The sequence below is a fragment of the Thauera sp. WH-2 genome, from assembly GCF_048321015.1.
Lineage (GTDB): Bacteria > Pseudomonadota > Gammaproteobacteria > Burkholderiales > Rhodocyclaceae > Thauera.
Genome location: NZ_JBLWFG010000005.1, coordinates 55,829 through 166,189, shown reverse-complemented (window position 1 = coordinate 166,189; position 110,361 = coordinate 55,829). Strand labels below are relative to the sequence as shown.

The 110,361-nt window shown below is 67.4% G+C and carries 109 protein-coding genes, 1 tRNA gene and 3 pseudogenes (2 of these 113 only partly in view); 72 read left to right on the top strand and 41 right to left on the bottom strand.

Annotated elements, in window-relative coordinates; genetic code table 11:
• The 5 genes from ACNKW1_RS10455 to ACNKW1_RS10435 form a co-directional block, all read right to left on the bottom strand.
• On the bottom strand, window positions 1-125 hold the 5' portion of the coding sequence (locus ACNKW1_RS10455) for a tyrosine recombinase XerC (protein ID WP_418364517.1). It extends 796 nt beyond the left edge of the window; the window shows 125 of its 921 coding nt (coding positions 1-125); the start codon lies at window positions 123-125; its stop codon lies beyond the left edge, outside the window.
• Window positions 126-184: 59 nt separating this feature from the next.
• The gene (locus ACNKW1_RS10450; RefSeq protein WP_418364516.1) at window positions 185-850 is read right to left on the bottom strand and encodes a DUF484 family protein; all 666 of its coding nucleotides are present in this window, start codon (window positions 848-850) and stop codon (window positions 185-187) included.
• A gap of 119 nt (window positions 851-969) precedes the next feature.
• Complete coding sequence (gene dapF, locus ACNKW1_RS10445; protein ID WP_418364515.1) at window positions 970-1,803, bottom strand: diaminopimelate epimerase; 834 nt, start codon at window positions 1,801-1,803, stop codon at window positions 970-972.
• A 21-nt stretch (window positions 1,804-1,824) separates the two neighbouring features.
• Window positions 1,825-2,697 (bottom strand): lysophospholipid acyltransferase family protein, encoded by an 873-nt coding sequence (locus tag ACNKW1_RS10440; RefSeq protein ID WP_418364514.1) that lies wholly within the window; start codon window positions 2,695-2,697, stop codon window positions 1,825-1,827.
• Window positions 2,694-3,575 (bottom strand): lysophospholipid acyltransferase family protein, encoded by an 882-nt coding sequence (locus ACNKW1_RS10435; protein WP_418364513.1) that lies wholly within the window; start codon window positions 3,573-3,575, stop codon window positions 2,694-2,696. Before ACNKW1_RS10435 ends, ACNKW1_RS10440 begins: the two co-directional genes overlap by 4 nt.
• Before the next feature lie 373 nt (window positions 3,576-3,948).
• Between ACNKW1_RS10435 and metK the strand changes: the two genes are divergently transcribed.
• Together metK and ACNKW1_RS10425 are read left to right on the top strand one after the other, a co-directional pair.
• A complete protein-coding gene (gene metK / locus ACNKW1_RS10430) occupies window positions 3,949-5,112 on the top strand; it encodes a methionine adenosyltransferase (RefSeq protein ID WP_418364512.1) in 1,164 nt (387 codons plus the stop codon).
• A 161-nt stretch (window positions 5,113-5,273) separates the two neighbouring features.
• On the top strand, window positions 5,274-6,353 hold the full coding sequence (locus ACNKW1_RS10425; protein ID WP_418364511.1) for a calcium/sodium antiporter: 1,080 nt from the start codon (window positions 5,274-5,276) through the stop codon (window positions 6,351-6,353).
• A 15-nt stretch (window positions 6,354-6,368) separates the two neighbouring features.
• Here the strand turns inward: ACNKW1_RS10425 and ACNKW1_RS10420 are convergent, their stop codons facing one another.
• The gene (locus ACNKW1_RS10420) at window positions 6,369-8,003 is read right to left on the bottom strand and encodes a methyl-accepting chemotaxis protein (protein ID WP_418364510.1); all 1,635 of its coding nucleotides are present in this window, start codon (window positions 8,001-8,003) and stop codon (window positions 6,369-6,371) included.
• 437 nt (window positions 8,004-8,440) lie between these two features.
• Between ACNKW1_RS10420 and ahcY the strand changes: the two genes are divergently transcribed.
• From ahcY to ACNKW1_RS10385, 7 genes are all read left to right on the top strand, one after another.
• Entirely contained in the window at window positions 8,441-9,856 is a 1,416-nt protein-coding gene (gene ahcY, locus ACNKW1_RS10415; protein WP_418364509.1) for an adenosylhomocysteinase, read from the top strand.
• Window positions 9,857-9,926: 70 nt separating this feature from the next.
• Window positions 9,927-10,583 (top strand): GNAT family N-acetyltransferase, encoded by a 657-nt coding sequence (locus tag ACNKW1_RS10410; RefSeq protein ID WP_418364508.1) that lies wholly within the window; start codon window positions 9,927-9,929, stop codon window positions 10,581-10,583.
• Window positions 10,580-11,455, top strand: a complete 876-nt coding sequence (locus ACNKW1_RS10405) for a carbon-nitrogen hydrolase family protein (protein ID WP_418364507.1) — start codon at window positions 10,580-10,582, stop codon at window positions 11,453-11,455. Before ACNKW1_RS10410 ends, ACNKW1_RS10405 begins: the two co-directional genes overlap by 4 nt.
• Window positions 11,456-11,462: 7 nt before the next feature.
• Window positions 11,463-12,314: a TlyA family RNA methyltransferase gene (locus ACNKW1_RS10400; protein WP_418364506.1), complete on the top strand. Its 852-nt coding sequence runs from the start codon at window positions 11,463-11,465 to the stop codon at window positions 12,312-12,314.
• 32 nt (window positions 12,315-12,346) lie between these two features.
• Window positions 12,347-13,186, top strand: coding sequence for a methylenetetrahydrofolate reductase [NAD(P)H] (metF, locus tag ACNKW1_RS10395; RefSeq protein WP_418364505.1), 840 nt, complete (start codon window positions 12,347-12,349; stop codon window positions 13,184-13,186).
• A 20-nt stretch (window positions 13,187-13,206) separates the two neighbouring features.
• A complete protein-coding gene (locus tag ACNKW1_RS10390; RefSeq protein ID WP_418364504.1) occupies window positions 13,207-15,573 on the top strand; it encodes an ATP-binding protein in 2,367 nt (788 codons plus the stop codon).
• Between the two features lie 105 nt (window positions 15,574-15,678).
• Complete coding sequence (locus tag ACNKW1_RS10385; RefSeq protein WP_418364503.1) at window positions 15,679-17,580, top strand: diguanylate cyclase; 1,902 nt, start codon at window positions 15,679-15,681, stop codon at window positions 17,578-17,580.
• A 21-nt stretch (window positions 17,581-17,601) separates the two neighbouring features.
• Here ACNKW1_RS10385 and ACNKW1_RS10380 read toward each other — a convergent pair whose 3' ends face one another.
• Window positions 17,602-19,113 carry a helicase HerA-like C-terminal domain-containing protein gene (locus tag ACNKW1_RS10380; RefSeq protein ID WP_418364502.1) on the bottom strand — a complete coding sequence of 504 codons (1,512 nt, stop codon included), beginning with the start codon at window positions 19,111-19,113 and terminating at the stop codon, window positions 17,602-17,604.
• 38 nt (window positions 19,114-19,151) lie between these two features.
• Window positions 19,152-19,796, bottom strand: coding sequence for a hypothetical protein (locus ACNKW1_RS10375; protein WP_418364501.1), 645 nt, complete (start codon window positions 19,794-19,796; stop codon window positions 19,152-19,154).
• A 132-nt stretch (window positions 19,797-19,928) separates the two neighbouring features.
• Between ACNKW1_RS10375 and ACNKW1_RS10370 the strand changes: the two genes are divergently transcribed.
• From ACNKW1_RS10370 to ACNKW1_RS10350, 5 genes are all read left to right on the top strand, one after another.
• Window positions 19,929-20,654: a YebC/PmpR family DNA-binding transcriptional regulator gene (locus ACNKW1_RS10370; protein ID WP_418364500.1), complete on the top strand. Its 726-nt coding sequence runs from the start codon at window positions 19,929-19,931 to the stop codon at window positions 20,652-20,654.
• A 241-nt stretch (window positions 20,655-20,895) separates the two neighbouring features.
• Window positions 20,896-21,768, top strand: coding sequence for a DMT family transporter (locus ACNKW1_RS10365; protein WP_418364499.1), 873 nt, complete (start codon window positions 20,896-20,898; stop codon window positions 21,766-21,768).
• 35 nt (window positions 21,769-21,803) lie between these two features.
• Window positions 21,804-22,121, top strand: a complete 318-nt coding sequence (locus ACNKW1_RS10360) for a heavy metal-binding domain-containing protein (protein ID WP_418364498.1) — start codon at window positions 21,804-21,806, stop codon at window positions 22,119-22,121.
• Between the two features lies 1 nt (window position 22,122).
• Window positions 22,123-22,671 carry a crossover junction endodeoxyribonuclease RuvC gene (gene ruvC, locus ACNKW1_RS10355; protein ID WP_418364497.1) on the top strand — a complete coding sequence of 183 codons (549 nt, stop codon included), beginning with the start codon at window positions 22,123-22,125 and terminating at the stop codon, window positions 22,669-22,671.
• A 142-nt stretch (window positions 22,672-22,813) separates the two neighbouring features.
• Window positions 22,814-22,889, top strand: a tRNA-Lys gene (locus tag ACNKW1_RS10350).
• A gap of 217 nt (window positions 22,890-23,106) precedes the next feature.
• Here the strand turns inward: ACNKW1_RS10350 and ACNKW1_RS10345 are convergent.
• Window positions 23,107-23,256 carry a hypothetical protein gene (locus ACNKW1_RS10345; protein WP_418364496.1) on the bottom strand — a complete coding sequence of 50 codons (150 nt, stop codon included), beginning with the start codon at window positions 23,254-23,256 and terminating at the stop codon, window positions 23,107-23,109.
• Between the two features lie 171 nt (window positions 23,257-23,427).
• Here ACNKW1_RS10345 and ACNKW1_RS10340 point away from each other — a divergent pair, with 171 nt between their 5' ends.
• The 11 genes from ACNKW1_RS10340 to ACNKW1_RS10290 all read left to right on the top strand — a co-directional run bounded on the left by ACNKW1_RS10340 (window position 23,428) and on the right by ACNKW1_RS10290 (window position 32,501).
• A complete protein-coding gene (locus ACNKW1_RS10340) occupies window positions 23,428-24,096 on the top strand; it encodes a methyltransferase family protein (protein ID WP_418364495.1) in 669 nt (222 codons plus the stop codon).
• Window positions 24,097-24,129: 33 nt separating this feature from the next.
• Window positions 24,130-25,230, top strand: coding sequence for a VanZ family protein (locus ACNKW1_RS10335; protein WP_418364494.1), 1,101 nt, complete (start codon window positions 24,130-24,132; stop codon window positions 25,228-25,230).
• Window positions 25,231-25,325: 95 nt separating this feature from the next.
• Window positions 25,326-25,649 (top strand): (2Fe-2S) ferredoxin domain-containing protein, encoded by a 324-nt coding sequence (locus tag ACNKW1_RS10330; protein WP_418364493.1) that lies wholly within the window; start codon window positions 25,326-25,328, stop codon window positions 25,647-25,649.
• Window positions 25,646-26,302: an alpha/beta hydrolase gene (locus ACNKW1_RS10325; RefSeq protein WP_418364492.1), complete on the top strand. Its 657-nt coding sequence runs from the start codon at window positions 25,646-25,648 to the stop codon at window positions 26,300-26,302. Before ACNKW1_RS10330 ends, ACNKW1_RS10325 begins: the two co-directional genes overlap by 4 nt.
• Before the next feature lie 242 nt (window positions 26,303-26,544).
• Window positions 26,545-27,156 (top strand): glutathione S-transferase, encoded by a 612-nt coding sequence (locus tag ACNKW1_RS10320; protein WP_418364491.1) that lies wholly within the window; start codon window positions 26,545-26,547, stop codon window positions 27,154-27,156.
• 106 nt (window positions 27,157-27,262) lie between these two features.
• Complete coding sequence (locus tag ACNKW1_RS10315) at window positions 27,263-27,514, top strand: type II toxin-antitoxin system Phd/YefM family antitoxin (RefSeq protein ID WP_418364490.1); 252 nt, start codon at window positions 27,263-27,265, stop codon at window positions 27,512-27,514.
• A complete protein-coding gene (locus ACNKW1_RS10310; protein WP_418364489.1) occupies window positions 27,514-27,942 on the top strand; it encodes a type II toxin-antitoxin system VapC family toxin in 429 nt (142 codons plus the stop codon). The genes ACNKW1_RS10315 and ACNKW1_RS10310 overlap by 1 nt, the downstream gene beginning before the upstream one ends.
• Window positions 27,943-28,163: 221 nt before the next feature.
• On the top strand, window positions 28,164-28,658 hold the full coding sequence (locus ACNKW1_RS10305) for a pilin (RefSeq protein ID WP_418364488.1): 495 nt from the start codon (window positions 28,164-28,166) through the stop codon (window positions 28,656-28,658).
• 147 nt (window positions 28,659-28,805) lie between these two features.
• Window positions 28,806-30,758: a tetratricopeptide repeat protein gene (locus ACNKW1_RS10300; RefSeq protein WP_418364487.1), complete on the top strand. Its 1,953-nt coding sequence runs from the start codon at window positions 28,806-28,808 to the stop codon at window positions 30,756-30,758.
• 4 nt (window positions 30,759-30,762) lie between these two features.
• Window positions 30,763-31,689, top strand: a complete 927-nt coding sequence (locus ACNKW1_RS10295; protein ID WP_418364486.1) for a glycosyltransferase family 2 protein — start codon at window positions 30,763-30,765, stop codon at window positions 31,687-31,689.
• A gap of 29 nt (window positions 31,690-31,718) precedes the next feature.
• The gene (locus ACNKW1_RS10290; protein ID WP_418364485.1) at window positions 31,719-32,501 is read left to right on the top strand and encodes a TylF/MycF/NovP-related O-methyltransferase; all 783 of its coding nucleotides are present in this window, start codon (window positions 31,719-31,721) and stop codon (window positions 32,499-32,501) included.
• Here the strand turns inward: ACNKW1_RS10290 and ACNKW1_RS10285 are convergent.
• The 11 genes and pseudogenes from ACNKW1_RS10285 to ACNKW1_RS10235 all read right to left on the bottom strand — a co-directional run bounded on the left by ACNKW1_RS10285 (window position 32,454) and on the right by ACNKW1_RS10235 (window position 42,833).
• The gene (locus ACNKW1_RS10285) at window positions 32,454-33,368 is read right to left on the bottom strand and encodes a lysylphosphatidylglycerol synthase domain-containing protein (RefSeq protein WP_418364484.1); all 915 of its coding nucleotides are present in this window, start codon (window positions 33,366-33,368) and stop codon (window positions 32,454-32,456) included. The genes ACNKW1_RS10290 and ACNKW1_RS10285 overlap by 48 nt on opposite strands.
• The gene (locus ACNKW1_RS10280) at window positions 33,365-34,165 is read right to left on the bottom strand and encodes a class I SAM-dependent methyltransferase (protein WP_418364483.1); all 801 of its coding nucleotides are present in this window, start codon (window positions 34,163-34,165) and stop codon (window positions 33,365-33,367) included. Before ACNKW1_RS10280 ends, ACNKW1_RS10285 begins: the two co-directional genes overlap by 4 nt.
• Window positions 34,158-35,297, bottom strand: a complete 1,140-nt coding sequence (locus ACNKW1_RS10275) for a glycosyltransferase (RefSeq protein ID WP_418364482.1) — start codon at window positions 35,295-35,297, stop codon at window positions 34,158-34,160. Before ACNKW1_RS10275 ends, ACNKW1_RS10280 begins: the two co-directional genes overlap by 8 nt.
• The gene (asnB, locus tag ACNKW1_RS10270; protein ID WP_418364481.1) at window positions 35,294-37,132 is read right to left on the bottom strand and encodes an asparagine synthase (glutamine-hydrolyzing); all 1,839 of its coding nucleotides are present in this window, start codon (window positions 37,130-37,132) and stop codon (window positions 35,294-35,296) included. The genes ACNKW1_RS10275 and asnB overlap by 4 nt, the downstream gene beginning before the upstream one ends.
• A 7-nt stretch (window positions 37,133-37,139) precedes the next feature.
• Window positions 37,140-38,321: a glycosyltransferase gene (locus tag ACNKW1_RS10265; protein WP_418364480.1), complete on the bottom strand. Its 1,182-nt coding sequence runs from the start codon at window positions 38,319-38,321 to the stop codon at window positions 37,140-37,142.
• Entirely contained in the window at window positions 38,311-40,269 is a 1,959-nt protein-coding gene (locus ACNKW1_RS10260; RefSeq protein ID WP_418364479.1) for an acyltransferase family protein, read from the bottom strand. The genes ACNKW1_RS10265 and ACNKW1_RS10260 overlap by 11 nt, the downstream gene beginning before the upstream one ends.
• Window positions 40,270-40,453: 184 nt before the next feature.
• Window positions 40,454-40,675, bottom strand: a pseudogene (locus tag ACNKW1_RS10255) (type II toxin-antitoxin system RelE/ParE family toxin); the annotation flags it as partial.
• A 61-nt stretch (window positions 40,676-40,736) separates the two neighbouring features.
• Window positions 40,737-40,982 (bottom strand): type II toxin-antitoxin system ParD family antitoxin, encoded by a 246-nt coding sequence (locus ACNKW1_RS10250; protein WP_002931846.1) that lies wholly within the window; start codon window positions 40,980-40,982, stop codon window positions 40,737-40,739.
• Between the two features lie 102 nt (window positions 40,983-41,084).
• Window positions 41,085-41,519, bottom strand: a complete 435-nt coding sequence (locus ACNKW1_RS10245) for a putative toxin-antitoxin system toxin component, PIN family (RefSeq protein ID WP_418364478.1) — start codon at window positions 41,517-41,519, stop codon at window positions 41,085-41,087.
• 2 nt (window positions 41,520-41,521) lie between these two features.
• The gene (locus ACNKW1_RS10240; RefSeq protein WP_418364477.1) at window positions 41,522-41,812 is read right to left on the bottom strand and encodes a type II toxin-antitoxin system Phd/YefM family antitoxin; all 291 of its coding nucleotides are present in this window, start codon (window positions 41,810-41,812) and stop codon (window positions 41,522-41,524) included.
• Between the two features lie 373 nt (window positions 41,813-42,185).
• Window positions 42,186-42,833, bottom strand: coding sequence for a hemerythrin domain-containing protein (locus ACNKW1_RS10235; RefSeq protein WP_418364476.1), 648 nt, complete (start codon window positions 42,831-42,833; stop codon window positions 42,186-42,188).
• Window positions 42,834-43,063: 230 nt separating this feature from the next.
• On the opposite strand from ACNKW1_RS10235, the gene cutA reads away from it, so the two are divergent.
• The 6 genes from cutA (at window position 43,064) to nusB (ending at window position 48,182) form a co-directional block, all read left to right on the top strand.
• Window positions 43,064-43,432: a divalent-cation tolerance protein CutA gene (gene cutA / locus ACNKW1_RS10230; RefSeq protein ID WP_418364475.1), complete on the top strand. Its 369-nt coding sequence runs from the start codon at window positions 43,064-43,066 to the stop codon at window positions 43,430-43,432.
• Between the two features lie 70 nt (window positions 43,433-43,502).
• Entirely contained in the window at window positions 43,503-45,365 is a 1,863-nt protein-coding gene (gene dsbD / locus ACNKW1_RS10225) for a protein-disulfide reductase DsbD (RefSeq protein ID WP_418364474.1), read from the top strand.
• A 58-nt stretch (window positions 45,366-45,423) separates the two neighbouring features.
• Window positions 45,424-46,035 carry a riboflavin synthase gene (locus ACNKW1_RS10220; RefSeq protein ID WP_418364473.1) on the top strand — a complete coding sequence of 204 codons (612 nt, stop codon included), beginning with the start codon at window positions 45,424-45,426 and terminating at the stop codon, window positions 46,033-46,035.
• Window positions 46,036-46,073: 38 nt separating this feature from the next.
• Window positions 46,074-47,165 (top strand): bifunctional 3,4-dihydroxy-2-butanone-4-phosphate synthase/GTP cyclohydrolase II, encoded by a 1,092-nt coding sequence (gene ribBA / locus ACNKW1_RS10215; RefSeq protein ID WP_418364472.1) that lies wholly within the window; start codon window positions 46,074-46,076, stop codon window positions 47,163-47,165.
• Window positions 47,166-47,184: 19 nt separating this feature from the next.
• The gene (gene ribH / locus ACNKW1_RS10210) at window positions 47,185-47,688 is read left to right on the top strand and encodes a 6,7-dimethyl-8-ribityllumazine synthase (RefSeq protein ID WP_418364471.1); all 504 of its coding nucleotides are present in this window, start codon (window positions 47,185-47,187) and stop codon (window positions 47,686-47,688) included.
• Complete coding sequence (gene nusB / locus ACNKW1_RS10205; protein WP_418364470.1) at window positions 47,685-48,182, top strand: transcription antitermination factor NusB; 498 nt, start codon at window positions 47,685-47,687, stop codon at window positions 48,180-48,182. Before ribH ends, nusB begins: the two co-directional genes overlap by 4 nt.
• 114 nt (window positions 48,183-48,296) lie before the next feature.
• Here nusB and ACNKW1_RS10200 read toward each other — a convergent pair whose 3' ends face one another.
• Window positions 48,297-49,286 carry an META domain-containing protein gene (locus tag ACNKW1_RS10200; protein WP_418364469.1) on the bottom strand — a complete coding sequence of 330 codons (990 nt, stop codon included), beginning with the start codon at window positions 49,284-49,286 and terminating at the stop codon, window positions 48,297-48,299.
• Between the two features lie 266 nt (window positions 49,287-49,552).
• Here ACNKW1_RS10200 and ACNKW1_RS10195 point away from each other — a divergent pair, with 266 nt between their 5' ends.
• The 23 genes from ACNKW1_RS10195 to ACNKW1_RS10085 all read left to right on the top strand — a co-directional run bounded on the left by ACNKW1_RS10195 (window position 49,553) and on the right by ACNKW1_RS10085 (window position 72,751).
• Window positions 49,553-50,713: a hydrogenase small subunit gene (locus ACNKW1_RS10195; protein ID WP_418364468.1), complete on the top strand. Its 1,161-nt coding sequence runs from the start codon at window positions 49,553-49,555 to the stop codon at window positions 50,711-50,713.
• A 1-nt stretch (window position 50,714) separates the two neighbouring features.
• On the top strand, window positions 50,715-51,734 hold the full coding sequence (hybA, locus tag ACNKW1_RS10190) for a hydrogenase 2 operon protein HybA (RefSeq protein WP_418364467.1): 1,020 nt from the start codon (window positions 50,715-50,717) through the stop codon (window positions 51,732-51,734).
• Window positions 51,727-52,917 (top strand): Ni/Fe-hydrogenase cytochrome b subunit, encoded by a 1,191-nt coding sequence (gene hybB, locus ACNKW1_RS10185; RefSeq protein WP_418364466.1) that lies wholly within the window; start codon window positions 51,727-51,729, stop codon window positions 52,915-52,917. Before hybA ends, hybB begins: the two co-directional genes overlap by 8 nt.
• 13 nt (window positions 52,918-52,930) lie before the next feature.
• Window positions 52,931-54,643, top strand: coding sequence for a nickel-dependent hydrogenase large subunit (locus tag ACNKW1_RS10180; protein ID WP_418364465.1), 1,713 nt, complete (start codon window positions 52,931-52,933; stop codon window positions 54,641-54,643).
• A gap of 10 nt (window positions 54,644-54,653) precedes the next feature.
• The gene (locus ACNKW1_RS10175; protein ID WP_418364464.1) at window positions 54,654-55,238 is read left to right on the top strand and encodes a HyaD/HybD family hydrogenase maturation endopeptidase; all 585 of its coding nucleotides are present in this window, start codon (window positions 54,654-54,656) and stop codon (window positions 55,236-55,238) included.
• A complete protein-coding gene (locus ACNKW1_RS10170) occupies window positions 55,238-55,531 on the top strand; it encodes a HypC/HybG/HupF family hydrogenase formation chaperone (protein WP_418364463.1) in 294 nt (97 codons plus the stop codon). The genes ACNKW1_RS10175 and ACNKW1_RS10170 overlap by 1 nt, the downstream gene beginning before the upstream one ends.
• Window positions 55,528-56,091, top strand: a complete 564-nt coding sequence (gene hybE, locus ACNKW1_RS10165) for a [NiFe]-hydrogenase assembly chaperone HybE (protein WP_418364462.1) — start codon at window positions 55,528-55,530, stop codon at window positions 56,089-56,091. Before ACNKW1_RS10170 ends, hybE begins: the two co-directional genes overlap by 4 nt.
• A gap of 5 nt (window positions 56,092-56,096) precedes the next feature.
• Window positions 56,097-57,179, top strand: coding sequence for a hypothetical protein (locus ACNKW1_RS10160; protein ID WP_418364461.1), 1,083 nt, complete (start codon window positions 56,097-56,099; stop codon window positions 57,177-57,179).
• Window positions 57,172-57,513, top strand: a complete 342-nt coding sequence (gene hypA, locus ACNKW1_RS10155; protein WP_418364460.1) for a hydrogenase maturation nickel metallochaperone HypA — start codon at window positions 57,172-57,174, stop codon at window positions 57,511-57,513. Before ACNKW1_RS10160 ends, hypA begins: the two co-directional genes overlap by 8 nt.
• Before the next feature lie 48 nt (window positions 57,514-57,561).
• Entirely contained in the window at window positions 57,562-58,464 is a 903-nt protein-coding gene (gene hypB, locus ACNKW1_RS10150; RefSeq protein WP_418364459.1) for a hydrogenase nickel incorporation protein HypB, read from the top strand.
• Complete coding sequence (locus ACNKW1_RS10145; RefSeq protein WP_418364458.1) at window positions 58,461-59,636, top strand: carbamoyltransferase HypF; 1,176 nt, start codon at window positions 58,461-58,463, stop codon at window positions 59,634-59,636. The genes hypB and ACNKW1_RS10145 overlap by 4 nt, the downstream gene beginning before the upstream one ends.
• A 2-nt stretch (window positions 59,637-59,638) precedes the next feature.
• On the top strand, window positions 59,639-59,905 hold the full coding sequence (locus ACNKW1_RS10140; protein WP_270069047.1) for a HypC/HybG/HupF family hydrogenase formation chaperone: 267 nt from the start codon (window positions 59,639-59,641) through the stop codon (window positions 59,903-59,905).
• Window positions 59,906-59,942: 37 nt separating this feature from the next.
• Window positions 59,943-61,124: a hydrogenase formation protein HypD gene (gene hypD, locus ACNKW1_RS10135; protein WP_418364457.1), complete on the top strand. Its 1,182-nt coding sequence runs from the start codon at window positions 59,943-59,945 to the stop codon at window positions 61,122-61,124.
• The gene (gene hypE / locus ACNKW1_RS10130; protein WP_418364456.1) at window positions 61,121-62,182 is read left to right on the top strand and encodes a hydrogenase expression/formation protein HypE; all 1,062 of its coding nucleotides are present in this window, start codon (window positions 61,121-61,123) and stop codon (window positions 62,180-62,182) included. Before hypD ends, hypE begins: the two co-directional genes overlap by 4 nt.
• Window positions 62,182-63,984: a hydrogenase maturation protein gene (locus ACNKW1_RS10125; RefSeq protein ID WP_418364455.1), complete on the top strand. Its 1,803-nt coding sequence runs from the start codon at window positions 62,182-62,184 to the stop codon at window positions 63,982-63,984. The genes hypE and ACNKW1_RS10125 overlap by 1 nt, the downstream gene beginning before the upstream one ends.
• Before the next feature lie 17 nt (window positions 63,985-64,001).
• Complete coding sequence (locus ACNKW1_RS10120) at window positions 64,002-65,510, top strand: sigma-54-dependent transcriptional regulator (protein WP_418364454.1); 1,509 nt, start codon at window positions 64,002-64,004, stop codon at window positions 65,508-65,510.
• Window positions 65,507-66,505 carry a HupU protein gene (locus ACNKW1_RS10115; RefSeq protein ID WP_418364453.1) on the top strand — a complete coding sequence of 333 codons (999 nt, stop codon included), beginning with the start codon at window positions 65,507-65,509 and terminating at the stop codon, window positions 66,503-66,505. The genes ACNKW1_RS10120 and ACNKW1_RS10115 overlap by 4 nt, the downstream gene beginning before the upstream one ends.
• Window positions 66,506-66,515: 10 nt before the next feature.
• A complete protein-coding gene (locus ACNKW1_RS10110; protein WP_418364452.1) occupies window positions 66,516-67,994 on the top strand; it encodes a nickel-dependent hydrogenase large subunit in 1,479 nt (492 codons plus the stop codon).
• 35 nt (window positions 67,995-68,029) lie between these two features.
• Window positions 68,030-69,430: a sensor histidine kinase gene (locus ACNKW1_RS10105; RefSeq protein ID WP_418364451.1), complete on the top strand. Its 1,401-nt coding sequence runs from the start codon at window positions 68,030-68,032 to the stop codon at window positions 69,428-69,430.
• Between the two features lie 154 nt (window positions 69,431-69,584).
• Window positions 69,585-70,175, top strand: coding sequence for a HupE/UreJ family protein (locus tag ACNKW1_RS10100; RefSeq protein ID WP_418364450.1), 591 nt, complete (start codon window positions 69,585-69,587; stop codon window positions 70,173-70,175).
• 263 nt (window positions 70,176-70,438) lie between these two features.
• Complete coding sequence (locus ACNKW1_RS10095; RefSeq protein ID WP_418364449.1) at window positions 70,439-71,242, top strand: amino acid ABC transporter substrate-binding protein; 804 nt, start codon at window positions 70,439-70,441, stop codon at window positions 71,240-71,242.
• An 83-nt stretch (window positions 71,243-71,325) separates the two neighbouring features.
• Entirely contained in the window at window positions 71,326-71,976 is a 651-nt protein-coding gene (locus ACNKW1_RS10090; RefSeq protein ID WP_418364448.1) for an amino acid ABC transporter permease, read from the top strand.
• Between the two features lie 22 nt (window positions 71,977-71,998).
• Complete coding sequence (locus tag ACNKW1_RS10085; protein WP_418364627.1) at window positions 71,999-72,751, top strand: amino acid ABC transporter ATP-binding protein; 753 nt, start codon at window positions 71,999-72,001, stop codon at window positions 72,749-72,751.
• Window positions 72,752-72,786: 35 nt separating this feature from the next.
• Here the strand turns inward: ACNKW1_RS10085 and ACNKW1_RS10080 are convergent, their stop codons facing one another.
• The 3 genes and pseudogenes from ACNKW1_RS10080 to ACNKW1_RS10070 all read right to left on the bottom strand — a co-directional run.
• Window positions 72,787-73,719 carry a hypothetical protein gene (locus tag ACNKW1_RS10080; RefSeq protein ID WP_418364447.1) on the bottom strand — a complete coding sequence of 311 codons (933 nt, stop codon included), beginning with the start codon at window positions 73,717-73,719 and terminating at the stop codon, window positions 72,787-72,789.
• A 40-nt stretch (window positions 73,720-73,759) separates the two neighbouring features.
• Window positions 73,760-75,091, bottom strand: a complete 1,332-nt coding sequence (locus ACNKW1_RS10075) for a DEAD/DEAH box helicase (protein ID WP_418364446.1) — start codon at window positions 75,089-75,091, stop codon at window positions 73,760-73,762.
• 555 nt (window positions 75,092-75,646) lie between these two features.
• Window positions 75,647-75,925, bottom strand: a pseudogene (locus ACNKW1_RS10070) (HU family DNA-binding protein); the annotation flags it as partial.
• A 218-nt stretch (window positions 75,926-76,143) separates the two neighbouring features.
• Here ACNKW1_RS10070 and ACNKW1_RS10065 point away from each other — a divergent pair.
• Entirely contained in the window at window positions 76,144-77,307 is a 1,164-nt protein-coding gene (locus tag ACNKW1_RS10065) for a hypothetical protein (RefSeq protein ID WP_418364445.1), read from the top strand.
• A gap of 18 nt (window positions 77,308-77,325) precedes the next feature.
• Here the strand turns inward: ACNKW1_RS10065 and ACNKW1_RS10060 are convergent, their stop codons facing one another.
• Window positions 77,326-77,823 carry a flavin reductase family protein gene (locus tag ACNKW1_RS10060; protein WP_418364444.1) on the bottom strand — a complete coding sequence of 166 codons (498 nt, stop codon included), beginning with the start codon at window positions 77,821-77,823 and terminating at the stop codon, window positions 77,326-77,328.
• A 129-nt stretch (window positions 77,824-77,952) separates the two neighbouring features.
• On the opposite strand from ACNKW1_RS10060, the gene mutY reads away from it, so the two are divergent.
• Window positions 77,953-79,017, top strand: coding sequence for an A/G-specific adenine glycosylase (gene mutY / locus ACNKW1_RS10055; RefSeq protein WP_418364626.1), 1,065 nt, complete (start codon window positions 77,953-77,955; stop codon window positions 79,015-79,017).
• 16 nt (window positions 79,018-79,033) lie between these two features.
• Here mutY and ACNKW1_RS10050 read toward each other — a convergent pair whose 3' ends face one another.
• The 9 genes from ACNKW1_RS10050 to gdhA form a co-directional block, all read right to left on the bottom strand.
• Complete coding sequence (locus ACNKW1_RS10050) at window positions 79,034-79,636, bottom strand: LON peptidase substrate-binding domain-containing protein (protein WP_418364443.1); 603 nt, start codon at window positions 79,634-79,636, stop codon at window positions 79,034-79,036.
• A gap of 31 nt (window positions 79,637-79,667) precedes the next feature.
• Complete coding sequence (locus ACNKW1_RS10045) at window positions 79,668-80,303, bottom strand: flavin prenyltransferase UbiX (protein ID WP_418364442.1); 636 nt, start codon at window positions 80,301-80,303, stop codon at window positions 79,668-79,670.
• A gap of 4 nt (window positions 80,304-80,307) precedes the next feature.
• Complete coding sequence (locus ACNKW1_RS10040; RefSeq protein ID WP_418364441.1) at window positions 80,308-81,465, bottom strand: ABC transporter substrate-binding protein; 1,158 nt, start codon at window positions 81,463-81,465, stop codon at window positions 80,308-80,310.
• Window positions 81,466-81,565: 100 nt separating this feature from the next.
• Window positions 81,566-81,796, bottom strand: coding sequence for a hypothetical protein (locus ACNKW1_RS10035; RefSeq protein WP_418364440.1), 231 nt, complete (start codon window positions 81,794-81,796; stop codon window positions 81,566-81,568).
• Window positions 81,797-81,874: 78 nt separating this feature from the next.
• On the bottom strand, window positions 81,875-82,816 hold the full coding sequence (locus ACNKW1_RS10030) for a branched-chain amino acid ABC transporter permease (protein WP_418364439.1): 942 nt from the start codon (window positions 82,814-82,816) through the stop codon (window positions 81,875-81,877).
• 44 nt (window positions 82,817-82,860) lie between these two features.
• Window positions 82,861-83,736: a branched-chain amino acid ABC transporter permease gene (locus tag ACNKW1_RS10025; RefSeq protein WP_418364438.1), complete on the bottom strand. Its 876-nt coding sequence runs from the start codon at window positions 83,734-83,736 to the stop codon at window positions 82,861-82,863.
• Between the two features lie 57 nt (window positions 83,737-83,793).
• Window positions 83,794-85,947 carry a hypothetical protein gene (locus tag ACNKW1_RS10020; protein WP_418364437.1) on the bottom strand — a complete coding sequence of 718 codons (2,154 nt, stop codon included), beginning with the start codon at window positions 85,945-85,947 and terminating at the stop codon, window positions 83,794-83,796.
• Window positions 85,948-86,088: 141 nt separating this feature from the next.
• A complete protein-coding gene (locus ACNKW1_RS10015) occupies window positions 86,089-86,730 on the bottom strand; it encodes an MBL fold metallo-hydrolase (protein WP_418364436.1) in 642 nt (213 codons plus the stop codon).
• 166 nt (window positions 86,731-86,896) lie between these two features.
• The gene (gene gdhA / locus ACNKW1_RS10010) at window positions 86,897-88,240 is read right to left on the bottom strand and encodes an NADP-specific glutamate dehydrogenase (RefSeq protein WP_418364435.1); all 1,344 of its coding nucleotides are present in this window, start codon (window positions 88,238-88,240) and stop codon (window positions 86,897-86,899) included.
• A 271-nt stretch (window positions 88,241-88,511) separates the two neighbouring features.
• Between gdhA and lysM the strand changes: the two genes are divergently transcribed.
• From lysM to ACNKW1_RS09975, 7 genes are all read left to right on the top strand, one after another.
• Window positions 88,512-88,994, top strand: coding sequence for a peptidoglycan-binding protein LysM (lysM, locus tag ACNKW1_RS10005; protein ID WP_418364434.1), 483 nt, complete (start codon window positions 88,512-88,514; stop codon window positions 88,992-88,994).
• Between the two features lie 95 nt (window positions 88,995-89,089).
• The gene (locus tag ACNKW1_RS10000; protein ID WP_418364433.1) at window positions 89,090-89,512 is read left to right on the top strand and encodes an acyl-CoA thioesterase; all 423 of its coding nucleotides are present in this window, start codon (window positions 89,090-89,092) and stop codon (window positions 89,510-89,512) included.
• Window positions 89,513-89,543: 31 nt separating this feature from the next.
• On the top strand, window positions 89,544-90,905 hold the full coding sequence (locus tag ACNKW1_RS09995) for a TIGR03862 family flavoprotein (RefSeq protein ID WP_418364432.1): 1,362 nt from the start codon (window positions 89,544-89,546) through the stop codon (window positions 90,903-90,905).
• 27 nt (window positions 90,906-90,932) lie between these two features.
• Window positions 90,933-91,565: a trimeric intracellular cation channel family protein gene (locus tag ACNKW1_RS09990; RefSeq protein WP_418364431.1), complete on the top strand. Its 633-nt coding sequence runs from the start codon at window positions 90,933-90,935 to the stop codon at window positions 91,563-91,565.
• A gap of 68 nt (window positions 91,566-91,633) precedes the next feature.
• A complete protein-coding gene (gene yegQ, locus ACNKW1_RS09985; RefSeq protein WP_418364430.1) occupies window positions 91,634-93,052 on the top strand; it encodes a tRNA 5-hydroxyuridine modification protein YegQ in 1,419 nt (472 codons plus the stop codon).
• 46 nt (window positions 93,053-93,098) lie between these two features.
• On the top strand, window positions 93,099-93,770 hold the full coding sequence (locus ACNKW1_RS09980) for a DsbA family oxidoreductase (RefSeq protein WP_418364429.1): 672 nt from the start codon (window positions 93,099-93,101) through the stop codon (window positions 93,768-93,770).
• Window positions 93,771-93,837: 67 nt separating this feature from the next.
• Window positions 93,838-94,686 (top strand): EcsC family protein, encoded by an 849-nt coding sequence (locus ACNKW1_RS09975; protein WP_418364428.1) that lies wholly within the window; start codon window positions 93,838-93,840, stop codon window positions 94,684-94,686.
• A 68-nt stretch (window positions 94,687-94,754) separates the two neighbouring features.
• Here the strand turns inward: ACNKW1_RS09975 and ACNKW1_RS09970 are convergent, their stop codons facing one another.
• Window positions 94,755-97,322 carry an EAL domain-containing protein gene (locus ACNKW1_RS09970; protein WP_418364427.1) on the bottom strand — a complete coding sequence of 856 codons (2,568 nt, stop codon included), beginning with the start codon at window positions 97,320-97,322 and terminating at the stop codon, window positions 94,755-94,757.
• A 171-nt stretch (window positions 97,323-97,493) separates the two neighbouring features.
• Here ACNKW1_RS09970 and ACNKW1_RS09965 point away from each other — a divergent pair, with 171 nt between their 5' ends.
• The 4 genes from ACNKW1_RS09965 to ACNKW1_RS09950 all read left to right on the top strand — a co-directional run bounded on the left by ACNKW1_RS09965 (window position 97,494) and on the right by ACNKW1_RS09950 (window position 101,526).
• The gene (locus ACNKW1_RS09965; RefSeq protein WP_418364426.1) at window positions 97,494-98,675 is read left to right on the top strand and encodes a glycosyltransferase; all 1,182 of its coding nucleotides are present in this window, start codon (window positions 97,494-97,496) and stop codon (window positions 98,673-98,675) included.
• A gap of 93 nt (window positions 98,676-98,768) precedes the next feature.
• On the top strand, window positions 98,769-98,972 hold the full coding sequence (locus tag ACNKW1_RS09960; protein ID WP_418364425.1) for a heavy-metal-associated domain-containing protein: 204 nt from the start codon (window positions 98,769-98,771) through the stop codon (window positions 98,970-98,972).
• A 105-nt stretch (window positions 98,973-99,077) separates the two neighbouring features.
• Window positions 99,078-100,481 carry an exonuclease domain-containing protein gene (locus ACNKW1_RS09955; protein WP_418364424.1) on the top strand — a complete coding sequence of 468 codons (1,404 nt, stop codon included), beginning with the start codon at window positions 99,078-99,080 and terminating at the stop codon, window positions 100,479-100,481.
• A 124-nt stretch (window positions 100,482-100,605) separates the two neighbouring features.
• Entirely contained in the window at window positions 100,606-101,526 is a 921-nt protein-coding gene (locus ACNKW1_RS09950) for a DMT family transporter (protein ID WP_418364423.1), read from the top strand.
• Between the two features lie 118 nt (window positions 101,527-101,644).
• On the opposite strand, the gene ACNKW1_RS09945 is transcribed toward ACNKW1_RS09950, so the two are convergent.
• The 4 genes and pseudogenes from ACNKW1_RS09945 to ACNKW1_RS09930 form a co-directional block, all read right to left on the bottom strand.
• Window positions 101,645-102,985, bottom strand: a complete 1,341-nt coding sequence (locus ACNKW1_RS09945; protein WP_418364625.1) for a DASH family cryptochrome — start codon at window positions 102,983-102,985, stop codon at window positions 101,645-101,647.
• A complete protein-coding gene (locus tag ACNKW1_RS09940) occupies window positions 102,985-103,098 on the bottom strand; it encodes a DUF2256 domain-containing protein (RefSeq protein ID WP_418364624.1) in 114 nt (37 codons plus the stop codon). The genes ACNKW1_RS09945 and ACNKW1_RS09940 overlap by 1 nt, the downstream gene beginning before the upstream one ends.
• A 181-nt stretch (window positions 103,099-103,279) precedes the next feature.
• Window positions 103,280-103,429 (bottom strand): annotated as a pseudogene (locus tag ACNKW1_RS09935) (deoxyribodipyrimidine photo-lyase); the annotation flags it as partial.
• On the bottom strand, window positions 103,398-104,414 hold the full coding sequence (locus ACNKW1_RS09930) for an NAD(P)/FAD-dependent oxidoreductase (protein WP_418364422.1): 1,017 nt from the start codon (window positions 104,412-104,414) through the stop codon (window positions 103,398-103,400). The gene ACNKW1_RS09930 and the pseudogene ACNKW1_RS09935, both read right to left, overlap by 32 nt.
• A 229-nt stretch (window positions 104,415-104,643) precedes the next feature.
• On the opposite strand from ACNKW1_RS09930, the gene ACNKW1_RS09925 reads away from it, so the two are divergent.
• Window positions 104,644-105,102 carry a DUF3429 domain-containing protein gene (locus ACNKW1_RS09925; RefSeq protein ID WP_418364421.1) on the top strand — a complete coding sequence of 153 codons (459 nt, stop codon included), beginning with the start codon at window positions 104,644-104,646 and terminating at the stop codon, window positions 105,100-105,102.
• A gap of 41 nt (window positions 105,103-105,143) precedes the next feature.
• A complete protein-coding gene (locus ACNKW1_RS09920) occupies window positions 105,144-106,529 on the top strand; it encodes an ABC1 kinase family protein (RefSeq protein WP_418364420.1) in 1,386 nt (461 codons plus the stop codon).
• Here ACNKW1_RS09920 and ACNKW1_RS09915 read toward each other — a convergent pair.
• Both ACNKW1_RS09915 and ACNKW1_RS09910 read right to left on the bottom strand, forming a co-directional pair.
• A complete protein-coding gene (locus ACNKW1_RS09915) occupies window positions 106,469-107,704 on the bottom strand; it encodes an FIST signal transduction protein (RefSeq protein WP_418364419.1) in 1,236 nt (411 codons plus the stop codon). The genes ACNKW1_RS09920 and ACNKW1_RS09915 overlap by 61 nt on opposite strands.
• 96 nt (window positions 107,705-107,800) lie before the next feature.
• Window positions 107,801-108,700: an alpha/beta fold hydrolase gene (locus ACNKW1_RS09910; protein WP_418364623.1), complete on the bottom strand. Its 900-nt coding sequence runs from the start codon at window positions 108,698-108,700 to the stop codon at window positions 107,801-107,803.
• 98 nt (window positions 108,701-108,798) lie between these two features.
• On the opposite strand from ACNKW1_RS09910, the gene ACNKW1_RS09905 reads away from it, so the two are divergent.
• The 3 genes in view from ACNKW1_RS09905 to ACNKW1_RS09895 are tightly spaced (at most 32 nt apart) and all read left to right on the top strand, a layout consistent with a single transcriptional unit that may run on beyond the window.
• The gene (locus ACNKW1_RS09905; RefSeq protein ID WP_418364418.1) at window positions 108,799-109,575 is read left to right on the top strand and encodes a 2'-5' RNA ligase family protein; all 777 of its coding nucleotides are present in this window, start codon (window positions 108,799-108,801) and stop codon (window positions 109,573-109,575) included.
• A gap of 32 nt (window positions 109,576-109,607) precedes the next feature.
• Window positions 109,608-110,216, top strand: a complete 609-nt coding sequence (locus ACNKW1_RS09900) for a chromate transporter (RefSeq protein ID WP_418364622.1) — start codon at window positions 109,608-109,610, stop codon at window positions 110,214-110,216.
• Window positions 110,213-110,361 carry the start of a chromate transporter gene (locus ACNKW1_RS09895; protein ID WP_418364621.1) on the top strand. The gene runs 400 nt beyond the window's last position, so only the first 149 of its 549 coding nucleotides appear in the window; its start codon is at window positions 110,213-110,215; the stop codon falls past the right edge of the window. The genes ACNKW1_RS09900 and ACNKW1_RS09895 overlap by 4 nt, the downstream gene beginning before the upstream one ends.

The following is a 110,361-nucleotide window of genomic DNA, read 5'->3' as shown; positions in this document are numbered from 1 at the left end:
ACCCGGTAGGCCTTGAGCGTAAGCGGTGACGCCCGCCGCTGCGTGGCCAGCCAGTCGAGCCAGGCCTCAAAATCCGCTGGAAGCGGCACGGCCGCATCTTGAGCGCTGCGGAGCGGCGCTTTCATCGGTGAGGTACGCAGGTCACGGCGTGCGGCCGGCATCGCCGGACGACCTGTGCGCACACTCAGCGGGCGCGCGCTGCCAGCGCGGCGGCAGCCATGTCGCCAATGCGGTTGAGGTACAGCGTGCCCATCTCCGCATAGAAACGCTCGGCCTCCTCGCTCCCCAGGGCGAGCAGACCGAAACACCCACCCGCGTCACGCAGCGGCATCAGCGCCAGCGAGCGAATGTGGGGAGCAGCCTCGCCGAACCAGCTCGCCATCTCCATGCTTTCGGGCGCACCGCAATAAGGGTGGCGCAAGGCATCGATCTGCCGGCGCACCGCCTCGCTGACCGCCATGTCGCCCAAGGGCGAGCCCTCGCCTATGGCCTCCGCAACCGCGCCCCACAGCTTGAGGCTGACATGCGGGACTGCGAAGTCGTCGCGCAGCCCATCGACCAACGCGGCACGGACCGAAGCTTGCGAGCCAGCCAGCAGCAGCGCGACCGCAAGCCGGTGCACCTTGGCGCTGATGTCGTCGTTCTCCTCGCCGAAGCGGATCAGTTCAGCCAGCTTGACCTCCAGCGCGCGGATCTTGTCACGCAGGGCATGGAGCTGACGCTCGGCGAGCGAGATCGCCTGCCCACCATGCTGTGGATGCGGCACGGTCAACTCGGTGAACAGCTCGTGATGCTCGTTGAGGAAATCGGGGTGCTCACGCAGGTAGCGCGCGACATCTTCGGCATTCATTCTTTTCACTCCAGTGCGGCAACAGGTACGGCGACAGTCGGCAATCCTCAGTGCTGCCATCCGGCGCGGGGCGGGCCGCAAAAAACGGGGCCCGCGCCTGGTGGGCAGTCCTGCACCCTTCAGTCGAGCGTCATTTCGCCTTCGAATACGGTCACTGCCGGTCCGGTCATCGACACCGGCGCACCTGGTCCAGCCCAGGCGATTTCCAGCTCGCCACCGCGGGTGTGCACCCGCACCGGCGATTCGATCAGGCCACGCAGGATGCCCGCGACCACCGCCGCGCAGGCGCCGGTGCCACAGGCAAGCGTCTCGCCTGCGCCACGCTCGAACACACGCAGGCGCACGGCATGGGCGTCCAGCACCTGCAGGAAGCCGGCGTTGACCCGCGCCGGGAAGCGTTCGTGGCGCTCGATCAGCGCCCCTTGTTCGACCACCGGCGCAGCATCGACATCGGCCACGACCTGCACCGCGTGCGGATTGCCCATCGAAACTGCCGTGATCGCAACCACGCGCTCACCCACCGCGAGCGGCTGCACCACCGCATCCGAATCGGACACGAAGGGGATCTTCGCCGGTGCAAGCTCGGGCACACCCATGTCCACCGTAACCAGTCCGTCGGCACGCAGGCGGGGGGCGATGATCCCGGATTTCGTCTCAACCCGGATCTCATCCTGGTCGGTGAGCCCCTTGTCGTGCACGAAGCGCACGAAGCAGCGCGCGCCATTGCCGCACTGCTCGACCTCACCGCCATCGGCGTTGAAGATGCGGTAGCGGAAGTCAACGCCGGGACGACTCGCCGGCTCGACCACCAGCAACTGGTCGCAACCCACACCGAAGTGTCGATCGGAAATCGCCCTGACCCGAGCAGGCGTGAGTTCGACGGGCGTGCGGGTGGCATCGATGACGACGAAGTCGTTGCCCAGGCCATGCATCTTGGTGAAGCGCAATTTCATCTCGCAGGTCTTTCCAGTGTCTCAGTAAATCCGCGGCTCACCCTCGGGCCGGGTCTTGAAGCGGCGATGCACCCAATAGTATTGCTCGGGCATGGTGCGTACCACACCTTCGAGCCAGGCATTCATGCGCAGGGTGTCAGCCTCGACGTCGTCCGTGGGATAGTCGGCCCACGGCGCGCCGAGTTCAAGCACATATCCGCCGCCGCCCGGCAGCATTCGCACCACACAGGGCACCACCGCCGCACCCGCCAGCCGCGCCAGCCGCGGCAGGCCGGTGATCGTGGCCGCCTGCACGCCGAAGAAGGGCACGAAGATCGACTCCTTGCGGCCGTAGTCGAGGTCGGGCAGGTAGTAGAAGGGACGGCCGGATTTCATCGCCTTGACCGTAGCGCGCACGCCGTCATGGCGCGACAGCAGCAACTGATTGTTGAAGCGGCTGCGGCCGTGATGCAGCCAGCGATCAAAGACCTTGTCCTTCTGCGGCGCATACACGCTGACAAAGTCGCCTTCCAGCGTGAGCCGGGTGCCCGCCATGTCGAGACCGAGGAAGTGTGGCGCGAGCAGCAGCACCGGTCGCCCCTCGGCGCGCAGCCTGTGCAGATGCTCGAGCCCGTCGATGCGCACCGTCGCCCGCAGGCGCGCGGGAGCAGCCCACCAGGCGAGGCCGCGCTCGAGCATGCTGCGTCCGGCGAGGGCGAAGTGACGCCGCGCCAGCCGTCGCCGCTCGGTCTCGGACAGTTCGGGGAAGCACAGGCGCAGGTTGGTCAGCGCCACCTTGCGGCGCGGCACCACCACCCAATACAGCAGCCAACCAAAGCCCGAGCCCACGCGCGCGAGCACCGCCAGCGGGAGCCAGTGCAGGAGCCAGATCAGGGCGATGACGAGGCGGCTCACGATGCGCGCTCCGCATCCGCTCCGGGCACATCCTCCTCGCGCTCACGGCGCGGCCCCTTGTAGCGGTTGTAGCCCCACAGGTATTGCTGCGGACACTGCAGGATCATGCGCTCGACCTCGCGATTGATGATCGCGACATCGGCTTCCAGTTCGCCGGTCAGCGCCTCGGTAGGCGCCTGCAAGCGGAACACATAGCCCTCGCCACGCGGCAGGCGCTCGGCCCAGGTGTAGATCACGCGCACGCCCTTCACCGCCGCCAGGCGCGCAGCCAGCGTCATCGTCCATGCCGGCTTGCCGAAGAAGGTGGACCACACCCCCTCGCCCGCGCCCGGTACCTGGTCGGGCAGCATGCCCACCGCCTCATGGCTGCGCAGGGTCTTCACCAGCTTGCGCACGCCCGACAGGTCCGCCGGCGCGGTGCGCATCTGCCCGCGTGCGCGACCGGCTTCCATCAGCGGCTGCAGCACTGCCTTGCGGGGCGGGCGGTAAAGCACGGTAATCGGAATCTGCGCCGCAATGCACTGCGCAGTGATCTCGAAGCAGCCCAGGTGCGGGGTGATGAAGAGGATGCCCGCGCCCTCGGCGCGCGCGGCCTCGACCAGCGCCCAGCCTTCGGTGCGCACGGCGCTCGCCACCACCTCGGATGCAGGCCGCCCCCAGATGAAAGGCAACTCGAGCGCCTGGCGCCCGGCCTCGACAATCGCCGCGCGCAGCACCGCCTCGTCCTCGCGACCGAGTGCATTGAAGAGGTTCTCGCGCAGGCGGCGAGCGTAGGACGGTGAGGCCTTGTAGGTCAGCCAGCCCGCCCAACCGCCGAGGCGGTGCAGCCAGGACAGGGGCAGGCGCGAGAGCAGTCGGAACAAGCTTTGAAGCAACACGAACGGGGTCCCGTAAAAGTGCCCGAAGCGTCACGGCACGACAACGACGAGAGAGACTGTGGGAGCAGCGATGACATCTGTGGGCGCGAGCGCACCTGCGAAAATTGCTTGCACGGTCGCAGCATTCACACGCAAGCCCGCTTCCACGGATAGGCCTAGATCACCGTACGCCCCGAATGCTTACACACCCGGCCGCTTCGGTCTATAATCCGCGACTTGCCGCCGAGTTAACTCGACAACTTGCAGGGCGGCATGGCAGCGAGACTGCCACACAAATACTGCTAAAGCGTCGGCTGCTCGACGAAATCCCCGGAGCTGGCCGCAGACGCAAGGCCAGAATGACGGGGATTTTTGCTTTTCAAGGAGCAGCAGCATGGCTGAGTTTCTCTTCACCTCCGAGTCGGTCTCCGAAGGCCATCCCGACAAGGTCGCCGACCAGGTGTCCGACGGCGTGCTCGACGCCATCCTCGCCGAAGACCCCAAGGCGCGCGTCGCCTGCGAAACGCTGGTGTCCACCGGCCTCGTCGTGATCTCGGGCGAGATCACCACCACCGCCCACCCCAACTACCGCGAGATCGCGCAGGACGTGATCCGCCGCATCGGCTACGACAACTCCGACATCGGCTTCGACTACAAGAGCTGCGCGGTACTGGCTGCGATCAACCGCCAGTCACCCGACATCGCTCAGGGGGTCAATGCTGCCAACGACGACCCGCTCGACCAGGGCGCCGGCGACCAGGGCCTGATGTTCGGCTACGCCACCAACGAGACCGACAGCCTGATGCCGCTGCCGATCTACTACGCCCACCGCGTCATGCAGCGCCAGGCCGAGGTGCGCAAGGACGGCCGCCTGCCCTGGCTGCGCCCCGACGCCAAGAGCCAGATCACGGTCAAGTACGTCGACGGCACGCCGGTGGCGATCGACACCGTCGTGGTGTCCACCCAGCACGACCCCGACGTCACCCAGGAGCAGATCCGCGAGGCGGTGATCGAGCTGATCATCAAGCCGGTACTGCCGCCCGAGCTGATGAAGGGCGACGTCCGCTACCTCGTCAACCCCACCGGCCGCTTCGTGGTCGGCGGCCCGCACGGCGACTGCGGCCTGACCGGGCGCAAGATCATCGTCGACACCTACGGCGGCGCGGCCCACCATGGCGGCGGCGCATTCTCGGGCAAGGATCCGTCCAAGGTCGACCGCTCGGCCGCCTACGCCGGCCGTTACGTGGCAAAGAACATCGTCGCCGCGGGCCTCGCCGACAAGTGCGAGGTGCAGGTGGCCTACGCAATCGGTGTCGCGCGTCCTGTGTCGCTGATGGTCAACACCTTCGGCACCGGGAAAGTGGCCGATGAGAAGATCGTCGAACTGATCGGCCGCCACTTCGATCTGCGTCCGAAGGCGATCATCCAGGCCCTGGACCTGCTGCGCCCCGTCTATTTCCGCACCGCGGCCTACGGCCACTTCGGCCGCGATGAGCCGGGTTTCACCTGGGAACAGACCGACAAGGCGGCCGCCCTGCGCGCCGACGCTGGGCTGTAAAATACCGTCCGGTACCGCACGCCCCTCTCCGGCAACGGTGAGGGGCGTCTTCTTTTGATCGTCCGCGCAGGACCGCGCAAGATCGTACTCGCGTGCGAACCTCTGGCCTGCGCAACAGTCTGCACTGTCCCGCCCCGAACCAGAACGCAAGACTCTTCCTCATGCTCCAGCAAACCCTGATGTTCGTCCTCGGCCTCGTCGTCCTCGTCATCGGCGCCGACGTCCTCGTGCGCGGCGCCTCACGCCTGGCGGTGTCCTTTGGCGTGTCGCCCCTGGTGGTGGGCCTGACTGTGGTCGCTTTCGGCACCAGTGCGCCAGAGATGGCGGTTTCAGTGGGCTCCGCGCTCTCGGGCAGCCCGGATCTGGCGATCGGCAACGCAGTCGGCAGCAACATCGCAAACATCCTGCTGATCCTCGGCATCTCGGCCCTGATCACGCCGCTGCTGGTCGATGAGCAGATCATCCGCCAGGAGATCCCGATCATGATCGGCGCCTCGGCGCTACTGGTGGTGGTTGCGCTCGACGGTCGAATCGGTCTGATCGAGTCGATCACGCTGTTCGCTCTCGTGATCGCGTACACGGTGTTCCTGGTCGTTCAATCGCGGCGTGCCTCGAAGAATGTTCAGGATGAGTTCGAAACCGAGATCCCCACCTCGAACTGGGACCGCCACTGGAGCGTGCAGATCGGGCTCATCGTGGTCGGTCTGGTGATGCTGGTGGTCGGTGCCAACTGGCTGGTGGATTCGGCGGTCGCCTTCGCGCGCGCCTTCGGCGTCAGCGACCTCGTGATCGGCCTCACCGTGGTCGCGGTCGGCACCTCGATGCCCGAAGTCGCCACCTCGATCGTCGCCGCGATGCGCGGCCAGCGCGACATCGCGGTAGGCAACGTGGTGGGCAGCAACGTGTTCAACATCCTCGCCGTGCTCGGCCTCACCGGCATCGTGTCGGGTGCCGGCCTGCCGGTGTCGGAGGCGGCGCGCAATTTCGACCTGTGGGTGATGCTGGCGGTGGCCTTCGCCTGCCTGCCGATCATGATCAGCGGGCGCGAGATCGCGCGCTGGGAAGGCGGCGTGTTCCTGGCCTACTACGCCATCTACACCGCCTGGCTCGTGCTGCAGGCGCAACAGCACGACAGCCTGCCGGCCTTCTCGGGCGTAATGCTCGGCTATGTGCTGCCGATCACGGTGATCACACTGATCGTCAGCATGCTCCGCCAATCCGACAACAACCCGCGCCGCTGAACGGGGCGGCAGCCCTCAGGCCGACACGCGGAAGCGGCGCACTGCCTGCTCGAGCGCGTCCGCGAGTTGGCTCAACTCTCCGGCGCGCTGCAACGAGTCGCGCGTGGCGCCGTGGCTTTCTTCGCTCATGCGGGCAATGCTCTCGACGCGCTGAGCAATATCGGAGCTGGCCTGACGCTGTTCGCCAAGAGCGGCGTTGATCGACCCGACCGCCTCCCGCACCTCGACCGCGCCGCCCTCCAAAGCAGCCACAGCGGCGCGCGCGCGCTCAGCGTTCTCGGCGCCGCGCTCTGCCAGTTGGCGCCCCTCCTCCATCGTCCCCACGGCTTGACGGGCATTAGCCTGAACGCGCTCGATCATGGCATTGATCTCGTGCGTCGACTGGCGGGTACGCTCGGCAAGCTTGCGCACCTCGTCCGCCACGACGGCAAAACCACGTCCCTGCTCACCCGCGCGCGCCGCCTCGATCGCGGCATTGAGCGCCAGCAGATTGGTCTGGTCAGCAATATCCTGAATGACCTGCGCGATGTTGGAGATGCTCTCCGCACTGAGGCCGAGCTCCGCCACCACCGCGGCTGACGCGGTCATGCGCTGCTCCACCAGGCCGATGGTTTCGACCGCCTGGTTGATCACCTTCACGCTGTCGTGCATCTGCGCCTCGGAGTTGCCGCTGAGGCGGTCAGCGTCGTTCGCATGTTCAGCGACGACCGAGATGCTGGTGCTCAGTTCCTCGATCGAAGCCGCGATCGCCTGCGCCGCGTCGGTCTGCGCCAGGGTAGCGGTTGCCACCTTCTCCTCGTTGTTGCGCAGCGCGTCCGCCGCGGCGACGAGCCGCCCGGCGTCCGCGCGAATCCCCCGAATGATGGTTTGCAGTCCGCCCTGCATGTCCTGCATCGCGGCCAGCAGGCTGCGCCCGTCGCCGCCGCGGATCTCGACACGCTGCTGAAGATCCCCGTCCGCGATACGCTGCGCCACCTCCGCCGCGTAGGCGGGCTCGCCGCCCAGGCGGGACAGCACATTGCGCGTCACCAGCACCGAAGCCACCACGCACACCAGCAGCGCAAAAGCGCCCAGCCCGAGAACGACGAGCCGACTGCGCTCCAGTGCCTGTGCCGAATCCGATCGCATTCCGGCGGTCAGCTTTTCGAGATGCGCGATCTGCTTCATCAGCTCGCCGCGGATCTCGCGCCAGGCCGGCGTCTCGCTGCGCACCAGCACCTCGCGTGCAGCCTGCAGGTCCTCGGCGCGCACCCTTTCGATCACCTGCGCCTGCAGCGGCGCCCAGCGCTGGACGATCTCCTGCATGCGTGCGGCCGAGGCCGCACCCCCCTCGAGGACGTGTCCGCGCGCGACGATCTGCGCCAGCATCCCGTCGAACTGGTGCTTGGCCTGATCGAAGTTCTCGTAGGCCTTGGGGTTACCGGGATCGAGCAGGATATTGCGCAAGGCTTGGCCCATCTGCAGGCCTTGCGCATAGGTGCGCGTGACATCACGCTCAACGGCGAGCTCGGTCTCGATGAAGCCGGACAGGCGCTCGCCCGCAAGCTGCATCTGCCACAGCGCGCCGCCCAGGGCGAGCAGGAAAAGGCCGCAGGTCGAAGCGGCCAGCAATACGAGCTGGGATCTTACGGACAGGGTCTTGGAAGCCATCTTCGTTCTCGTGCGTGCAGTCAGGGGGTCGGCCCGGCTTCATCGCCCCGGCCGTCATAAGCGTATCCTGATGAGGATATCGGCAAGGCAACGAAAGCCTTTAGGCACGATGTCACATCCCGGGGGCCGTCCGGCACGGAGCGCCACCACCTCATCGATCACCACCTCATCGTCTCTTCCTGCACCGTCTCTTCCATCACGGTCCACGCGGACATCCATCGGATATAATGACGCGCTACCGAGGAGCGCTGCGAGGCGCCCGCCGGCTTTGCCGGCTGTGGCCCCCAGGCTCGGACCCCGCCGCCCGGCGGGTTGCAGTACAACGGCGCTCACCTGCTAATCGTCTCAAACCCTGCCGGGTCCGGGATGTCGGGTGAGCCGCCTGCAGCGCCATGCTGCCCTCCCCCGTCCCGCCCGGCCATAGCATGGAGCTTTTCATGAACGCTGTGGCTGACACCAACTTCACCGATTTCGTCGTCGCCGACCTGTCGCTCGCCGACTGGGGCCGCAAGGAAATCCGCATTGCCGAAACCGAGATGCCCGGCCTGATGGCGATCCGCGAGGAATACGCCGCCAGCCAGCCGCTCAAGGGCGCGCGCATCACCGGTTCGCTGCACATGACCATCCAGACCGCGGTGCTGATCGAGACGCTGACCGCGCTCGGCGCCGAGGTGCGCTGGGCCTCGTGCAACATCTTCTCGACCCAGGACCACGCCGCCGCGGCCATCGCCAAGGACGGCATCCCGGTGTTCGCGGTCAAGGGCGAGTCGCTGACCGACTACTGGGACTACACCCACCGCATCTTCGAATGGAAGGACGGTGGCTACTCCAACATGATCCTCGACGACGGCGGCGACGCCACGCTGCTGCTGCACCTGGGCGCACGCGCCGAGCAGGACCTTTCCGTGCTTGCCAAGCCGGGCTCGGAAGAGGAAACCGTGCTCTTCGCCGCGATCAAGGCCAAGCTGGCGCAGGACCCGACCTGGTACTCGACCCGCCTGGCGCAGATCAAGGGCGTGACCGAGGAAACCACCACCGGCGTGCACCGCCTGTACCAGATGCACGCGCGCGGCGAACTCAAGTTCCCGGCGATCAACGTCAACGATTCGGTGACCAAGTCCAAGTTCGACAACCTGTACGGCTGCCGCGAATCCCTGGTCGACGGCATCAAGCGCGCCACCGACGTGATGGTGGCAGGCAAGATCGCCGTGGTGTGCGGCTACGGCGACGTAGGCAAGGGCTCGGCCCAGGCGTTGCGTGCGCTGTCGGCCCAGGTGTGGGTGACCGAGATCGACCCGATCTGCGCGCTACAGGCCGCGATGGAAGGCTACCGCGTGGTGACCATGGAGTACGCCGCCGACAAGGCCGACATCTTCGTCACCGCCACCGGCAACTACCATGTCATCACCCACGACCACATGGCGAAGATGCGTGACCAGGCCATCGTCTGCAACATCGGCCACTTCGACAACGAGATCGACGTCGCCAGCGTCGAGGGCTATCAGTGGGAGGAGATCAAGCCGCAGGTGGATCACATCATCTTCCCCGATGGCAAACGCATCATCCTGCTCGCCAAGGGCCGCCTGGTGAACCTGGGCTGCGCCACCGGGCACCCGAGCTACGTGATGTCGAGCTCCTTCGCCAACCAGACGATCGCGCAGATCGAACTCTTCACCCGCACGGCGGACTATCCTGTAGGCGTCTACACGCTGCCCAAGCACCTGGACGAGAAGGTCGCCCGCCTGCAGCTGAAGAAGCTCAACGTGCAGCTCACCGAGCTCACCGACGCGCAGGCGGCCTACATCGGCGTACCGAAGCAGGGCCCGTACAAGACCGACCAGTACCGCTACTGATGCCGCGCCGGCGCCGCGGGCAGAGCCTCTCCGGGCCGCCCGCCCGCGGCGCGCAACGAGGAGGATCAGCATGCCGTACCCGAGGGTTCGCAACACCCGGGTGGAGGACATCCCCGCCCTGATCGCGCTGCAGGCGCGTGTCTACCCGACCATCCCGCCATGGAGCCAGCGCAAGCTGCGCGAGCAACTCGACGTGTTTCCGCAGGGCCAGATCGTGGTCGAGACCGACGACGGCGTGGCCGGCTGCGCGAGCTCGCTGATCGTGCTGTGGGACGATTGGGCCGAGTCCCACACCTGGCGCGAGATCACCGGCGCCGGCACCTTCGACCAGCACAACCCGGACGGCCGCACGCTGTATGGCGCCGAGGTCTTCGTCGACCCCGAGGTGCGCGGCCTGGGGCTTGGTCATCTGCTCTACGAGGGCAGGCGCAACCTGTGCCGGGCCATGAACCTCAAACGCATCATCGCCTGTGGCCGGCTGCCGGGCTACGCCGCACACGCCGACGCGATGAGCCCCGAGTTCTACGCGCAGAAGGTGGTGTGGGGCGACTTCACCGACCCGGTGCTGAGCTTCCAGTTGCGCGAGGGCTTCTCGTACTGCGGCGTGATCCCCGACTACCTGCCCGAGGACGTCGAGTCGCATGGCAACGCCTCGCTGATCGTTTGGCTCAACCCCGACTACGACCCCACCCGGCCCACCGAAATCAAGGAGGATATCCACCCATGATCGTACGTATCGCCGCCGTTCAATACCTGCTGCGCTCCATCCACGACTGGGCGGGCTTCGAGAACCAGGTGCGCTTCATCATGAAGGCCGCGGGCGACTACAAGCCCCAGTTCGTGCTCCTGCCCGAGATATTCACCACCCAGCTGCTGTCCTTCATGGACACCACGGACGTCTGCGCCGCGGTGCGCAACATGAACGACTACACCCGGCGCTACAAAGAACTGATGCTCGAGCTGGCGCACGAGTGGAACGTGCACCTCATCGGCGGCAGCCACCCCACGCTGCACGAGGATGGCCGCCTGCTCAACACCGCCTACTACTTCACCCCCGGAGGCGAGGTCTTCGAGCAGGACAAGATCCACCGCACACGTTGGGAGCGCGAGAAGTGGAACACCGACGCCGGCGACCAGCTGCGCCTGTTCGACACGCCCTTCGGACGCATCGCCATCCTGATCTGCTACGACATCGAGTTCCCCGAGCTCGCACGCATGGTGTGCGAGGCGGGCGCCGACATCCTGTTCGTGCCCTCATGTACCGATGACCGCCAGGGCTTCCTGCGCGTGCGCTACTGCTGCCACGCACGCGCGATCGAGAACCAGGTCTTCGTGGCCATGACCAGCACCGTGGGCAACCTGCCGGTCGAGGGCCTCGGCCTGCACTACGGCCAGGCGAGCATCATCACGCCCTCGGACTTCCCCTTCGCGCGCGACGGCATCGCCGCCGAGGGCACGCCCAACATCGAGCAGATCGTGGTCGCCGACGTCGACCTCAAGGACCTGCAGAGCAACCGCCTGAACGGCACGACCATCCCGCTCTACGACAAGCGCAAGGACGTATACGAGCACCCCGTCGAAGTGATCAAGATCGGTTGAGGCAGCCTTGAAGTCCTTCCACCGCCGCAGCAGTCGCCCGCCCCCCACGCCGCACCCGCATACCTCGGCCCCGGCTGGGCATGGGCTGCCGCGCGCCGACCATCTGCTCGTCGCGCAGGGCCTTGCGCCCTCGCGCACCGCAGCGCGTGCCCTGATCGAGGCCGGCCGGGTGAGCTGCGAGGGCAAGCCGGTGAGCAAGCCCGCTCAGCTCCTGCCGCCGTCGGCGCGGCTGGCGGTCACGTCCGACCCCGACGACCGCTTCGTGTCGCGCGGCGGGCTCAAGCTCGCCGGCGCGCTCTCCCGCACCGGGCTGGACGTGCGCGGCTTTACCTGCCTGGACGTGGGCCAGTCTACTGGCGGCTTCACAGACTGCCTGCTGCAGGCGGGGGCGGCGAAGGTCGTCGGCATCGAGGTCGGCCACGACCAGCTCCATTCCCGGCTGCGGCAGGATCCGCGCTGCATCACGCTCGAAGGCTTGAATGCCCGCTATCTGCGCGCTGCCGACCTCGGCGAAAACATGCCGGCCCATGGCTTCGGGCTGATCGTCTGCGACGCCAGCTTCATCTCGCTCGCCCTGCTGCTGCCGCAGTGGCCGGCGCTGCTTGCGCCGGGTGGCCACGTTCTCGCACTGGTCAAACCCCAGTTCGAAGTCGGGCCTCAGGGCCTGACCAAGGGTGGCATCGTGCGCGACACCGCCCTGTACTCCGGGGTTGAAACCCGCATCCGCGCCGCCGCTGGGGCAGCCGGCATCGACGTGCTCGACTGGTTCGACTCGCCGATCACCGGCGGCGACGGTAACCACGAATTCCTTTTTCATGGCAGGCTGGCGGACGCCACCCTGTCCCCACGCATTTCCTGACACCCTTCGCGCCCCCTGCGGGCAAAGCCGACATGACCCCCGAGATCTCCATCGAATTCTTCCCGCCCACCACCCCGGAAGGCGCCGACAAGCTGCGCACCACCCGCGACCGCCTGGCAGCCCTGCAGCCCGCCTTCTTCTCAGTGACCTACGGCGCCGGCGGCTCCACCCGCGAGCGTACCTTCAACACGGTCAAAGAGATCGCCGCCGCAGGCTTCGAGGCTGCACCGCATCTGTCGTGCATCGGCTCCACGCGCGAGAACATCCGCGAGATCCTGCAGGACTACACCGCCGCCGGCATCCGCCGCATCGTCGCGCTACGCGGCGACCTGCCCTCGGGCGTGCAGGATCCGGGCGAGTTCCGCTACGCGAACGAGCTGGTCGAGTTCATCCGCGCCGAAACAGGCGACCGCTTCCACATCGAGGTCGCCGCCTATCCCGAGTGGCATCCGCAGGCGAAAAGCCCCAGGGACGATCTGGCCGCCTTTCAGCGCAAGGTCGAGGCCGGCGCCACTTCGGCGATCACGCAGTACTTCTACAACGTCGACGCCTACCTGAACTTCGTCGACGCGGTGCGCAAGCTGGGCCTGAACGTCCCCATCGTGCCGGGCATCATGCCGATCGGCAGCTTCAGCAAGCTGGCACGCTTCTCCGACACCTGTGGTGCCGAGATCCCGCGCTGGATGCGCAAGACCTTCGAGAGCTATGGGGACGACACGGATGCCATCCGCGCCCTGGGCCTCGACGTGGTCACGCGCCTGTGCGAGAAACTCCTCGCCGCGGGGGCGCCGGGCCTGCACTTCTACAGCATGAACGCGGCTGGGCCGACGCTGGAGATCTGCAGGCGACTTGGCCTGACGGCCCAGGCCTGAGCGTCGCACACTCCGCACCCATGGAAGAACGCGCCCGCCACGAAGCCCCCGCACGCCGGGTTTCACTCGGTCACGCCTTGCGGCGGGCGAACCTCATCGCGCTCGGCGTTGCAGTAGGCCTGGTCGCCGCCCTGCTGATCGTCGGTAATGTGGTGATCAGCGCCATGGCCCTGAAATCGAACAGCCATGCAATGGCCCGCGTGCTGGCCGGAAACGCCGCAGCCAGCCTCGCCTTCGACGACGCCGACTCGGCGCGCCGCGTGCTGGAAACCCTGCAGCACGCGGCGAGCGTGCTGCAGGCAGAGCTTCACGACAACCGGGGCCTGCGCATCGCCCGCTATCCTCACGAAGAAGGCGATGCGCCTGCGTGGCGGGCCGGGCAGACGGCGGAGGGCTCCGACAGCCGCATCGGTGCGCGCACCCTCCAGGTTTCGGAGCCGGTGACCCTGCATGGCGAGAAACTGGGCGTACTGACGCTCGAGGTAGATCTCGGCCCCATCCACCTGCAGAGCCTCGCCTATGCCACGATCACCCTGTTCGCCGCACTGATCGCGATGGCGGTGGCCGCAGCCCTGCTGCGCAACCTCAACGGCGCGATCCTTGCGCCGCTGGCCAACCTCACCCGGCAGATGGGCCGGGTCGCCGACCACGAGTACGACCAGGGCGCGCGCGCCGACACCAGCCACATCGCAGAACTCGATGCCATGGCGCAGCGCTTCAACTTCATGCTCGAACAGCTTGCAGAGCGCGACATCCGCCTCGCCCAGCACACCGAAGCACTACGCCACGCCAAGGAGGCGGCGGAGGCGGCCAGCCTTGCCAAGAGCAGCTTCCTGGCCACGATGAGCCACGAGATCCGCACACCGATGAACGGCGTGCTCGGCATGACCGAACTGTTGCTCGACAGCAGCCTGAACCCCGAGCAGCGCAGCCATGCCGAAGCCGTCCGGCGCTCCGGCCGCCACCTCCTCAATCTGCTCAACGACATCCTCGATTTCTCCAAGATCGAGTCAGGCCGGCTTGCACTCGAACGCATCGAGTTCGAGCTCGGCCAGGTGCTCGAAGAAGCCTTGGCGCTGTTTGCCCACTCCGCGCGGGAGAAAGGACTGCAACTGTTGCTCGAGCCCGGCTCCGGCGCACCCTGCATGTTCTACGGCGACCCCTTCCGCATCCGGCAGATCGTCGCCAACCTGCTCAGCAACGCGATCAAATTCACCCCGACCGGCAAGGTCGTGCTGAGCGCTCGCTTTGCCGAAGGCGCCGGCGAGGACTGCGCGATAACGATTCGCGTCGTCGACTCCGGCATCGGCATCGCCCCGGAAGCCCACGCGCGCATCTTCGAGCACTTCGCCCAAGCCGACGGCTCCACCACCCGCAGCTACGGCGGCACCGGGCTGGGGCTGGCCATCTGCCGCCATCTGGTGGAGCTGATGCACGGCCGCATCACGGTCGACAGCACGCCCGGCCAGGGCGCGCGCTTCAGCGTGGAACTGACCCTGCCCAGGGGGCGGGCGCTACCCCTGCCGCCAGCCCCGGTGGCCGAAGCACCAGTCCAAGGCTCCGCCCCGACCGTGCCCACAACCCTCAGCGGCCACGTGCTGCTGGCCGAGGACAACCCGGTCAATCAGTCGCTCGCGAGCGCGATGCTGAACCGGATGGGCCTGCAGTGCAGCGTGGTCGAGGACGGTCTCGCTGCGGTGCAGGCGACACAGCAGCGAGACTTCGACCTGATCCTGATGGACTGCCACATGCCGCGGATGGATGGCTACGAGGCGAGCCGCGCGATCCGCGACGCACAGCAGCCTGGCGCGCCACGTACGCCGATCATCGCGCTCACGGCCAACGTCATGGAAGGCAATCGCGACCGCTGCATCGCCGCGGGCATGGACGATTTCCTCGCCAAACCCTACACGCTCGCGCAGCTGCGCGAGACCATCGAGGCATGGCTCCCCACGCGAAGCGAAGCGGCCGGGCCGAAGCGCCCGCCCCCCACCGACCCCGGCGGGGGCGAGGACACTGGCGCCCCTTCCGCGTCGGCGATCGACCCCGCCTGCATCGCACAGTATCGCGAACTCGACCCCGAGGGCGGAACACGGCTTGCCGCACGCATACTCCGCATCTACCTCGAATCCACTCCGGCCCTGTTTGCCGAACTCGAAGCCGCCGTCCATGCAGGCGACGCCGCGGGTGTCCAGCGCACGGCGCATAGCCTCAAGTCTGCAGCGGGCAACGTCGGCGCCCATGCGCTGCAGTCCGCGATGCAGGCGCTCGAGCAAGCCGGGCGCACAGACGATCGCGCATCCCTGCCGACCTTGTTCGCCCAAGCCTCGCATCTCAACACCGAAGCGCTCACTGCGCTGGAAGCGCTGGCGCGGACGCTTCGATGAGTCTGAGCAAGCAAACCGTGAACTACGGCGCATGCGTTGCAGCGCAGAGCGTGGCATAGTGCTTCGGAACGCTGAAAAACACACGGCCACACAATACGGGCCAAAATGATAAAAACGCTCGAACACATTCCGCTCGAAGGCGAGTTGCCGAGCCCGAAAGGGGCTGCGCTCGCCATTCTGGAGGCCTGCCGCCGCGACGACACCACGACTGCGGAGATCGCACGCATCTCGCAGACCGACCCCGCACTGGCCGGCCGCCTCATCCGCAACGCCAACACCGCTGCCAATGGCCGGCGCCCTGTGGTGTCGGTCACCGACGCGATCATGAAGCTCGGCACGGGCACGGTCCGCAACCTCGCGCTCGGCTTCTCGCTCATTGACCAACATCATGCCGGCCCGTGCCGCGGCTTCGACTACGACGGCTTCTGGGCACAGTCTCTGCTGGGCGCGCTCGCCATGCAGCGTTTCAGCGCCATGGCAGGCATTGGCGCCGCCGAAGAACTCTTCGCCTGCGGCCTGCTGTCGCAGATCGGCAGGCTGGCGCTCGCCACCGCCTACCCCGGCCCCTACGCCGAACTGATCGGCCAGGCCGACGCCCCCGGCCGCCTCGCCACCCTCGAGCGCGAACGGCTGCACACCGACCACAACGAGCTCACCGCAGCCCTGCTCACCGAGTGGGGACTCCCCGGCGCGCTGGTCGAGCCCATTCTGCATCACGAGTGCCCGGACAGCGCGCCCTTCCTCGCCGGTTCGCGGCCATACCAGCTCACCCGTCTGTTCCACCTTGCCCAGCGCGTGGGCGGGCTCGCCACAGCGGTCGAGGCCGAGCGCAACCGGCTCGTTCCCGAACTGCTGCTGCTGGGCGGAAGAATCGGCCTCGACGCAGAACAGTTGGCCACGCAGATCGACGAGATCGTGCGCAACTGGCAGACCTGGGGCGAGTTGCTCAACGTGCCCGCCCGCGCCCTGCCGGGCTTCGCCGACATGGCTGCCGCGCCATCGCCCGGCAATGCACAAGGACCGGAACAGTCCGGACTGCGCGTGCTGCTGGTCGATGACGACCCCACTAGCCGCGCCTTGCTCGCGGCTGCGCTCGGGGATACCCTCGGCCATCAGGTGGTCACCGCCTCGAGCGGCGAAGACGCGCTTGTGGCTGCCCTGCAGTTCTCCCCCCAGATCGTGATCACCGACTGGGTGATGCCGGGGATGAGCGGCCTCGATCTCTGCCGTGCCCTGCGTGCGGCCGAGTGGGGCAAGAAGATGTACATCCTCATGCTCACCGGCCTCGATGCGCGCGAGGACGTAGCAGAAGCCTTCGAGGCGGGGGTGGACGACTACCTCGGCAAGCCGGTCGACCTGCGCATGCTGCGCGGACGGCTACGCGCGGCAGCGCACTACGTGCAGCTGCTCGAGGCCTGGGAGCGCGACCGCGCGCAACTGCGCGAATTCGCCGCCGAGCTCGCGATCTCCAACCGCAAGCTCATGCATGCCGCGATGACCGATCTGCTCACCGAGCTGCCCAACCGGCGCTCAGGACTGGAGAGCCTGTCCAAGGCATGGGCCGCAGCGACCCGATCGGGGCAGCCGCTGTCGGCACTGCTCATCGACGTCGACCACTTCAAGCGCATCAACGACGGTTTCGGCCATGCTGCGGGCGACCTGGTACTGCGCGAGGTTGCAGCGGCCCTGCAGGCGGCCGCGCGCAAGGACGACGTGGCCTGCCGTCTGGGCGGAGAGGAGTTCCTGGTGATCTGCCACAACGCCGACCTGCGCTCGGCGGTAAGCGCGGCCGAACGTCTGCGCAAGCTGGTGGCAGGCCTGAAGGTGCAGGTCGGCGAACGCAGGCTGGCGCTTTCGGTCAGTGTCGGCGTGGCCAGCCGTGAAGCCTCGATGACCGACCCCGACGCGCTCGTCAACGCGGCCGACAAGGCACTCTATGGCGCCAAGGAATCAGGCCGCAACCGCAGCTGCATCACCATCCAGGGCCGTCTGCGCTGCTTCTCCTGAGCACGGGCGGCCCTGGACACCTCAACGGCGGCTGCTGCCACCGAGCAAAGAGCCCAGGATACCCCGCACGATCTGCCGCCCAAGGTTGCTGCCGATGGTGCGCGTGACCGTTTTGGCGGCGATCTGTACCAGACCGTCGCGCTTGCCGCCGCGCGGGCCGGTGGAGCCGAACAGGATCTCGCTGACCATGCCGCCGGTGTCCTCGCCACCGACCTCCTTCGCCGCTTCACGACCGGCTTCGACCGCAGCCTTTGTGGCCGCGCTGGCCTTGAGCATCTCGTAGGCGGATTCGCGATCGACCGCCTTCTCGTAATGCCCGTAGAGCACTGAGCCGGCGATTGCCGTCTTGCGTTCGGCTGCGTCGATCGGGCCGAGGCGCGAATCGGGCGCGATCACGAAGCAGCGCTCGGTGACCTGCGGACGGCCCTTTTCATCGAGGAAGGAGACCAGCGCCTCGCCCACGCCCAGTTCGGTGATCGCCTCCGCCGCGTCGAAGGCGGGGTTCGGGCGCATGGTGTCGGCAGCGGTCTTCACCGCCTTCTGGTCGCGCGGGGTGAAGGCACGCAGCGCGTGCTGCACGCGGTTGCCGAGCTGGCCGAGCACCTCGTCGGGCACATCCAGCGGATTCTGGGTGACGAAATACACACCCACGCCTTTCGAGCGGATCAGGCGCACGACGTGCTCGATCTTCTCGACCAGCGCCTTGGGTGCGTCGTCGAACAACAGGTGGGCCTCGTCGAAGAAGAACACCATCTTCGGCTTGTCGGGGTCGCCCACCTCGGGCAACTGCTCGAAGAGCTCGGACAGCATCCACAGCAAGAAGGTGGAGTAGAGCTTGGGCGAGTGGTAGAGCTTGTCCGCCGCCAGCACATTGATCACGCCGCGGCCGTCAGCGCCGGTCTGCATCAGGTCGGCGATGTCTAGCATCGGCTCGCCGAAGAATACATCCCCGCCCTGCTCTTCCAGTGCCAAAAGGTTGCGCTGGATGGCGCCAATCGAGGCGGTGGAGATGTTGCCGTACTCGGTGGTGAAGCTCTTCGCGTTCTCGCCCACGTACTGCACCATCGCACGCAGATCCTTGAGGTCGAGCAGCAACATGCCGTTGTCGTCGGCGACCCTGAACACCAGCGTGAGCACGCCGGTCTGTGTGTCGTTGAGATTGAGCAGACGCGCGATCAGTAGCGGCCCCATGTCGGAGATGGTGGCGCGCACCGGGTGGCCCTGCTCACCGTAGACGTCCCAGAACACGACGTTGTTGGCGCGCGGCGTGTAATCGGTGATGCCGATCGCCTCGAGCCGCTGCAGCAGCTTGGGCGAGGCGGTGCCGGCGGCACCGATGCCGGAGAGATCACCCTTGATGTCCGCCACGAACACCGGCACGCCGATGCTGGCGAAGGACTCTGCCAGCTTCTGCAGCGTCACCGTCTTGCCGGTACCGGTGGCGCCGGTAATCAGGCCGTGGCGGTTGGCCAGACGCGGCAGCAAGCAGATTTCCTTGTCGGCGGTCTTGGCAATCAGCAGCGCATCGGTCATCGCATCACCTCGGAGTTGTCAGCGTGCGCCCGAGTGTATCAGGGCACCCCGCAGCCCGCGATGCAGGCGGCGTACGCCGACTCGCAGTCGGCACACTGACCAGCCGCGCAGCGCGCCTGACAGCGGTAAAGCGGCGCGGCACACGCCCGGACGCAGGCATTCCAGCCGGCCTGGCCCGCCGCGGGCGCACCATAGACCCCACGCCCCGATCCAGCAGCGCAGGCGGCGAGGGCAAAGTCACGGCGCGGCCCGGGTACCCGGGCCCACTCGTCGTCCGCAAGACGCAGGTCGGCCACCAGCGCGCCCAGCCCGTGCGCATCGAGGAGCCCCGCGCGGCGCAGGCTATCGACCGCGGCGCAATCTGCGCGCCGCGCACGGTCGGCATCGAGATCCCCATGTGCCGGGTAGCCGAGGTGGATGCGCGCACAGGCCTGTGCGAACAGGAAGGCTCGGGTGAGCGGCAACAGGCGCGGGAGCATGGCGGGGTTGTAGCGGATCACCGCAAGCCCCCCTTCCACCCCGGTCGTCACCACGGCCGGCAACTGCTCGTCGCGCAGCGCCGGCACCGGCGCGCCACGCGCATCCACACAGCCGCCATAGACAGGCTCGACGCCATCGGCCGCACACACACCGCCCGTCACGAGCGCAGCCATGCACCCCAGGATCCAGATCAACTTGCGCACAGCCTCCCCTCCTCACCTCGTTCGTTGCGCGCCGCGGTCGGCCACACGCAACGCATCGCGCGGATGCAGCCGACCTTCGTCGGGTTGTATACTGCGCCACTTTCAACCGATTACGGCAGTATCGAGGGTCATATGGCGGGTCATTCCAAGTGGGCCAACATCCAGCACCGCAAGGGTCGTCAAGACGAAAAGCGCGGCGCGGCGTTTTCTAAGCTGGCGAAGGAGATCACCGTCGCCGCCAAGATGGGCGGAGGTGACCCGGGCTTCAACCCGCGCCTGCGCCTGGCGGTGGACAAGGCCAAGGGCGTGAATATGCCCAAGGACAAGATCGACAACGCGATCAAGAAAGGCACCGGCGAACTCGAAGGCGTAAGCTACGAGGAGATCCGCTATGAGGGCTACGGCATCGGCGGCTCGGCGGTGATGGTCGACTGCCTCACCGACAACCGCACCCGCACGGTCGCCGACGTGCGCCACGCCTTCTCCAAGTACGGCGGCAATATGGGCACCGACGGCTGCGTGGCCTTCCAGTTCAAGCACTGTGGTCAGCTGCTGTTCGCCCCCGGCACCAGCGAGGACGCGCTGATGGAAGCCGCGCTCGAAGCCGGCGCCGAGGATGTCGTCCCCAACGACGATGGCTCCATCGAGGTCATCACCGGCCCGTGGGAATTCACCGCGGTGAAGGAAGCGCTGGAGGGGGCTGGCTTCACCGCAGAGTTCGGCGAAGTCACGATGAAACCCGAGAACGTGATCGAACTCGCCGGCGACGAGGCCGTTCGCATGCAGAAGCTGCTTGACGCGCTCGAGAGCCTGGACGACGTGCAGGAGGTCTACACTTCGGCGGAATTCTCCGAGTAAAACGACCGGCTCCGCAAGACTCGAAGCGGCGCGCGGCGCCGCTTTTTCTTTTGTGCGGGGCACAGGGTGCATCGGGTCCCGTTCAAGCGGCCTCTCTGGCTGGGGGGCCTGCCCGCGAAGGCGGCGCCGAGCCCGCGCCAACGAGCCACCCCGCGATCCGGGCCGCCCCCTCCCAGCGAAACCCTCCCAGCACAATCCTCCCAACACAATCCGTACAAGCAGCATCCATCCGACCCGCGCCATGTCCGCCCTCTCCCGCCTGCTCCCCCTGTTCTTCGTGCTGCTGTGGAGCACCGGCTTCATCGGCGCAAAATACGGCCTGCCCTACGCGGAACCGCTCACCTTCCTGGTGACGCGCTATGCGCTGGTGATCGCCTTGATGACGCTGGTCGCGCTCGCGATGCGCGCACCCTGGCCGGCAAACGCACGCGAAGCTGCGCACATCGCCGTCACCGGGCTGCTGCTGCACGGCATCTACCTGAGCGGCGTGTTCATCTCCATCGACCGCGGCCTGCCTGCGGGCATCTCGGCGCTGGTGGTGGGGATGCAGCCGCTGCTCACCGGCGCGCTGGCCGGTTTGCTGCTCGGCGAGCGCGTATCCCGGCGACAATGGATGGGTCTCGCGCTCGGCTTCGGCGGCGTCGCCCTGGTCGTGGGCAGCAAGGCAAGCGTCGACAGCCTCGCGCCCGAAACGCTCTGGCACATGGTGATGCCAGCGGTCGCGGCGCTGTTCGGCATCACCGCCGGCACGCTGTACCAGAAGCGCTTCTGCCCGCGCTTCGATCTGCGCACAGGCTCGGTCGTGCAGTTCCTGCCTACGCTTGCGGTATCCGCGATCATCGCCCTGAACACCGAGACCATGCACATCGAATGGACGGGCGACTTCATTTTCGCCCTCGGCTGGCTGGTGGTGGTGCTGTCGGTGGGCGCTGTGAGTCTGCTCGGGCTGCTGATCCGCAGCGGCAGTGCGGTGAATGTGGCCAGCCTGTTCTATCTCACCCCGCCCGCGACCGCACTGATCGCGTGGGCAATGTTCGACGAGCGCCTGTCCGCGCTGGCGATTGCCGGCATGGGGGTTGCCGTGGGCGGTGTATGGCTGGCGCGCAAAGGCTAGAATCGGGCCTCCACCCCACCGCGCAGGAGCATGCCATGCTGATGACCACCACCTCGAACCTCGACGGTCGCCCGATCCGCCAGTACCTCGGCGTCGTCAATGGCGAAGCCATCATCGGCGCCAACCTGTTCAAGGACCTGTTCGCCTCGATCCGCAACGTGGTGGGCGGCCGCGCCGGCGCTTACGAGCGCACCCTGGCCGACGCGCGCAACATCGCCATGGAAGAGATGCAGGAGGCCGCCGCCAAGCTCGGCGCCAACGCGGTGATCGGCGTCGATGTCGACTACGAGGTCCTCGGCCAGGACAACGGGATGCTCATGGTGTGCGTCAGCGGCACTGCGGTGCAGATCTGACTTGAGCGCGGCCAGCCAGACCGTCGCCACCCGCATCCTCGGCCTCGATCCCGGGCTGCGCATCACCGGCTTCGGACTGGTGGATCAGCTCGGCAGCCGCCTGCGCTACGTCGCCAGCGGCTGCATCAAGACGCAGGACGGCGAGCTCCCCGGGCGCCTGAAGACCCTGCTCGACGGCGTGCGCGAGGTCATTGAAACCTACCGCCCGGACGTGGTTGCGGTGGAAAAGGTCTTCGTGAACGTGAACCCGCAGTCCACCCTGTTGCTGGGCCAAGCCCGCGGCGCGGTGATCTGCGGCGCGGTGTCATGTGACCTGCCGGTGGCCGAGTACACCGCGCTGCAGGTCAAGCAATCGGTGGTGGGCTACGGCAAGGCGCACAAGGAACAGGTGCAAGACATGGTGCAGCGCCTGCTGGCGCTGGACGGCAGCCCCGGCGCCGATGCCGCCGACGCGCTCGCCTGCGCCATCTGCCACGCCCACGGCAGCCAAGGGCTGGGCGGGCTGGCCGGCGTCGGCAGCCGCCGCCGTGCCGGGCGCATTCTCGGCTGAACCCCGCCGGCGCCGACTTCACCGTCCCGAGCCTGTAGAGGTCAACGAGACCGGTTTGTGCAAGACCTATTGCGCCACCGCGCCCGTCGGAGTAAGATCCGCGCTCTTCGACCGGGCGCCAATCCGGTCCGCCGCAAGGCACGGGGGTATAGCTCAGTTGGTAGAGCAGTTGACTCTTAATCAATTGGTCCTAGGTTCGAGTCCTAGTGCCCCCACCAACAAATTCAAGCACTTAGGCCAGTTCTCGCGAACTGGCCTTTTTGCTTTCCGGGGCCATGTAGCCACCATGTAGCCAAATCCGGGCGGTGTAGCCACGCGGCCAGCGCACGGGGCGCGCTCTAGGTCAGCGCTTTCGTTGAGAAGGTGACAGCGAAGGCGATTGCTTCCAACTCGGCAAGTTTGCGACGTACTTCAACAAGCTCGTGCAGGCGCTCATCATCTCGGGCGCATCTCGGGCGCACGCTGCACCGCGGGCATGCCGGCTGCGCGGGCCTTACACAGGTCATAGGCGGCCTGCTGCGCAATCCAGGCGTCTGCACTGCCACCGTTGGCCACGCCAAGCCAGCCTTCAATGCGCAAGGCCATTTCGGGCGAGATTGCAGCGCGCTTCGGGGTCCCACAGGAAGGATTGCGCGGTGCCATCGGCGCAGGTGAAGCGGCGGATTCGTTCCGGGGTCAGGCGCTCGCGTATCTATGGTCGATGTATACCTCATTGCGCCGCGCGACCTTCGCCGCGATTCATGGTGTACTCCCCCCATGCCCCTCACCCCCCTACAGATCGCCGCACTCGTCCTGGCCTGGCTCGGCTACGCCGTCCTGCATTCGCTGCTCGCGAGCCTGTGGCTCAAGCGGCGCGTGGCGGCGCGCTGGCCGCGGGCGGCGCCCGCTTACCGGATGATGTTCAATGCACTCGGCGTGCTGCTGCTGGTGCCACCACTGTGGCTGACCTTCGCGTGGCACGGGCCGCTGCTGTGGGCATGGGAGGGCGGCTGGGCCTGGCTGGCGAACGGCGCGGCACTGGCTGCGATCGGGGGCTTCATCTGGTCGACACGCTACTACGACATGGCGACCTTCCTCGGCAGCGAGCAATGGGCGGCGCATCACGGCGCAGCCGAGGATCCCGGCGGCTTGCGCCTGTCGCCCCTGCACCGCTACGTGCGCCATCCATGGTATGGCCTCGGACTGGTGATCCTGTGGACGCGCGACATGGACGAAGCCCGCCTGGTGAGCAGCCTTTGCATCACGCTCTACCTGTGGCTGGGCTCGCTACTGGAGGAGCGCAAGCTGCTGGCGTTTCACGGCGAAGCCTATGCACGCTACCGTGCGCGGGTGCCGGGACTCCTCCCACTGCCCGGGCGCGTGCTGCGCGCAGACGAGGCGCGCGCACTCGAGCAGCTCGCCCGCACGCCCATCCGCAAGGTCTAGCCCGCTACACCCCAAGCCGGGCACAATGCGGCGATGTCCGACCGCGCCACCCGCTCGCTCGCACCGCCGCTCACCCTGGCCTACGCCCTGCTCGTGGCCTATGCGTGCCTGCACCCGCTGACCGGGTGGCGAGACAGCGGGCTGCCGCCCTTCGACTGGCTGTGGGCACCGTGGCCGAAGTATTTCATCCTCGAAGACTTCGTCTTCAACATTCTCGGCTACCTTCCGCTCGGCCTGCTGCTCGCGGCCGCACTGCCCGCACACTGGGGCTTTGCGAACAAGGTGATCATGACTGCGCTGCTCGCCGGCCTGTTCAGCCTGGGCCTGGAAACGACGCAGAACTACCTGCCGACACGCATCGCCAGCAACCTCGACCTGGGCGGCAATACCGCGGGGGCGCTGCTCGGCGCGCTCGCAGGCGCCGGCTGGGGGCCGGCCCTGTTCGGCCCCCAGGGCCGGCTGCAACGCTGGCGCGCACGTTACGTGATCGGCGGACGTAGCGGCGAGGCAGGCCTGCTGCTGCTGGCGCTGTGGCTGCTCGGACAGCTCAGCGCCACCGACCTGCTGTTCTCCAGCGGAGACCTCCGCAGTCTGCTCGGCATCGCCGCCCCCCTGCCCTTTCGTGCCGACCGCTTCATCGCCTTCGACACCGCCCTCACCGCCAGCGCCCTGCTTGCCGTGGGCTTATTCACCCGCTGCATGACACGCGGCGCCAACCCCTTTCCGGTGCTGTGGGTGCTGGGGCTGGGCGTCGGCGCCAAGACGCTCGCCACCTGGTCCTTCTTCGACCCCGGCACGCCGCTCGCCTGGCTCACGCCGGGGGCGGAGCGCGGCCTTGTGATCGGCGCCGTCCTGCTGCTGCCATGCCTGCTGCTGCCGCGGCTGGCGCAGCATGCCATCGCCGGCACCAGCCTGCTGCTCGCCACGGCGCTGGTGAACCTGATCCCCGAGAACCCCTATCTGCCGTACGGCCGTCAACTGGCCAGCTACAGCAACGTGCTCAACTTCCACGGCCTGACCGAGCTCGTGGACAGCCTGTGGCCGTATCTGGCACTGGCCTACCTGTCGGCGCTCGGGCTGTGGCGCGGCGAGCACCTGGGCGGCCCGCCGCTGCGCAGCGGGCGGCGCCTATAATCGGGCCAGGCCGCACGCCTCCCCCTCACCTTCAACCCCGCACCTTCAACCCCTCAGCCCCACCCCTCAGCCCCAGCCCGAAACCGGGAGACCCCATGAGCTACTTCACACACCACGTCTTCTTCTGCTGCAACCAGCGCCAGCCGGGCGATTCCTGCTGTAACAACCACGACGCCTCGACACTGCAGACCTACGCCAAGGACCGCAGCGCCGCGCTCGGACTCAAGGGCAAGGGCAGTGTGCGCATCAACAAGGCCGGCTGCCTAGGCCGCTGCGACGACGGCCCGGTGCTGGTCGTCTATCCCGACAACGTCTGGTACACCTATGTCGACAAGGACGACATCGACGAGATCATCGACAGCCATCTGGTGCAGGGCCGCATCGTCGAGCGCCTGCGCCTGCCGGATGACGCCGCATGAGCCGCCCGCTGCCCACCGAATCCGCCCTGCTGCGCGGTCCCGCCGGCAACATCGAGGTGCTGATCGACGCGCCCGCCACCGTCCGCGGCATAGCCCTGGTCTGCCACCCGCACCCGCTCTTCGGCGGCGCCAACACCAACAAGGTCGCGCACACGCTGGCGCGTGCCTACCGCGACCTCGGCTACGCCGTGATCCGCCCCAACTTCCGCGGCGTGGGCAGAAGTGAGGGCGAGCACGACCACGGCGAGGGCGAAACCGAGGACATGCTCTCGGTGATCAGCTGGGCCGAATCACGCTGGGGCGTGCAGCCACTGGCGCTGGGCGGCTTCTCGTTCGGCGGCTACGTGCAGGTGCGCGTCGCCACCCGCCTTGCCGACGGCATCGCACCGCCGCGCCAGCTCATCCTCGTGGGCATGGCTGCGGGCGACACCACCGGCAGCGGGCGCAACTACGATACCCCCCCCGTGCCCGCCAACATCCCCACGCTCGTCGTCCATGGCGAACAGGACGAAACCGTCGCACTCTCCAACGTCCTCGGCTGGGCACGCCCGCAGGAACTGCCGGTGGTCGTGGTGCCGGGCGCAGACCATTTCTTCCATGGCAAGCTGCACGTGATCCGCACGCTGATCGCACGCAACGTCGATCCGGCCTGAAAGCCCCGGAGGCCGGTCTTTTCGCGGGCAACGCTGCCTGAGGGGCCGGCGCGCGCGAATCGGGTACTCGGCGAGGCTGCTTTCACGACAAAGCCCGCGTCCACACCCCCATCCGCTTTCCCTGCCCCCCATCCGCTTTCCCTGCCCCCCATCCGCTTTCCCTGCCCCCCATCCGCTTTCCCTAATTCCCGCCCCCTGATGTGCGGCGTATCTTCTCTCCACCCCACGGGAGATACGTCACCATGAAACTGCTCGCCTCGCTCACCAGCCCCTACGCCCGCAAGATCCGCATCCTCCTCGACGAAAAGGCGCTGCCCTTCGAGCTCGTCGTCGACTCGCCCTGGGAAGCCAACACCCGCATCCCCGAGCTGAACCCGCTCGGCAAGGTGCCGGTGCTGATCGCCGACAACGGCGAGACCTTCTTCGACTCTCCGGTCATTGCCGGCTACCTCGAAACCCTGGGTGCACCGCCCGCGCTGCTGCCCGCCGACCCGCTCGACGCCGTGCGCGTACGCCAGACCGAGGCGCTCGCCGACGGCGTCACCGATGCCGCCGTCGGCGCCCTGCTCGAATCCCGCCGCCCCGACGGCGAACGCAGCGATCGCGAGATCGCCCGCCAGAAGGACAAGATCGACCGCGGCCTGGCCGAACTCGAACGCCGCCTCGACCACCGCCACGCCTTCAACGGCGCCGACATGCAGCTCGGCGACATCGCCGCCGCAGTCGCCCTCGCCTATCTGGACCTGCGCTTCCCCGACATCGACTGGCGCGCCCGCCATCCGGGGTTGATGCCGTTTGCCGAGCGCATGTTCGCGCGCGAGAGTTTCAAGCGCACGCAGCCGCCGGCGGGGTGAGGGCGAAACGTGCCCTACTCGTTGCGTATGCGCCGGGTACCCGGCGTGACACCTACACCCGCCCCGACTACACTACAGTTAGTCAGATAGTCACGAAGGCACCGTCATGCGTACCCTCACCCTCGCCGAAACCAAATCGCACCTGTCCGCCGTCGTCGATCAAGTGATCGCCGGCGAAGAGATCGTCATCACTCGCCGCGGCAAGCCCGTCGCCCGCATCATCGCCGAGCCCGTGCAACCGGCCGCCGACGCCGCAGCCATCGCTACCGAACTGCGCGCCTTCGTGCTCGCCCAGGCTCCTCAACCCCGCACGGCAGCGGAAGTCGTGCGCGAAGCGCGGGACGGGGCACGCTACTGATGGCCTTGTATGCCGACACCTGCATTCTCCTGCCACTGTTCTTTCGCGACGCCAGCACCGATGCCGCGCTCGCGTGGCTCGAAGCCAGCGCCAGCGAGACGATCCTGATCAGCCCGTGGACGCGCACCGAGTTCGCCAGCGCCGCCGGGATCATGGCGCGCAGGGGCGATGTCTCCACGGACCTCCATCGCGAGGGGCTCGAGCGCTTCGACACGCTCGTCAGTGCGCGACTCGCTGTGGAAGCAGTCGATACCGCGGACTTCGACCGCGCCAGAGGCTGGATTGCCGACTACCGCAGCGGACTACGTGCGGGCGATGCGCTGCATCTGGCCGTATGCATGCGCTTGAGCGCGACACTGTGCACAGCGGACGACACGCTGGCGCGGGCGGCAGAGAGGGTCAGCGTGGCCGTGCAGCGGGTGGGGTGAGCATATGAAAGACCTGACCCCAGGGTCTAGTCCGCCGGACCGCCGCGCCTTGCCTTTGTCACATATTGACAACCCGTTCCGGGCGGTTTGTCACATTCAGACCGAAATCGTGTCAAGTCAGCGGCACTACGTCACGGAAATCCAGGGCCAGAAGTTGGCACGGGGGTTGCTTATGAGTAGGCAAGCGGGCTTTCCGTGGTTTCTCATCGAGGAGAACTGACATGAAAAAGATTCAACAAGGCTTCACGCTGATCGAACTGATGATCGTTGTGGCGATCATCGGTATTCTGGCCGCGGTGGCACTGCCGGCGTATCAGGACTACACCATCCGTACCCAGGTTTCCGAAGGCATGAGCCTGGCCTCTGGCGCGAAGAATGGTTATGCCGATTTCATTGCGAATCGCGGCCGTCTGCCTAACGGCGGCAATGCTTCGGTAGGAGTGGCTGCGCCGGCAAGCATTCTGGGCAACTACGTTCAGAGCGTCACTGCCAACAACGACGGCTCGATCGATGTGCTGTTCGGCAATCGCGCAAACAACGCCATCGCAAACCAGGTTCTGACCTTCCGCGTTGCGGTTGATGCAATGCCGAACCCGAACACCAACGTGGCCTGGGTGTGCGGCAATGCGCCGAACCCGAACGCTACGCAGGCTGCGATCGGCGCGAACGGAACCACCGTGCAAGACAAGTACCTTCCGGCCGACTGCCGTCAGTAATGATCTGACCGGGCCTACCGCTTCAGAAGTCCCAAGCCGTGCTGCCGTAAGGCAGCACGGCTTTTTTGCGGGTAAGCTCCTGGGCAGTCCTTCCGAGGCTTGTCGCCCGAGCCTCGAACGTCAAAGCACGGCCTTACAGATCCGCACATGAAACCCTCGGCGCTTTACCGGCTAGCCACCCTCTGCCTGTTAACGACCGGCGCCATCGTTTACCTGCCCGGCCTTTCGGGGGGATTCGTATTCGACGACTTCCCGAATCTCGTGTACAACGAGCGCCTGACAGCCGTTTCCGGCTGGAACTGGCCGGAGATCTGGCGAGCGGCCTGGTCGTCGGAATCCGGCCCGCTCAAACGGCCGCTCAGCATGCTCAGTTTTGCGTTTGACCACGCATCAGCCGGGCTGGACCCGGCCGCATTCAAACGCACAAGCCTCGCGATTCATCTGCTCTGCGGTCTCATCATTTTCATGCTTGCGCGCATCCTCATGCGCAGGCTGATGGCCGCCAACCTCGCCCAGGACACTCGCCAGGCCGACCTTGCGGCTCTGCTCGCAGCCGGACTGTGGCTGCTGCATCCCCTGCAGTTAACGAGCGTGCTGTACGTCGTGCAGCGCATGGCCAGCCTGGCGGCATTGTTCAGCGCATTGGGCATGCTCGCCTACGCAGTCGGACGGGAGCGACAGATCAAGGGGCAGAAGGGCTTGCACCTGATCGCCGCCGCCTATCTGATCTGTCTCCCACTGGCAAGCCTGAGCAAGGAGAACGGCGTACTGCTGCCCGTATTCCTTCTGTTGCTGGAGATGTTCTTCTTCCGCCTGCGCGCCACCTACCAGCACCAGCGCACGATACTGATCACCCTTCATCTCTTCTGCGCAATCCTGCCCGGAGCGCTCGGCACCGCATTCCTGATCGTGTCGCCGGACTGGATCCTCCGCTCCTACGACAACCGCGACTTCGGCTTGTACGAACGCCTGCTCACCCAAGCCAGAGCACTTTGGTTCTACCTCTCCGTGATCGCAGTTCCGGACATCACGCGAATGGGGCTATATCACGACGATTTCGTGGTGTCCCGCGGGCTGCTGACCCCCCCGATAACCGGACTCGCGGTGGGCGCCCTCGCAATGGCAGTGGCCTTGGTGCCCTTCTGCTGGCGTCGGTGGCCGGTCCTCGGGTTTTCAGTGCTCTTCTTCCTTGCTGCGCACGCGCTCGAATCTTCCTTCTTCGGTCTCGAGATGGTGCATGAGCACCGCAACTACCTCGCCAGCTTCGGCCCCCTTCTTGCCTTTGGATATCTGGTCGGCAGTTGCATGCGACGGTGGCCCGACTCCAGGCGCGCCATGCTCCTCGGCGCCGCCGCGCTGTTGTGCGTGACCGCCTCGGCGACCGCGCTGCGTGCATGGCATTGGGGCGACGACCTGCAGCGCGCCCGGCTGGATGCAAGAAACCACCCTGATTCGCCCAGGAGCCGCATCGACGCGGGCATACAACTCATCGCCCTGGCAAACCAGGTCGCGGCCCCCGAAGCACTGCTTGACGAGGCGCGATCGAATCTGGTTCACGCCGCAGAGCGGGACAACTACGGCGCCACCGCGCATCTTGGGCTCATCGTCGTCGACAACCGGCTTGGCCGACCGGTGGACAACGCCTGGCTGCAGCGAACCCTGGACCGTTTGCGCACCCCACCCATCGCGTCAGCCACGCCGGGCGCCTTCATCAAGCTGCTGCAGTGTCATCGCGCTGGGCCATGCAGCTTCGAGCCCCGGACCATCAAGGCGCTGGAGGACGCGCTTGCCGCCAACCCGGCGCTGCGCCCATTCGACCAGGCAATGATAGACACGGAATTCGCCCAACTCTACATGGATGCCGGTGACGCCCTCAGCGCATTGGGGTATACACGACAAGCTGTTGCACGAGCGCCTGATGCGCCGCAACTCTGGCTCAATCTGGCAGCAACACTGCTTGCCAATGGGCAGCCGGGCGAGGCAGCAAATGCGGTGGACGAGGCCGCACACCACGACGTGGACCGGTTCCATGTGCAGCGGATCAGCACAATGCGAGCGCAGATTGCGAACTGGCGCGGGAACAACTCCAGGCAGGATTGAGGGCATGAGCGAAACCAGCACAAAGCAACCGGATCAGGACATGCAAAGGCACACCCCCCGCGTGAGCGTGGTTCTTCCTGCACGAAACGAGGCCGGCGCCATTGGCGGGGTCGTTCGGAAGGTGATCGAGTGCGTTCCCGATTCAGAGGTGATCGTGGTGAGCGACGGCTCGACCGATGGAACGGACGAGCTGGCACGGGAAGCCGGCGCGAGAGTGCTGCGACACCCCTATTCCAAGGGCAACGGTGCGGCGATCAAGGCGGGGGCCCGGGCTGCGCGGGGCGACATCCTCGTATTCCTGGATGCTGACGGTCAGCATGACCCAACGGACATCCTTCGCCTTCTGGTTCGCCTGGATGAGGGCTACGACATGGTCGTCGGCGCTCGTCAGTCCGGTTCTCAGGCAAGCATCGGCCGCGGCCTGGCAAACGCGATCTACAACCGGCTTGCAAGCTACATGACGGGCCACCCAGTCGCGGACCTTACCTCAGGGTTTCGGGCGGTGCGGGCGCACTTGTTTCGCGAGTTTCTGTATCTTCTCCCCAACGGGTTTTCATATCCGACCACGTCGACAATGGCTTTCTTCCGGGCAGGCTATTCCGTCGCCTACGAGCCGATCCATGCAGCACCCCGTATCGGGAAAAGCCATATCCGGCTCGCGCACGACGGCGCACGATTCTTGCTGATCATTTTCAAGGTCGGATCCCTGTATTCACCGCTGAAACTCTTCGCCCCTGTTGCCGCCACACTGTTTTTTCTGGGAGCCGGATGGTATGGGCATACGTTCATTGCCGAGGGACGTTTCACGAACATGAGCGCCCTGCTGTTGACAGGGGGAGTGATGGTGTTCCTGATGGGTCTGATCTCCGAGCAGATCACCGCACTCATGTATCGCGATACAGAGTCGGATACGCAAGAGCGTCCGCAGTAAGGATTGGCCCTCAATCAGCGCGTAATCTCATGTTTACATCGAAACGTATCTATAAGGGGCTCAGGGCTGTATTGGCTGGCCCCAAGCCCTTACGCCGGCGCGCGTTGCTGGAATTGACCCGCGTGATGGCGGAAGCGATGGGCGGCCACTATGTCGGGGACGACTACAAACTGTGGCTGGAGGACGAGGCGTTTGTCCGCCGATTCAAGCAGTTGTCACCTCACAACGCCTTCTCGATGGAACGCAAGTACGCTTTGCGCGAGTTGGCACGCAGCGTTGTCGCACTCGATGGCGTAGCCGCCGAATGTGGCTGCTACGTTGGCGTATCGGCGTGGTTCATTGCGAGTGTGCTGAATGGAACAGACTTCTATCTATTCGACTCCTTCGAGGGGCTCTCCGAGCCTTTGGCTTCGGATCGCCCCCCGGATGGCCTGCCCCAATGGCAACGGGGCGACCTAAGTGCCACCGAGAGCGAACTACGCCACAACCTGGCCGAATTCAAAAACATTCATGTTCTCAAGGGCTGGATACCGGAGCGCTTTGGCGATGTGGCCGAACAACGCTTCAAACTGGTGCATATCGATGTCGACCTGTTCCAGCCAACGCGCGACAGTCTGGAATTCTTCTATCCGCGTCTGGTCGACGGCGGATTGATTGTCATGGATGACTACGGGTTCGCGAATTGCCCAGGGGCATTCGATGCCGCAAACGCCTTCATGATGGACAAGCCAGAGAGCATCATTCACCTGCCGACAGGCCAGGGGCTAGTCATCAAGCGGGGACGCGTCAGCGAGGCGCCTCTTGAGCAATAAGGCAAGTGCTGCAGCGGCAAGCAGGTGACCGAGTCGGATCACGATTGCGATGGCCACCGCGCTTTCCAGTTCTACGCCCGCACTTCGAGCGAACAGCACCCACACCGCGTCGGTGATTCCGAGCCCATTCGGTACGAACGCAATCAAGCTCAAGACAACCGTTAGGCCCGACAGCGCAACAGCCTGAGGCGCGGTGACGTGCGCCCCCAGGCCATTGAAGCCGACGAGATACACCGCGCTCATTGTCAGGACCTGGAGCACGAACCAGGGGTGTGCCGATACAGGCACTGGAGCACGGAGTGCATCGATGGCCCGCCCTAAGCGCCCGGAGGCTTGACCAGCGCGCTTGTTGCGCGCCAGTAGACGGGTCGCAAGCATCGCGAGCCACGCACCGCCACACCCAAGCGTAATGGCCACACCCAGTGCCCATCCGGTGAACGGCAAGGCCAGGGAGGACAGCAGCAAGGCATACTCCAGGCCCAGCCAAACCTGTCGCAGACTTGCGACCGCACAGGCGCTCAACCCCATGCCATGACGAACCAACAGGGTCGTTCGGGCAGCCAGCCCGGCAACCAGCGGCGCGACCACGGAAACCGCCGCAGACACAGACCAGATTGCGAGCGTCACCGTGAACTGCGGGCGGGACGTATCCGGAACCACGAGCCGAAACGCCATTGCCTGAACAATCAGACCGAATCCGGACAGCACCGCCAGTAGCAACATGATGTGCCACTCGGCGGCCGCCTGGCGCCAAGGATCGCCGCCCATGCGCCACAGGAAGGCAGCAACGAGCACGATGGCGAGCAGGTAGGCGGCTCCGCGGACCCATCTAGTGCGTGATGGCGACAGCTTCAATGCGAAAGTCATTTCACGCTTGCGCCCTTCGCGCCACGATTGCATCGACGAAGAACAAAAACGTGACACGCACTGCCGAACAGTGCCGCCATGCGTTTGCGGACCGGGATGCTGAGATGGTGTCCGAATAAAGCATATCCGGAATACAAGAGCCCACTTGGAATGAGCCCAACAACCCTGAAGCCATTCAATGTAAAGACGCGGACCCAGCGTGCCCGCCTGAAGTAGAAGGCCTCGTTCAGCGCATTGCCATGCTCGCCATGCCGATTGGCGTATAGAACCCGTTGCCACAACGCGGCGCGCCCCCCTCCAAAGCGCCCGCTCCGTTCTTCGGTCCCTGGAGCGGCTCGACCAGACCCTCGCCGGCCGAGGATGGCTTGAGCGGTCACCTTTACGAGCCATGGGTAGTGAACGAGCATGGTCAGAACACGCCATGCTGCGCTCGGCAACACATGCACAACGATGCCATCCGGCACCAGAACCCTCGAGATTTCCCTTTGCATGTGCTCGGTTTGCGCTACGTGCTCAAGCACATTGGACGAGAACACAATATCGAAACTGTTGTCCTCGAACGGAAAGACCGAACCGTCATAGTCGATCACCGGCCAGACCCGATCTGATGCGTATCGACTGCCTTCCAGGTCGATGGCGGTCACGTCATATCCCCTGGCTGACAAGGCCCGCGCCTGCTCTCCGGTGCCTGCGCCGATTTCAAGGAGACGACCACCGCGCACCCCATGCTTCGCGAGCAGGGCAAGAACGGACTCCAGTTCGTTCCGGCGCAGCGTTGCCAGATATTCGTTATCCATGCACACGATCCGTAGCGGCCTGCTTTACAGCAGTCTCCAGCACTTTCAACAACAGATTTGCCGCATCGGACACCCGCTCGCAAGCGTCCGCTGGGCAACGCTTCGCATCAGCCCGGGGCATACTCAGTTCATCTATGGCCATGGCCAGTGAGTGAATTTCACCGCAGGCAACCAGGTGGAACTGGTTGAGGTCGTAGCTCATTCTTATTGCATCGACGGAAGCATCGTATCGCGTAGCCACAATCGGCAGGCCGAAGTGCATGGCCTCCAGAAGCGTGTTTGGATAGCCCTCCCAGTGCGAGGGAAGCACGAATCCCATTGCATTGCGATACCAGGGATAAGGGTTGTCTCGAACGCCCGGCATATGCACACGTTCTTCTAGACCCGAATGGCGCACGAGGCGTTCGAGCCTCTCACGCTCGGGCCCCTCGCCGAGTATCACGCAGCGCGGCGGATCTGGCAGAGTGGCCAAGGCTCGAATCAAGTCCGCATGTCCCTTTTGTGGGGCAAGCCGGCCGACTGCAAGCAGATAGGGGCGCCACGCGCGAATCTCCGCCTTATCATCCTCGAACATCGACAGGGAATCGACCCGCTCATGGTCGACCGGATTGGGGATGACCGCGATACGCGCCGGGTCGAGCCCCGCACGCCGTTCGAGTTGCGCAGCCATCGGCTCCGTGAGGGCAACGACACGATCGGCACGCGAATAGAGCAGGCGCATGGCGAGCCCGCGGCCACCGATGGAACCATGCGGAAGGGTTACCGCTTCGCGAACGACCAAAGGAAAACTCTGTTGGCAGAGAATTCGCGCTGCAATCGCAACGAGGTTCGCACCCGTAAGAGTCGACAACATGACCTCTGGGGGGCGTCGCCGCAGTTCACGGGCAAGGCACCACAGCGTCCGCAAACCAAAGCGCCAAGCGGGACTCGGCGGACCGGCGGCAAGGTCGATCACATCGACACGTGGGTCAAGTTCGGTCAGCAGCGGCCCGGTGCCCCTTGCCAGGATCAGGCGTACCCCATGTCCACGTTGAAGAAACTGGCGCGCCAGCGTGACAAACACTCGCTCTGCGCCCCCCATCTCGAGGTCGGGGATGAACAAGGTGATGGTGAACCGGGATGACATGCTCATGCAGCGAAATCGCTCAGGCTGGCATGAAGCATCCACAGGCGATAGCCATGGTCACGCACGCCAGCGCGATGCTCGGCGAGCAAACGACGACCTTCATTGACGTCTATGAATCCGCCATGAGACGTGAGGCTCGCCTCCAGCTGATCACCGAGTTCGCCACGAAACCACGTGTGAACGGGCACCGCAAAGCCTTGCTTGCGGCGCTTCCAGGTGTCGCGGGGAAGACAGTCGGCGAAGGCATTGCGTAACCAGCGCTTTCCGCAGCCAATGCGGAGGTGCTGCTTTGCTCGGCGCGTCATCGCCAGCTCAATGACTTTGTGATCCAGGAAGGGCGCGCGCGTTTCAAGACCATGAGCCATGCTGGCTCGGTCCACCTTTACAAGAATGTCTTGCGGAAGATAGACAAGCGCATCGGCGTGCAGCATGCGATCCAGATCATCAAGGGCACACTCTTCAGGCAAGCCCGCTGCGCGATGACCGCGATGGACCAGGTCGGGAAAGAGGCCAGCATACGCTTGCGGATGAAACATCAATGGAGCGGTATAGGGCGTTTCGGACGCGACCCGTCGCGCAACGTCGACGAACAGATGGGCCTTCTTGAGCAGGCTTCGGCTGTGATGGGCTCCGGGTTCCGGCAAGGCTAGGAGTGCGCTTTCGGCCAACTTGCGCAAACCGGAGGGCAGCCGGGTGTACCAGCGCAGGATCGCGCGCGCCTGATAACGCTGGTAGCCGCCGAAAAGCTCATCCGCCCCATCTCCGGAAAGCACCACTTTGACGTCACGTGCAGCCAACTCGCTGACCAGCGCAGTGGGGAGAATGGATGAGTCGGCGAAGGGCTGCCCCAAGTGACGGGTAAGCAAGGTGTCCAGGCGTTGCTGATCCCAGGCTGCAAGCGGTGCGCGGTGGTGGTCTGTGCCAAGGAAGCGGGCAATGGCCTCGGCGTAGCGGCTCTCGTCGAATGCAGGATCCGTGAAGCCGATCGTGTAGGTCTTGAGCGGACGATCCATCAAAGGCTGCGCCAAGGCGCACACCAAGGATGAGTCAATGCCTCCAGAGAGAAAGGCGCCGACCTCCACGTCGGCTACGAGCCGCTTGCGGACCGCGTTGGTGAGGGTCTCGCGCAGGGCGTCGTCGTCCTGCGCCGCGCCACTGCCCGGCGGAGGAAGGCGCCAGTATGGGCACTCGAATGGGGGGGCCTCGGGTCGCCAGCGAACCCAATGCCCAGGCAACACCTCCTTGACCCCCTCCCAGGTGGTGTGGCCGGGCAGACAATAGCCGTGGCGAAAGTAGTCCGCGAGACCGTCGACATCCTCCGCCCAGTCCTGCTCATCGAGTCGTCGCAAGGCAGGCAGTTCGGAAGCACACAGGAAGCGGTTACCTCCACGCGCCGCATAGTAGAGCGGCTTCTTGCCCACTCGGTCGCGGCACAGCAAGGCAGTTTGCTCGTGCATGTCCCAGAGCACGAACGCCCACATGCCTTCGAGTTGATCGACGAAATCGATGCCGTGAAGGCAAAGCCCGGCGAGCAGCACTTCGGTGTCACCCTGTGTCAGGAAATTCCAACGCGCCGCCAGAGTGCGTCGAAGCTCGCGATAGTTGTAGATTTCCCCATTGAAGGCGAGCAGATGGCGCCCATCTGGCGAGCGCATGGGTTGATGGCTTGCGGCGAGATCGACGATTGACAGGCGAGCATGGCCCATGACGAACTTTTCGCCCGCTTCCACGCGCTGCTCGTCCGGTCCACGATGACGGAGCGCGACCATGGCGGCTTCGATACGGGCTTGGCGCACTTCAGTGCCACATCCCGGCTGGTACAGAAAGGCAAACCCACACATGGTTGGCTCAGGCTCCGCTAAGGTCTGCGTAAAGCGCAAGGTAGCGCTGGGCGCAATGATGCCAGTCGATCCCGAGTTCGCGTATGGTTGCACGGGCTGCGGAGCCTAGTTCGATTCGAAGCCGGGGTTCTCGGGCAAGCGAGCGTAGCGCTACGCGCAGTCCAGCAACATCGCCCGGCGGGACCAGCAGGCCATTTCGCCCATGGTCGATGAGTTCGGCGATACCAGGCAGATTGCTGGCAACAACCCCACGCCCGGCAGCCATCGCTTCAACCACGACATTCGGTCGCCCCTCGGCATGGCTCGGCAGCACAAGTGCGTCGTGCACCGAATACAGTTGGCACATGTCTTCAGGCGGAACGCTGCCGATGAAGTGGACGTTCTGTGAAAAACCTGATTCCTGGGCCATCTTTTCCAGCGCGACACGCTCCGGCCCCTCACCGGCAATGGTCAGGCTGAAGGGAGCATCGAACCCGGCCAGCGCCTCTAGAAGCTCGTGCGCCCCTTTGCCGCGTATGAGGTTGCCTGCGAACAGAAGTCGAAGCGGTCCCTCGGCAGAAGGAGGCGGAAGCGCGAGCAGTTCGGCAGAAACACCATTCGGTATGAAAATCATCTTGTTTCGATGGCGCGGAAAGTGCTCGATGAGCTCAGTGCGCATCGGATCGCTGACCGTGACGACCACCTTCGAGAGGTTCAGCACACCCCGCATGATGAGGCGCTTGAGTCGCGAGCTCCCCAACCCGGATACATCGGAGCCGCGCAATGTGACTATGGTGGGCCGAGCCATGAGACGGCCAGCGAGTCCACATACCAACCCGGTAAGCGACCAGTTGGCATGAATGACATCGGCTTTCCAGCCGCGGAGCAGGGTGGCGAAAAAGAGGCCGGCAAACAAGCTCACGGCCAAGACGGCATTGAAGGGGCTGCGCGCCAGCGCAGCCGGGATGCCCCCTGGCAGGTGGGCAAGAGAGCGGTAGCGCCGCGGCGCGTAGCGCACGACCACGACCGGGTAGGCGGCATAGGATCCATCACCATCGGCATTGCTTGCCGGCGCGACCACCGTAAGCGCCACATGGGTTTGCAGCGCCTCGACCAGACGGCGAACGAATATACCGCTGACACTATTGGGCTGCATGGGATACGAGGTGGACACCATGAGCACTTCGAGCTTGGAGGAGCTATTCGTCATTTGAGACGGCCTCATCCAAACGTTTCCCCAGTGCCTCGCTCAGTGAGTCTGCAAAACTCGCGGTGAGGTGCATCGAGTCCCGAAAGACAATCGCGCCGCGTAACTCGGCCCGACAGCGCGCATCCGGGCAGACAAGGTCGTTTAGATCCAACAGGTGAACGTTGGGGTAGCCCGCTGCTGCGGCACTCAAGGCGCGCCATGCAAGCTCGTTTGCGGGGTTCTCAGCCGGCCCCTCGCACGGCTTTCGAAAGTCCGCGGCAAACAAGGGCATAGGCGGGCGCGACAGGCAGGCAGGCCCGTCGAGCGGCAGGGCAGGGGTGGGCCGCAAGACGATCACATGCTCAGAACTGGGACTGAGTATGTCGAACACACGGGCGCTGCCCTGCTCCCATTGGAGTGCAGAAAACTCATAAAACGCACTTGAACCGATGATCACTAAATCTGGGCCGAGTGAAGCGATGAGCTCGAGCGCGCTTTGGCGCCAGGTTGCACATTCGGTGTATTGCCGGCGTAGGCGCGGGTAGAAGTAGGGCCCGTCCACAATCGGACAGGCAGACTTGGTAATAACCAGCAAACGCCAGTCCGGCGCCAGAAACTGCTGCTCAAAAGCGGGAAACCATTGCAGGCCGATACTATCGCCGATGAGCACTGCGGTGCGAGTAGCATCGACGTTTCCAAAGCTGCAGACCTTTACCACATCGCTGTGATACCACTCATCGCAGCCCAAAGAGTAGATCTTCGGTATGTCGTTTCGGGCGTCGAGCACACGTTGCTCGGCACCCGCTGCAACCCATTCGTCTGCTTGCTTATGCCATTTGGTCAGCAGCGAACTACTCAGTGCAATAAGCACAACGAAAACGAGCACAGTGTGGGTCACCGACGTGCGGGCACACAGCCGACGGAACGGCCGCTCGATGACGAGATGGGTGAGTACGGCCAGTAACAGGGCGATGCCGACGAGCACGAGATTACCTTCGGGCTTCGGCTCCAGAATGAACTCTGCACCAAGTAGCAACACCGGCCAGTGCCACAGATACCACGCGTAGGATACGCGCCCAAGATAAAGCATGGGGCGAACGCTAAGTACGGCAGCCACGAGATTGCCGAACCTCGGGTGTGCTGCGGCAATTAACCAAGCCGTACCGACTGTAGGGAGCAAGGCCCACCCACCAGGATAGGCTTGCGTACCGTCGAGCAATGCGGCCGCGATAAGGATACAGAGTGCCCCAGCCAGTGACAGCAGTTTGGCAACGACTTGTGAGAGGGGGTGCGTGGTACATGCTAGCCAAGTCAGGGCACCCGCAGCGAACTGAAAGGCGCGTGTCGGTACAAGGTAAAAAGCATATGCCGGCTGTTCCCTGGACAGTTGCAGCGAGAGAAGCAGGCTGAGGACAAAGACGCCTGCAAGAAGACCCAACAATCGGCTCGACGAGCCATCTGGGCGTGCGCCGCGACGCGCTGCGAGAAGGAGGATGAGGGGCCAGATTAGGTAGAACTGCTGCTCGACGCCGAGCGACCACGTGTGGAGAAAGAGGTTGCTGGACGCGCTTGGCCCAAAATAGGCAAGCTCCGAGAAGGCGAAGAGGAAGTTGCTATACCAAGCCATCGCCGCAGCTGCAGCGGCGAGTTGCTCAGGAAGGATTTGCGGCGAAAGAACCGAATAAGCAAGCGAGCAAGTCGCGACGACCATCACGAACAAAGCTGGAAACAGCCTCCCCAATCGACGGGCGATGAAGCGGAAGTAATCGACGCGGCCTTCGGCATGCTCAGTCAGCAACAAACCGGTAATTAGATAGCCTGAGATGACGAAAAAAACGTCGACGCCGACGAAGCCACCGGAAAATCCCGGAATGTTTGCATGGTCAAATACGACCAAGAGAATAGCCACGGCACGCAGCCCCTCGATGTGAGTCTGATGCTGTAGGCGGGGCGTTATCGTTGTTTGCATTGAGGGGATATTGTCTGACAGAAGAAATAGGGGACAGACCCCAATTTTCCTCCCTCCAGATCCAGCCCGCCCGCCTGCCAGCAGGCTTTGAAAACGTCTGCCGCGGAACGCGCCGTATCCGGTACGAGGCGGACAGAGCCGCCGATTTCCCGCTCAGGCGGCAGCAACTTCGCGCAGCGTTTGATCACAGGTGGCGAGGCGCGTCCATCCGCTCATGCAGGACACGAACCACGGCGATGCCGTAGTCGGTCGCTCGAAAGTAGATCATGTGTCGTTCGACGCTCCATCTCCGATAGCCTGGCCGGATGTGGTCACAGGCTGGAACTGCCCTCGGCGAGGCAGCCAACCTGGCAAACGCCGCTGTCAGTAGGTCGATGTAGCGGACGGCCTGCTCGACACCCCATTCCCGAACCGTATGGACTCAGATTGCCTCGAGGTCGCGCTCAGCCGCCGGGGTCAGGCGATATTCAGCCATGCTCGGCAAGCATCCTTTGCTTGAAGGCTGCAGCATCGAAGCGTCTCGGCTCGCCGCTGGCTTCCCCCTCGATCAGCGCGGCGCGGATCGCCTCGATCTCGGCGCTGCGCTCCTGCTCGCGGCGGATCAAATCGCGGATGCACTCGCTGTCGTTCGTGTAGTGACCTGCGTTGATCTGTGCCTTGACCCAGTTGTCCTGCTGATCGGTCAGGGTAATCGTCTTGCGCACGGTGCCCATGGCGTGCCTCCTGGAACTACGTCAGAAGTGCGATTAGTTCATACGAATGGTGCATTTTAGACGAAACAGGGGACAGACCCCAATTTCCGCCCCGCGCTGGCGCTACACGCCCCCGTGCCGACGCCAAAACTCGGCGGGCGTGAGGATGGGGTAGGCGTTTGCCAGAGCGAGCAGGTCCTTGTCGCCGGTGATCAGGTAGTCGAGGCTTCCCGCGCGCATGCCCGCCAGCAGGGTGCCGAGCACGGGCTGGTCGTTGTCGTCGCGCAAGGCTTCGTCAGCAACCGGCCCCGGCTCGACGAGTTCGGCCTGGATCGACAGGATGTCCACAAGATCGTCGATTTCACGGCTCGACAGGCCGTGACGGGCGGATAGCCGTGGCAGCACGCGGCGCAGTTCTTCGAGGATGAAGGTCGATAAAACCACTTCGACCGAACCGTGCCGCCAGGCGGCGACGATACGGCCCGGCACGCTCCCCGGGTAGGCCAGGCCGGACAACAGCACATTGGTGTCGAGAACGACACGCAGGGCGGACGGCACGCTCAGCCCGCCGCCCGCTGCTTGAGCTCGCCTCGCTCGGCAGCGACCGCAGCCTCGATCTCGGCGATTCCCTCGTCTTCGGGAACGCCGTCATACCCGGCCTCGATCCGCTGGCAAAGCGCATCGAAACGCGCCTGCATGCGGCGAATGCGCTCGAAAAGGCGCGCATCGACGAGCGCTGCGACGGGCTTGCCGTCCTTGTTGATCACCACGCTGTCGTGGCGGTATTGCACTTGGTTGAGCATCTCGCCGAGGTTCTGGCGAAAGCTGACGGCGCTAGCTTGCGTGATCATCGTTCGACTCCTGCTGACTGTTATGGTCATTATGGTCATGGGAGTGTGTTCGGGCAAGATGAGAGAAATGGTTGGGTTCGATGTAGCGCATGCAACTCAACCCCGTGCGGGCCGGCGAGCCACTCCAGGTGGAAACGGTAATCGTCGTCAGCAAAGAAGCATGCCTGGCGATTGTTGCCGCGCTGGATCGCGTGCATGGGAACACCACTAAGGAACAGACGTGGGCGTCGCGGCATGGTGATCGGCGAGGGGAATAAATGGTGCGAGGCTGGGGCCAGAGCCGAAAATAACCGTGGTCTGTCCCCGATTTCCGTGCGATTTCCGCGCCCCGGGCCGTGCGCTGGTGCTGGTGACCCATCAGGTAAACATCACCTCACTCTCGGGGGAGTTCCCCGCCGCGGGCGAGATCATCGTGATGCGGATCGCTGCCGATGGGCTGGAAACCGTGGGCCGGATCCGAAGCGCGGACTGAAGCCTCGGTGATGCACCCGGTCGCGTAGAGGGGGTAGAGAATCTCCTCCTCGCGCTGGATGCGGTGTGCGAGGCCGATGATCACCCGCTCGAAATCATCGAAGAAGCTCTCCTCGAGCGCCGGCTCCTCGCTTACGTCGGCGTATCGAGCGAGGAAGGCCAGCGCTTGCGCGCCCACCTCGTCCATGTCCTCGCGGAACGCCTGCATCAGCGCGCGCATTTCCGGGTCTTCGGCAAACACATGCTCGAGATGGAAGTAGAACCGCACGTTCTCGACCAGCACATGGCCCTGAAGCGTGACGCGCAAGCGGTCGAGCAGAGGACCGATGCTGCGCAGCAAGCCATCCGCCGCAGCGCCCTGGATGGCCCCGATGGCGTCGAGCATGCTTCGGTGCTCGCGTACGAGACGCACCAGCAAGTCAGCGTGGTAACGCGCGGCCAGGTCGAGCGCACCTTCATCGTCACCCTCGTCAGCGGAACACGCCCACTCGGGGAGCGCCTCTTCGCGCCCACGGCGGACTCTGGCAAGTAGCCAATCGAGCAGAAACATGTGTCCCCCATGTCTTGCCGCGTTGCGGCCGATGACCGAAAGCGGGGGTTTAGCCCATTGGCATTCGTGAAACGCTGAGCCATATCAAAAATTGATCAATAATTTTCTAATGAACGAATAAGCGCAGACTCAGCGGATTGCACGCACTTGATCGCGCGCAGATCGGCCCACGCCCATTTCTGAGAAAATGCCTCCCCCATCCGAGGCGATCCGACGCCGACCGACTGACCATGTCCGTTCCTGCCCCCACCGCACACGAAACCCTGGACGACCGGCGTGTCCTGCTCGTCCTTTCCACGCTGCCGGACCACGATAGCGCCGAGCGCCTCGCCGCCGCGCTGGTCGAGGCCGGCCTGGCCGCGTGCGTGAACGTGATGGCGCCGTGCACCTCGGTCTATCGCTGGCAGGGCGCGGTGGAGACGGCCAGCGAGGTGCCGGTGCTGATCAAGACCACAGCCGCACGTTATGCGGAACTGGAAGCGGCGATCCGCGCCCGCCACCCGTACGAACTTCCCGAGATCGTGGCGGTCCCTTTCGAGCGGGGGCTGGCGGCCTACCTCGACTGGGTGGGCGCCGAAACCCGGCCGCCGGCCGGCTGAGGACGCCGCCAGGCCAAGCCGCCCGCACGACTCGCATGCGCCCCTCCCGACAACCCTCCGAAGAGCCCCGATGTTCTCCTCTGCGCGCCCCCTCGCCCCCCTTCAAGCCCTGATCCGCCTGTTCGCGCTGCTGGCCAGCTTCATCGCGCTGGTGCCCGCCGTCCAGGCCGACCCGATCGAGCCGGAAAAAGCCTTCGCGATGCGTGCGCAGGCGCTCGATGCGCACACGGTGGAGGTGGTGTTCCAGGTGGCGAAGGGCTACTACCTGTATGGCGACAACTTCCGCTTCGAGGCCGAGCCGGAGGGCGTGCGCTTCGGGACCGCAGAGAAGCCTGCGGGCAAGCTGAAGAAGGACGACTTCTTCGGCGAGGTGGAAACGCATCGCGGCGAACTGCGCATCCTGCTTCCGGTAGAGGCGCCCGAGGGACTCACGCGTTTCGAGTTGTTCGCGACCAGCCAGGGTTGCTGGGACGGGGGCATCTGCTATCCGCCGACCACGCAACAGGTGTCGATTGACCTCAGCGCGCCGCCGAAGAAGTCCGGCGGCGGCTTCCTCGACAGCGTCCTGGGCGGAGGCTCGGGCGCAACAGGCTCCGCCTCGAGCACGCCGGCACCGGCCGCAGCGGCCGCGCCCACCGTCTCCAGCGACGAGACCGGCGACATCGCCCGCCTGCTCTCCGGCGCAAGCGTCCCCATCATCCTCACCAGCTTCTTCGGTTTCGGCCTGCTGCTCGCGTTCACCCCCTGCACCTTCCCGATGATCCCGATTCTGTCGGGCATCATCGTCGGCCAGGGCAACAAGGTGTCGCACATGCGCGCCTTCGTGCTGTCACTGGCCTATGTGCTGGGCATGGCGGCAACCTACGCGCTCGCCGGCGTCGCGGCCGGGCTGTCCGGCACCATGCTGACCGCCGCGCTGCAGAACGTGTGGGTGCTGTCGGCCTTCGCCCTTGTCTTCGTGCTGCTGTCGCTGTCCATGTTCGGCTTCTACGAGCTGCAACTGCCCACCGCGCTGCAAAGCAGGCTGGCAGACACCGCGAGCCACGGCAAAGGCGGCAGCCTGGGCGGGGTGATCGTGATGGGCGTGCTGTCGGCGCTCATCGTCGGCCCCTGCGTGGCAGCACCGCTGGCCGGCGCCCTGCTCTACATCGCGCAGACCGGCGATGCGGTGCTGGGCGGCTGGGCGCTGTTCGCGATGGGCCTGGGCACGGGTGCGCCGCTGCTGGCGGTGGGCGTGGCCTCGCGCAGCCTGCTGCCCAAGGTCGGGCCCTGGATGGAGGGCGTCAAGAAGGCCTTCGGCGTGATGCTGCTCGCGGTGGCGCTGTGGATGATTACCCCGGTGATTCCGCCGCTGGCGATGATGCTGGGTTGGGCGGCGCTGCTGCTGTTCTCCGCCATCTTCCTGCACGCGATCGACCCGCTGCCGCCGCAGGCCAGGGGCTGGCAGCGCTTCTGGAAAGGCGTGGGCGTAGTGCTGCTGCTGGCCGGCGCGGCGATCCTGGTGGGCGCGCTCGCCGGCTCGCGCGACCCGCTGCAGCCGCTCTCGGTGCTGCGCGCGCAGGCCGCGGCGCCGTTCAACGTGCCGCAATTCGACAAGGTTAACTCCGTCGCCGAGCTCGACGCGCGGCTGGCCGCCACCGACCGCCCGGTGCTGCTCGACTTCTATGCCGACTGGTGCGTGTCGTGCAAGGAGATGGAGCGCTTCACCTTCACCGACGCCGGCGTGGCCGAGCGCATGGGCCGCATGCTGCTGCTCAAGGCCGACGTCACCGCCAACACCGAGGAGCACAAGGCGCTGCTCAAGCGCTTCGGCCTTTTCGGCCCGCCGGGCATCATCTTCTTCGACGCCGCGGGCAAGGAGCGCGAGGGCATGCGGGTGGTGGGCTTCATGAAGGCAACGCCCTTCGCGACCGTCCTGGACCGGGCGCTCTGAGCGAGGCGGGGTTTTTTCCCCTACAATCCCGCCTTTCCCCTTTCGGTTCAAACCCTTCATGTTCTCCGGCATCGTCGCGGCCGTTGGTCGCATCGAACACATCGCGCCGCTCGCAGACGGCATCCGCATCACCGTCGACACCAACGGGCTGGATCTGTCCGACATCATCGTCGGCGACAGCGTCGCGCACAGCGGCGTATGCCTGACCGTGGTGGAGATGGACGGCGCCAGGCTCCGGTACGACGTCTCACGCGAGACGCTGAACTGCACCGTAGGCCTGGATGCCGTCGGCAACGAGGTGAATCTCGAGAAGGCGCTGCGTCTGGCCGACCGCCTCGGCGGCCACCTCGTCACCGGCCATGTGGACGGCGTGGGCGAGGTGGTGAAGTTCGCCCCCGTGGGCGAGAGTCACGAACTGGTGATCCGGGCGCCCGCCACGATCGCCGGCTACATCGCAAAGAAGGGCTCGATCACCATCAATGGCGTCAGCCTCACCGTGAACCGCGTCGAAGGGCGCGACTTCTGGATCAACCTGATCCCGCACACGGTGGCGATGACCAACCTCAAGCACCTGCAAGCCGACAGCAAGGTCAATCTCGAGATCGACCTCATCGCACGCTACGTCGAGCGCATGCTCGAGTGGAAGAAGGACGAGGCCGCACAGGCCTGAGCCACCGCGCGCCCGCAACACAAGACAGAGGACACAGCATGAGCGCACTCGCGCCGATTACCGAGATCATCGCCGACATCGAGGCCGGCCGCATGGTCATCCTGGTCGACGAGGAAGACCGCGAGAACGAGGGCGACCTCGTGATGGCGGCCGAATTCGTCACCCCCGAGGCGATCAACTTCATGGCCAAGCACGGCCGCGGCCTGATCTGCCTGACGCTCACCGACGAGCGTTGCCGCCAGCTCGGCCTGCAGCAGATGGTGCGCGACAACCGCACGCCGCACGGCACCGCGTTCACGGTGTCGATCGAGGCCGCCACCGGCGTCACCACCGGCATCTCGGCCCACGATCGCGCGCGCACCGTGCAGGTCGCGGTCGCCCGCCAAGCCCGGCCGGAAGACATCGTCACCCCCGGCCACATCTTCCCGCTCACCGCCCAGAAGGGCGGCGTGCTGATCCGCGCCGGTCACACCGAGGCCGGCTGCGACCTCGCCCAGCTCGCCGGGCTGGAGCCCGCCGCGGTGATCTGCGAGATCCTCAAGGACGACGGCACCATGGCGCGCCTGCCCGATCTCATCGAGTTCGGCAAGGCGCACGGCCTCAAGATCGGCGCAATCCGCGACCTGATCGAGTACCGCGCCGCCAACGACCACCTGGTCGAGAAGGTCACGGAGAAGGACGTGGATACCGCGCACGGCCCCTTCCGCCTCACCGCCTTCGAGGACAAGACCTCGGGCGACGTGCACTTCGCGCTGTCGCGCGGCGACATCACCCCCGAGCGCGAGACCCTAGTGCGGGTGCATGAGCCGATCTCGGTGCTCGATTTCCTCGATACCGGCAGTGGCCGGCACAGCTTCCCGATCAACAAGGCGCTCGCCACCCTGGCCGAGGCCGAGGCGGGGGTGATCGTGCTGCTCTATCGCCCGCAGTCGGGTCGGGAATTGCTCGCCAGCCTCAGTGGCAGCCAGGCCCGCCCCACGGTGAAGTGGGACGCCCGGCTCTTTGGCGTCGGTGCCCAGATCCTGCGTGCGCTGAACGTAGGCAAGATGCGTGTGCTCGCCAGCCCTCGCAAGATCCCCAGCATGACCGGCTTCGGGCTGGAGATCACCGGCTTCGTCGACAAGAACTGAACGAACCACAGAGAACCGCATGCAACGTAACGAATCCGAAAACGCCCGCCGCCAGTCGCGCTACGACGGCGTCACCGAAACCGACCCCAGCTTCGCCGGCGCCGGCGTGCGCGTGGGCATCGTCATGGCGCGCTTCAACCTCGACATCTGCGAAGGCCTGCTATCGGCCTGCGTGGACACGCTGCTCACCCTCGGCGTCGCGCGCGAGGACATGCACATCGTCACCGTGCCCGGCGCGCTGGAGATCCCGCTCGTGCTGCAGACCATGGGCAGAAGCGGCCGCTTCGACGCGCTAGTGGCGCTCGGCGCGGTGATCCGCGGCGAGACCTACCACTTCGAGCTGGTTTCCAACGAGATGGGCGCGGGCGTCACCCGCGTCGGCCTCGACACCGGCATCCCGATCGCCAACGGCGTGCTGACCACCGAAGACGACGACCAGGCCATCGCCCGCATGCATGAGAAAGGCGCCGATTGCGCCCGCACGGCGGTCGAGATGGCGAATCTGCTGAAGGTGATCCGATGAACGAAATGAACGATCCGCAGGCAGAGGGCGCCGGCGCCCCCAACCCGACGAGCAAGATGGCTCGCCGCCGCGCGCGCGAACTCGCGCTGCAGGGCGTGTATCAATGGCTGCTGTCGGGCAACTCAGCGAGCACGGTCCAACGTCACCTGGAATCGGAAACCGAGAACCTCGACAAGATCGACCGTGAGCTGTTCGTCAGCCTGCTGCGCGGCGCAACCGGTAGCGCCGACGAGCTGCGCGACTGCTTCACGCCGCTGCTGTCGCGCCCGGTCGCGGAGCTCTCGCCGATCGAGCACGCCATCCTGCTGCTCGGCACCCACGAACTGCGCCACAACATCGACACGCCGTACCGCGTGGTGATCAACGAGGCCATCGAACTCGCCAAGGGCTACGGCGGCACCGACGGGCACAAGTTCGTCAATGGCGTGCTCGACAAGCTCGCCGCACGCCTGCGCCCGGAAGAGGTGGAGGCGGCACGCCAGGCACGCCGCTGATTGCAGCAGGCTTTGCCGTGGGCGCAGGCGCGCCCGCGAGAATGGCGCCTGGTCTTGCCACCTTCGCGGGCAAGCCTGCCCCCACACGCAGTTGCTCCCGCGAGCGCAGTGTCCTCAGCGCCGCCTCGCCTGCATCCGCACCCGCCCGCCGGCCAGCAGGCGCAGCGTGCCATCCGCCGCAATGGCAAAACCGTCGACCTGCCCGGCGGCCTGCATGAAGCGATGCTCCTCATCCATCGCACGCGGTTCGCACGCCATCTTCGTCGCACCCAGCGGCGACAGTCGCAGCCCTTCGCCCGACAAGGCGTATTCGGCGAAATAGCGGTTGCACGCGGCGAGGCCGGACAGGCGCCCCTCGGCACCAAAGCCAATCGTCATGCGCGCGGGTTCGGCCACGGGCTGACCGTCGAGCTCGACCACTTCCCAGGGCTCGCCCTGCAGCAGCGCCGCAGGGTCGCCACCGCAACCCTGGAGCACCCGGTCCTGCCAGCGCACTTCCACCCTGTTCGGGTGCGGCATGCCGCTCATACCGTCCTCGCAGTAGCGGTCGAACACCAGCGCGCTGAGCGCCCCACCGGCGGACATCGCCTCGTAGCTGCGCAGGCCCTCGCCGTCGACGACGAGGGGGCTGGGCGCGAACACGTGCGTATCGCCCTGATCGAGCAGCAGCGACAGCCCGTCGGCGCGCACATCCAGCCGCCAGGCCGGTTCATTGCCCACCGCGCGGAACAAAGGCTTCTCCACCGCCAGGCCGCAGCGGGGCTGAGGCGCGCCGTCCAGTTCGAGCATCGCCGCATCACCCTTGACCCAGATCCAGGTGCGATCGTCATCGACCGACACCATCCTCGCACCCGACGCAGTGCGCTCGGGCCGCAACGTCCAGCTCCGCCCCTCCACCGTAAGCGTGGCCAGTTCTCCGAAGTGGCGCAGCGTCACCGTCCGCTCGCCGCAGCGGAAGCGCATCGGCGCCTGCGGATCGAGCAGTGCGACGGCAGCACGCTCCGCAGCCCCCTCCACGGCCGGGCGTGACGCGCTGAAAAGGCCGCAGCCAGAGAGAGCGGAGGCGGCGAGCAGGACAAGCGCCTGGCGAAGCAGTGCGGGCATGGATCAGTTCCAGAAACGGTTGATGGTTCGGGATTCTAGAATTCGCGCGCCACGGAGGCCAGGCGAACGCGCCCTGCCCGCAGGTGAAAAGAAACTGATCGGTTCTGCACGCAGATGAGCGCAGCGCGTCCACCCCCTTTGCAGCCTCGCAGGCTGCAGGCGTTGCCGCCCGGGGTTTCAGGGCCATGCGGCACGCTGGCACGCTTCTTGATCTCCCTTACCCGATCTTGCGGCAAACGCCGCTTCTCGAACGCGAGGGGAGACACATGCTTACAGCACCTACGACAAGCGCCACCGAGCCCGGGCGTCCGATCGAATCACGCCTCGAAATGAGCCGGCGCAGCTTCCTGCAGTTCTGTGCCACGCTCGCCACCACGCTCGGCCTGCCCAAGGGCGCCGAGGCTGCGGTCGCGAAGGCCATGGAAGCCGCCGAGCGCCCGTCGGTGATCTGGCTGCACTTCCAGGAGTGCACCGGCTGTACCGAATCCATGCTGCGCGCCGAGCACCCCACGCTCGAAAAGCTGATCCTCGACGTGATCTCGCTCGACTACCACGAGACCCTGTTCGCCGCGGCCGGCCATCAGGTCGAGGCGGCGCGCAAGGCGGCAATGGAACGCCACAAGGGCAAGTACCTGCTGGTGGTCGAGGGCGCCATCCCCACCCGCGATGGTGGTGTGTATTGCAAGGTAGGCAACCAGACCGCGATCGAACTCACGCGCGAATGCGCGCAGGACGCCGCGGCAGTGATCGCGATCGGCTCCTGTGCCTCCTGGGGCGGCATGCCGGCGACCGACCCCAACCCCACCGGCGCGGTGGGGGTGAACAAAATCATCGACAAGCCGGTGGTGAGCATTCCCGGCTGCCCGCCCAACCCCTACAACTTCCTCGCCACCGTCGTTCACTTCCTCACCTTCGGCGCCCTGCCGCCGGTAGACGCGCAGAGCCGCCCACTGTTCGCCTACTCGCGCCTGGTGCACGAGAACTGCGAGCGCCGCGCGCACTACGACGCCGGCCGCTTCGCGATGGAATTCGGCGACGACGGGCACCGCAAGGGCTACTGCCTGTACAAGCTCGGCTGCAAGGGGCCGGAAACCTATGCCAACTGCCCCACCGTGATGTTCGGCGACGCCGGCGCCGGCACCTGGCCGGTCGGCTGCGGACACCCCTGCATCGGCTGTACCGAGGAAGGCGTCGGCTTCACCAAGCCGATCCACATGCTCGCCAAGGTCAAGAACGTAGAGCCGCCCGCGCTCTACCCCGGCATCCACGAATCCCAGGGCCAGGGCGCCACCCTCGGCTCGGCCGCAGTGCTGGCCGCCGTCGCAGGGGCTGCGGCCGGCGCAGGCGCGGTGCTGGCCCGCAACCTCGGCAAGCAGCACGCCGCCAGCGAGGCCGCCGCCAAGCCGACCGAACGCGAGGGCGCCTGACATGAACGGCCGGCGCGATTTCTTCCGCCTCGCCCTTGCCGGCGGCGCGGTGGCGGCGGGGGCTGCCGCCAGTCCTTCGGTACAGGCCCGGGGCAATGCAGAGATCTCCCCCGATGCAATCGGACTGCTGTTCGACTCCACCCTGTGCATCGGATGCAAGGCCTGCGTGGCCGCCTGCAAGGAAGCCAACGACCTCCCGCTGGACTACAACACGCCCACCCACGGGCTGTGGGACATGCCGCTCGACACCACGGCGCGCACCTTCAACGTGATCAAGGCCTGGCAGTCGGGCACGGGCATGAACCGCGGCCAGGAAGAGGACGGCTACGCCTTCATGAAGGTGTCCTGCCTGCACTGCGTGGACCCGAGCTGCGTGTCAGCCTGTCCTGTGTCGGCGATGACCAAGGACCCGGTCACCGGCATCGTGCAGTACGACGCCGACGCCTGCATCGGCTGCCGCTACTGCGTCGCCGCCTGTCCCTTCGGAATCCCCAAGTACGACTACGACTCGCCCACCGGCCAGATCGGCAAGTGCGAGCTGTGCCGCCACCTCCTGCCCGAGGGCAAGTACGCCGCCTGCGCAGAGGTCTGCCCCACCGGCGCGACGCTGTTTGGCAAGGTCTCCTCGCTCAAGGCCGAGGCCCACCGCCGGCTCGCGCTCGAGGAAGGCGCCGCCACCGTATGGCCGCGCGGCAACCTCGACACCGCCGACCAGCCCGCCTGGGAAGGCCCGGCGCCGCGCTATGTGCAGCACGTCTATGGCGAGAAGGAAGTCGGCGGCACGCAGATGTTCAAGCTCTCCGCGGTCGCCTTTGACAAGCTCGGCCACAAGCCGCTGCCCGAACGCTCCTTCTCGTCCCAGTCCGAAACCCTCCAGCACACGCTCTACGGCGGCCTCGTGCTGCCGCTCGCCGTGCTCGGCGTGATGAGCTGGGTGGCCAAGCGCAACGTGAAGCACGACGACGAAATTCACGACGACCCGATGCACGACACCCAAGACGGGGGCAAGCGCCATGAGTAATCACACCCACGCCGCGCCCGCACCGGTCGGCGGCCGGCTGCTGACGCCGGTGACCTTCACCTGCGGCGTGCTGATCCTCGCCGCGCTCGCCATCCTCGCCGTGCGATTCATCTACGGCCTGGGCGAGGTCACCCACCTCAACGACGGCTACCCCTGGGGCATCTGGGTGGTGGCCGACGTGGTGATCGGCTCCGCCTTCGCCTGCGGCGGCTTCTCGATCGCGATGCTGGTGTACATCTTCAACAAGGGCGAATATCACCCCCTGGTTCGTCCGGCCCTGCTCGCCAGCCTGTTCGGCTACACCCTGGCCGGCGTCGGCGTGATCTTCGACCTCGGCCGCTGGTGGAATTTCTGGCACATCCTCAGCCCGAGCTACGCGTCGCCCAACTCGGTGATGTTCGAAGTGGCGCTGTGCATCTCGCTCTACATCATCGTGATGTGGATCGAGTTCTCGCCGGCCTTCCTCGAGAAGTGGGGCATGAAGGACGCGCGCCGCAAGCTGAACAAGGTGATGTTCTTCTTCATCGCCCTGGGCACCGTGCTGCCGATGATGCACCAGAGCTCGCTGGGTTCGCTGCTGATCGTGTTCGGCACCCAGATCCATCCGCTGTGGCAGACCATGCTGCTGCCACTGATCTTCCTGCTCTCGGCGATCACGATCGGCTATGCGGTGGTGCTGTTCGAGTCCTGCCTGGCCGCGGCCGGCTACCGGCGCTCGATCGAGATGCACCTGCTGACCCCGCTGGCGAAGATCATGCTTGGCGTGCTGGCGGTGTTCATGATCGTGCGCTTCGGCGATCTCATCGTGCGCGGCGCGCTCGGCCACGCCTTCACCGCCGACTTCCGCGCGTTCATGTTCTGGCTCGAGACCGCCTGCTTCCTGTCGCCCTTCGTGCTGCTGCGCACCGAGGCCCAGCGCCGCAACCCGGCCCGGCTCTTCGTCGGTGGTGCGCTGCTGATGATGGGTGGGGTGCTGCTGCGCATCAACGCCTTCCTCATCGGCTACGACACCGGCGAGGGCTGGTCCTACTTCCCGTCCGTTTCCGAGCTGCTCGTCACCTTCGGCATGTTCGCCATCGAAGTGCTCGGCTACATCGTCATCACCCGCCGCTTCCCGGTTCTGCCGCGCGAAGACGCGCCTCACACCCCTGCCGCCGCAGCCCTGCGCGCCGCCACCCGCTAAGGAGACCCAGCACATGAGCCAACGTATCGTCATCGACCCCGTCACCCGCATCGAAGGCCACCTGCGGGTGGACGTGGAGGTCGCCGACGGCCGTGTCGCCAAGGCCTGGGCCTCGGGACAGATGTGGCGCGGCGTCGAGAACATCCTGACCGGTCGCGACCCGCGCGACGCGTGGGCGATCACCCAGCGCATCTGCGGCGTGTGCACCACGGTGCACGCGATCTGCTCGGTGCGTGCGGTGGAAAACGCGCTGAAGCTGGAGATCCCGCTCAACGCCAACTACATCCGCAACCTGATCATCCTCGCGCACGCCATCCACGACCACATCGTGCACTTCTACCACCTGTCGGCCCTCGACTGGGTGGATGTCACCAGCGCGCTCAAGGCCGATCCGGCCAAGGCTGCTGCGCTGGCAGAGAGCCTGTCGACCTGGTCGGGCAATTCGAAGCACGAGTTCGCCAAGGTCAAGGAGCGCCTGTCGGGCTTCGTCGGCACCGGCCAACTCGGCATCTTCACCAACGGCTACTGGGGCCACCCCGCCATGAAGCTGCCGCCCGAGGTGAACCTGATCGCGGTGTCGCACTACCTGCAGGCGCTGGAAGTGCAGCGCTACGCCAACAAGATCGTCTCCATCCTCGGCTCCAAGACCCCCCACATCCAGAACGTTGCGGTCGGCGGCGTGGCCAACCCGCTCGCTGTCGATGCACAGTCGGTACTGACCGTCGAGCGCCTCATGGCGATCAAGGGCTGGATCGACAAGCTGGACGACTTCGTCAAGAACGTCTACCTGGTCGACGTCGCGGCGATCGGCGCCTTCTACCCCGAGTGGACCCAGATCGGCCGCGGGATCGTCGACTACCTCTCCGCCCCGGACATCCCGCTCGACGGCAAGGGCGAGACCTTTGCGCTGCCCGGTGGCCACATCGCCAACGGCGATCTGGGCCAGTTCACCGAGATCCGCAGCTTCGCCGACGAATACCTGCTCAAGGGGGTCAGCGAGGCGGTCAAGCACTCCTGGTACGAGTACAAGGCGGGTGACGCTGCCACGCTGCACCCCTACGACGGCGAAACCTCGCCGAAGTACACCGACTTCCAGGACGAGGGCAAGTATTCCTGGCTGAAGGCGCCGACCCTGTACGGCAAGCCGATGCAGGTCGGACCGCTGGCACGCGTGCTGACCATGCTCGCCGCCGGTCACGAGCCCACGACGAAGTACGCCACCGCCACGCTCGAGCGCGTGTCATCCATCGCCGGCATCCAGGTCGGCCTGGACGCCCTGCACTCCACCATCGGCCGCCACGCCGCGCGCGCGGTGTCGTGCGCGGTGCAGGTCGACGAGCTCGCGAAACAGTGGGACCTGCTCCTCGCCAACATGGCCAAGGGCGACCTCGACACCTTCAACGCTCCGAGCTTCCCGCGCGGCGAACAGCGCGGCATGGGCTTCCATGAAGCACCGCGCGGCATCCTGTCGCACTGGGTGGTGATCGAGGACGGCAAGATCAAGAACTACCAGTGCGTCGTGCCCACGACCTGGAACGCGGCGCCACGCAACGAGAAGGATGAGCCGGGCGCGTACGAAGCCTGCCTTGTCGACACGCCGGTCGCCGTGCCGGATCAGCCGCTGGAGGTGTTGCGCACGGTGCACTCCTTCGACCCCTGCCTCGCCTGCGCGGTACATGTGCTCGACACCGAGCAGGCCGAGGTCGTACGGGTCAAGGCTGCCTGAGGGGAACGCCATGCAAGCCGAGACGGACGCGAGACAGGCTCACAACCCGCCGGCCGAGGCCAGCCACGTCACCCCGGCCACGGCGGGCAGCAGTGCCGGCGCCCACAGGCGCGCCGTGCTGCTCGGGGTCGGCAACATCCTGCTCTCCGACGAGGGCGTGGGGGTGCGTCTGGTCGAGCGCCTGATGGTCGGCCACCGCATGCCCACCGGCCTGCAGGTGCTGGACGGCGGCACCTGCGCGATGGAGATGCTCGAGGATCTCGAGCACCTGGATCTGCTCGTGATCGCCGACTGCGTGCGCAGCGGCCGCAGCCCGGGCAGCGTCGTGGTGCTGCGCGACGACGAGGTGCCGACCTTCTTCCGCACCAAGCTCTCGCCGCACCAGGTCGGACTGGCGGATGTGCTCGCGACCCTGCAGTTCGTCGGTCGCGCACCGCGGCGCACCGTGGTGGTCGGCGTCGAACCGCAGTCGCTCGCCACCGGCATGACCCTGTCCGCGCCCGTGCGGGCCGCCCTGGCCGAGGCGGAGGCTGAACTGCTCGACGCGCTGGCAGGCGGCGGCTACGGCCTGGAAGCCCTGCGGGAGGCTGCCTGATGTGCCTCTCCGTGCCGATGCAGATCCTCGCCCTCGAGGCCGACGGCGACATCGCCGTGGTCGGCCGTGGTGATCGGCGCGAGCGGGCGAACATGATGCTGCTCGGCCCGCAACCGGTCGGCACCTGGGTGCTGGTGTCGCTCGGCTTCGCCAAGGAGGTGGTCGCCGAGGAAGAGCGCGCGCTGATCGAAGAGGCGCTGGCTGCACTGGCTGCCTCGCTCGACGGCGACTACCACCCGGAAGACTTTTTCAGCGACCTCGATCGCGAACGCAGCCGGAGCGCCGCCACATGATGGAGCAACTGCGCCGCCCGGCGCGTACGCCCCCACCCGCTTTGCACGCGCCGGCCTGGGACACGTCGCCCATGGCCGCGGTGCAGCAGTGGTTCGAAGGCGTGCTCGCCGAGCGCATGTCCGGCCTGCCCTTCCTGAATCCGGCGCTCTCGGTCCATGCCTTCGATTTCCGGCATGTGGAGGGCGACTGGCTGGGCGGCGTAGTCACTCCGTGGAGTGTTCAACTGATGCTGCTGCCTGGCGGCGGCGAGCTGTGGACGGACACGCCCGCGGGCAGCCGGAGCCTGGTGACGCTGCCGGTCGGCACCCTGCCCTTCATCGCGGACGAAGGCGACGCCCGCCTTCCCGCGTTCCAGTACTTCCCCCTGCTCAACACCGTCACCGGGATCGCGGACGAGCAAGCCGCACGCGCGCTGGTGCAGGATGCCCTGGCCACCGCCTGCCAACCGCCTGCCGCAACCACCGGCCCGGCTCCGGCGGACACGCCCGCATCCCCGCCACCGGTCGATACGAGCCGCCGCCGCTTCCTGCGCTTTGGCGGCGCACCCGCGGGGCGCTGACGACGATGGCCACGGCTGCCTCGATCGATGCGGGCGCGCTGGAGGTGCACGCGCGGCTCGGCCCCAAAGGCCTGGAAGCCCTGCACCTGCGCAACACGCGCCCGGTCGCCGTGCGCGCACTCGAGGGCAGGTCACCGGCCGATGTGCTCGCGCGTGTCCCGCGCCTGTTCTCGCTGTGCGCCATGGCCCAGACGGCCGCTGCACGCGCCGCCCTCGACGCGGCCAGCGGCGGGCAAGGCGACACCGTCCCGACGCCGGGCCGGATACACGACGAGATCGTGGTCGCGGCCGAGACCGCGCAGGAACACCTGTGGCGCCTGATGCTCGACTGGCCGGCCCTGCTCGCCCTGCCCGCCGCGCAGCGCACCGAATGGCGCACCCGCTTCACCGCGATATACCGCCGACTCACGACCATGCGCCAGGAGGGACAGGGCGCGCCCGGCGCCGAACTCTCCGCACTTGCACACGAGATCGCAGCCCCCCTGCTGGATGCGGTCGGCAGCGAACTCGACCCGGCCCTCACGACCGCCCAAGCCACCCCGCTGCTGCCCATGCTGGGCGCAGGCGCATGCGTCGAGCAGCTCGACTTCGGCCGCGCCTTCTCGCGGGCGCCGGAGCTCGACGGCGCCGCCCACGAAACCGGGGTGCTCGCACGCCACGCGGCCGATACCGAAACCGCCGCCCGCCTGCGGCAGGGCCAGCGCATCCGGGCTCGGATCGCGGCGCGAATCGCGGATCTGCGCGAATGCGGGCAGGTGCTGTCCACCTCGCCACGCCCGGATCGCACGCGCATCGACGCCTTCTCCCCGACGCCCGGCACCGGCCTGGCCTGCGTGGCCAGCGCGCGCGGGCTGCTGATTCACCGTGTACGCGTGGACGAAACCACCTCGGGGCCGCGGGTCATCGAGTACTCCGTGATTGCGCCGACGGAATGGAACTTCCACCCCCGGGGCGCCTTCGTCCGCGAAGCCCTGGCCGCGCCGCGGGGAACCCCGGCCGCACTCGAACGCAGGCTCCGCGCCCTGGCTCTCGCGCTCGATCCCTGCGTGGCGGTAAGCTGGGCCATCGAGGAGAAACTGCATGCATGAGATGTCGCTGGCCGAGGGCGTACGCACGATCATCGAGGAATCGGCTGCCGCGAACGGGTTCGAAAAGGTGCGCAGCGTCGTGCTCGAGATCGGCGCGCTCGCCTCCGTCGAGGTCGACGCGCTGCGCTTCTGTCTCGACGTGGTGCTGCAGGGCACGGCGGCCGAGGGCGCGCGCATCGAGGTCGAGCCGGTCGCCGGGGCCGGCTGGTGCCTGGCCTGCGCGAAGACCGTGCCCATGCACGAGATCTACGACGCCTGCCCCGCCTGCGGCGGCTACCAGGTTCAGCTGACCGCGGGGAAGGAGATGCGCGTCAAGGCGCTGGAAGTGGATTAACCTCAGACTAGAGCAGCTTTTTCTGGATGGACACTGGAGTTTCTCAAGATGTGCACCGTTTGTGGATGTGGTACCGGTGAAACCCGGATCGGCGCGCTGGGCCAAGGCCGGCGCGGAGGGCATGGTCGACCCGCGCAGGGCGTGACACGTGCATGGCGCGCGCTCGATACGGCCGCAGAGGCAACGGTCGCGGACGACACACCCATCCGCCAAGGCGATCACCACCTGCACTTCGGCGCCGGGCCCGCACATGCACACGCACCGGGCCTGAGCCAGGCACAGATGGTGAAGATCGAGCGCGACATCCTCGGCAAGAACGACGCCCGCGCCGACCAGAACCGCGCCTGGCTGCGCGCGCACGGCATCTTCGCGCTGAACCTGGTGTCCAGCCCGGGCTCGGGCAAGACCTCGCTGCTGGTAAGTACGCTCGAGGCGCTGGCCGGACGGATTCCGGCAGCGGTGATCGAAGGCGACCAGCAGACCGAATTCGACGCCGAACGCATCCGCGCCACCGGTGTGCCCGCGCTGCAGATCAACACCGGCAAGGGCTGTCATCTCGACGCCGACATGGTCGCCCGCGCGCTGCCGCGCATGGGGCTCACCGACGGCAGCCTGCTGCTGATCGAGAACGTCGGCAACCTGGTCTGCCCAGCCGCCTTCGACCTCGGCGAAGCGCACAAGGTCGCCATCCTGTCTGTGACCGAGGGCGAGGACAAACCGCTGAAGTACCCCGACATGTTCGCCGCCGCAAGCGTGATGCTGCTCAACAAGGTCGACCTCTTGCCCTATCTGCGCTTCGACGCGCAGCGTGCCATCGAGTACGCGCTGCGGGTGAACCCTGCCCTGCGCGTGATCCGCAGCTCGGCCACCACCGGCGAAGGCCTGGACGAATGGCTGGCATGGATCGAGGCCGGCCTGGGCGCCGCACGCGCCACCGCGCCGCAGGCATGAAGCTCGCGCTGAACGAGCAGGCGCAGCAGCTGCCCATCCTCGCGCTGGGGGCGTGGTTCAAGCACGCCTCCTGCCTGCTCGAAACGGACGGCGCGGCCTTCGGTCCCAACCTCGGCGACCTCGACAACGCCGACGCCTGTCGCCGCGTCGCCCCCGCGGCCGAGGCGCTGATCGCGCAAGCGGGCGGGCCGCTGCGCGCCATCGCTCACGACCTGCACCCCGACTTCCACTCCACCCGCGTCGCCACCGAACTTGCCGCCCGGCTCGGCGTGCCGGCGATCGGCGTCCAGCATCACCATGCCCACGTCGGCGCCGTGCTCGCCGAGCATGGCCGCTTCAACGCACGGCCGGTGCTCGGCCTCGCCCTGGATGGCGTCGGTCTGGGCACCGATGGCGAGGCCTGGGGCGGCGAACTGCTGTGGGTGGCGGGCAGCGAGTTCGTGCGCCTCGGCCACCTGCGCCCGCTGCATCTACCCGGCGGCGACCGCGCCGCGCGCGAACCCTGGCGCATGGCGGCGGCGCTGCTGCACGCCTGCGGGCGTGGCGACGAAATCCCGCACCGCTTTGCGCACCAGCCCGCGGCGGCCATGCTGGGCCATGTGCTGGCACGCCCCGCGCTGTCCCCGGCGACCTCCAGCCTGGGCCGCCACTTCGACGCCGCGGCGGGCCTGCTCGGCATCTGCGAGGTCATGCAGATGGAGGCCGAGGCCGCCATTGCCCTGGAGCAGCTCGCCAGCCGCGCAAGCGCCCCAGCGGTGGCGCGCACCGACTGGCAGCTCAAGACCCGCAGCACAGCAGACGGTGGCGCCACGCAGGGCGTGCAGCCCGAAACGCCTCCCAAGGGCATCACCCTCGAACTCGACCTGCACCCCCTGCTGCTGCGCCTCGCCGACGAGCACGACGCAGTGCGCGGCGCCGCCCGCTTCCAGGCCACACTGGCCGCCGCGCTGGCCGACTGGGTCGCCGCCGGGCGCCAATTGACCGGCTGCGACACCGTGGTATTGTCCGGCGGCTGCCTGCACAACCGCCTGCTCTCGGAGGCGCTGCACGCCAGCCTGCCGGCGAGCAGCCTGCAGGTGCTCGGCGCCCGCCAGCTGTCGCCCGGCGATGCCGGGCTCGCGCTCGGCCAGGCCTGGGTCGCCATGCATCATCTCGCCGCAAAGGAAACCTGAGCATGTGTCTCGCCATCCCCGCCCGCATCGTCGAACTGCTGCCCGACGACCAGTGCCGCGTCGAACTCGGCGGCGTGCGCAAGGACATCTCGCTCGCGCTCGTCGATGGCGCGGCCGTCGGTGACTACGTGATCGTGCATGTCGGCTACGCCCTGACCCGCCTCGATCCCGAGGAGGCCGCACAGACCCTGGCACTGTTCGCCGAGGCGGGGATCGACCCCGAGGCCGCATTCGCAGACGACGCCACAGCAGCGGCCGCTGCGCAATGAGCGCGCAGGGCAAGCCCATGAGGCACAGGGCGACACGATGAAGTACGTGGACGAATTCCGCGACGGCACGCTCGCCGCGGGGCTTGCGCGGGCGATCGCGCGCGAGGCCGACACCGGCCGCGACTACGCCTTCATGGAGTTCTGCGGCGGCCACACCCACGCCATCTCGCGCTACGGCGTCACCGACCTGCTGCCGCCCAACGTGCGCATGATCCACGGCCCCGGCTGCCCGGTGTGCGTGCTGCCGATCGGGCGCGTGGACATGGCGATCCAGCTCGCGCTCTCGCGCCCCGAGGTGATCCTGTGCACCTACGGCGACTGCCTGCGCGTGCCCGCCTCCGACGGCCTGTCATTGCTCAAGGCCAAGGCCCGGGGCGCCGACGTGCGCATGGTGTATTCCGCCGCCGACGCGCTCGCGCTTGCCGCACGCGAGCCGGCGCGCGAGGTGGTTTTCTTCGCGATCGGCTTCGAGACCACCACGCCGCCCACCGCGCTCGTGCTGCGCCAGGCCGCGGCACAGGGCGTTACCAACTTCAGCGTGATCTGCAACCACGTGCTCACGCCGTCGGCAATCTCCACCATCCTCGAGTCGCCCGAGGTGCGCCGGCTCGGCACCGTGCCGCTGGACGGCTTCATCGGCCCTGCCCACGTATCGACCATCATCGGCAGCCAGCCCTATGCGTTCTTCGCCGAGGAGTACCGCAAGCCGGTAGTGATCGCCGGCTTCGAGCCGCTCGACGTGATGCAGGCGATCCGCATGCTGGTGCGCCAGGTCAACGAAGGCCGCGCCGAGGTGGAGAACGAGTTCGCGCGCGCGGTGGTGCCGGACGGCAACCTCAAGGCCAAGACCCTGGTCGCCGAGACCTTCGAGCTGCGGCGCAGCTTCGAATGGCGCGGCTTGGGCCTGGTGCCCTACTCCGCACTGCGCATCCGCGCCGCCCTCGCGCCCTGGGACGCGGAGGCGAAGTTCGGCCTCGACTACCGCCCGGTGCCCGACAACCGCGCGTGCGAATGCGGCGCGATCCTGCGCGGAGTGAAGAAGCCGACCGACTGCAAGCTGTTCGGCACCGTGTGCACCCCGGAAACGCCGATGGGCTCTTGCATGGTGTCCTCCGAGGGCGCCTGCGCCGCACACTACAACTACGGGCGCTTCCGCGACGTGCCGGTGCGCGTCGTCGAGGGCGCCGCACGCCTGAACGCAAACCAGGAAACCGCATGAACACCGTCAAACCCGGCTACGTCCGCCCACTGGACTTGCGCAACGGCCGCGTCGATCTAGGCTTCGGCGCCGGCGGGCGGGCGATGGCGCAGCTGATCTCCGAACTCTTCGCGCGCGCCTTCGCCAACGACTTCCTCGCCCGCGGCGACGACGGCGCGGTGCTGCCCGCGCCGGCGGCGGGCGAGCGCCTGGTGATGGCGACCGACGCCCACGTGGTGAGCCCGCTGTTCTTCCCCGGCGGCGACATCGGCAGCCTGTCGGTGCACGGCACGGTGAACGACCTCGCGGTGATGGGCGCGCGCCCGCTCTACCTGGCCGCCAGCTTCATCCTCGAGGAAGGCTATGCGCTCGCCGAACTCGCCCGCATCGTCGATTCGATGGCCGCCGCCGCACGCGCGGCCGGGGTCATGGTGGTGACCGGCGACACCAAGGTAGTCGAGCAGGGCAAGGGCGACGGCGTCTTCATCACCACCACCGGCGTCGGCGCGCTGCCGGCCGGGCGCGATCCGGGCGGCGCACGTGCGCGGCCTGGCGACGTGGTGCTGCTGTCCGGGCGCATCGGCGACCACGGCATGGCGATCATGGCGCAGCGCGAATCGCTGGCCTTCGACTCCGAGATCGTCTCCGACAGCGCGGCACTCAACGGCCTCATCGAGGCGCTGTATGCCGCGGTGCCGGCCGAGGCGATCCGCGTGCTACGCGACCCCACCCGCGGCGGCCTGGCGACCACGCTGAACGAGATCGCCATGCAGTCGGGCGTGGGCATGGAGCTCGACGAGGCGGCGATCCCGGTATCGTCCCAGGTGCACGCGGCCTGCGAACTGCTCGGCCTGGACCCGCTCTACGTCGCCAACGAGGGCAAGCTGGTCGTGCTGTGTGCACCCGAGCATGCCGAGGCCGCGCTCGCCGCGCTGCGCGCCCACCCGCTCGGCGCCGAGGCGGCGCGCATCGGCACCGCCACCGCCGACCCGCAGCACTTCGTGCAGATCCGCACCGGCTTCGGCGGGCGACGCATGGTGGACTGGCTCGCTGGCGAGCAACTGCCGAGGATCTGCTGATGGCCGCGGCGCTGCGCATCCTGCTGCTCACCCACAGCTTCAACGGCCTGGCCCAGCGCCTGTTCGCCGAGCTCGGCGCCGACGGTCACGAAGTCTCGGTGGAGTTCGACATCGCCGACAACGTGACCAAGGAGGCAGTGGCGCTGTTCGCGCCCGACGTGATCGTGGCGCCCTTCCTCAAGCGTGCGGTGCCGGAATCGGTCTGGCGCCGCCACCTCACCCTGATCGTGCATCCCGGCATCGTCGGCGACCGCGGCCCCTCCGCGCTCGACTGGGCGATCCAGGAAGCCGAGGCTGAGGGTGGCGACAAGCGGTGGGGCGTCACCGTGCTGCAGGCCGAGGCCGAGATGGACGCCGGTCCGGTGTGGGCGAGCCGTGAGTTCCCGCTGCGCGCAGCGGCCAAGGCCGACATCTATCGCAACGAGACCACCGCCGGCGCGCTTGCCGCGGTGCGCGAGGCGCTCGCCCGCGTGCCCGACTGGCGCGCGGGTCGCTGGCAGCCGCGCCCGCTGGCGGAAATCAGCGATGCGCGCGGCCGCCTGCGCCCGCTGATGTGCCAGGCCGATCGCGCGCTCGACTGGGCGCGCATGGGCAGCGCCGAGATCCTCGCCCGCATCCGCGCCGCCGACGGCTTCCCCGGCGTGGCCGACGCGCTCTTCGATCAAGCCTGTCATCTCTTTGACGCCCACCCCGGGCGCCGGCCGGCCGGCTGCGAGCACGCCGCGCCCGGCACGCTGCTCGCCCGCCGCGACGGCGCATTGCTGCGCGCCACGGCGGACGGCGCGGTGTGGATCGGCCACGTGCGCCGCGCCGACAGCCCGCATCCGTTCAAGCTCCCAGCCACGCTCGCCTTCGCCACCGAGGCAGCAACGCTGCCGGAACTGCCCGCCACGCTGATAACGCCGCCCGGCGCCGATCCGGCGACGCTCGGCTACCGCGAGCTCGCCTACCGCGAGACGGACGATGGCGCGCTCGGCGTGCTGTCCTTCACGTTCTACAACGGTGCGATGTCCACTGCGCAGTGCCGCCGCCTGCTCGCCGCAATCGCGTTTGCCCGCAGCCGCCCGACGCGGGTGCTGGTGCTCGACGGCGGCGCCGGCTTCTGGTCCAACGGCATCCACCTCAACACCATCGAGGCGGCGCCCTCGCCGGCCGACGAGTCCTGGGCCAACATCGAGGCCATCGACGACGTCTGCCTGGCGCTGCTCGGGCTCACCGACCGCCTCACCGTCGCCGCGCTGCGCGGCAACGCCGGCGCCGGCGGCTGCTTTCTCGCCCTCGCCTGCGACCTTGTATGGGCGCGCGAAGGGGTGGTGATGAACCCGCACTACAAGAACATGGGCAACCTGTTCGGCTCCGAGTACTGGACCTACCTGCTGCCGCGCCGGGTGGGCGGGAACGCCGCGCGCGCAATCATGCGCAACCGCCTGCCGCTGCTCGCCCGCCAGGCGGCGGTGCAAGGGCTGATCGATGACTGCTTCGGCACCGGCCGCGCGGACTTTGCGGCCGAGGTGGAGGCGCGTGCACGCGCGCTCGCCACCGACCCGGCGCTCGCCGCACGTATCGCCGACAAGGCCGGCCGCCGCGCCGCCGACGAGGCCGAGAAGCCGCTCGCCGCCTATCGCGCCGCCGAGCTCGACATGATGCGGCGCAACTTCTACGGCTTCGACCCGAGCTACCATGTGGCGCGTTTCCACTTCGTGCTCAAGAGCGCGCAGTCGTGGACGCCGCGCCACCTCGCCCGCCACCGCGACCTGGGCTGGCAGGTCTCGCCGCCCCGGGAAACGATCCTCACCCCCTGAAGGAAGCTGCGCCCTCCATGCCCACCCCGACCCTGCCCACCGTTCTCGTCGTCGATGATGAGCTGCGCTCGCAGGAGGCCTTGCGCCGCACGCTGGACGAGGACTTCGAGGTGTTCACCGCCTCGTCGGCCGACGAGGCGCTGGAGATTCTGTCGCGGGAGTGGATCCAGATCGTGCTCAGCGACCAGCGCATGCCCGGCACCTCGGGCGTGGTGCTGCTGCGCGAGGTACGCGAGCGCTGGCCGGACGCAGTGCGCATCATCATCTCCGGCTACACCGACTCCGAGGACATCATCGCCGGCATCAACGAGGCCGGTATCTTCCAGTACTTACTCAAGCCCTGGCAGCCCGAGCAGCTGCTGCTGACCCTGCGCAACGCCGCGCAGATGCAGCGCCTGCAGGCCGAGAACGAGCGCCTGAGCCTGGACCTCAAGGTGGCGGCGCCGGTGCTGCGCCAGCGCGTCGCCGGCAAGCGCGAGGCGGTGCGCGACCGCCAGCGCGGCGGCGCCCTGCTGCGCGCGCCCGACTCGCCGATGAACGCCATCTGCGCCCTGGTCGACAAGGTCGCCGGCTACGACATCCCGGTGCTGCTGACCGGCGAGTCCGGCACCGGCAAGGAGCTGCTCGCACGCGCGCTGCACTACGGCAGCCCGCGCGAGGCCAACGCGTTCATTGTCGAGAACTGCGGCGCGCTCCCCGACACCCTGCTCGAGTCCGAGCTCTTCGGCGCCCGCCGCGGCGCCTACACCGGCGCCACCGAGGATCGCGAGGGCTTGTTCCGCCAGGCCAGCGGCGGCTCCATCCTGCTCGACGAGATCGGCGAAACCTCGGCCGCCTTCCAGGTCAAGCTGCTGCGCGTGCTGCAGGAGGGCGAGGTGCGGCCGGTGGGTGCGCCACGACCGGTGCCGGTGGATGTGCGCGTGATTGCCGCCACCAACCGCAACCTTGAGGAAGAGGTGCGCGCCGGCCGTTTCCGCGAGGATCTCTACTACCGCCTCGCCGCGATCACCGTGCGCGTGCCGCCGCTGCGCGAACGGCCGATGGACATCCCGCTGATCGCGCAGCATTACCTGCAGGACAACGCGGCCGCGCTGGGGCTCGCACTCGAACCACTCGACGACGAGATCCTCGGCCGCCTACGCGCCTACCGCTGGCCCGGCAACGTGCGCGAGTTGCGCAACGAGGTGCTGCGCATGATCGCGCTCGCCGAAGGCCCTCGCCTGTCGGCCGCGCACCTGTCGCCGCGCGTGCTGCATGCCGCAGCCGAGGAGGACGAGGCCACGCTGTCCTGGCTGGGCGGCCTGGAAGGTGACCTGCGCAGCCGGCTCGATGCGCTCGAGGCGCGCATCGTACACGCCTGCCTGATCCGCCACCGCTGGAACAAGACCCGCACGGCCGCCGAGCTCGGCCTGTCGCGCGTCGGCCTGCGCAGCAAGCTCGCGCGCTGGGGCCTGGACGACCGGGCAGACTCCGCCGAGGGCAGCGAGGAAACCGATGCAACGGATGCCGCGGGAGCCGCGCAATGAACCTGCTCTGGCTGCAATCCGGCGGCTGCGGCGGGTGCACGATGTCGCTGCTGTGCCACGACGCCGGCGATCTAGTGGGCACGCTGGGGGCGGGCGGCATCGAGCTGCTGTGGCATCCCTCCCTGTCCGAACAGACCTGCGTGGAGGCGACCGACCTTCTGGAAGCCTGCGCCGAAGGCCGCCAGCGGGTCGACATCCTGTGCGTGGAGGGCGCGCTGCTGCGCGGCCCCAATGGCAGCGGCCGCTTCCACCTGCTCGCCGGCACAGGCAAGCCGATGATCGAATGGGTAAGCACCCTCGCCGCACGCGCACGCCATGTGGTGGCGGTGGGCAGCTGCGCGGCCTTCGGCGGCATGACGAGTTCGGGCCTGAACCCCACCGACGCCTGCGGCCTGCAGTATGACGGCGACCTGCCCGGCGGCCTGCTCGGCGCGGACTGGCGCTCGCAGGCGGGGCTGCCGGTGATCAACGTTGCCGGCTGCCCCACCCACCCCGGCTGGGTGGTGGAAACCCTGCTCGGGCTGGCTGCGGACGCCTTCGAGGCGGCAGACTTCGACCCCCTCGGCCGCCCCCGCTTCTATGCCGACAAGCTCGTCCATCATGGCTGCAGCCGCAACGAGTACTACGAGTTCAAGGCAAGCGCAGCGGAGCTTTCCCAGCTCGGCTGCCTGATGGAAAACCTGGGCTGCATGGGCACCCAGGCACACGCCGACTGCAACACCCGGCTGTGGAACGGCGCGGGCTCCTGCCCCGAGGGCGGCTTTGCCTGCATCGGCTGCACCGAACCCGGCTTCGAAGACCCGGGCCACCCCTTCCACCAGACGCCCAAGGTGGCGGGCATCCCGATCGGCCTGCCCGCGGACATGCCCAAGGCCTGGTTCGTCGCGCTCGCCGCGCTGTCCAAGTCGGCGACCCCGCGCCGGGTAAGGGAGAATGCTCGTTCCGACCACCCGGTCGTGCCGCCCGCGATTCGCGGCAACGGGCGGAAATACTGACGGAGATTGCATGCGCCGCATCGTGCTCGGCCCCTTCAATCGCGTCGAAGGCGACCTGGAGGTGAGCCTCGAAGTCGCAGACGGGCACGTGCGCAGCGCGCAGGTGACCGCACCGCTATACCGCGGCTTCGAGAACGTGCTGCTTGGCAAGACGCCGCTCGACGCGTTGGTGTTCGTGCCGCGCATCTGTGGCATCTGCTCGGTGTCGCAATCCGCCGCGGCCGCTGCCGCGCTGCGTGCGGCGATGGGCATCGTGCCTGCCCCCAACGGCGAGCTCGTTTCGGCGCTGGTGCTGGCCGCCGAGAACCTCGCCGACCATGTCACCCACTTCTATCTGTTCTTCATGCCCGATTTTGCGCGCGAAGCCTACCGCACGCAGAACTGGCATGCCGCCGCCCGCGCCCGCTTCGAAGCCGTGAAGGGAAGCGCGACCGCCGAGGTGCTGCCGGCACGCGCCGCCTTTCTCGAGCTCACCGGCACGCTGGCGGGCAAATGGCCACATACGCTGGCCCTGCAGCCCGGGGGCAGCACGCGTACGGTGGCCAAGAACGACAAGCTGCGCCTGCTCGCGCTGCTGCGCCGCTTCCGCCTGTTTCTCGAGCAGCGACTGCTGGGCGACAGCCTCGAAGCCTTCGCCGCGCTCGACTCCGAAGCGGCGTTGTGGCGTTGGGCCGATGCGCGCACCGCACACGAGGGCGATTTCCGCCATTTCCTGCACATCGCACGCGCCCTCTCGCTCGCATCGCTCGGCCGCGCTGGCGATCGCTTCCTGTCCTTCGGCGCCTACCCCCTGAACGGGCAAGCGCTGTTCGCGTCCGGCACCTGGCAAGAGGGCATGGCAGCGCCGCTCGACCCGCAGGCGATCACCGAGGACGGGCGCCACGCCTGGCTGCGGGACGACCCGGGCAGGCACTCCCCAGGCGCGCACCCCACAGGCGCACACCCCTTCTCTGCGCGCACCGAACCGGTCGCCGACAAGGAGGGTGCCTACTCCTGGTGCAAGGCGCCGCGGCTCGACGGCCAGACACTCGAATGCGGCGCGCTCGCACGCCAGTTGATCGACGGCCACCCGCTGGTCCGCGACCTGGTCGCTCGGGGCGGCGGCAACGTGCTCAGCCGCGTTACCGCGCGTACGCTGGAGCTCGCCCGCGTACTGCCCGCGATGGAGCACTGGGTCCAGGCCATCGTGCCCGGCGAACCTTTCTGCATACAAGGCGAGATGCCCGAGCAGACGCGCGGCGCGGGGCTGGTCGAGGCCGCGCGCGGCTCGCTCGGCCACTGGCTGGTGGTGAACAAGGGCGTGATAGCGAACTACCAGATCATCGCCCCCACCACCTGGAATTTCTCGCCGCGCGACGGCGCCGGCCAGCCCGGCGCGCTGGAACAGGCGCTCGCCGGCACGCCGGTCGGCGAGGACGAGCGCGTGCCGCTCGCCGTCCAGCACATCGTGCGCTCCTTCGATCCGTGCATGTCGTGCACGGTGCATTGACCGAACCGCCCGTCTGCCCGACCGGAGACCCGATCATGTCCCAGGACGACAGCCCGACCCCGCCGCTGCAGCACACCGCCCACCCCGGCGAACTCGTCGGCGTGAGCGAGGACGTGTGGCTGGAGGTCATCGACAAGATGGACGAGGTGTACTCCGACCTGCTGCAGTACGAGGTCGCGCTCGAGCAGAAGAACGCCAAGCTCGAAGAGTCACAGCAGTTCATCTTCTCGGTGCTCACCTCAATGTCCGACATCATGCTGGTGTGCGACCGCAACGGCGTGATCCAGGACGCGAACCGCTCGCTCGAGGCCTTCTGCGGGCGCAGCATCGACGACCTGCGCGGCACGCCGATGATGGAACTGTTCGCGGATCCGCAAGCCGCCGCCGAGGCGCGCCGACGCCTGCTCGAACAAGGTCCCAGGGAAGTGCATGACTGCGAGCTGCCGCTGCGCGCGCGTGACGGCAGCGCCGTGCCGGTGTCGCTGAACTGTACGCCGCGCTTCAGCGCCGTCGGCAAGTCGCTCGGCATGGTCATCACCGGGCGGCCGGTTGGGGAGCTGCGTCGTGCCTACGAGGCGCTGCATCAGGCGCATGAAGATCTCAAGCGCACCCAGCAGCAGTTGCTCCATGCCGAGAAGATGGCCTCGCTCGGACGCCTGGTTGCAGGCGTCGCGCACGAACTCAACAACCCGATCAGCTTCGTCCTCGGCAACGTGCATGCGCTACGCCGCTACGCCGAGCGCCTCTCCGAATATATCGGCCACATTCACGGCGGCGCCGGTGCCAAGGAGATCGACGAGGCGCGACGTACGCTGCGCATCGACCGCATCCTCGCCGACCTGCCCTCGCTGATCGAGGGCACCCTCGAAGGCGCCGAGCGCACGCGGGCGATCGTCGACGGTCTGAAACGCTTCTCCGTGATGGACCGCGGCGAGGCCGAAGACTTCGATCTGGTCGCGGTCATCGAGCGCGCAGTGCGCTGGGTGTGCAAGGCCGCACGCGAGAGCTTCCGCGTCGAACTCGCGTTACCGCGGTCCATACCGCTGCACGGATCGTCCGGGCGCATCCAGCAGGTCGTCACCAACCTGATCGAGAACGCCTGGGCCGCCGCCACCCAGGGCGACGGCCCGCCCACCCTTCGCATCGGCGCCACGCTCCGCGAGGGCGAGGTGGAACTGCGCTTTCACGACAACGGGCCGGGTATCCCCGAGGCGGTGATCGGCCGCATCTTCGACCCCTTCTTCACCACCAAGCCGGTAGGCAAGGGCACCGGGCTCGGGCTGTCGATCAGCTATGGCATCGTCGAGCGCCATGGCGGGCAACTGCTGGCCGAAAACGCCCCGCAGGGCGGCGCAGTCCTGGTGCTGACACTGCCCCTGGCTGGAACGCAGGACAAGGGCACACCTGGTCAATCGGCTGCCGGTGACGCCCAGTAACCGGAAAGCATTCGACCATCTCTTGAACACTGCAGGCACTGCAGCCTGCGGATTCCAGGTCCGACGCAGACCTGGCACGCATCTTGATAGCAGTCATGCGTCCTCGCTGACTCAGCCTTGTTCTTCGACCGCACGCCGCAAAGGAATCACACTCATGCACGCCACCTGTCGCAACTTCGTCCGGCCGCTGACCCTCCTGGCCCTCCTCTCGGCTACCGCACCGGTATTCGCCCACCCTGGCCACGACGCTGCCAGCCTCGCAAGCGGCCTCTCCCACCCGATCGGCGGTCTGGACCACCTGCTCGCAATGCTGGCCGTCGGCCTGTTCGCCGCCCGCCAGCAGAAGCGCGCACGCTGGATGCTCCCTGCCAGCTTCGTGCTGGCGATGCTCGCCGGCGCAACCCTCTCGGCCCTCGCCATCGAATTGCCTGCAGTGGAAGCCGGCATCGCCGCCTCGGTGCTGGTCCTCGGCCTGCTGATCGCCTTCCTGGCCCGCCTGCCGCTCCCCGCCGCGCTTCCGCTGGTCACCGGCTTCGCGCTTTTCCACGGCCATGCACACCACGCCGAAATGGGCGATGGCTCGGTGCTCGCGTACACCCTTGGCTTCGCCCTCGCCACCGCCGCCCTTCACCTGATCGGCTTTGCGCTCGCCCGACTCGTTCCGGACAGCGCGCTCGGCCGCACGGTGCTGCGCATCAGCGGCGGCGCCATCGCCGGCACCGGCGCCCTGCTGTTGGGCGCCTGAGACCGCCTTCGGGCGCCCAAAACCGGGAGCAGGGCCTCTCTCTCACCCCCTCGGCCAACCGGTCTTGCGCTCACCCGCCACCCGCTTCCACGGGTGGCGGGTTTCTTTTATGTCTGCACGCAGCCGTGGCGCAGTGGTTGCCCGATCACGGCTTCACGGGGAGAATCGCGCCTTTGCGTGCCGCGCCGCAGCGTAAAGTCGGTTCACGGGCGCACGCCCATGCGGGTGCAGGCGCTCTTTCCCAGTCCTTTCCGAGTCGGATCATGAACAAATTCTCTTCCCTGCTGATGCTCTCCCTCACCGCCGGCGCCCTGCTGACCGGTTGCGGCAACAACGACAGCGCCCCCGCCGCGCAGTCCGCCGCCCCCGCGCCGACCGCCCCCACGAAGATCGTCATCGGCCTCGACGACAACTTCCCGCCGATGGGTTTCCGCAACGAGAAGAACGAACTCGTCGGCTTCGACATCGACCTCGCCAAGGAAGCCGCCAAGCGCCTCGGTATCGAAGTCGAGTTCAAGCCGATCGACTGGAGCGCCAAGGAGGCGGAGCTGAATGGCAAGCGCGTCGACGCGCTGTGGAACGGCCTCACCATCACCGAAGAACGCCGGAAGAACATCGGCTTCACCACCGCCTACATGGAAAACCACCAGATCATCGTGGTGCCCGCCAACTCGGCGGTGAAGACCAAGGCCGACCTCGCCGACAAGACCATCGGCATCCAGGACGGCAGCAGCGCGATCGACGCGGTGCAGAAGGACCCGATCGCGGCTTCCTTCAAGGAGCTGAAGAAGTTCGGCGACAACGTCACCGCGCTGATGGACCTGACCACCGGCCGCCTGGACGCCGTGGTGCTGGACGAGGTCGTGGGCCGCTACTACACCGCCAAGAAGCCCGGCGACTACGTGGTGCTCGACGACCACTTCGGCACCGAGGAGTACGGCGTCGGCACGCGCAAGGACGACACCGAGTTGCTGGCCAGGCTGCAGAAGGCGATGGACGAGATGAAGGCCGACGGCAGCGCGGCGCGCATCTCCACCGAGTGGTTCGGCAAGGACATCATCAAGTAAGTCCATTCGGGCCGTGCGGGCAGCCGTGATTCGGCGCGTCCGCCGGCCTCGCGCGACGCGCGCGCCCTGCCCGGAATTCCCTCATGGACTACATCCTCAGCATCCTCGGCCCGCTCGCCGAGGGCTCGCTGGTCACGCTCAAGCTGTTCTTCATCACGCTCGCACTGGCCGTGCCGCTCGGCCTGGCGCTGGCGCTGATCCGTATCTCGCGTTTCACCGTCGCCAGCCAGGCCGTCAATGGCTACATCTGGCTGATGCGCGGCACGCCGCTGATGCTGCAGATGCTGTTCATCTACTACGCGCTGCCCTTCGTGCCGGTGGTGGGCATCCGCCTGCCCGACTTCCCGGCGGCGATCGTGGCCTTCGCGCTCAACTACGCGGCCTACTTCGCCGAGATCTTCCGCGCCGGCATCCAGTCCATCGATCGCGGCCAGTACGAGGGCGCCAAGGTGCTCGGTTTTTCCTACGGCCAGACCATGCGCCGCATCGTGCTGCCGCAGATGGTCAAGCGCATCCTGCCGCCGATGAGCAACGAGACCATCACCCTGGTCAAGGACACCTCGCTGATCTACGTGCTTGCGCTCAACGACCTGCTGCGCGCCGCACGCGGCATCGTGCAGCGCGACTTCACCATCACGCCTTTCATCGTCGCCGCGGGCTTCTACCTGCTGATGACGCTGGTGCTGACCTGGTTCTTCCAGCGCCTGGAGAAACGCCATGCCGTCTATGACTGAGGCCGCGTCGATGAGCGAACCGATGATCCTCGCCAACGGCATCCACAAGCGCTTCGGCGCCAACGAGGTGTTGAAGGGCGTTTCGCTGACGCTCGCGAAGGGCGAAGTGGTCGCGGTGATCGGCCCCTCGGGCTCGGGCAAGAGCACCTTCCTGCGCTGCCTCAACCACCTCGAGACCATCGACGCCGGGCGCATCGTCATCGAGGGCGACGTGCTCGCCCACGATGACGCGAGCGGCCGCGCACACTACGTCGCCGACGCCGAGGTGCGCCGGATCTGTGCGCGCATGGGCATGGTGTTCCAGCACTTCAACCTGTTTCCGCACCTGACCGTGCTGCAGAACGTGATCGAGGCGCCAATCACGGTGAAGGGCATGAAGCGCGAGGCCATCCTGCCCAAGGCCGAGGAGTTGTTGAAGAAGGTCGGCCTCTTCGACAAGCGCGAGGCCTATCCGTCACGGCTCTCGGGCGGACAGAAGCAGCGCGTGGCGATCGCGCGTGCGCTGGCGATGGAGCCGGACATCATGCTGTTCGACGAGCCGACTTCCGCACTCGACCCGGAGCTGACCGGCGAGGTGCTGCGCACCATGCGCCAGCTCGCCGACGAGCACATGACCATGCTGGTGGTGACGCACGAGATGGGCTTTGCGCGCGAGGTGGCAAGCCGCGTGGTGTTCATGGACGGCGGCGAACTCATCGAGTCGCGCCCGGCGGCGGAGTTCTTCGCCAATCCCGAGCATCCGCGCACGCGGGCCTTCCTGGAAAGCATGCTCTGAAACGAGCACGCGGAGCGACCGCGCGGACGCGCTCTTCAGCGGGAATGGTCAGGTAACGCGGATGGACGCAGACAGGCAGCGCTGGCGCGTTCACCGCGGGTCAGCTCCGCCGCGCGGCCACCATGTCGCTCGATACGATAGAGACGAAAGGGATCGGTTTCCTGCGCCTGCCCGGCCCGGTAACCGGAAAACACCAGACTGCGCCCATCGGGCACCCAAGTGGCATCCACCACCACAGTGTCTTCATCGCTCAGGCGCAGGTTTTTCCCCTTGCCCACGAAACGGTCATGCAAGAAGAGCGCACTGCCCGGTTCGTGCAGCACGCGTTGAAGACGCTCAGAGCCTTGAGCCATACGAGTAAAGGCGAAAAGCTGGGGATCGTCCGGAGCCGGTCTGACGCGGTCGCTGCTGCTCATAGCGTCCGGCGGGATGCCGAGCTTGAGCAGCGGTTCACGGTGCCGTTCGCCGGTCCGATGCTCAATCGTGTGGAGCCGCTGCATGTCATGGACGGTGAGCTGCTCGCCGTCGGCGAGCCAGCCCAGGCTCCACCACTGCGGGTCTTCATCCACTGACGCGCTGGCGATGCGATCGACACGGCCATCGCGCCAAACCAGCAGGTGGCTGCGGAAACGGGCATCGGTCAGCAGAAAGGCCAGACGCTGCCCATCCGGCGACCAGGCGGCCTCGCTGATGAAAGCTCCCTCCGGCGCCTCGTAGGCACGCTCGCGCTCGACGCGGCTGCCAGCCCCCAGGGGCAGGATCCAGAGCACGCGTGCGCGCCAGTCCTCCTCATCGGATGGTGCGCACCAAGCCAGCCGCCGGGCCATCGGATCAAGCGCTGCGCATCCGCCTCGCCCCACCTCCCTCACCCCGGCTGCGGCCGACCACAGCTGAATCGCTCCGTTGCGCTCCACGGCAAGCATCAGCTCGCAGTCCCCGGTCGCCGCCGCGCCCGCAAGGGCGGGCATCGCGGCGAGCGAAAGCGCAAGGAGGGCGCGCGCAAGAAGATCAGTCACGGCCGGCGCGCTGACGACGCTCCCCGCCGTACGCTTGGCGATCGCCGTGGTTGCGCTCGTTGCGCGAGGGGTGGCCGTCGCGCCCTGGGCCGCGGCCACCGTTGCCACCCGGACGAGCGTAGCCTCCGCCACTGCCGAAGCGACGGCCGCCATTGCCGCCCGGACGCGGGCCGGACGGCTTGCGCGGCGAGGGCTCCATGCCGGCGATGGTGTGCACTTCGAGGCGGCCGCCCGTGAAGCGCTCGATGGCGCGGATCAGACCCGTTTCGCGCGGACCGGACAGCGTGATTGCGATACCGTCGCGACCGGCACGGCCAGTGCGACCGATGCGGTGCACGTAGTCCTCGGCCTGGCGCGGCGGGTCGAAGTTGATGACGTGGCTGATACCGGCGACGTCGATGCCGCGCGCGGCGACGTCGGTCGCCACCAGCACGCCGATGCGGCCCTGGCGCAGGCGGTCGAGGGTGCGGTTGCGCTGGGTCTGGTGCATGTCACCGTGCAAGGCGGCGGCAGCGATGCCCTTTTCCTGCAGGGAAAGCGACAGTTCATCAGCACTGCGCTTGGTGGCGGTGAATACCACCGCCTGGTTCATCCCGTCCTCACCGAGCAGGGCGTGGAGCAAGCGGTTCTTGTGGCCGAGATCGTCGGCGAACATCAGTCGCTGCTCGATCTGGCCGCGGTCTTCCTTGGCGACTTCGATCTCGATACGCTGCGGATCACGCGTCATGCGGGAGGCCATGCTGCCAACCACACCATCGAGCGTGGCCGAGAACAGCAGGGTCTGACGCTTGCCCGGGGTCGCGGCAACGATGGCGTCGATGTCCTCAGCGAAGCCCATGTCGAGCATGCGGTCGGCTTCATCCAGGATCAGCACCTCGACGTCCGAGAGCTTGATCTTGCGCCGGTTGAGGTGGTCGAGGAGGCGGCCCGGCGTAGCGACGACGACATCGCACTGCCGCTGGAGCTGCTTGACCTGCGCAAACATCGGCGCACCGCCGACAAGGCAGGCGGTGTTGAGCCAACGCAGCGCCTTGCCGTAGGTCTGCACCGCCTTCTCGACCTGCTGGGCGAGCTCGCGAGTGGGCGTCAGCACCAGCACGCGCGGGCCGCTGCCCGGTGTCGGACGACGGCCGACGATCCGCTGCAGGGCAGGCAGGGTGAAGGCGGCGGTCTTGCCGCTGCCGGTATGGCTGGAAACGAGCAGGTCACGGCCCGCGATCGCTGCCGGAATGGCCTGGAGCTGCACCGGAGTCGGGGTGGTGTAACCGGTCTGCTCGACGGCCTTGAGGAGTTCGTCGGCAAGGCCGAGGCTTTGGAAAGTCATGGTTCTTCCTGTCTTGCTGTCCGCACCGGCAAGCGGTGGGACGGATCGGGATCCGTGGGAGACGGATCGCAAAGGCATCGCGCCGTACCGGTGGGAACCGGCTACGGTATCGCAGCGGCAATCGCTGCATGACGGACGCGACGGGCGTGGCCGGTCGATCTGCGACGGCGTCGGAGAAGGACCGCGCATCGGCACCAACCGGTTGTCACGCAGCCAGACGATCTGAAGAACGCATGGAACGCTCGGTTTCAGGAGAAACCGGCGACGGGAGGTCGGGGGCGATGGGGCTGTGGTTACAGTCCCTTGGGCCGGTTTTCGGCGGATGTCCTCATCCGCAGCGGAATGGATACGGCCCTTTGCTGCATTGCACAACTCGGCAAGTATAGCGGCTTTTCCAGCCAAGGTGCAGAAATCTTTACCGCGAAGCGCCAACAAGGCCTTGCCCGGCAAGGGAAATCGGGGAGCGCTTCGGGAAGGCCGTGAACGAAAAAGCGGGCCGATACCCCAAGTATGGCCCGCCCAGCCGGAGTCGCCCCCGGGGAGTCCGGAATGCGCTTACTTGTTGACCGCGGCCTTGAGCGTTGCACCAGCGGTGAACTTCGGCACGCTGGATGCGGCGATCTCGATCGTGGCGCCGGTCTGCGGGTTGCGACCCGTGCGGGCGGCGCGCTTGGAGACCTCGAAAGAGCCAAAGCCGGTGAAGGCAACCTTCTCGCCCTTGCCCAGTTGCTCGGCGATGATGTCCAGCACGCCCGACAGCGCACGGTCGGCCTGAGCGCGGGAAACATCCAGACGGTCAGCCAGGGCTTCGACGAATTCACCTTTGTTCATGCTTTTCCTCGATTGGTGTGAGTGGGATTTTGGGTAGTCCGATCTACTCGCCGGATTCTAGCACCGTCGCGAATTCTGGGGCATTTCACGATGTTCTGCCGTGACATTCGACATGAGTGTGGCGTATTTTTTATTGCTGCTATGCAGCAATCGGGGGCACCGATCGGGTCGTCATGGGGGTATCCTTGCGGCTATCCGCGCCCTCCGAGCGAAAACAGACAATGAACACCCCAGCCGCCATGGCAAGCGACCGCATTCACATCCTTGCGACCCATCGCCAGGGCGTCGTGGCGTCCGTACGGGTCACACTCCCTGAGGTTGCCTGGATGGGGCGCTCATTGATCGGCATGACCCCGGAAGCTGCTGTCGAGCATGCGCAGGCGCACGCGCCCATCAGCCCGCGCGCGCACGCTACCGCGGTTCGCCTGGCCTGTGCCGCTGCGCTCGGGCAGCCTGCGCCGGGGCGCGAGGAAGCCCTTGCCACCGAGCGCTGGCTCGCCGCTGAGGTGATCGATGCGCATCTGCACCGCCTGCTGCTGGCGTGGCCGGCACGGCTCGGTTTCGAGCCGCGCCACAACCGTTACACCGAATTTCACCGCCGCCTGATGCATTGCGCCGACGCCGAAAACGCGATGGCGCTGGGCGGGGACGTGCTCGATCTGGTGGCGCGCGAACTGCTCGCCGGTTTCTTCACCCGCATCCGCATGCCGCACGGCATCGGCGAGTTTCTCGACCGCCTGGAGGCCGGCGGCAGCCTGAGCTCGGTGATGGCCGCGCTGATCAGCCTGGGCGCGGCGACGCCCGCGAAAGAAGGCACCGTTCCGCTGCTCGGCACACTGAGCGCCGCAGCCTGGACAGCCAGTGCCGGGCATTGGCCGACGGAGGAGTTCGTCCGTCGCCCCACCCAAGGGGGCTCACCCGCCGAAACCGGCGCGCTTGCCCGACATGCAGCCTCGCAGCTGGTCAAGCTGCTGCTCGACCGCGGCCACCGAGTTTCGGCGCGCCTGTTCGCGCGCGCAATCGACCTGGCCGACTGCGCCAGCCGGATGCGCCACCCCGAAAGCGACGAGGTCGCCCCACTGAGCGACGTCAGCGCACCGGAGCCAGGCATCGGCCTGGCACGGGTAAGTGGCGCGCGCGGTGTGCTGCTGTGCTGGGCGAAGGTGGAAGATGGCGCGATCGCGGACTGCGCGATGGTGCCGCCCGAAGCGTGGAACTTCCACCCCGACGGCCCCTTCTGCCGCGAAGCCCTGACGCCCCGCGAGAAACCGGAGGACGAAGAGGGCGTGCGCCTGCGCCTGTCGGTGCTGGCGCTGGCGCTGGACCCGGCGCGCGATTTCGAGATCGAGCTCGTCGAAAAGAGCGCGGCGCGCAAGCGCAAATAAAGCCGACCCGCGCCGCCCTCAGGCGGCCAAGCGCCGATAGGCGCCGCCAAAATAGATCAGCGGCGCGCGCTCGTGACGCTCGAAACCGAGCACCTCGCTGATGAAGACCAGATGGTCCCCCCCCGGATGGCGGACGGTGTTGCGACATTCGAAACGGGCGCAGCACCCCCGCAACAGCGGCACACCGCCGACGCCTTCGTCAAACGCCAGACCGTCGAACTTGTCGTCGAGCCGGCTGGCGAAGCGTTGCGAAAGCTCTGCCTGGTCCTCCGCAAGCACATTGATCGCGTAGTATTCGCAGGCTTCGAACACAGGCTTGCTGGGCAGGCTGTTCGACAGGCTCCAGACGACCAGCGCCGGGTCGAGCGATACCGAATTGAAGGAGTTGACCGTGAGACCGATCGGCTCTCCACCCGGGCCACGTGTGGTCACCACGGTGATCCCGGTGGCAAACATGCCGAGCGCGTTACGGAAGCGGCGCGAGAAGTCCTCGTCCGCAGGATGCTGTTGGGTCATGGGGAATGTCCGACACGTCGGAAGCGCGTCGTTGGAATGTTGGAGAACGCGTGATTATCCCTGCCCGGGGGTGCAGCGTCGAGAACCCCATCACCGATCCACCGCAGGTCACGCATGAATATCCCTCGCCTGAACGACTTCGCCCACCGCCTGTGCGCCTGGCAGCGCACGCACGGTCGCCATGGCCTGCCCTGGCAGCACGGTCGCGACCCATACCGCATCTGGCTGTCCGAGATCATGCTGCAGCAGACGCGAGTGGAGACGGTGATCCCGTATTACGAGCGCTTCCTCGCGCGCTTTCCCGACGTAGGCAGCCTGGCGGTGGCCCCGGTCGAGGACGTCATGGCGCTCTGGAGCGGGCTGGGCTACTACGCCCGCGCGCGCAACCTGCACCGTGCCGCATGCATGATCATGGCCGACCACGCCGGCCAGTTCCCGCACAGAGCCGCCACGATCGCCACCCTTCCCGGGGTTGGGCGCTCGACCGCCGCCGCCATCGCCGCCTTCGCCTTCGGCGAGCGTGTCGCCATCCTCGACGGCAACGTCAAGCGCGTACTGTGCCGCCTCTTCGGCGTGGACGGTTTTCCGGGCGAACGTGCGGTCGAAGAGCGCCTGTGGGCCCTGGCCGAGTCCTTGCTGCCCGAGCGCGACATCGGCCGCTACATCCAGGCGCAGATGGATCTTGGTGCCACGGTATGCACACGCAGCCGCCCAGCCTGCGCGCACTGCCCGTTCCAGCACGACTGCGTGGCCTATCGGGAAGACCGCCTAGCCACACTGCCCGCCCCACGCCCGAAGAGAGCGGTACCACGGCGCAGCGCGCGCTACGCGGTGATCCTGCACGAGAACGCCGTGCTGCTGGAACGCCGCCCTCCTGCCGGCATCTGGGGCGGCTTGCTCGCGCTGCCGGAAATACCGGACACCACAGACGATATCAGCGCCTGGGCGATGGTACGCTTCGGGCTCGAGCGGGCGCAGCCCTCGCCCCTCACCCCGTTCACCCATGCCTTCACGCATTTCGTGCTCGAATTGCAGCCCGTCCTGATCCGCTCCGCAACTCGGCCCCCCCTGTGCGCCGACGCAGCAGCGCTGCAATGGCTGGCGCTGGACGCTCGAGAGGGCGCCGCGCTGCCCGCGCCAGTAAGGCGCATCGTAGACGCCCTCGCCGCGCCCGGTTTGTTCACGCTGGGATGACGCCGGCTACACGCCCTCAGGCGGTGTTCGAAAGCAGGCCATGCTCGCGCAGGAACTTCTGCACGATCTCCAGACGACTCAGGGGATCATCCAGTTCCAGGAGCTTCTGCTTGGCGAGCAGCGGAATCGGCAGCAACTCCACATAGCGCGCGCCCACCCAGGCCAGATCGTCGAAGCGGTGCGGAGGCGGCAGGCGTTCGCCGAGTTCGGCCACGATCGCGCGCAGCAGCGGCAGCACCTCGGCCTGCGCCTCGGGAACGCCCCCGGAAGGCGGCTCATCCTGCCAGCGCACGCGCGCCACCAGCAAGCCATCGCGCTCGACTTCGTGATCTTCGACACGGAAACGCCGCCCGCCACGCGTGACCAGGCTCAGCACACCGGCCTGCTCCATGTCCCAGGCCTCGATACACGCCTCGGTGCCCACCGGGTGCGGGACCGCCGTCTCGCCCACCTCCTCGCCAGCGGCGATCAGACACACGCCGAAGCTGCCGCCCTCACGCATGCAGCCCGTCACCATGTCCATGTAACGCGGCTCGAAGACGCGCAGCGGCAACACGCCACCAGGAAAAAGCACGGTCTTGAGGGGAAAGAGGGGCAGTCGCTCACAGACCTCGCTCATGGTGTTCTCCAGTGGCGCCGCAGCGCCAGGCTCAGCACGCCTGTACCGGCCCGATACGCGCCTCGCCCCAGCGAGCCACCAGCGCATGCGGCACGCCGAGCTGGTCGAGGATGCGCGCAACGACGAAATCGATCAGGTCCTGCACCGTCTGCGGGTGGTGGTAAAAACCCGGGTTGGGCGGCAGGATGCACACGCCCAGGCGGGCAAGTTCGAGCATGTTCTGCAGATGGATGGCCGAATACGGCGTCTCGCGCGGCACCAGCACCAGCTTGCGGCCTTCCTTGATGACCACGTCGGCGGCACGCTCGATGAGGTTCTGGCTCAGACCATTGGCGATCGAGGCCAGCGTGCCCATCGTACACGGACAGACCACCATGGCGTCCGGCGGGTTGGAACCGGAGGCCGGCGGGGCAAACCACTCCTCGCGGCCGAACACCCTCAACTGGCCCGGCGCGGCATGGAAGCGCGCGGACAGCTCGGCCTCGACCTCGGCCGGGCGCGCAGGCAGTTGCCAGTCCATCTCCTGGCGCGCGACGATCTGTGCCACTTGCGAATACAGCAGCCACACCTTGCAGCCGGCCTGCAGCAGGCACTCGACGAGGCGCACCCCGTAGGGCAGGCCGGAAGCCCCCGTGAAGGCAACGGTGACGGTGGCGGGCGCGTTCACCGGATCATTCCAGATAGTCGGTGATGGGAACCCAGCGCCCACCTCGAATCTGCGCAAGACGACCATGGCGGTTACCGAGGTGGTCTTCCGCACTGAAGCGGTATGCCGGGCTGCCGAAGAAGTCAGGCGGGAAGGTGATGCGCTCCAGCGTGCGCGCGAAGGCTTCCTGCGTGAGCGCGGGTCCGGTGGCCGAGGCGGTACGCACGAAGAGGTCGGCCAGGGTATAGCCCATCACGCTCCAGACATTGGGCTCGGCGTTGAAGCGTGCGCGATAGCGCGTGATCCAGTCGGCAAGCTCGGGGCGGGCGCCTTCGGCGTAAGGGTGAGGCAGAACCGAAACACCGTACAGCCCCTCCACCGCGTCGCCGCCCAGTTCGTGGGTCTGCGCCGAATAGCCCGAGGCGGTGACCAGCATGTCCACCTCCCAGCCGATCTTGCGCGCCTCGGCCATCGCAGCCACCGTCTCGCGTACCACGGTGGCGAGCACCACGAACTCACATCGCGCTGCACGCAGTCGCGCGATCTGGCTGGAGAGGTCGGTCGCGCCGCGCTTGTAACTGGTGCGCTCGACCAGTTCGCGCCCCTGCTGCTTCAGCCCGGCTTCCACGCCCTTCATGACCTCGAGACCGTAGTCGTCGTCCTGGTACAGCAGGCAGGCGCGCGCATAGCCTTTCTCGCGCACCATGTGCGCGGTCGCGGCCTTCATGTAATCGTAGTAGGGCGCGAAGTTCTGGAACTTGAGCGGATGCAGCGGCTCGTAGGTCGCCCGGTGCGGCGAGAACGGGAACAGGTGCAGACGGCCCGCATCGACGATGATCGGCATCGTGGCCATCACCACGGGCGTGCCCATGTTGGCGATGAAGGCGAAGGTCTGGTCGTGCTGCACCAGCTTGCGCGCGGCGAGCACTGCGCGCTTGGGGTCGTAGCCGGCATCCTCGACTGCCAGCCGGATGCGCCGGCCGTGCACACCGCCCGCGGCATTAACCTCGTCGAAGCGCATCAGCATGCCGTCACGCACCGGCACGCCGAGCATGGCAATCGGGCCCGAGAGGTCGGAAATGGTGCCGACGACGATGTCTTCGTCGCTTGCGACAGCCGGGGCCGAGCTCAGCATGGAAAGGCTGGCGAAGAGCGGAAGCGCAAGGCGGCGCAGGAGGCTCATGAAGGACCTGCTCCGAAAGCTGCTGCGAGTGGAGGCAATTGGAAGCAAGTGGAGACGAGCTGAGGCGAAGTGGGGCGAAGTACCGGTACGCATGCCACGCTCAGAAGGGCAGACGGCGGCGCGGCGCGGGCGCGGCCTTGCTGGCCTGCGTGCGCTCGGGCCGGACGTCGGCAACGGGCGCCTTCACCGGCTTTCTCGGCTGGTTCAGCTCCTCGCGGGCAAAACGCACCTTGCCTTCGAGTTCGCAGCCACGCATGCCGGGTTCGCAGATCGCGCCGCGTACCCGCTGGCAGATTCCGTTCAGATCGTGGGGACAACTCCAGGCACTCATCGCGTTCGGGCTCCGGAAAGGGCGTTGCAGGGAAGTTCTAACTATCGTCTGCTGCAACGCAAAATTCAAGCGCCGCGCTCAATCCTTCCCGGCGAGACCGGCCGGGCGCAGCAGCACCACGGCGACGATCACCGCGCCGAAGGCCACCATCTCGAGCCCTGCCGCACGCGCCCACTCTCCCGGCAGCAGATCGCGCAGCAGCGCAATGGTCGGCGGAATGGCGACGATCACCAGCGCCCCCCACACTGCGCCTGCCAGCCGGCGCGCACCACCAATGAAGGCGAGCATCAGCAGCTCGAAGGAGAACACCAGGCCGAACTGCTCCGGACTGATGAAGCCGATCCAGTGCGCGTACAGCGCGCCTGCCAACCCCGACAGCGCACCGCCGACCAGAAAGGCCTGCATCTTGGTCGCTGCGGGCGAAATGCCACAGGCCGCTGCTGCCGCCTCATCGTCGCGCACCGCCCGCCACGCCCGACCATGATGCAGATCCAGCAGGCGCCGGCAGGCCAGCAGCGCCAGCAACAGCGCAGCCAGGCTCACCAGCGCCTGCGCCGCTGTCGTAGTAGCTTGCCAGCCGAAGATACCGAAGGTCCCGACCGCCATGCCCGCCGCACCATGGGTAACCGACTCCCAGCGAGCGAGGCCCTCCTCGACGATGAGCGCGAAGGCGAGCGTGCTCATGCCGAAATAGAGCCCGCCGAGGCGGCGCGCAGGCAGGCTCGCGAGGACACCGCCCAGCGCCCCGGCCAGCACCGCCGCCGGCACCGCCAGCAGAGCCGGCACGCCATGACGCACCAGCACCGCCTGGGTGTAGGCACCCAGCGCTACCAGGGCTGCCTGACCGAGCGCGATCTGCCCCGCCTGGCCAACCACGATCACCACACCCAGGCCTGCGATCGCATAGGTCAGCACCAAGGTGGCCTTGCCTAGCGCGTAGTCGACACCGAGCGCCAACCCCGCCACCAGGGCCACCAGCGCCCACGGCAGCGCCGCGCGCGCCACGTCACGCACATCCATGCGCCGGCATGAAGCAGGAAGCAGTGCGCCCCGCACCCTCGGTCTCACACGCTGGCGCGGGCCGCACGCCCAGCACCCAACCCTTGCGGAAACAGCAGCAGCGCAAGCAACAGCAGCGCATACGGCACCATGTCCTTGACGCCTTCCGGCAGCACCAGACCGGCGACCGCCTCGACCACGCCCAGGAACACGCCGCCCAGCAGCGCCCCAGGCAGGCTGGTGAGTCCGCCCAGCACTGCGGCGGGGAACGCCTTGAGCGCGATGAACCCCATGTTCAGGTGCACGAAGGTCACCGGCGCAAGCAGCAGTCCGGCGACCGCCGCCACCGCGGCACCCAGCCCCCAGGCCAGCGTGTGCATGCGCGCCACCGGCCAGCCGAGCAGCGCCGCGGTACGAGCATCCTCGGAGCAGGCACGCAGCACGCGCCCGGTGCGCGTGTGATGGAAGAAAGCCGCAAGCGCGCCTGCGAGGAGAAATGTGGCGCCCACGACCCAGAGGTGGCTGGAAGCCAGCACGAGCGGGCCAAACGCGACCGTATCCGCGGCAAAGGGCAGGCGATAGGTATCCTGCGCTGCGGCCGGCACCGAGGCCACACCGCCGCGCATCATCATCCCCAGGCCGAAAGTGAGCAACACTGCGACCAGATGCGGCTGCCCGATCGCGCGGCGCAGGGCAAGGCGCTCCAGCGCTGCCCCCAGCGCTCCGGCGGCAGCCACCGCGACGGGCGCAGCGAGCCACAAGGGCCACCCCAGGCCCAGGTGGAGCGCCAGCGCAGCAAAGGCCCCGAGCATCAGCAGGTCGCCCTGCATGAAGCTGACAGTCTCGGTCGCCTTGTAGATCAGCACGAAGGAAAGCGCGACCAGGCCGTAGACACAGCCGATCGCGATTCCACTGGTGAGGACCTGGATGAAGGCGAGCATGGGGCCGAAGCATAGCCGATCCTGGCCGACAGAAGCCCCATGCCACCGGGGAGCCGTTCAGCCCAGGAAGCGCGCCAGCAGACCCTGCTGCCACGCGGCCACGACAGCAGCCACGACGATGAGCAGGAAGATCCAGGTGCCCCAGGGAGAGCCCTTCTCCGCATAGGGGTCGGACAAAGAACGCGAGGCCCCTGCGGGCAGCGCGGCCACCCCGGTCAAGGCAGCACCGAAGGGGATGTTGATGCGCGCACGGGTGTTCACTGCCCAACCGTTGGCATCGAGCAGCGGACCGAGGTTGCGCTGGCGAAGCTTGAGCCAGGCGAGCAGCATCGACGGGCCGGAGATCAGCAGCACGATGCCGACGACGACCAGCGGCATCTGCCACGCAGGCAGCGACAGGAAGCCGGACACCACGGCCGCAAGCGCCGTGCCCAGCGCGCCAAGCGCGAGGCCAATGGCGGCGAAGATCCCCGCAAATTTGGCGATGTCGAAGGCCGGGGCGGGGGCCGGAGCCGGAGGTGCCTCCACCTTGGCGCCGGCTCCGGCAACGCCCGCCGCAGCGCGCTCGTCCACGGCCTTCTCGCGCGCCGCGGCGAACTTCTGGATCTGCTCGCCGATCATGCGGCCGATGCGCTTGTAAGGCGACCAGAAGGCCTGGCGCACGCTGATCGGAGCCTCGACCACCTTGACCACACTGGCATTCCAGTCGCGCCCCTGGCGGTCATAGAACACGCCGTTGCGCCCCGGCACCATCATCTCGTCGGCATCGCCCCCGGTGAGCGCTGCGACGATGGTCATCGGGGCCTCGCCCTGGCGGACGCAGTCGCAATAGACCAGGTAGGTGCCGGACAGGGGTGCGAGCGCCGCATGCCGACCCATGTCGGTCACGCGCAGGCAGAGCTCGCAACTGCGCTGGTCGAGATACAGCGTACCGGCCTGGAAGATCGCCTTCTCGCGCGTTCCATAGAAATCGCTGAGCGTCACGAAGTTGCGCAGCAACTGCACCAGGTCGCGGTTGTAGCGCACCAGACGCTCGAGCGCGTCGACCTGGGCGGCAGCGGTTTCGGCGCCGAGGTCCTGCTGGATCAGCGCATCGAGTGCAGCGCGCACGCCGCTGTCGAGCAGCACGCGCAACTCTGCGATCTCCATCGCCGCAAGCGGGTTGGTGGGCTTTGCGGCCATCCAGGCGCGGTAGGCGTCGAAGCGCCGGGAGAGCGCCTGCCATTCGCTCCAAGACAGCGACTCGCGCACGCCGAAAACCGGCTGCACCACGGTATCGCGCAGGCGGGCGATACCCGCCTCCCAGGCGGGGTTCAGGCCCACCTCGAGGGGCAGTGCGCGTCCCGGCCCGACCATGGCCAGCGGTAGGGCCGCGACGCCCTCAGCAGCGGCGTCGAGCGCCTGCACAGCAAGGCTCGCGTAGGTCTCATCGGCCGGGTTGAGCGCCGTCACCGCGCGCTCATCGAAAGCGGCGAGGCGGCAGCGGGTGAAATAATCCTCGACCTTGTCACGCACCGCCTCGAAAACCGCGGCAGCGGCCCCGGTGTCCGCGCCGAGCGGCAACAGGGTCGCCGCGTCTGCCTCGGCCTGCGCCTGCCAGTCGGACAAGGCCTGCGCCGCAGCGAAGAAGGCATTGACACGCTCTGCATCGACGCCGGGCTTGCCGCTACGGTCGTCGGCCGAGCCGAAGCCGTCGATGATCAGGCCGATGGCCCTGACGAGGGTGGCGTCGGTGGTGAGTTCGGCGGGCACGATGCCATCGCCGTTGAGATGATCGGGAGCGAACAGCCGGCTCGTGTCGGTCAGATCGGAGACCGCGATCTGCTCCGCATCCGCCTTGTCGAGGTAGGCCAGCACCTTCCTCGCGGTCGCAAGCAGGCGAGCGCCCTCCGGGTGGTCGGGGTCAATCGCAGCCAGTGGCAGGCCGTCTACGCCACGGAACAGTACCTCGGGCTCCCGCAGCACTGCGCATACCCAGTTCGCCGCTGTGACAATCTCGGGCACACGGATGCGGCCATCACCGTCGGCGTCGAGCAACTGCAGCGTGCGGGAGTCGAACTCCAGCCCAGAAGTGGGACAGGCCAGCGCCGACCACAGCTTCTGGTCGAGCTCGCCAAGGTGGCGAAGGTCGTCCGCCGTCTCGATACGCACCTGATCGAAACCGCCCGAACGGAAAAACCGCCACGGATGGCCCTTCTTGTCCTTGCTCATCGTACTCTCCCTGTCTAGGCGCACCGGGGCGCTTCCACGGCGCACACAACACGGGAATATTGCGCCGGAATTGGACTGGGAACAATCGGACTGGGCACACGCGCGCCCCCATCGCCCGCGGCCGGCCGTGAGCGACAGCGCTCAGCCGTAGGCGCCGACGAAGGGATTGCTGTCGCGCTCTTCGCCGAAGGTCGAGGTGGGCCCGTGCCCGGGGATGAAGGTGATGTCGTCGCCGAGCGGGAAAAGCTTCTCGCGGATCGAGCGGATCAGCGTCTGGTGGTCGCCACGCGGGAAGTCCGTGCGACCGATCGAACCAGCGAACAGCACATCGCCGACGATGGCCAGACGGGCGCCCTCGTGTACGAAGACGACGTGCCCCGGCGTGTGCCCGGGCGTATGGATGACCTTCAGCGTCTCCTCGCCGACGGTGACCGTGTCGCCGTCATGCAGCCAGCGGTCGGGCTCGAAGGATTCAACGTCGGGAAAGCCGAACATCTGGCTCTGCTGCGGCATGCCTTCAATCCAGAAGCGATCCTCCTCCTGCGGCCCCTCGACCGGCACGCGGAGTTCGCGCGCAAGCTTGACCGTCCCCCCTGCGTGATCGATATGACCATGGGTAATCAGGATCTTCTCCACGCTGACCCCGAGCTTGTCGATCGCCGCAAGGATGCGGTCGATGTCGCCGCCCGGGTCGACCACCGCCGCCTTCTTCGTTCGATCGCACCACAGGATGCTGCAGTTCTGCTGGAAGGGGGTGACCGGGACGATGGTGGCCTGGATCATCGGGAGAGCTCCTGTAGAGGTGGATTCGGCCCGGAGTTTATCCGATGAGCGGACACGTCCGGCGCGTGAACGCAGGAGCGGACTTGCCCGCAAAGCAGCGTCCGATCAGGAGCCGCTTCGCGGGCAAGCCCGCTCTCACCGTTGCCGACCTGAAGCCGACGTTCGATCAGACCACGCCTTGGGCGAGCATCGCGTCGGCGACCTTCACGAAGCCGGCCACGTTGGCGCCATCGGAGTAGCTCACGCTGCCGTCCTCACGCTCGCCATACTTCAGGCAGGCGGCATGGATGCCGAGCATGATCTCCTTCAGGCGGGCGTCGACCTCGTCGCGGGTCCACGACATGCGCATCGCGTTCTGGCTCATCTCCAGACCCGAGGTGGCCACGCCTCCGGCGTTGGAGGCCTTGCCCGGCGCGTACAGCACGCCGTTGTGCTCGAAGATCTTCACGGCTTCCATGGTGCTCGGCATGTTGGCGCCCTCGGCCACGGCGACGACGCCGTTCTTGACCAGGGTGGCGGCATCGTTGCCGTCGAGCTCGTTCTGGGTCGCGCACGGCAGGGCGACCTGCACCGGCACGTGCCAGGGGCGAACGCCCGGCTCGAAGCGAGCACCGACGCGCTCGGCATACTCGGCCACGCGGCCGTAGTAGTGGTTCTTGATCTCCATGAGGATCGCCAGCTTCTCGGGGGTGAAGCCCGCCTCGTCGATCACGGTGCCGCTCGAATCGGAGCAGGTGATCGGCTTGGCGCCGAGTTCCATCAGCTTCTCGATCGCGTACTGGGCGACGTTACCCGAGCCAGACACCGAAACACGCATATCCTTGATGTCGCGGCCAGCGTGACGGAGCATGGCGTCGGCGAAATAGACGGTGCCATAGCCGGTGGATTCGGGGCGGATCAGCGAGCCGCCGAAGGACAGGCCCTTGCCGGTAAACACGCAGGCGGCGTTGTTCGACAACTTCTTCATCATGCCGGCCATGAAGCCGACCTCGCGGCCGCCCACGCCGATGTCGCCCGCCGGCACGTCGGTGTCCGGCCCCACGTGGCGGTACAGCTCGCTGATGAAAGCCTGGCAGAAGCGCATGACTTCACCCGGGCTGCGGCCCTTGGGGTCGAAGTCCGAGCCGCCCTTGCCGCCGCCCATGGGCAGTGTGGTGAGCGCGTTCTTGAAGGTCTGCTCGAAGGCAAGGAACTTCAGGATCGACAGGTTCACCGAGGGATGGAAGCGCAGGCCGCCCTTGTACGGGCCGATGGCCGAACTGTGCTGGATGCGGTAGCCGCGGTTGACCTGCACGTCACCCTTGTCGTCCACCCACGAGACGCGGAACATGATCACGCGCTCGGGCTCGATCAGTCGGTCGAGGAGAGAGTGCTCGGCGTAGCGTTTGTTGGCCGAAATGAAGGGCCACAGGCTCTCCATGACCTCGCTGACCGCCTGCAAGAACTCGGGCTGGCCAGGGTTGCGCTGTTCAACGTAGGCCAGAAACTCCTCGAGGGACTGATATTTCATGATGTTGGACCCATGGATTGGTTGGACACGAAAAAACTAACGGACACGCGCACGCGATGGCCTCGGTGTGACCCGAAGCCATCGCAATGGTTAGCCGTAATTATGCATCAAGCCCACCAAAACAGTGCATGATCTGCATCAAACAGGCACGATTTAGCCAATATGGATGAGCGCGCACCATTTCGGGGCGAGCGGATGCTGCGCTGGATGGATCTTCAGCCTGCTGGGGGTTTATCCTCCATCCTGCATATCCCCAGCACAGGAGAATCACATGGGTCTGTTCGCGTTCATCAAAGAAGCCGGTGAAAAGCTCTTCGGCACCGGCACGGCCAGTGCTGCAACCCCCGCAGCCGACCCCGCTGCTGCCAATGCAAAGGCAGCCGAGGCCATCCACAACTACATCCTTGCGCTCAAGCTCGCACCTGCCGACCTGGGCGTGAGCTTCGATGCGACGCAGTCGCTGGTCACGATCACCGGCACCGCTCCGGACCAGGCGACACGCGAGAAGATCATGCTGGCCGCGGGCAACGTGGCAGGCGTCGCCGAAGTGGAAAACCGCATGTCGGTTGCCCGCCCCGAGCCCGAGGCGCAGTTCCACACCGTGGCGCGCGGCGACACGCTTTCGGCGATCGCGAAGAAGTTCTATGGCAACGCCAACCAGTACATGGTGATCTTCGAGGCCAACAAGCCGATGCTCAGCCACCCGGACAAGATCTACCCCGGGCAGGTGCTGCGCATTCCGCCGCAGGCCTGACCCCCGCGCAAAGGTCGCGCCCGCGCGCGGTGCTTGCCCCCGAGAGGCCCGGACCAGTACGCTCGGGCCTCTTTCCGTTCACGCTTCCGCCCGACATGGCCCGTATCCGTATCGAACTGCCGGCGCAGTTTCCCTTCGCCACCGAGGTCCCGCTGCTGATCTCGCACATCAACTACCAGGCTCACCTCGACCATGTGCAACTGCTCGGCGTGGTGTCGGAAGCGCGGGCGCGCTTCCTGAAGTCCATGGGCTACTCGGAGATGGACGTGGAAGGCTACGGCATCATCGTCGCCGATGCTTCCGTGCAGTACCGCTCCGAAGCCTTCCATGGCGAAGTGATGCGCATCGAGCTTGCCGCAACGGACTTCCACGCCCACGGCTGCGACCTCGTCTGGCGCATGTCGGAAGCCGACAGTGGGCGTGAAGTCGCGCGCGGCAAAACCGGGATCGTATTCTTCGACTACGCAGCCCGCCAGAAGGCGCCGGTGCCTGCCGGCTTCCATCGCCATTTTGCCTGATCCCCCCGTTCCGTCCGCGCCCCACGTTCCCATGTCGAGCCCTGACCGACCGGACGGCGACCGGCCGCAGGTCCGCCCGCATTGCGGCGGGCTCGCCCCGTGCCCGCACGTCGCCGTCATCGGCGGCGGCCCGGCCGGGCTGATCGCGGCAGAGACGCTCGCCCAGGCCGGCCTCGCCGTCACGGTCTTCGACGCCATGCCTTCGGTCGGCCGCAAGTTCCTCCTTGCCGGGCGCGGCGGGCTTAACCTCACCCATGGCGAGGCGCTGGAAAAATTCGTGTCGCGCTATGGCGCGCGGCAGGCGCTGATAGCGCCCATGCTCGAACGCTTCGGCCCGGACGCGCTGCGCATCTGGGCCCGCGAATTGGGCATCGACACCTTCATCGGCAGTTCGGGGCGCGTTTTTCCGACCGAAATGAAGGCTGCACCGCTGCTGCGCGCCTGGCTCGCCCGTCTGCGCTCGCACGGCGTCGCCTTCGCGGTGCGGCATCGCTGGCTGGGCTGGGTCGGGCCGGCCCCCGACCAGCGGCTGCGCTTTTCCACGCCCACCGGCGAGCGCATCGTCGAAGCCGACGCCGTGCTGCTGGCACTGGGCGGTGGAAGCTGGGCCAGGCTGGGCTCGGACGGAGCCTGGGTGCCGGTACTGCGCGGCGCCGGGGCGGACGTAGCGGAGCTGCTGCCGGCAAACTGCGGCTTCGACGTCGCCGGCGCGGCCGGCCCAGGCTGGAGCGCGCATTTCGGCGAGCGCTTCCGTGGTCAACCGCTGAAATCCGTGACCGCACGCTGCACGGACGCGGGCGGAACGGTGCACGAGCGCGCCGGCGAGTGCCTGATCTCCGCGACCGGCATCGAGGGCGGGCTGATCTACGCCTTGTCTGCGCCCCTGCGCGACACTCTTCGCGCGCTCGGCGCCGCCACGCTGCATCTTGACCTGGCCCCCGGGCGCAGTCCGGAGCGCCTCGCCGCCGAACTCGGGCGTCCGCGCGGCAGTCGCTCCATGGCGAGCCATCTGCAAAGCCAGGTTGGCATCAAGGGGGTCAAGGCGGGCCTGCTGCGTGAACGCCTGGCGAAGTCGGATTTCGACGACCCCGCACGGCTGGCCGTGGGCATCAAGGCCCTGCCGCTGCGCCTGATCGCCACCCGCCCGATCGACGAGGCGATCAGCACCGCGGGCGGAGTGCGCTTCGAGACGCTCGACGCGCACCTGATGCTGCAGGCCTGCCCCGGGGTCTTCGTCGCCGGCGAGATGCTGGACTGGGAAGCCCCCACCGGCGGCTACCTGCTGACGGCCTGCTTCGCCACCGGCGTGGCTGCGGCACAGGGAGTGCTGCATTGGCTGGGACGAGACGGAACAAGCACGGCGGCGCCCAGCCGCGCTAGCATGCAGACATGACCAGCCCCGCATCTGCGTGAAGCGTCCATGAACCTGCACCCCTTCCTCATCGCCATCGAAGTCGGCGGCACCATCGCCTTCGCCATGTCCGGCCTGATCGAGGCCACGCGCAAGCGCATGGACATCGTCGGCGTGTTTTCGGTCGCCTTCGTCAGCGCCTTCGGCGGCGGCACGGTACGCGACATCCTGCTCGATCGCCGGCCCTTCTTCTGGATCCAGAGCCAGGAATACCTGTGGCTGGTGCTCGCCATGGTCCTGACCACCCCGCTGTGGCTGAAGACCTTGCGCCACAAGTTCGGCGGCCACCTGATGGAATTCGCCGACGCCTGCGGCCTGGGGCTGTTCGCGATCTCCGGTGCCACCATCGCGCTGGCCGCCGACATGCCGGTGCTGGTGGCGATGATGATGGGCGTGATCACCGCGATCTTCGGCGGCGTGTCGCGCGACGTGCTGTGCAACGAAGTCCCCAAGGTCTACAGCGACCACCGCCCTTATGCGCTGTGCGCGCTGTTCGGATGCGGCGTCTTCGTCGCCCTGGACACGGTCGGCCTGCCGCTGCCGATTTCCACTCTTTCCGGCATTGGCGCGGCGACCGGCTCGCGCCTGCTCGCCGTCGCGCTCGATCTGCGCCTGCCCGCCTGGCCGAAGCCGACGGATTGAGCCCGCCGCCGCGCGGGCCATCCGTGGCAGCACGGGTAGAATGCCGTTTTGCCCGATCCAGCCACCCGATGCCCGCCCTGCCGAAACCTCCGCGCCACCCCGAACTGCTCGCCCCCGCCGGGACTCTGGACATGATGCGCACCGCCTTCGCCTACGGCGCGGATGCGGTCTATGCCGGACAGCCGCGCTATTCGCTGCGCGTGCGCAACAACAGTTTCGGTCAGCTCGAAACACTCGCCGCGGGCATTGATGAGGCCCACGCCGCCGGCAAGCTGTTCTACCTGGTCGCCAACATCTACCCGCACAACGCCAAGCTGCGCACCTTCGAGGAGGACATGGCACCGGTGATCGCGATGCAGCCCGACGCGCTGATCATGGCCGACCCGGGACTGATCATGATGGTGCGCGAGCGCTGGCCGGAGGTGCCGATCCATTTGTCGGTGCAGGCCAACACCACCAACCACGCGTCAGTGCGCTTCTGGCAGTCGGTGGGGGTCAAGCGTGTGATCCTGTCGCGCGAACTCTCGCTCGACGAGGTCGCCGAGATCCGCGACGCTTGCCCGGACATGGAGCTGGAGGTCTTCGTGCATGGCGCGCTGTGCATCGCCTACTCCGGGCGCTGCCTGCTGTCGGGCTACTTCAATCATCGTGACCCGAACCAGGGCAGCTGCACCAACTCCTGCCGCTGGGACTACACACTGCATGAAGCCGGGGAAGATGGCGCAGGCGACGTACAGGCCTGCGGCAGCACGCCGATCGGCAACCCGAAGGCAGCTGGCGCGGTCGGCACGGCAACCCGCGACCGGCAGCACACCGCGACGAACCTCGCCTTAGGTGGCGGGCCGCGCCACATCGGCGGCAGCAAGGTGTGGCTGCTGGAGGAAGGCACCCGCCCGGGCGAGTTGATGCCGATCGAGGAAGACGAGCATGGCACCTACATTCTCAACTCCAGGGACCTGCGGGCGATCGAGCACGTGCAACGCCTGGTGGAGATCGGCGTCGATTCGCTGAAGATCGAAGGCCGCACCAAGAGCCCCTACTACGTCGCCCGAGCCGCCCAGGGTTACCGTCGTGCGATCGAGGATGCAGCGGCCGGTCGCCCCTTCGATCCACGCCTGCTTGGCGAGCTCGAAGGCCTGGCGAGCCGCGGCTATACCGACGGTTTCTACCAGCGCCACGCGACCCCTGAGCACCAGAACTACCTGCGCGGCCACTCCGAGTCCGGCCGCAGCCTGCTGGTGGGTGAGGTGGTCGGCTTCGATGCCGCGCGCGGTCTGGCCGAAGTCGAGGTGAAGAACGGCTTCGGCGTAGGCGACCGGCTCGAGTTCATTCAACCCGCCGGCAACTTCGCGCAGCCGCTCGCACACCTGCTCGCTGCAGACGGTGGAGCCATCGACCGCGTTCCCGGCAGCGGCCGTCGTGTCTGGCTGCCGCTGCCCGCGGACGCCGATCCGACCCAGCCCTGCTTCATCGCCCGCTTCCTGTAACCGGGGGCACATGCGATGGAGCCCCCCTGAAATCCGGGAGCCCTTCATGATCCTGAACATCGACCTCGTTTCCGACTTCGTCTGCCCCTGGTGCTTTCTTGCCAAGGTCAGGCTCGACCGTGCGCTGGAGGAACTGAAGGCATCCCGCCCCGACCTCGAGCCCAGGGTGAACTGGCTGCCTTTCTTCCTCAACCCGGACACCCCCGCCGCAGGCGAGCCGTATCGCGAATTCCTCGAAAGCAAGTTCGGCGGGCCGATCAAGACCGAGGCGGCGCTCGACAAGGTGCGTGAAGCCGCTTCGGCCGACGGGCTGCACTACGCCTTCGAGCGCATCACACTGCGTCCGAACACCCTGGACGCACACCGCCTGATGTACCGCGCCCAGGCCCAGGGGCAGAAGCCTGAGCGCATCCGGACGCTGGCACACGCGCTGTTTGCCGCCCACTTCCAGGAAGGCCGCGACATCGGCGATCGCGACACGCTGGCCGGGATTGCCGCCGCCAGTTGCGGTGAGCGCAGCGAGACGGTTCGCGAGTGGCTGGACGGTCGCGGTAGCATCGAAGCCGTCGAACGCATGGCGGCCGGCGCACGCAAGCAGGGGATCGAGGGCGTGCCCTTCTTCATCCTCAACCGTCGCATGGCGGTCTCGGGCGCGCAGTCGGCCGCGGTGCTGGGCGCAGCCGTTCTGCAGTCGCTCGAGACGGGCAAACCGTCCTGACCACGGGGAACGCCGCGCGGCTTGCGTGCGTCTGACCACGCAGCACACCGACTGGAACCGCAGCGCAATGAACGATTCCTCCCTTCTCACCGACACCGATCTGCGCGCGCTGGCCAAGGCGAGGGCGCTGCTGGAACGGCCCAGCCTGGCCGCGCGGCTGTCGAGCTTCATCGGCAGCCCGCTCGAAAAGGGCATGGCCCGACTTCCGGCGAGCTGGCGCGGCAAGGTCGGCGCGCTCGCACATGACGCGCTGATGAAGGCGATGGACACCGCCGCACGCACGCTGGAGCCCGCGCCCAGAGAAGCCTCGCCACGGCTGCACAAGCTGCTCGGCTCGGTGAGCGGCGCAGGCGGCGGCGCCTTCGGCGTGGCCGGGCTGACCGTGGAGATCCCGCTGTCGACGGTGCTCATCATGCGGGCCATCCTGGACATCGGGCGTGGCGAGGGCGAAGACATCTCCGATGCGCGGGTGCGGCTGGCCGCGCTCGAGGTGTTTGCACTCGGCGGCAACGCGAGCAGCGACGACGCAGCCGAATCGGGTTACTACGCGGTACGGGCAGCGCTGGCGGGCACGGTGTCGGAAGCGGCACGCCATTTCGCGCAGAAGGGGCTGAGCAGCGAGGGGGCGCCCGCGCTGGCGCGGCTGATCACCATGGTGGCTGCGCGCTACAAGGTACAGCTCACGCAGAAAGCGGCCGGCATGCTGGTGCCGGGCATCGGTGCAGCAGCCGGAGCGACGATCAACCTGATGTTCATGGACCACTTCCAGGACGTGAGCCGTGGCCACTTCACCGTACGCAGGCTGGAGCGCCACTACGGCCGGGACGCGGTGCATGCGGCGTGGCGGCGCCTGGAGGCCGAGGATGCGCGCGTGCGCGAGGCAAGGCGCGCGTTCCACACCCGCTCCTCGCGCTGAAGCTGCACGCAGTACGAAGCGCGGCAGGCGGACGCGGAGCGGGATCTTGATCCGGCTGCGAACCTCCCTCAGACCGACCCGCCAAAATCCTCCACGAACTGCGCCCACGGCAGCGGCCGGCTGAAGTGGAAGCCCTGCGCGAGATCGCAGCCCTCGCTCTGCAGCACCTTCAGATGACCGGGTGTCTCCACGCCTTCGGCCACCACCCGCAGCCCCAGGCTGTGGCCCAGCGAGATGATCGCCGACACCAGCGCGGCATCCCGGGCGTTGCGATCGATGCCGCGCACGAACAGGCGGTCGATCTTGAGCTCGTCGATCGGGAAGCGCTTGAGGTAGGCCAGGGAAGAATAGCCGGTGCCGAAATCGTCGATCGCCAACCCCACGCCCAGCGCACGCAGCTGCTCCAGGCGGGCGATCGCACGGTCAGTGGCATCCATCAGCATGCTCTCGGTCAGCTCGAGGGTCAGGCACTCCGGCGGCATGCCGGTTTCGGCGATGACGCTGCCCACCATCGCCACGAACCCCTCATCACGAAACTGGCGCGCCGAGATGTTGACCATCATGCGCAGCGATCCGCCGCCGGACTCGCGCCATTCGCGGTGACGCTCACACGCGTTGCGCAACACCCATTCGCCGATCGGCACGATCAGCCCGGTGTCTTCGGCGAGCGGAATGAAATCGGCGGGCGACACCAGGTCCAGGTCGGGGTGCTGCCAGCGCAGCAGCGCCTCTACCGCCTCCGGCCTGCCCGTGGCCGGCTCCACCAGCGGCTGGAAATGCAGCAGCAACTCGTTGCGTGGTAGCGCACGGTGCAAGGCGGTCTCGAGCGCGAGGTGCTCCAGACTGCGCGCATTCATCGCCGGCTCGAAGAGCTGGAAGCTGTTGCGCCCCTCATCCTTGGCGCGGTACATCGCAACGTCCGCGTACTTGATGAGGGTGTTGGCATCCTGCGAATCGTCCGGGTAGATGCTGATCCCCAGGCTGGTCGTTACCACAAGCTCACGGCCCTCGATCTGGACCGGGCGACGCAGGGCGCCCACCAGCCGGCGCGCCATCATCGCGGCCTCGTCCGGCCCGGCTAGGTTGTTGAGGATGACGAGGAACTCGTCCCCCCCCATGCGCGCCACCGTATCATCCTCGCGCAGACTGCCGCGCAGGCGCTGCGAGATCTCGACCAGCAGCCGGTCGCCGACTTCGTGGCCAAGGCTGTCGTTGATACGCTTGAAGCGGTCGAGGTCCACGAACATCACCGCCAGCCGGCAGCGCAACCGCGCGGCATGCGCCAGTTCCACCTGCAGGCGGTCTTCGAGCAGGCGGCGGTTGGGCAAGCCGGTGAGCGGGTCGTAATAGGCCAGGTCGCGGATGCGCGCCTCGGTCTCCTTGAGCCGGCTGATGTCGGTGAACAGCGCGGCGTAGTGCGTCAGCTGCCCCTCTCGGTCGCGGATCGCGGTGATGTGCAGCAACTGCGGGCTTACCTCGCCACTCTTGCGCCGGTTCCACACCTCGCCCTGCCACTGGCCCTCCTGCAGCAGGCTCTCCCACATGCGCGCATAGAAGGCAGGGCTCTGTCGGCCAGAGTTCAGCAGCGAGGGGTTGAGCCCGATGACCTCTTCCGCGGTATACCCGGTCATGCGCGTGAAGGCGGGGTTCACCGACAGGATGCGGGCGTCCGCGTCGGTCACCAGAATGCCCTCGAGCGAGCTTTCGATGACTTTCTCTGCCAGATACAGGTTGCGCTGGGAGCTGCTCAGCGCCTGGTCGCGTGCGCGCAGCGCGTGCTGCAGCTCGTGCACGTACGCCAGCTCCATGCCACTGAGGATATCCTTGAAGCTGATCAGGTCAATCAGCGCGCCATCGGCACCGAGCACGCCGATATGCCGGATGCGCCGTTCGGCGAGCCGGGCACGCACCCGGTACAGGCTTTCGGTGTCGGCGCAGACCACCAGAGGCCGGGTGGCAAGCTCACCCAGCGGACAATCGCTCACGCGGCTCGCGACGAGGCGGGTCACGTCGCGCTCGGTGAGGATGCCATACCGCCCCTCGGCACTATCGCCGGCCTGCTCGCCAAAATCCACCGCCACCGCATCGAGCCCGGCCTCGCGCATGCAGCGCGCCGCCTCTCCCAGGCCGGCAGAGGCCGGCAGCGCGCTGAGCCTGCCCTTGAGCAGGGAGTCGATCCGGCGCAGCTTCAGGTAGTGCTCGATGCCCTGGTTCAGCACCACGTCGGACTGCGAAACGATGCCGATGCGGCGCCCGTCCTCATCCACCACCAGCAGATGGCGCAGGTGCTCCTCACGAAAGCGCACCGCGAGATCATGCAGCGGCACCGCCTCGGATACCGTGCGCACCGGAGCGTTCATGACCGCGCCCACGGCGAGCTCGAAGGTCTCGGGGTCGTCGAAATCCACCGCAAGCGCATCGCGCTCGGTCCAGATTCCCAGCACGGCGTCGCCTTCGACCACCAGGATGGAGCCGACACGGCGCTCGCTCATGCGACGCGCGGCCTCGTGCAGCGGAACATCCGGGCTGCATTCGAGCAGGTCACGACAGATGACGTTGCCGACGCGCACTTCCTCCGCGTAGGGGAAGGGGAGACGCTCGTCGACAAGGGAGTCGATGGATTCTGGGTGATTCATTTGACGGACAGAAGGTGCGGCGTGGCCCGGAACCCGGTGGCAATGGCCGGCCCGCCACGACCCGTGGCATTAAAAATTCCATTGTCGCACCGATACGCCGCGAACCGTGTCGACGAGATCACACCCTGTGCAATTCACTGCCCGGTAACACGTGCCGCGCATGCTGCACTCATGATCCGGGTATTGATGATTTCCGACGTCTTCTTTCCGCGGGTGAATGGCGTCTCCACGTCGATCGCGACCTTCCGCAACGCCCTTTCCGCCTTCGGCGTCGAGGTGCGCCTGATCGCGCCACGCTACGGCAACGAAGCCGAAGCCCCGGGGATCGTGCGCATCCCCGGCCTGCGCCTGCCCTTCGACCCGGAAGACCGGCTGGTTCGCGCTGGCGCAATGCACAAGGCCGCGCTGCGCGAGGCAGCCGGCTGCGATCTTGTGCACATCCAGACCCCCTTTGCCGCCCACCGCGCCGGCCTGCGCGCCGCACGTGCCCACGCCCGCCCGGTGCTGCTGACCTATCACACCTTCTTCGAGGAGTACCTGCACCACTACGCCCCCTTCCTGCCCGCTGGCGCCTTGCGCGCGCTGGCACGGCGCGTGTCCCGCGCCCAGTGCAACGCGGTCGACAGCGTGGTCGTGCCTTCTACCGCGATGCACGAGCGGCTCGCCGGCTACGGCGTTCATACGCCGATGGAGATCCTGCCCACGGGCGTTCCGGTGCGCGATTTCGCTGCCGGCGACGGGCTTCACTTCCGCCGTCTGTACGACATCCCCGAGCACGCCCCGATGGCGCTCTACATCGGACGCGTCGCGCACGAGAAGAACATCGGCTTCCTGCTTGAAGTTGCCGCCCTGCTCCGCGCCCGGCACCCGGGCTTCGTGCTCGTCATCGCCGGCGAAGGCCCGGCCGCGCCAAGCCTGCAACAGCGCGTGCTGCGCGACGGGCTCGCACGCACGGTGCGCTTTGTCGGCTATCTCGAGCGCCGCAAGCGGCTGCCCGACTGCTACGCCGCTGCCGACGTGTTCGTGTTCGCCTCGCGCACCGAAACCCAGGGCCTGGTCCTGCTCGAAGCGATGGCTGCGGGGCTGCCGGTGGTGGCGCTGGCCGCGATGGGCACCACCGACATCCTCTCCCCCCAACGCGGCACACGGACCGCGCCCGATCACCCGGCAGGCTTCGCAGCCGAAGTCGAAGCGGTGCTCGCCGACCTCCGGCTGCGCAGACAGCTCGCCGCCGCAGCGCGCCTCCACGCCGCCGAGTGGGGCGACCAGGTGATGGCCGCACGCCTCGCCGATCTGTATCGACGCCAACTCGCGCACCACACCGCGGATTCGGCGGCAGGCACGTCAGCCTGACCCCCAGGCGGCCTGTCGGCGGCCTTGCCGCCGCCGACCGCCACAGACAAGATGTGGGGAACCCAGTTCATTCCTCACAGTCGGATTCGCACCATGCAGACCACCACCCTCACCATCACCGGCATGCGCGACGAGCAGTGCCTTCGCCTCGTGACCAACGCCATCCAGGACCTGCCCGGCATCGGCTATCTCGAGATCGCGCTCGACACCGGCGCCGCAAGCATCGAGCACGGCGCCCTCGTGTCCGAGTCCGACATCCACCAGGCCATCGAGGATGCCGGCTTCGGCGTGCGCTGAAGTAGTACCCGCAGCGCCGCCGGATCGACCGCGCCCCGCCGGAATGGCAACGGCAAGCCCGTGCCCACAGCGCCTTTCCTCCACAACTCTTTCCGCCCGCGCGACTTGAACGCCTTCCCCCGCTACGTCCCCGGCGGCCTCGCCTTCGTCGACATCGAGACCACCGGCGGCCCCGCCCAATGCGAATCGATCACCGAGATCGGCATCCTCCAGGTCGACGAGGACGGCATGCGCGAGTGGTCCACCCTGGTGCGTCCCGAGTCGCGTATTCCCGAGTACATCCAGCGCCTCACCGGCATCGACGACGCCATGGTGGCCGACGCGCCACGCTTTGCGGACATCGCCGGCGAGGTCTTCGACCGCCTCGACGGCCGCCTTTTCGTCGCCCACAACGCTCGCTTCGACCACGGTCACCTGCGCGCCGCCTTCCGCCGCGCCGGGCTCGACATGCGGCCGCAGGTGCTATGCACCGTGAAGCTGTCGCGCCGGCTGTTCCCCGAACACCGCCACCACGGCCTCGACCACCTCGTCGAGCGCCACGGCCTCATGGTCGCAGACCGCCACCGCGCGCTCGGTGACGCCCAGCTGCTGTGGCAGTTCTGGCAGAAGATTCACGAGCGCTTCCCGCCCGGCTACCTCGAGGCCATGGTGCGCGAACTCATCGGCCGCCCCAGCCTGCCGCCCCACCTCGACCCCGAACAGATCGCCGGCCTGCCCGAAACGCCCGGCGTGTATCTGTTCTACGGCGAACGCGGCGGCGAGACCGATGGCGAACTGCCGCTCTACATCGGCAAGAGCACCCGTCTGCGCAGCCGCGTGCTGTCGCACTTCGCTGCCGACCACCAGAGCGACCGCGAGCTGAGCCTCTCGCAGCAGGTGCGCCACATCGAATGGATCGAGACCGCCGGCGAGATCGGCGCGCTGCTGGAGGAAGCCCGCCTCGTCAAGCGCCTGCAGCCCACCCACAACCGCCAGCTGCGCCGCAACCGCGAGCTGTGCACCTGGCGCCTCGCCACCGACATCGTCGGCGACTGGCGGCTCGAGCTAGTGCATGCCGCCGACCTCGACTTCGGCCGCCGCGACGACCTCTACGGCTTCTTCCGCACCCGCCGCGAGGCGACAAACCGCCTGCGCGCCCTCGCGCGCGACCACGCCCTGTGCCCACCCCTGCTCGGCCTGGAAAAAAAACCCCAGGGCGCGCGCTGCTTCGGCTTCCAGTTGAAGCGCTGCCGCGGTGCCTGCCACGGCGGCGAATCCCCCCAGGCCCACGCCCTGCGCCTGATCGAGGCCCTGCACACGCTCAAGGTCGAGCACTGGACCTGGCCCGGCCCGATCGGCCTGCGCGAGGGCGAGGCACTCCACGTCATCGACGGCTGGCGCTGGCTCGGCACCGCCACCGACGAAGCCATGCTCGCCAGCATTCTGGAGTCCGGCCGCCCGACCTTCGACCTGGACATCTACAAGATCCTGATCAAGGCGGTGAGAAGGCTGCCGATTCTGATGCTCTGACCATCCAGGCCACGCCGGCCACAGGCCCCTCTCAGCCCGATCACACCCTGTCAGCGCCGATACGCACTGTGCTGCCGGCGAACGAACGGTTACAGTCGCACCCCCGACGCTCCACGGACCCAAATTGCCCCACAACCACCCCTCCCACGCCGACGCCGTCCGCGGCCTGCTCGCCGCGCTCGCCGTGGTGGTGTTCTGGTCCGGCTTCAACATCGTGTCGCGCTTCGGCGCCACCGCCAGCTTCACGCCCTTCGACATCGCCGCGCTGCGCTTCGGCGTATCGGGCGCAATCGCGCTCCCGCTCTACCTGTATTTCGTGCCGCGCCGGGACTGGCCGCGCCACATGGTGCTCGCGGCGGTGGCCGGGCTGGGCTACGGCATCCTGGTCTATTCCGGCTTCGCGTTCGCGCCGAGCGCGCACGCCGGGGTGTTCGTCAATGGTGGCATCCCGTTCTGGACCATCGTGATCATGGCGGTGACGAGCGGCTTTCGCATCGCCCGCCCCACCGTTATCGCGCTGTTGCTGTCGACCGCCGGCCTGCTGCTGATCGGCTTCGAGAGCCTGCTCGCGCCCGCGCACGGAAGTGAATGGGTCGGCGACCTGCTTTTCCTCGCTGCCGCGCTGTGCTGGGCGGTGTTCGGCCTGCTGATGCGGCGCTGGCAGGTCAAGCCGCAATACGGGATGCTGGGAATCGCCACATTCTCGGCGCTCGCCTACCTGCCGGTATATCTGCTCTGGCTGCCGGGCAATCTGGCCGCCCAGAGCTGGGGCGCGATCACGCTGCAAGGCGTGTACCAGGGCGTGATCGCCGCGCTGGTGGCCGGCGGCTTCTACAGCTACGCGGTGCAGAAGGTGGGCGCGAGCGAGGCCTCGATGATGCTGGCGCTGGTGCCCGCCGTCACCGCCGTGGGCGCCTTCCTGATCCTGGGCGAGGCGCTCGGCCTCACCACCATCGTCGGCATCATGGTGGTGTCGGCCGGCGCACTGCTCGGCGCGCTGCCGCCTGCGGCGCTCTCGCGCTTGCGCGGATTCCGCTCACGCTGAACGCCGGAAAGGGCCGCCACGCAATTGGCGGCACGCGTGGCCCGTCGCCGCGGAGCGGGGCCCGGGCAAGATCGAAGGGCTTGCGCGCGGCACGCTCGCGACTGACGGGCGCGCGCGTTCAATCGCCAGCACGCCGATCAGGCTCGGCCCACCGCGCCCGGTAGGCACCGTCGGCGTCGTATGTGGCCGCCTGCTTGTCCGGATCGAAGCGCCGTCCGCCGCGCGGATCGGTGCCGCGGCCGACGATATAGAGCCAGTTGCCCTGGTTGCTGTAGACGTCGTAATCGACCAGCTGCGCCTCGAACCACGCCGCGCCCGCGCGCCAGTCGCAGCCCAGGTCGTAGATCAGGTAGCTGGCAACCACCTGGCGCATCCGGTTCGACAGCCAGCCGGTTGCCGCGAGCTCGCGCATGCCGCCGTCGATGAAGGCGTGCCCGGTGCGCCCCTCGCACCACGCCGCGAACGCCGCCGGGTCGTGCGCGGGCATCGGCGCCTCCTCGTTCAACCCGCGCGCCCGGTACAGCCTGCGGCCGTGCTGAAGGTGTAGGAAACGAAAGTAGTCCCGCCACAGCAGTTCGAACCACAGCCAGTAGGTCCCATCGCTTGCGCCCTGCTCGGCCTCGTGTCGGCGCAGCGCAGCAAGGGCCACCCGCGGCGACAAGGCCCCCAGTGCCAGCCAGGGCGAGAGCTTGCTGGAGAAATCGACCCCGCTCAGCCCGTTGCGCGTCGCCTTGTAGTACCTCGGCAGATCGCCGGCGAAGTAGCGCGCCACATGCGCCAGCGCAGCCCGCTCGCCCCCGGCGAACGCCGGCTGCCACCAGGGGAAGGACGCCTCCTCGAAACGCTCGGCGCCCGCCTCCACCACGGGCTCGCTGCGATCGCCGCAGCCCGCGATGAGCGCCTCGTCCAGCGACGCGAGCGGCGGGCAAGGCGGCAAGGCCTCGGGCGCTGCCAGGGGCGCGGCCGGCAGCACACCCGCCGACTCCACCACCTGGCGGAAGGCCGTGAACACCTTCGGCAGATGCGCCACCGCAAACGGCAACCCCGCCGGATCGAGCAGGCTCGACTGCCACACCGTCTTCACCCGCAGCCCCGCCGCACGCAGCGCCGCGACCTCGTCCTCTTCCTCCGGCGCGGCGATCGCCTCACACACCACCCGCTCCGCCCCCAGCGCCCGCGCCAGCGCGGGCAGAACCGCGCCCGGCACCCCACGCAGCTGCAGCAAGCGGCTCCCCCGAGCACGCAGCGCCTCATCCAGATCCGCCAGTGCCGCAGCGAGGAAGGCACTCCGATGCGGCCCTCGGCGCGCAAAGCCCCAGCGCGTCGACGCCTCGGCCGCCGGGTCATGGCAATACACCGGCAGCACCCGCCCAGCCGCCCCACACGCCTCGACCAGCGCCAGGTTGTCCCCCAGGCGCAGATCGTTGCGAAACCAGAAGATCACGAGCTCCGAACCCATCAGCCCAGCTCCGCCCTTGGGCGACTCCGTCGGCAACGCTCCGAGCAGTACCGCACCTCGTCCCACACCCGTTCCCATTTCTTCCGCCACGCGAACGGCCGCCCGCAGCGCATGCACGCGCGCCTTGGCCGCGCGCGTCGCCACGACCGCGCCCTGCTGCGGCCAGGCCGCGCACTCGCCCGGCTGCAAGGACACCGGCAGCGACACGAACTGCAGTCGCGACGGCTCGGGCAGCACGGCCCCGACGCGGCGCAGCTCGGCGTGCAGCTCGCGTGCGCTCTCGAGCATGAACTCGTAGTGCTGGCGCGCGGCATCCGGCTGCACCCACAGCGTGGGCTCGACGATGACCACGCACAGCACCGGACCCTGGCGCGCCGCCGCGGCGAGCGCGCCATGATCGGCGACGCGCAGATCACGCTTGAACCAGACCAGGCTGAAGTCCATCGCGCACACTCGCAAGCACGCGCTGCGCCAGCGCGTGGCCGCTCAGCCAGGCGCCTTCCACGCGGCCGCCGTTCAGCCAGTCGCCGCACAGACCGATACTGTCCTCGGGCGCCCATACGCAGCCGCCCTCAACCGCCGACTCGGTGATCGCGTAGCGCCAGCGGTGCGCCGACCACGCCAGAGGCGCCTCGCCGCCGAGCGCGCGGAAGGCCGCGATCAGCGCCGCGGCCACCTGCTCGGGGCTGTCCTCGAGATGGGTCTCGCTCCATTCGGCGCTCGCGTGCAACGTCCAGGTTTCCGGACCCTCGCGCCCAGGCTTGCTGCTGTCGCGCGCGATCCAGCGCAGCGGGCCGTGATTGACGAAGGCCGCGTCGAAGTCAAGCGCCAGCGGCGCCTCGAAGCGCGCCATCAACGCCCAGCAGCCCTGCATGCGCGCGGCCCGAGCCACCTCGGCGAGCGCCGGCACCACCGGTCCCAGCAGCGGTACTGCCTGCGGCGCGGGCACGGCGAGCAGTACGCCGTCGAAGGCCTCGGGCATCAGCCCGCGCTCAGCGCTGGCGAGCTCCCAGCCGTGCGGATAACGGTCCAGCGCATTCACCGTGGCCTGCAGGCGCAGGTCCAGACCTTCGGCCAGCAGGCGCGCCGGGGCCGTCATGCGCGGCGTGCCGACGAAGCGAGCCTCGTCGCCACCGCCCGCGCGCCGGCCGTCGGCCTCGAGCACGGTCAGCCGCGCCTGCCAGGCATCCGCAACGCCGGCGGCCCGCCAGCGCGCCACCTCGGCCTGGAACAGCGGGTCACGCGCCGTGAAGTACTGCGCGCCATGGTCACAGGCCCAGCCCTCACCACGGCGGGTACTCATGCGCCCCGATGGGCCACGACTCTTGTCCAGGACAGTTACGCGAACACCGGCTTCAACAAGTGCCCGTGCGCAGCGCAGGCCGGCCATGCCGGCTCCGATCACGGCGTAATGCAAGGGAGGCTTCATGATCACATCCACGGTATTTGACGACCGCGATTGGGATCGTCTCTTCTCGCACCAAAGATACACCTTTTGTCCTGGACAACATAGGTCCCCGCGGCTAGCATCCGGCAACGATCGAGGCGCGTGAAGGTGATCTAGTGGCGCACGTCACCGCCTCGTCCACGTCAAACCGATTCCGCGCAGGAACGTGTCCGCCTCCTCCGCACCCACGCAACCCGACCGGTCACCGCACATGAACGCTCCGTCCGACGCCCTTCGCAGCACGGCCCACCGGCTCGGCTATGCCGGCCTGGTCCCCTTCGTGATACTGGCCCCCGCCAGTCTGCTCGACCCAAACCACGGCCTGACCTGGAGCGATGCGCTGTTCGCGTACGGCGCGGTAATCCTCAGCTTCGTGTGCGCCCTGCACTGGGGGTTCGCCATGACGCTCCCAGGACTGGACGACACCCGCCGCACGCGCACCCTGCTGTGGAGCGTGGTGCCCTCGCTGCTCGCCTGGCCGGCATTGCTGCTCGTGCCCGCCGATGCGGCAATCCTGCTCGTGGCAGGCTTCGTGCTGCATTATGTGCAGGACAGGCGCCTTGCCCGGCATGCGCGACTCCCGGCGTGGTACCTGCCACTCCGGCTGCAGCTCACCACGGTGGCCTGCATCGCGCTGGTCGCCGGGGCATTCGTGCAGTGGCCATACTGAACCCAGCTGGCCCTGTACTCCCACCCACGATGAAGGTCCTCATGAACCCCAACGCCACCGAGTCCGAAGCCACCCCCCGAAGCACCGCCGTACCCGGCGGCCGGCTATCGCGCCTTGCTCGCCTCGGCAGCCTCGCTACCGGCGTGGCGGGCGGCATGCTCGCCGAAGGGGCCCGTCAGCTCGCCGCCGGCAAGCGCCCGACGGCACGCGAGCTAGTCCTGACCCCCGCCAACGCGCGCCGCGTCGCAGATCAGCTCGCACAGTTGCGCGGAGCGGCTATGAAGGTCGGTCAGCTGATGTCGATGGACGCCGGCAGTCTGCTTCCGGCCGAGCTCACCGGGATCCTCGCCCGCCTGCGCGAGGACGCGCGCACGATGCCGATGAGCCAGGTGGTCGAAGTGCTTGAAACGCACTGGGGCAAGGGCTGGGAGCACGGCTTCGAGCGCTTCTCCTTCACCCCCTGCGCAGCGGCCTCGATCGGCCAGGTGCACCGGGCACGCACCCACGACGGTCAGGAACTGGCGATCAAGCTGCAGTATCCGGGCGTGCGCCGCAGCATCGACAGCGACGTGGACAACGTGGCGACCTTGCTGCGCGTCTCGGGCTTGCTACCGAGATCGCTCGATCTCGAACCACTGCTCACCGAAGCCAAGCGCCAGCTGCACGAGGAAGCCGACTACCGGCGCGAGGCGGAGAACCTGCACCGCTTCGGCCGACTGCTCGCAGGCGAGACCGACTTCGTGCTACCGCGCGCGGTCGACGCGCTGACCCGCAGCGACATTCTCGCGATGAGCTGGGTGGACGGTGTAGCGGTGGAGTCACTCACGGACGCCGACCAGTCGGTGCGCGACCACCTGGCAAGCCGCCTGATCGGGCTGCTGTTCCGCGAGCTGTTCGAATTCCGCCTGATCCAGACCGACCCCAACTTCGCCAACTACCGCTTCGAGCCAGAAGGCGGGCGCCTGGTGCTGCTCGACTTCGGCGCCACCCGGCCCTACGCTGAAGCGGTGGTCGAGGCCTATCGCCGCTTGATCGCAGCGACGATCGGCGGCGACCGCGCAACCATGGCCGAGGCGGCGGAGGCCATCGGCTACTTCCAGGGCAATATCCACGCCGCCCAGCGCGAAGCGGTGATCGACCTGTTCTCCACCGCCTGCGAACCCTTGCGCCATGCCGACCCCTACGATTTCGGCACCAGCGACCTGGCGCTGCGCTTGCGCGACGCCGGGCTCGCCCTGAGCATGGAGCGCGACTGCTGGCACACCCCACCAGCCGACGCGCTGTTCCTGCACCGGAAGCTGGGCGGACTGTATCTGCTCGCCGCGCGGCTGCGGGCGCGGGTGAACGTGGGCAGCCTGGTGGCGCCCTACCTTGGTGCGCCAGACCGGCCTGCAGGCGCGGTGAATACCGTCAGCACGCCGGTGTAACCATACAGCCGGTTGCGGGCGATCTCACCGCCGGCGAAGAAACCCACCATCGGCAGATCGCCCAGCACATCGCGAATCACGCCCGATTCGGCAGCCGGGGCGCCGAAATGGCGCTGGCCGCGGCCGGAACAGCTTACATACACCGCGCCCAGCGCGACCCGGCCGCTGTCGACCAAGGCGTCACGGATCTCGCGTGCAGCGCGCTGCAGATCCGCGAGCGCGGTTTGCGGGTCACGCCGGCAGAACACCAGCGAAGCCCCCTTCGTCACCGCGTCCGCATCTGCGATCGCCACCAGTCCCGCCCCAGGGTCCATGCCGACAATGTGACGCACGAGCATGTCGGCACCGAAATCCCCCTCTTCCTGCGCCCCGTCGTCCTCGGCCGGATGCACCCCGGCAAGCGTGTTCGCCAGCGCCTGCGCCACCGGCTCGAAGGCCATGTCGGGCGGCAGGCCGAGGTCGGCCATGGCGCAGTCGAGCGCAGCACGACCATCGAGGGAAAGCACGAGGTTGTCCTGCACCCGGCTCACCACCCTGCGCGGGCCGATCGGGCGACAGCCCTGCGTCACGCGCGACACCACGCCGATCTCCGCAGCAAAAGCAACGCCCGACAGACCGCCGCCATCGAACACCGCATCGGCGATCTGAACACTGCGCCCGCGCGAAGCGGTTAGACCACCGAAAAGGTAGCCTCCCGCCGTACGTTCGGCCAGCTCGGGGAGCAACTCCTGCAGGTCGGGCGTGCGGCCATCGGCATGCACCAGCGCAGTATGCGGATGAAAGTCGCCACTGTCGGCACGCAGCGGCTGGCGCCCCGAAAAAACGCGGAAGCTACGCCGCGGCAAGGGCGCAAGCATCAGCGCCAGTGCGGCTTCATCAAAATGCTCGGCGCCGCTTGCGAGCACACCAACGCCCACCGTTCCAGCCCAGTGCACACCCGGCAGGCGGTGCTGCAGCGCCGCGAGGATGTGCTCGGCCTCCACCGCGAAATGATCGGTGAGGTAACACAGGCCGAGGCTGAACTCGAGCGTCTCGCCAGTGCGCTCGAAGGCGTGCACGGTCGCAACCCGGGCATCGTGCAGCAAGGTATCGAGCGCGCGCTGCAGCGCAACGCTCCAGTCGTTGTGCGCGGCGTGACTGGCGACGAAACGGGTGGGACCCGGGGGCTGCGACATCAAAATCCTCCAATGAGCCTGGCGCCGAAGGGAAACATGCGGGGCGCGCACCGCACAGACAGCGGCCGCCGGTACGCCGTTCCCGCCGCGCCGGCCTCAGGCGCGCGACAAAAAGGCCTCCAGCGCGGCCGCCACCTGTTCGGGCTGGTCGTGCTGCAGGTTGTGCCCGGCATCGGTGATGGTGACGACCCGGTGCTTGGCGAAGCAGTCCAGGCGGTGGCGAAGCTCGGCAGGCGCATCCCCGAAGCGATCGTTAACGTAGCCCTGCCCGGCAAACAGCATCAAGGTCGGCGCAGTGACCTGTCGCCAGCACGCCATGGCGTCCTCGATGCGATACACGAAGGGCGAAGGCACCTTGTGCCATGGATCACAAGCCATCTCCACCCGCCCATCCGCCGCCACACGGCCAACGTGGCGGGCGAGGAATTCGGCCCGCTCAGGCCTCAGGCGCGGATTGACCGCGCACAGCCGGCGCGCGAACGCGGCATAGTCCGCATGCGTGGGCAGGCGCGGCGGCTGGGCCTGCGCGTCGAGCCACTTGCCGAGCAGCAGGGGCGCGTCGGCCTCGGGGGGCGGCTTGAGGCCGAGGAAGTCCATCATCACCAGCTGCCCCACCCGCGGCGGGCGCAGCCCTGCATACGCCCCGGCCACGGCCGCACCCATGCTGTGCCCGACCAGGCGCGCTGGCCGCCCGGGCGAGTAGTGATCGAGCAGCGCATCGAGGTCTGCATAGTAGTCGGGGAACCAGTAACTGTGCCCGAGCCAGGTGCTGCCGCCGAATCCGCGCCAGTCGGGGGCAATGATCTGCCAGTCCTCGCGCAGAGCATCGACCACGAACTGAAAGGTGGGAGAGGAATCCATCCAGCCGTGCAGCAGGAAGAGCTGCGGCGCATCCACCGGCCCCCAGCGGCGCACCGCATACTCGAGGCCGCGCACCGCCACGCGCTCGACCGTGGAAGGCTTGTGCACCGGCGCGAAACCCTCTGCGTCGGACATGCGGACCGGGTCGTTTTCCGGGACAATCGGATTCGTGTTCATGTCTTAATTCTAGCTGCCCCGAGCGCGCATACACATCGCTCCGGGCATTCTGGCCGATGACCGACCCCGCCTTCCTGCGCCGACAATTTCTCGCCACGCCTTTCACCATACGCAACGAGCGGCGTGACTTCCACGCGTGGCGACGCGGCCGGTCGCACTACCTGCTGTGGGCGCTCGACGTGGACACCCCTGCAGTGCGGGCACGGGTGGCCGCGGCGCAGCACGCGCTGACCGGCCTGCTGCTCGACGGCTACGCACGCCAACCGCACGTCACGCTCGCGCTGTGCGGCTTTCCGGCCAGGTCCGGCCGCCCTGCACACGACGAATTCGATTTCGAGCGGATCGCCGCGCAGCTTGCCGCATTGCAAACGGCCAATCCGGGCGGCTTCGACATCGAGATCGGCGGACTGGAGAGCTTCTCCTCGGCGCCCTTCCTGCACGTGGAGGACGACGGTACTGCGCTCGCCACCCTCCGCCGCTGCCTGCATGCCGAGGCTGCGCACCCGCAGGGCCCCTACGTGCCCCACGTCACCGTCGGCCTGTATGCCGATGCTTGGCCCACGGCCGCGGTGGCGCAGCGCTTCGAGCCGCTTGCCGACACACCCCGCCTGCACTGCCGGATCACGCACCTGAGCCTGATGGGCTATGTCGCGGCGGAGATCGGCGGCACGCTGTTCAAGGTCGCCGACTATGGTCTGGACGACGGCCACCTGCACTGGCATGCGAGCGCATCCGCCCTGCTGGACCACGATGTTGCACTGTCGGGCCACACGGCGGCGCGGGACCCTGGACTGCTGCATGCCCCCCGACACGCGCGCACGGAGGCGACATGAAGCACAGCACCCGGTCCGCAGCCACGCCCACGATGCCGGACGCCGCAGCGACCCTGGCACGCCCCGCCTCGCTCACCGCACTGTTCGTCGCCTTTAGCCTGCTTGCGCTACAGGGCTTCGGCGGCGTGCTCGCCGTTGCACAGCGCGAGCTGGTGGACCGGCGCACCTGGCTCACCCGCCACGAATTCATCGAACTCTATGCCGTCGCCCAGTTGCTCCCCGGCCCCAACGTGGTGAACCTGTCGCTGATGATCGGCGACCGCTACTTCGGCTGGCGCGGTGCGCTGGCCGCGGTTTCCGGCATGCTGCTCGCACCGATCCTGGTGGTGCTCGTGCTCGCTGCCAGCTACCAGGAGCTCTCCCGCTATCCCGCTGTGGCAGGCGCGCTGCGCGGCATGGGAGCCGTCGCTGCCGGGCTGATTCTGGCCATGGCGCTGAAGATGCTCGTCACCCTGCGCGGCAACGTGCTCGGCCCGGCGCTGTGCACTGCGCTCGGGCTCACGACACTAGTCGCGATCGCGGTCCTGCGTCTGCCGCTCGCCTGGGTCGTGATCGGCCTGGGCCTCACCGCCTGGGGGCTTGCCCGCTGGCGCATCGCGCGAGCCCATACGCACGCCCGTGCCAAGGACCGGACATGGTGAGCACTCTGCCGGCGGCCGATCTGCTTGAACTCTTCCTGCGCTTCCTGGTGCTGTCGCTGCTGTCGATCGGGGGCGCGATGTCGACCGCGCCCGAGATGCACCGCTACCTCGTGGTGGAGCGCGGCTGGCTGGGCGAGGCTGACTT

What these genes read in the sequence shown, in the direction of transcription:
- ACNKW1_RS10380 (WP_418364502.1), bottom strand. Translation starts at nt 19,113, where the DNA reads ATGACCGATGCGCTGCTGATTGCCAAGACCGCCGACAAGGAAATCTGC.
- hypB (WP_418364459.1), top strand. Translation starts at nt 57,562, where the DNA reads ATGTGCACCGTTTGTGGATGTGGTACCGGTGAAACCCGGATCGGCGCG.
- ACNKW1_RS10300 (WP_418364487.1), top strand. Translation starts at nt 28,806, where the DNA reads ATGAAACCCTCGGCGCTTTACCGGCTAGCCACCCTCTGCCTGTTAACG.
- ACNKW1_RS10425 (WP_418364511.1), top strand. Translation starts at nt 5,274, where the DNA reads ATGCTCCAGCAAACCCTGATGTTCGTCCTCGGCCTCGTCGTCCTCGTC.
- ACNKW1_RS09925 (WP_418364421.1), top strand. Translation starts at nt 104,644, where the DNA reads ATGAACGCTCCGTCCGACGCCCTTCGCAGCACGGCCCACCGGCTCGGC.
- ACNKW1_RS10040 (WP_418364441.1), bottom strand. Translation starts at nt 81,465, where the DNA reads ATGAGCCTCCTGCGCCGCCTTGCGCTTCCGCTCTTCGCCAGCCTTTCC.
- ACNKW1_RS09970 (WP_418364427.1), bottom strand. Translation starts at nt 97,322, where the DNA reads ATGAATCACCCAGAATCCATCGACTCCCTTGTCGACGAGCGTCTCCCC.
- ACNKW1_RS10320 (WP_418364491.1), top strand. Translation starts at nt 26,545, where the DNA reads ATGAAACTGCTCGCCTCGCTCACCAGCCCCTACGCCCGCAAGATCCGC.
- ACNKW1_RS09910 (WP_418364623.1), bottom strand. Translation starts at nt 108,700, where the DNA reads ATGTCCGACGCAGAGGGTTTCGCGCCGGTGCACAAGCCTTCCACGGTC.
- ACNKW1_RS10080 (WP_418364447.1), bottom strand. Translation starts at nt 73,719, where the DNA reads ATGCCCGCCCTTGCGGGCGCGGCGGCGACCGGGGACTGCGAGCTGATG.
- ACNKW1_RS09930 (WP_418364422.1), bottom strand. Translation starts at nt 104,414, where the DNA reads ATGAAGCCTCCCTTGCATTACGCCGTGATCGGAGCCGGCATGGCCGGC.
- hypA (WP_418364460.1), top strand. Translation starts at nt 57,172, where the DNA reads ATGCATGAGATGTCGCTGGCCGAGGGCGTACGCACGATCATCGAGGAA.
- ACNKW1_RS10325 (WP_418364492.1), top strand. Translation starts at nt 25,646, where the DNA reads ATGAGCCGCCCGCTGCCCACCGAATCCGCCCTGCTGCGCGGTCCCGCC.
- dsbD (WP_418364474.1), top strand. Translation starts at nt 43,503, where the DNA reads ATGTTCTCCTCTGCGCGCCCCCTCGCCCCCCTTCAAGCCCTGATCCGC.
- ACNKW1_RS10345 (WP_418364496.1), bottom strand. Translation starts at nt 23,256, where the DNA reads ATGGCCTTGCGCATTGAAGGCTGGCTTGGCGTGGCCAACGGTGGCAGT.
- ACNKW1_RS10075 (WP_418364446.1), bottom strand. Translation starts at nt 75,091, where the DNA reads ATGACTTTCCAAAGCCTCGGCCTTGCCGACGAACTCCTCAAGGCCGTC.
- asnB (WP_418364481.1), bottom strand. Translation starts at nt 37,132, where the DNA reads ATGTGTGGGTTTGCCTTTCTGTACCAGCCGGGATGTGGCACTGAAGTG.
- ACNKW1_RS10095 (WP_418364449.1), top strand. Translation starts at nt 70,439, where the DNA reads ATGAACAAATTCTCTTCCCTGCTGATGCTCTCCCTCACCGCCGGCGCC.
- ACNKW1_RS09995 (WP_418364432.1), top strand. Translation starts at nt 89,544, where the DNA reads ATGTCGAGCCCTGACCGACCGGACGGCGACCGGCCGCAGGTCCGCCCG.
- ACNKW1_RS10125 (WP_418364455.1), top strand. Translation starts at nt 62,182, where the DNA reads ATGGCCGCGGCGCTGCGCATCCTGCTGCTCACCCACAGCTTCAACGGC.
- ACNKW1_RS10240 (WP_418364477.1), bottom strand. Translation starts at nt 41,812, where the DNA reads ATGATCACGCAAGCTAGCGCCGTCAGCTTTCGCCAGAACCTCGGCGAG.
- ACNKW1_RS09990 (WP_418364431.1), top strand. Translation starts at nt 90,933, where the DNA reads ATGAACCTGCACCCCTTCCTCATCGCCATCGAAGTCGGCGGCACCATC.
- ACNKW1_RS10140 (WP_270069047.1), top strand. Translation starts at nt 59,639, where the DNA reads ATGTGTCTCGCCATCCCCGCCCGCATCGTCGAACTGCTGCCCGACGAC.
- ACNKW1_RS10305 (WP_418364488.1), top strand. Translation starts at nt 28,164, where the DNA reads ATGAAAAAGATTCAACAAGGCTTCACGCTGATCGAACTGATGATCGTT.
- ACNKW1_RS10160 (WP_418364461.1), top strand. Translation starts at nt 56,097, where the DNA reads ATGGCCACGGCTGCCTCGATCGATGCGGGCGCGCTGGAGGTGCACGCG.
- gdhA (WP_418364435.1), bottom strand. Translation starts at nt 88,240, where the DNA reads ATGAAATATCAGTCCCTCGAGGAGTTTCTGGCCTACGTTGAACAGCGC.
- ACNKW1_RS09965 (WP_418364426.1), top strand. Translation starts at nt 97,494, where the DNA reads ATGATCCGGGTATTGATGATTTCCGACGTCTTCTTTCCGCGGGTGAAT.
- ACNKW1_RS10085 (WP_418364627.1), top strand. Translation starts at nt 71,999, where the DNA reads ATGATCCTCGCCAACGGCATCCACAAGCGCTTCGGCGCCAACGAGGTG.
- cutA (WP_418364475.1), top strand. Translation starts at nt 43,064, where the DNA reads ATGTCCGTTCCTGCCCCCACCGCACACGAAACCCTGGACGACCGGCGT.
- ACNKW1_RS10200 (WP_418364469.1), bottom strand. Translation starts at nt 49,286, where the DNA reads ATGCCCGCACTGCTTCGCCAGGCGCTTGTCCTGCTCGCCGCCTCCGCT.
- hypD (WP_418364457.1), top strand. Translation starts at nt 59,943, where the DNA reads ATGAAGTACGTGGACGAATTCCGCGACGGCACGCTCGCCGCGGGGCTT.
- ACNKW1_RS10370 (WP_418364500.1), top strand. Translation starts at nt 19,929, where the DNA reads ATGGCGGGTCATTCCAAGTGGGCCAACATCCAGCACCGCAAGGGTCGT.
- ACNKW1_RS10410 (WP_418364508.1), top strand. Translation starts at nt 9,927, where the DNA reads ATGCCGTACCCGAGGGTTCGCAACACCCGGGTGGAGGACATCCCCGCC.
- ACNKW1_RS10420 (WP_418364510.1), bottom strand. Translation starts at nt 8,003, where the DNA reads ATGGCTTCCAAGACCCTGTCCGTAAGATCCCAGCTCGTATTGCTGGCC.
- ACNKW1_RS10275 (WP_418364482.1), bottom strand. Translation starts at nt 35,297, where the DNA reads ATGAGCATGTCATCCCGGTTCACCATCACCTTGTTCATCCCCGACCTC.
- lysM (WP_418364434.1), top strand. Translation starts at nt 88,512, where the DNA reads ATGGGTCTGTTCGCGTTCATCAAAGAAGCCGGTGAAAAGCTCTTCGGC.
- ACNKW1_RS10180 (WP_418364465.1), top strand. Translation starts at nt 52,931, where the DNA reads ATGAGCCAACGTATCGTCATCGACCCCGTCACCCGCATCGAAGGCCAC.
- ACNKW1_RS09960 (WP_418364425.1), top strand. Translation starts at nt 98,769, where the DNA reads ATGCAGACCACCACCCTCACCATCACCGGCATGCGCGACGAGCAGTGC.
- ACNKW1_RS10175 (WP_418364464.1), top strand. Translation starts at nt 54,654, where the DNA reads ATGCAAGCCGAGACGGACGCGAGACAGGCTCACAACCCGCCGGCCGAG.
- ACNKW1_RS09980 (WP_418364429.1), top strand. Translation starts at nt 93,099, where the DNA reads ATGATCCTGAACATCGACCTCGTTTCCGACTTCGTCTGCCCCTGGTGC.
- ACNKW1_RS09900 (WP_418364622.1), top strand. Translation starts at nt 109,608, where the DNA reads ATGCCGGACGCCGCAGCGACCCTGGCACGCCCCGCCTCGCTCACCGCA.
- nusB (WP_418364470.1), top strand. Translation starts at nt 47,685, where the DNA reads ATGAACGAAATGAACGATCCGCAGGCAGAGGGCGCCGGCGCCCCCAAC.
- ACNKW1_RS10100 (WP_418364450.1), top strand. Translation starts at nt 69,585, where the DNA reads ATGCACGCCACCTGTCGCAACTTCGTCCGGCCGCTGACCCTCCTGGCC.
- ACNKW1_RS10235 (WP_418364476.1), bottom strand. Translation starts at nt 42,833, where the DNA reads ATGTTTCTGCTCGATTGGCTACTTGCCAGAGTCCGCCGTGGGCGCGAA.
- ACNKW1_RS10310 (WP_418364489.1), top strand. Translation starts at nt 27,514, where the DNA reads ATGGCCTTGTATGCCGACACCTGCATTCTCCTGCCACTGTTCTTTCGC.
- ACNKW1_RS10385 (WP_418364503.1), top strand. Translation starts at nt 15,679, where the DNA reads ATGATAAAAACGCTCGAACACATTCCGCTCGAAGGCGAGTTGCCGAGC.
- hybB (WP_418364466.1), top strand. Translation starts at nt 51,727, where the DNA reads ATGAGTAATCACACCCACGCCGCGCCCGCACCGGTCGGCGGCCGGCTG.
- ACNKW1_RS10050 (WP_418364443.1), bottom strand. Translation starts at nt 79,636, where the DNA reads ATGAGCGAGGTCTGTGAGCGACTGCCCCTCTTTCCCCTCAAGACCGTG.
- ACNKW1_RS10065 (WP_418364445.1), top strand. Translation starts at nt 76,144, where the DNA reads ATGAACACCCCAGCCGCCATGGCAAGCGACCGCATTCACATCCTTGCG.
- hybE (WP_418364462.1), top strand. Translation starts at nt 55,528, where the DNA reads ATGATGGAGCAACTGCGCCGCCCGGCGCGTACGCCCCCACCCGCTTTG.
- ACNKW1_RS10030 (WP_418364439.1), bottom strand. Translation starts at nt 82,816, where the DNA reads ATGGATGTGCGTGACGTGGCGCGCGCGGCGCTGCCGTGGGCGCTGGTG.
- ribH (WP_418364471.1), top strand. Translation starts at nt 47,185, where the DNA reads ATGCAACGTAACGAATCCGAAAACGCCCGCCGCCAGTCGCGCTACGAC.
- ACNKW1_RS10265 (WP_418364480.1), bottom strand. Translation starts at nt 38,321, where the DNA reads ATGACGAATAGCTCCTCCAAGCTCGAAGTGCTCATGGTGTCCACCTCG.
- ACNKW1_RS09905 (WP_418364418.1), top strand. Translation starts at nt 108,799, where the DNA reads ATGACCGACCCCGCCTTCCTGCGCCGACAATTTCTCGCCACGCCTTTC.
- ACNKW1_RS10195 (WP_418364468.1), top strand. Translation starts at nt 49,553, where the DNA reads ATGCTTACAGCACCTACGACAAGCGCCACCGAGCCCGGGCGTCCGATC.
- ribBA (WP_418364472.1), top strand. Translation starts at nt 46,074, where the DNA reads ATGAGCGCACTCGCGCCGATTACCGAGATCATCGCCGACATCGAGGCC.
- ACNKW1_RS10285 (WP_418364484.1), bottom strand. Translation starts at nt 33,368, where the DNA reads ATGACTTTCGCATTGAAGCTGTCGCCATCACGCACTAGATGGGTCCGC.
- ACNKW1_RS10360 (WP_418364498.1), top strand. Translation starts at nt 21,804, where the DNA reads ATGCTGATGACCACCACCTCGAACCTCGACGGTCGCCCGATCCGCCAG.
- ACNKW1_RS10145 (WP_418364458.1), top strand. Translation starts at nt 58,461, where the DNA reads ATGAAGCTCGCGCTGAACGAGCAGGCGCAGCAGCTGCCCATCCTCGCG.
- ACNKW1_RS10295 (WP_418364486.1), top strand. Translation starts at nt 30,763, where the DNA reads ATGAGCGAAACCAGCACAAAGCAACCGGATCAGGACATGCAAAGGCAC.
- ACNKW1_RS10330 (WP_418364493.1), top strand. Translation starts at nt 25,326, where the DNA reads ATGAGCTACTTCACACACCACGTCTTCTTCTGCTGCAACCAGCGCCAG.
- ACNKW1_RS10025 (WP_418364438.1), bottom strand. Translation starts at nt 83,736, where the DNA reads ATGCTCGCCTTCATCCAGGTCCTCACCAGTGGAATCGCGATCGGCTGT.
- ACNKW1_RS10090 (WP_418364448.1), top strand. Translation starts at nt 71,326, where the DNA reads ATGGACTACATCCTCAGCATCCTCGGCCCGCTCGCCGAGGGCTCGCTG.
- metF (WP_418364505.1), top strand. Translation starts at nt 12,347, where the DNA reads ATGACCCCCGAGATCTCCATCGAATTCTTCCCGCCCACCACCCCGGAA.
- dapF (WP_418364515.1), bottom strand. Translation starts at nt 1,803, where the DNA reads ATGAAATTGCGCTTCACCAAGATGCATGGCCTGGGCAACGACTTCGTC.
- ACNKW1_RS10280 (WP_418364483.1), bottom strand. Translation starts at nt 34,165, where the DNA reads ATGGATAACGAATATCTGGCAACGCTGCGCCGGAACGAACTGGAGTCC.
- ACNKW1_RS10105 (WP_418364451.1), top strand. Translation starts at nt 68,030, where the DNA reads ATGTCCCAGGACGACAGCCCGACCCCGCCGCTGCAGCACACCGCCCAC.
- ACNKW1_RS10260 (WP_418364479.1), bottom strand. Translation starts at nt 40,269, where the DNA reads ATGCAAACAACGATAACGCCCCGCCTACAGCATCAGACTCACATCGAG.
- ACNKW1_RS09915 (WP_418364419.1), bottom strand. Translation starts at nt 107,704, where the DNA reads ATGTCGCAGCCCCCGGGTCCCACCCGTTTCGTCGCCAGTCACGCCGCG.
- ACNKW1_RS10060 (WP_418364444.1), bottom strand. Translation starts at nt 77,823, where the DNA reads ATGACCCAACAGCATCCTGCGGACGAGGACTTCTCGCGCCGCTTCCGT.
- ACNKW1_RS10015 (WP_418364436.1), bottom strand. Translation starts at nt 86,730, where the DNA reads ATGATCCAGGCCACCATCGTCCCGGTCACCCCCTTCCAGCAGAACTGC.
- ACNKW1_RS10390 (WP_418364504.1), top strand. Translation starts at nt 13,207, where the DNA reads ATGGAAGAACGCGCCCGCCACGAAGCCCCCGCACGCCGGGTTTCACTC.
- ACNKW1_RS09975 (WP_418364428.1), top strand. Translation starts at nt 93,838, where the DNA reads ATGAACGATTCCTCCCTTCTCACCGACACCGATCTGCGCGCGCTGGCC.
- yegQ (WP_418364430.1), top strand. Translation starts at nt 91,634, where the DNA reads ATGCCCGCCCTGCCGAAACCTCCGCGCCACCCCGAACTGCTCGCCCCC.
- ahcY (WP_418364509.1), top strand. Translation starts at nt 8,441, where the DNA reads ATGAACGCTGTGGCTGACACCAACTTCACCGATTTCGTCGTCGCCGAC.
- ACNKW1_RS10290 (WP_418364485.1), top strand. Translation starts at nt 31,719, where the DNA reads ATGTTTACATCGAAACGTATCTATAAGGGGCTCAGGGCTGTATTGGCT.
- ACNKW1_RS10450 (WP_418364516.1), bottom strand. Translation starts at nt 850, where the DNA reads ATGAATGCCGAAGATGTCGCGCGCTACCTGCGTGAGCACCCCGATTTC.
- ACNKW1_RS10020 (WP_418364437.1), bottom strand. Translation starts at nt 85,947, where the DNA reads ATGAGCAAGGACAAGAAGGGCCATCCGTGGCGGTTTTTCCGTTCGGGC.
- ACNKW1_RS10335 (WP_418364494.1), top strand. Translation starts at nt 24,130, where the DNA reads ATGTCCGACCGCGCCACCCGCTCGCTCGCACCGCCGCTCACCCTGGCC.
- ACNKW1_RS10170 (WP_418364463.1), top strand. Translation starts at nt 55,238, where the DNA reads ATGTGCCTCTCCGTGCCGATGCAGATCCTCGCCCTCGAGGCCGACGGC.
- ACNKW1_RS10115 (WP_418364453.1), top strand. Translation starts at nt 65,507, where the DNA reads ATGAACCTGCTCTGGCTGCAATCCGGCGGCTGCGGCGGGTGCACGATG.
- ACNKW1_RS10220 (WP_418364473.1), top strand. Translation starts at nt 45,424, where the DNA reads ATGTTCTCCGGCATCGTCGCGGCCGTTGGTCGCATCGAACACATCGCG.
- ACNKW1_RS10365 (WP_418364499.1), top strand. Translation starts at nt 20,896, where the DNA reads ATGTCCGCCCTCTCCCGCCTGCTCCCCCTGTTCTTCGTGCTGCTGTGG.
- ACNKW1_RS10250 (WP_002931846.1), bottom strand. Translation starts at nt 40,982, where the DNA reads ATGGGCACCGTGCGCAAGACGATTACCCTGACCGATCAGCAGGACAAC.
- ACNKW1_RS09945 (WP_418364625.1), bottom strand. Translation starts at nt 102,985, where the DNA reads ATGGGTTCGGAGCTCGTGATCTTCTGGTTTCGCAACGATCTGCGCCTG.
- ACNKW1_RS10000 (WP_418364433.1), top strand. Translation starts at nt 89,090, where the DNA reads ATGGCCCGTATCCGTATCGAACTGCCGGCGCAGTTTCCCTTCGCCACC.
- ACNKW1_RS10315 (WP_418364490.1), top strand. Translation starts at nt 27,263, where the DNA reads ATGCGTACCCTCACCCTCGCCGAAACCAAATCGCACCTGTCCGCCGTC.
- ACNKW1_RS10120 (WP_418364454.1), top strand. Translation starts at nt 64,002, where the DNA reads ATGCCCACCCCGACCCTGCCCACCGTTCTCGTCGTCGATGATGAGCTG.
- hybA (WP_418364467.1), top strand. Translation starts at nt 50,715, where the DNA reads ATGAACGGCCGGCGCGATTTCTTCCGCCTCGCCCTTGCCGGCGGCGCG.
- ACNKW1_RS10110 (WP_418364452.1), top strand. Translation starts at nt 66,516, where the DNA reads ATGCGCCGCATCGTGCTCGGCCCCTTCAATCGCGTCGAAGGCGACCTG.
- metK (WP_418364512.1), top strand. Translation starts at nt 3,949, where the DNA reads ATGGCTGAGTTTCTCTTCACCTCCGAGTCGGTCTCCGAAGGCCATCCC.
- ACNKW1_RS10405 (WP_418364507.1), top strand. Translation starts at nt 10,580, where the DNA reads ATGATCGTACGTATCGCCGCCGTTCAATACCTGCTGCGCTCCATCCAC.
- ACNKW1_RS09940 (WP_418364624.1), bottom strand. Translation starts at nt 103,098, where the DNA reads ATGCGCTGCGGGCGGCCGTTCGCGTGGCGGAAGAAATGGGAACGGGTG.
- ACNKW1_RS10035 (WP_418364440.1), bottom strand. Translation starts at nt 81,796, where the DNA reads ATGAGTGCCTGGAGTTGTCCCCACGATCTGAACGGAATCTGCCAGCGG.
- hypE (WP_418364456.1), top strand. Translation starts at nt 61,121, where the DNA reads ATGAACACCGTCAAACCCGGCTACGTCCGCCCACTGGACTTGCGCAAC.
- ACNKW1_RS10340 (WP_418364495.1), top strand. Translation starts at nt 23,428, where the DNA reads ATGCCCCTCACCCCCCTACAGATCGCCGCACTCGTCCTGGCCTGGCTC.
- ACNKW1_RS09920 (WP_418364420.1), top strand. Translation starts at nt 105,144, where the DNA reads ATGAACCCCAACGCCACCGAGTCCGAAGCCACCCCCCGAAGCACCGCC.